This is a genomic window from Pseudomonas lalkuanensis (assembly GCF_008807375.1).
Classification (GTDB): Bacteria; Pseudomonadota; Gammaproteobacteria; order Pseudomonadales; family Pseudomonadaceae; genus Metapseudomonas; species Metapseudomonas lalkuanensis.
This window is the reverse complement of sequence record NZ_CP043311.1, coordinates 4,214,252-4,327,572: the sequence shown is the minus strand read 5'-3', so window position 1 is coordinate 4,327,572 and position 113,321 is coordinate 4,214,252. Positions and strand designations below refer to the sequence as shown.

The following is a 113,321-nucleotide window of genomic DNA, read 5'->3' as shown; positions in this document are numbered from 1 at the left end:
CGGCGCACGGCTGATCAGGCTGCGACCATTGCTAGCGAGACCAATGGTGGGATGCAGCAGCAATTCAGGGAGATTGAGCAGGTCGCAACAGCTGCTCAAGAGATGAGTGCCACCTCTCAAGATGTCGCCCGGAACGCCGCAATGGCTGCTGATGCGGCGCGGCATGTCGATGAGGCTGTGCGGGAAGGCACACAAACCATTGAACGAACCACCCACAGCATCAACAAGCTTGCGAGCGAGATGAATCTCGCGATGCTCGAGGTCGGCCAGTTAGCCGAGAGCAGCGAGCAGATCGGCAAGGTGCTCGTGGTGATTCGTTCCGTTGCTGAGCAAACCAATCTGTTGGCACTAAACGCCGCCATCGAAGCTGCTCGAGCTGGTGAATCCGGCCGAGGATTCGCTGTTGTCGCCGATGAAGTTCGTCATCTGGCTAAAAGGACACAGGATTCTGTGGAGGAGATTCAGGGGGTCATCCAGAACCTTCAGCACGGTACTAGAAACGTAGTTCTGACGATTCAGGCAAACCATGCCCAGGCCGACGCCAGCGTCCAGCAGGTAGACCAGGCTGTGCAAGCCCTTCAGAAAATCAGTAAGGCCATCGAGGTGATCGGTGAGATGAACCTGCAGATTGCGAGCGCAGCTGAAGAGCAAAGTGCCGTGTCCGAAGAGGTCAACCGCAACGTATCAGCCATTAGGGATGTCACCGAGCTACTGGCGACCCAATCGAAGGATTCAGCTCAAATCAGTCAGTCGCTAACCGATTTGGCGAATCAGCAGCAGCGCCTTATGGGAAGCTTCAGAGTGTAGATGGAGCCAATCTGTCCATCAGTAAAGCCTCCCTCGGGAGGCTTTTTTGTGCTCGATTGAGTCGTCTCGCAAGACGCAGGGGTGAGACCTTTCTCAGGCCTGAGCGTGAACCCGTACCAATACTGAGATGGTGCCCGCAGCAGGTAAGTGTACTTTTTGAGAAGTCCTTATAAAACAGTGTGTTGCGAAACATTATTTTGAGTGGCACTCATTTTGCTGATTCGGGTTGTCGCGAAGCTTTTCAGAAACAGCCAATCGCTTGCTCTATGAGATTACCTCTCTGCTTGTAACGGCATTTCCTACTTCGGTGGCGTCAAAGGACTAAAGCGGTTTTGTCGAGGGAATTCGTAGCCATCTAGCTACGAACGGGATCGTCGTGCGTTTGACTCCACAGCGACTCCACAGCGGCATTAAAGAGTCACTACAAGAACAATTAGCTCCAAGGAGTGCAACGTGCGAAACGCAACTGATACCTCCGATGCGGAACATCTGAAATCTCTAGGTTACGACCAGAAATTCGATCGATCGATGTCACTCTGGTCGAACCTGGCATTAGGCTTCCTCTACCTCTCACCGTTAGTCAGCGTGGTCGCGATGCTTGCGCAAGGACTGGCAACCGCTGGTCCGCCTTCCATGTTCTGGATCCTCATTGTTGGGGCTGGCCAGTTGCTGGTGGCTTTGGTGTTTGGTGAGATTGTTGCGCAGTATCCCATTGCCGGTGGGTTGTATCAGTGGGCGCGGCGACTTTGGAACGGGCAGTATGCGTGGATCCTTTCCTGGATCTATCTGGCTTGCGTAATCGTCGCCATCGCCACTACAGCAATGTTCGGTTCGAGCTTCGTGGCGAATTTGTTCACCGGAACCAGGGAGAGTGCTGGCGTACCGGTTACTCCTGGACTGAGCGCGTTGATCGCTGGCGCAATGCTGCTTGTTGGCCTCCTGTTGAACATGACGGGCACAAAGACCCTTTCACGAATCGCTGGTGCGGGCCTGGCGGCGGAACTAATTGGTGTAATCGCCGTGGGTCTCTATCTGCTCGTGTTCGAGCGGCACAATGATCTCTCCGTGTTCTTCGACACCATGGGTACGGCTCTCGATGGCGACTATTCGACTGCGTTCGTTGGGGCGGCGCTGGTTGGCATCCTGATGGTCTACGGCTTTGAAGCCTGCGGTGAGGTGGCTGAGGAAGTGCCCAACCCGGGCCGCCAGATTCCACGTGCAATGATCCTCACGGTCGTCGTTGGTTGCAGCTCAGCACTGCTGTCTTTCGCTGGATACGTTCTGGCTGCGCCCAACCTGGTCGAGATCGTGAATGGGAACGTTGCTGATCCGATTCCCGCGATCCTGAATGACTCCATCGGTTTCATCGGCACGAAGATCTTCCTCGTCATCGCACTCACGTCGTTCCTGGCTTGTGTGATGGGACAGCAGGCCTCTTCCAGCCGCCTAGTTTACTCCTTTGCGCGCGACAACATGTTCCCCGGCGCTCACATCTTCGCCAAGCTCTCCCAAAAGGGGCATGTCCCGGTGTGCGCGTTGGTAGGCGTCAATGCGCTCTCTGCACTGCTGCTGCTCTTCGTGTACCTAGTGCCTGACTCCCTCTATCGGGTAGCAGGCGGGCAGATGCTCGCGGGTTACGTGGCCTTCCAGATGGTGGTGGTAGCGGCCCTGCGTGCGCGGATGAAGGGTTGGAAACCTGCAGGTGCGTTCTCTCTGGGGCGCTGGGGATGGATCGTCAACCTTGGAGCCTTGGCCTACGGCATCTTCGCTTGCGTGATTCTTTCGCTGCCGTCCAGCAATGAGAGCCTGGGGCTGCTGGACCGCTGGATCGCGCTTGTGGGATTGTCGGTCGTAGTGGTAACCGGCTTGCTCTACATGTACATCGCCAAGCCTCATCGCAACTCCACCGCCCCCGAAGGCGATGCGGTCGAAGTTGCGAATGCCATGCGGCGGAGCGCCGGAGTCGCGCGTGCTGGGGGCACCTCTCGGCCAGGCAAGGTCGACGCGGGAACTGTGCGTGGATTGCCGGCTCGATAAGGGTCCAATCTCCTGAAGGTATATGGCTTGCACTAGTCACCTTGCGTGGCTAGTGCAAGCTATGACAGTTCGCACATCGTCGATTAGATGAGTTCGGTTCGGACCGTCTGCATGGAAGGCAATCCTGATGAATGATTCAACCCAATGGCGTTGGCTGAATGAGCCAGCGACTTGGCGACTTGAGGCTGATCGGCTAACGGTCGTCACTGATGCAAATACCGACTTCTGGCAGGAGACCTGGTATGGATTTCGCCGTCAGAGCGGGCACGTCTACGGATGCGATATCTCCGGCGACTTCACCTTCGAGCTAAAGGTCGAGGGCGATTTCACCGAGTTGTACGACCAAGCTGGCCTGATGCTCATGCTGGATGAGCGCTGTTGGCTCAAGGCAGCTATCGAGTTCAACGATTCGCAGCCGATGATCAGCAGTGTGCTGACCAATCCTTCCTCCGACTGGGCGCCCGGGATCTTCCCTGGAGACGCAGGTTGCTTCTGGCTTCGTTTGACACTGAAGGCCGGTTCATTGCGCCTGCAGTACTCCACGGATGGTTTGCATTGGCCCTTGCTCCGTCTTTGCGCATTTCCGTCAGAGAAGCGTTATTTCGTTGGCGCAATGTGCTGCACACCGGAGAGGCAGGGGCTCGCGGTCACCTTTTCGGAGATGCGAGTCTCGGCAGCGTCTGATAAGACTTTGCACGATCTCAGCTAGTGAATAGTGCTGGCATCGGCGTGGGGGCCTGAGCTGCATGAATGTCTATGCCGTTAATCAAGGTTTATGGTCGAGAAGCGAAACTGCCCACCCATGAAAAAGGGCCGGTGAGCATTGCTCACCGGCCCTTTCTCTTACTCCCTTCTACCCCAGTTCCTTTGGGGCTAATGGCCTTGCCCTGTTGCTACAGCCAGCCTTGGATGGCTAGCGCCGCTGCCCTCCCCAAGGCAGCGGTTCTGCACCGTCTCGGTGCATCCGTTTCAACATTCAGTGAAAAAGTTTCAGTGTTTGTTGAAAAACTACGCGACTCGCACTCAATCCCGGCTCAGCGCAGCGCCGGTCTGGTACTCGATGACGCGAGTTTCGAAGAAGTTCTTCTCTTTCTTCAGGTCCATGATCTCGGACCTAGGGAAGTGTGCCCGGGTACTTTTTGGGGCTTGGATTTTCACTCATCCTTCAGTTTGAAGGTCGAAGGACTAGTCACACCCACAGGCGGAGCCTACTCGCTAACTACCATGCCAGCGGTGATCGAAGACGCTATCCCTCGGATGGGTGCAATTGCGCACCAAGCATTTCGACCTATCCTTGCGGCTTCTTTGAAGCCAGTTGGACCACCTTAAGGTCGTCCAACTTAGCCTTGAGAACACGGTTATCCTCCAACAGCACCTCATTGATGGAGGCGAGATTGGAGACCTTGGCCCGCAACTCTTCGATCTCGTGACGGTAGCCAGCGGATTTTTTGCGCTCGGCAAGCAAGTCTTGGTGCTTCACATCTCGCATGGCGCGACTAGAGCGCCCCTGAACCTGGCGGATAGCTTCGGCAATGCTTGGGTAGTAGTTATGGATCAGTGCCTTCGATACGCTCGCCTCGCGGGCGACTGCGGCGATGGTAACCTTCGTTTCCCCTGTTTTGGCACGGCCCTTCTGGATACGGAGGAGGGCGAGCCTCAGATCCTTCTCCCGATCCTCGGCCGGTTTGTAGTTGGCTGCCTTTTCCTTGGGTTTCATGCGATCAGGATCTCCGGGTCGATGCCCAACTGGGTCAATACCTCACGGCAGCGCTTCAGGTCGCGCTCAACGCGCTGGCGGCCGCCCTCACCAATGTCCGTGCAGTGCAGCAGCTCTTTCAGATCCTCGTAGAGTCGTTTGTAAAAGGGCGTGTGAGGGCGTCCGATAACGGCATTGGTGCAGCCGTTGCCGCAACGGGTGCGCTCAAGGGTATTACCGACGCAGCCACCATCGTCCGCTGTACACCAGGCATGGCCGTTGCTGCGAATCGCAGTGCTTTCGGCAATGGACTTCAGCATCGAGGCGTGATCGTTGAAAATCAGCAGGTTCTGCGGGGCCCGCTGCCACTGCTTGAGCGCGCGACCATAGCCGCCTGCCAGGGGGTCGTCACCCAGCCAGTTATCAACGACGCCGAGCTTGATGTCGTCTAACTCCATTTGAATATCGGCGTACAGTTCAAGGTCCAGATGCTGTCCCCAACTGTCGTCCATGGCGTAGCCCAAGGTCATGTCCAGCGTCCAGTGCGCGAAATGCTCCTTGAGGTAGCGCAGATCACCGAAGCGACTATGCGCTGCGTAATTGGCAAACTTGCGGCGGAATTGGTGGCTGGCGAGGTTCCAGCTCAGCCCGCAATCCTTGGCAAATGCCTTTAGGTGTGAGTCCCAACTGCTTCTGGAAAGAGTGCGTACCTGATTGCCCTCATTCTTATATACGCCGAGAAAGAGTGCATGACGGTGCTGGTGCGCCTCGACAATCTGCGGATCGAGCGGGTTGGCACGGCGGCGCTGCACAATCTCGGCGGCGACCATGGCCTGGTAGGGCGCGGCCCAACGTTCCATCAGACGCAGGGCGCGTACTGCGACGTCGGGGATCATCCAGTCATGGATACCGGCATATGTCTTGTCCGACCGTGAGCGCATCCAGTGGTAGACGGTGCCCTCATCGTCCTCGGTGCGGTGGTGCGCGCCCCACTGCACGTTGGCCAGTTCGTGGTTGCGGCAGCCGGTGGTGCTGGCCAGGACAATGTAGCAGGCCGTGCGCAGATCGATCAGCGCATTGTTGAACGCATTCAGACCGTCCTCCCAGCCAAGGCCATTTAGGTAGCGGTTCTTGGTCACATAGACACCCCAATAACTCCGCCCCTTTAGCTGCTCAGTGATGTTTTCTAATTTATCGCGCATATCAAGAAGTTTCTGGCCGCGCTCGAGCTGTTGGTAGGCTCGCTCGAATAGAGTGCAGAACACATCGTCGGGAATCAGCGGTGTTTTACCTACCAGGGCTCCGCGGCCGGTTAGCCCCGCCAACGCTTTCGCGGAGGTTTCGAGCCAAGGATGCTGTGGCATCGGGTCATCGGTGTACTGGCTCAGTTCATGGAGCGCTTCGACGGCGATGAAACGGCGTACCAACCCACGCTTCGACAGCGGCTTGCCCTCATTTCGGCCGGTCTGCCTGTGCGCCTTGCAGGCAGTAACATAGGTCGAGCAGACCAGGGGCGTAACCGCGCCTAAATGATCGAGCTTGAGCGCCTCCAGATGGCGAAGAAATGGCATAGCACTAGAGAAAGTCTGTGTCAGTACTCCGCCTTTAGGCCGACCCCCCGAGCGACGCCCCCGCTGTAGGTAGCGGTACAGAATCTGCTTCATCAGTGCCCGAAACGCTGGTGGCACCTTGCGGAAGTCCACCCTTCTCCTGTTGGCCGGCACGTTGCTGGTGAAACCCTCGAGTTGCCAGATGTCGTCGCCGTAGCGGCTGCGGATGATCCACTGCCCATCGACCTGAATAGCGCTGATGATCAGGGCGTCGCGCTCGGCTTCGGGGAGCCCACGCACATCGCCAGGCTGGGCGGTAAGGGGGGGGTAAGGTAGCGTTGCCGAATGGGGAGCGCTCATGCAAAGACCTCCAGACTGTCAATCAGATCAACCGACCAGAATGGATGCGGCTGGGTGCGGGCGCGCTCACGGGCGGCGTCCACGGCTGCGGTCTTGAAGGTGCCGCGTCGCAGCCCCTCGGCAACGATGTAGTGGTCGATCAGACGGGGAATGTGGGCGTACTCCCGTGCCCAACGCCGCTTGTCCATGCGCGAGCGCTCGGCCAGCACGCGAAAGTAGAAGCTGAACAGCTTGTACAGATCCTCGGCGGTTACCGCGTAGTGCTTGCAGCGCAGGCAGTTCATGAAGTTCATGCAAGTTGCGCCCTCGAACTTCGGGGCGTACTGGCCGTACGCCGAGTCGGCGCAGTGGCCCAAAGGGGTGTCCTTGTGGGTCGCACCGATGGTCCGGGTCAGCAACTCCTCCACCAGTATCTCGCCCATGAACCGCCAGTTGCGACGGGCATCCTCGCCGGACGCCAGGTTGTGTTGGTCGGCCACTTGCAGGGTATTGCCAAGGGCCGCGGCGGTGGTCGCCAGGTCGCCGTCGGTCAGCTCGAATATTCGGTTGGCGAAGGTCTTGCGCAGGCGCGAGACGTTGATGCGCAGTGGCTGTCCGTTGCTGTCAGTCAGGCCGTACTTGGCTACGAGACGGCTTGTCGCCTGAGCTAACATTGCTCCACTCAACGACGTGACTTGGCCGGCAGCCGGGCCGCCGCGAATGCGATACAGCCATACGCGGCCACGGAGGTCGTCCGGGGCCTCTGCATCCAAGGGCTCGGTCAAGGACATCACGCGGCGGATGAGGCGCTCCACGTTGGTTCGCACGCTCGGCGTGGACTCTAGTAGGCGCTCGATGTCTGACTCGGCGCGCAGCGCCACTTTGCTGCTGGTGTAGCCGCGCCGCTTCCACAGCACCAGGAACACGGTGTTGTCCTTGGGGTGCGGGCGCAGGCAGTTGCGGCCCATTTCTAGCAGTGGCGTGGTATTGCGTCCGGTGTGCAGCGCCACGACCAGCAGGGCGAAGGCCAGTAGATCGGCGGTCAGAGGCGCATCGTCGGCCCAGATTGGCTTGATGACCTGCTTGAGCGCCACGGTGACAGCTTGCCGCTCGTGCTTGGACAGCGCCGTCTCGCCCTTGTACTTGCGGTTGCTGTTCGGGAAGGGATTGGTCGGGAAGGTGGCCGCATCGCCGGAGGTGACTAGGAGGATCAGCCCACGCCGTCCCAAGGCGTGTAGTACGGACTTGGTCTTCGAGTAGCGACTTCTTTGACTTGTAGGTCCCACGCCCAGCCCTGCCAGATGGGCGAGATAACCGTCAATCAGATCCCGATTCACATCGGCCAGGGCCAGGTCACGTTCCAAAGCCGCTGCCCGCAACATGCAACAGTCGAGGAAATGGCGCAGCCCATTTGTGCAGTAGCTAGCTACGGTGATGATCGTAACGTCGTCGTCCTGGCCGGCGAGGAAGCGCTCAATTTGGCGTTGGCAGGCGTAGGTGATGGGGTCAATGCCGACGTCGTACCAACGGGCAAAGTCGAAACTCCGACTGTGTGACGTGTTCCGCCCGAACTCGACCGTGGTGTTCGTCGGAGGAATGACATCAGGCAGAATGACCACATTGCCTGCCGAGTCATGGCTGTGCTCGACCTGAGGCACGCTGAGGTCGGTTTTGGAAAATACCTTGCGCTTGCCCATCAAGCCGCCTCCGCCAGTGCGTTCAACTCGTCGTCATAGGCCAGCACCGCCTGGTCGGCCATTTCGTTGACCAAATGCAGGTACACCATGGTCGTCTGAATCGAGCTGTGACCTAGTTGGTGCTGAACGAACACCAGGGGGTCTATCCCGCTCGTGCGATTGCGCTGAAGGCTTACCAGGGTATGGGTGGCATAGGTATGCCGGAGCATGTGCGTATGGACCTTGATTCCAACCCGCTTGCCCGCCTTGCTAATGATTCGGTTGAGGCTCTTGCCGTCCTCGCTATAGGGTTCCCCGAACTGGTTGAGGAACAGCGCCCTTTGTGGAGTCTTGCTCAGCGAGGCACGCTCGCCGCGAACCTTCGTCACATAGCGGTAGAGTTCGGCCATGAACTTGCGGCTAACGTGAATTTCTCGCGACTTGCTACCCTTGGTCGCCATGCCGCTGCCGTCGTACGCATCGAGGCAAATGGGGAAGTTGCGTTTGGTTCGTTCCTTCTTGTCTGGGTCGAAGACGTAGTCCAACGGGAAGGTGGCGATTTCCTCGCGGCGCAGACCCGTATGCAGCGCCAGGCGCATCATCATCCGGTGATGGGGGTTTTCCACTGCAGCCAGGAGCGCCTTGACCTCGACCATGCTCAGGTACTTGGGCAGGACCCTGGGTTTACGCGGCATCACATCGTTCGCCATGGCCTTGCCGCCGCTGGCATCGGTATGCGCAAGGAAACCTGCTTGGCGCCTCACGGTGCGTTCTTCATAGGTGAAGGGCAGGCGCCTCACCCACCCCTGCTTTAGCGCGAATTCGTAGAACGCGCAGATGTAATGCAGGCGCTGGTAAGTGGTGTTCGGTGCCAGTTCGCATGAGTCCAGGCAGTAGTCCCGATAGGCAGCCACAAGGGACTTGGCCTCGCCCCGATCAACGTCGTGCCAGTCCAGGTCATGGGCCTGGATGAAGCTAAAGAAGTCGTACAGAGCGCGTCCTGTGCTGGGCCAGGATCGCTTGGAGCGAACGGCTCCGCGCAGCAGGTAGTGACGAAAAAATTGATTGGCGGGTATGCAACTCTCCATTGAGTCCCAAAGCAGAATGGGGAACTCTGGATAGGGTTGCCCGGCGATCACAAAGTCTTTAGTAGCCCATACAAGCTCCATCTGTCGTCACCTGCGCTGGCCAGTCACCCGATTCCTTGGTCTGCACTGGCAGAGTTAGGGTGATTGGATAGGCCCATAGACCAACCATCCCTGGACTAGGTCTGTGAGCGTCTAAGTGTCTGCTTTGAAATTGGAATTAACGAAGAATTACGGCTGACGCAGCCCGTCCAGCGACCCGCGAATCGGCGCATTTCTATTAACTAATACCGTCACCGCGGGAGACTCGATACCGCGAAACTGCATTTACCTCATGGTCAGGTTGAATTCACCTGACCATGAGGTAAATGCGCGAGAATTTTCAGTGAGCAGCGGGCCCCCTGCAGCCCACTTGGTGCGCCGAGAGGACCTCGAAAAGGCAATTCGCTTATTGAAGATGCTGGTGGATAAAACAGACCAGTTGCCGCCAGCGCTTGCGCTAGCGAACGCGCAGGCCGGCTTCGCGCATCAGTCGAGCAACCTGGTGTCGACTACACGCCTGCCCCATGGCCGTCAATTCAGCCTTGATGGGCGATGGCCATAGATACCATTCACTTCATGGTGAATGGTGCGGATCTCTTTGCTCAGAGGCCGATTCGCCATGTCTCTCGCCGAAGGTGGTCGCTGTTGCCAGGCATAGAAACCGCTGCGCGATACCCGCAGCATTCGGCAAGTTGGTGCTACGGGGTAACGACCAGCCAACGCCTCGATGACGCGAAACTCACTTCGTGGGCTGCGAGAAGATGGCGAGCGCCTTCCTTAGAAACACCTTCAACCGCCTGTAGTGTGAAGCCGAATTCGGCTGCCCGACGGTGCAGGCCTTTGATCACGCGCTCGCGGTACCGCTGCTCATAGTGATCGGCACCAAGATCCTGATAGGCCATATCGAAACGCATCGCGTTGTAGAACGGGATGACGATCTTGCGCGCAGTGGCGGTCACGGCCTTGGCCAACCATTACCTCACGGCAAAGACCTCGTCAGGGACGATTTCTCAATAGAACGGGAATCTAACCTTTGTAAAGTACCAGATCAGTAAATAGTCCTTGTTGTATCTGGCGCTGTTTGCAAGGTTGGCCGGGCAATAAAATGATCCCGCCTCCCACGACGAGGCGCTTGCTGCCGTAAACATCACCGCAAGGTGTTGCGCTGTACCTTCGACCAGTTCGTGGAGAGCTGGTCGAAGTTCCAACTTCCAAACACTCGGAAAACTATCCAATGAAAGCTCTTGCCTTGCTGGCGCTCGCCGGCATGTCTGCCTTCGCCTTGGCCGAAGAACCGGTGGAAGTCGCTGTTACCGGGGAAACCGTTGTCGAGCAGTACCACTATGGAATGGAACTCGATATCGCCCGGGTCATTTCCCGCAGTGAAATCCCCGATGTCTGTGGAGTGGTTCCGGCTCATATGACTTACGAAGATCACCAGGGCAAAGTTCATCGCCTGGAATATGTTGTGTTCGGCCAGGGTTGCAGTAACGGTTAATGTTCTGATTCATGGGTTCGGATTGAATGCCCGGCTATTTGACGCCGGGCATCGTCGCTTCAGGAGAAAGGATTTCCGGGCCTCGTGAAGTTGGCCCGGCGGAATGAGTGGCGTTCGTTGCTGGCCCGGGCCTGCCGGCTGTCCTTCGTGGGTGGCGCTATGATCGGGGTATGGGAACGGAGCGCGCGTTCTTTCCGCCAGCCTTGGCAGCCGAGGTAGGGCCATGCCCAAGCCACAACATCTACAGCGTTACGATGGCCGCCTGGTCATGGTGGGGTTCGGTTGCATCGGGCAAGGTGTGCTGCCGCTCCTGCTTCGACACCTGGAACTCGATCCGCGCCGCTTGCTGGTGCTGAGTCCGGACCCGGCGGGAAGGGGCGTCGCCGAAGCACAGGGGGTGAACTTCCTGCCCATGACGCTGGAGCCGGGCAACTATCGGGAACTGCTCAGCCCGCTGCTGGGGCCCGGAGACTTCCTGCTCAACCTCTCGGTGGGCGTTTCCACCCGGGCGCTCCTGGAGTTCTGTTTCGAGCGCGACGTGCTCTACCTGGATACCTGCATCGAACCCTGGCTCGGTGGCTACACTGACCCGCGCCGCCCGCTGTCCCAGCGCACCAACCAGGCGTTGCGAGACGCCGCACTGGCATTGCGCCGCCCCGGTATCGACGCGCCCACCGCGGTGCTGACCCACGGCGCGAACCCCGGCCTGGTATCGCACCTGGTCAAGCAGGCGCTGTTCGACTTGGCGGCCGATGGTGGACAGGCCAAGCCCATGCCGCTCTCGCGTGAGGACTGGGCGGCGCTGGCCGAGGGGTTGGGTGTGCGCTGCATCCATATCGCCGAGCGCGATACCCAGCAGTCGTCGCGTCACAAGGCGGACGACGAGTTCGTCAACACCTGGTCCGTCGCCGGCTTCATCAGCGAAGCCTGCCAGCCCGCCGAACTCGGCTGGGGCTCCCACGAGAGGGGGTTCCCGGCGGATGGCCGCCAGCATGAGTGCGGCGGCCGGTCGTCGATCTACCTGCGCCGGCCGGGCGCCGTGACCCAGGTGCACACCTGGACGCCCGACGGGGCCACCCTCGGCTACCTGATCACCCATGGCGAGTCCATCTCCCTGTCCGACTATTTCACCCTGGGACCGGCCAGCAAACCGCGCTACCGGCCCACTGTGCTCTACGCCTACCATCCCTGCGACGACGCGGTGCTGTCCCTGCGAGAGCTGGCGGCGCGTAACTGTCAGCCGCAACGCCATGCCCGCCTGCTGCGGGATGACATCACCGGCGGCCAGGACGATCTCGGCGTGCTGCTGCTCGGCCAGGGGCGGCGGGCCTACTGGTTCGGGTCGCGACTATCCATCGCGCAAGCCCGCGAACTCTGCCCGTACAACAACGCCACCAGCCTGCAAGTGGCGGCCTCGGTGTTGGCCGGCGTGGTCTGGGCCATGCGCAATCCCAGGCGCGGCATCCTCGAACCGGACGAATTGCCTTACGCCGAACTGCTTGAACTGACCCGGCCCTACCTCGGTGAAGTGACCGGTTTTCATATCGATTGGAATCCGCTGCAGGGACGCGAGCGGTTGTTCGTGGAAGACCTGGATCGGGACGACCCCTGGCAGTTCGTGAACTTCCGCGCCTGAGCCGCCATCGGCCGAGGAATGTCCTGCCCGGCAACTGCTGGGGCTGCGTGGCCAGGGCCTGGACTAGGCTGGTTTGACAACCCCATTCGTTACGAGGTGTACGCCATGCACGCTCCAGGACAGCGGCTGCTCAACAAGGTCGCCATCATCAGCGGCGGTGCGGGCGGTTGTGGGGAGGCCGCCAGCCGGCTGTTCGCCGCCGAGGGTGCCAGGGTGGTGATAGTCGACCGCAACGCTGGTGCCGCCATGGAACTGGCCAGGCAGATCAAGGCAGAGGGGGGCGAGGCGATTGGCGTGGGGGCCGATGTTTCCCGCGCCGACCAGGTGCGGTCGGCGGTGGCGGCGGGGGAGGCCGCGTTCGGTGGTGCGGATGTGCTGTTCAATCACGCCGGTACGCTGATCGTGAAACCGTTCCTCGACGTCGAGGAAGACGAGTGGGACTGGTTGATGGCGGTCAACGTCAAGAGCATGTACCTGATGACCCGGGCCGTACTCCCGCAGATGCTGGCCAAGGGCAAGGGCAGCATCATCTGCACCTCGTCCATCTCGGCGGAGTACGCCACGCCCGGCGAGGTGGCCTACAACGCCACCAAGGGTGCCTGCCAGATGTTCGCCAGGGCCATCGCCGTCGAGTTCCGGGATCGTGGCATCCGCTGCAATGCCGTCGCGCCCGGCTTCATCCGCACGGCCCACGGGATTCGCGAGATGAAGGAGCTGCAAGCCATGGGCGTGGACGCCAGCGAGGCCGCCATCGCCGCGCAGCAGGGGCGCCTGTGCGAGCCGGAGGAAGTGGCGCGCGCCGCGCTGTTCCTGGCATCGGACGAAGCGTCCTTTGTCAGTGGCGCGCACCTCTTTGTGGATAACTGCTTTTCGTCGGTTTGAGGATGGAGGCAGGGCGTGGTGTCAACGCATTGGCTCCTTTGGTGTTGGCTGTTGCAATGTTGAAGCGATCTTTCTAGCGAGGGTTTTCCCCGACTCCGCGCCAGCCTGGTATAGCGCTCACCCCCGCCCCTCTCCCTGAAGAGGAGAGGGGTGACTCGCGCCGGCGAGGTCCAAACAATCCTGAAGCAGCTTGCGGCCTGAAACTGAGCAACCGAGGTGGGGCAGCGACTCCGCCCCTTCAGAAGGCCGAGCGGAATCGTTGCAGAGGGGGACGAGCGGCATGGATGCCGCGAGAGGCGTGTGGGGCCATGGATGGCCCCTCTCGCCGTGCCCCCGGCGCAACGATGGAGGGAGGGAACCCGACGAAGTCGGGCCGGATGCAGGGGCAAGCGTTTTTGGTTTCTTTTTTGGCGATTGAAAAAAGAGACTCGCCGGGAGGCGAAACTGCAAGTGTCCGCAGAACTCGGCAAGCAGCCTGGCTCAGGACTTTCTTGCAACACTCCACACAGAAATAGCCAAAGCCTTCAGCGCTCCTTGAGCCGGCGCGCCACACCGCGCACGCCGGGTTCGTAGCGCGCCTGTTCCACCGCCGCCAGGGCCAGTCCCAGGACCTGTTCGGCGATCAGCTCATGCTGCTGGTACATGGAGTTCACCGGCAGGGGCAGGAAGTCCAGCAACTGGGTGTCGCCGAAGGTGCCCACGCGCATCCGCAGGGGCCAGTCGCCGTGTTCGCGCAGGGCATCCAGCACGCCCGCCAGCAGCACGTAGGCGGTGGTGATCAGCACATCCGGCAGCTCGCCTCGTTGCAGCAGGTCGTCCATCAGGCGCCGGCCGCACTCGCGGCTGAACTCTTCGCCCTGGAGTTCCAGCGCCTCGCACCCGAGCCCTTGCAGCGCGTCGTGGAAGCCCGCGCTGCGCTCGGCGCTGATGGGCAGGTCCGGTCGCGCGCCGAGCAGGGCGACGCGGCGCGGCCGGGGTTCCAGCAGGCTGCGGGTGAGCTGCTGGCTGGCCTGGCGGTCATCGCTGACCACCGTGCAGAAGCGCTGCGGATTGCGCACCCGGTCGACGGCGATCACCGGCAGGCCTTCGTCCAGCAGATGCTCCAGGCTGTCGTCCTCCGGCGGCAGGCAGCTGGCGACGATCAGGGCGTCGCAGCGGCGCGCGCGGAACAGCTTGAGCAACTGCCGCTCGCTGTCCGGCTCGTCGTCGGAACTGGCGATCAGTAACTGGTAACCCCGCGCCCGCGCGCCCTGTTCCAGCAGCTTGGCCAGGCGGGCATAGCTGGGGTTTTCCAGGTCAGGGAGGATGAAACCCAGGGTGCGCGTCTGCCGGCTGCGCAGGCCGGCGGCCTGCGGGTTGGGCTTGAAGCCATGCTCGTCCACCACTTGCTGCACGCGCTCCACGGTCGCCGGGCTGATGCGCTTCTGCTCGGCCTTGCCGTTGATCACGTAGCTGGCGGTGGTCACCGAAACACCGGCCAGGCGGGCGATATCGCTGAGCTTCAAGTTGACGACTCCTGTTATGCGTATGTGTTTCATCGGGCGGGCTTCAAGAATCGAAGATTATCGAGTAACGTGCCTGCTCAGTTTAGTGAAACGATTCAGCAGGCGTTCTGTCTACGCTTTTGCCAATCGAGACGACGATTGGAAACGCTGCTGATGGCAGGTGACAACGATAAGAAGGGCGCAAGGCCCGGAGAGGTGATGCGATGCTCGAACTGACCGCAGGGCAGATTTCCATGGGCCTGGTGGCGGCGGACAAGGCGTCCGCGTTGCGCCTGCTGGCGGAACTGCTGGAGGGCGACGGACTGGTAGCACCGGGTTACCTCGCAGGCCTTGAAGCACGCGAAGCCCAGGGCAGCACCTTCCTCGGCCAGGGCATCGCCATTCCCCACGGCACGCCGCAGACCCGCGACCTGGTGATCACTACCGGCGTGCGCCTGATGCAGTTCCCAGACGGTGTGGACTGGGGCGGCGGGCAGATCGTCTACCTGGCCATCGGTATCGCCGCCAGGTCCGACGAACACTTGCGCCTGTTGCAGGTCCTCACGCGTGCCCTGGGTGAGGCCGACCTCGGCAGCGAACTGCGCCGCGCCGAAACCCCGGATGACATCCTCAAGCTGCTGCAGAGCGCCCCTCAGGAGTTGGCGCTGGACGACCAGTTGATCGGCCTCGGTGTACCGGTGGAGGACTACGACGAGCTGGTCCTGCAGGGCGGTCGCCTGCTGCGCCGTGCCGAATGCGTGGGGGGCAGCTTCGCCGCCGCCCTGTTGCAGGGCGAACCGCTGCCCCTGGGCGATGGCCTCTGGTGGCTGCACAGCGACCAGGCGGTGCAGCGCCCCGGCCTTGCCTACCTGACTCCGGAAAAGCCCCTGCGCTACCTCGGCCAGCCCCTCAATGGCCTGTTCTGCCTGGCCAGCCTGGGCGATGCCCACCTGGCCCTGCTGGAGCGCCTGTGCGCCTTGCTGATCGAAGGCCGGGGCCGCGAGCTGGCCCGCGCCACGCAGCGGCGCGCGGTGCTCGAAGCCCTGGGGGGTGAGGTCCAGCCCGACTGGCCCAGCCTGCGCCTGGTGCTGGCCAATGCCCATGGCCTGCACGCGCGTCCGGCCAAGGAACTGGTGCAACTGGCCAAGTCCTTCGACGGCGAGATCCGTCTGCGGGTGGCGGACAGCGCTGTCGCTGCCGTGTCCGCCAAGAGCCTGAGCAAGCTGCTGGGCCTGGGCGTTCGTCGCGGCCAGGTGATCGAACTGCTCGCCGAGCCGGCCATTGCCGACGCCGCGTTGCCGGCGCTCAAGGCCGCCATCGAGCAGGGGTTGGGCGAGGAGGTCGAACCCTTGCCGACCGCCGATGCGGCTGTGTCGCAAGAGTTGTGCGAAACCCCGCCGCCCACCGCGCCAGCCGCCGGTAGCCAGCTCCAGGCGGTGCCCGCGGCACCCGGCATCGCGGTGGGGCCGGCGCATATCCACCTGTGCAAGGAATTCGATTATCCGCTGCGCGGCGAATCCCCCGATGTCGAGCGCGAGCGGCTGCAACAGGCCATCGGCCAGGTGCGCGTCGACATCGAGGGCCTGGTGCTGCGCAGCGAGGCCAAGGCCATTCGCGACATCTTCATCACTCACCTGGAAATGCTCGCCGACCCGGAACTGGGCGACGACGTGGACGCCCGCCTGAAGCAGGGCGAAAGCGCGGCCGCTGCCTGGATGGCAGTGGTCGAAAGCGCCGCCACCCAGCAGGAGGGCCTGCACGACGCCCTGCTGGCCGAGCGCGCCGCCGACCTGCGGGATATCGGCCGCCGTGTGCTGGCGCAGCTCTGCGGCGTGCAAGAGGCCCCCGAACCGGCCGAACCCTACATCCTGGTGATGGACGAAATGGCGCCGTCCGATGTGGCGCGCCTGGACCGCAACCGCGTCGCCGGCATCCTCACCGCCCGTGGCGGGGCTACCTCCCACAGCGCCATCGTCGCCCGCGCCCTGGGCATTCCCGCGCTGGTGGGGGCCGGGGCAGGCGTGCTGCTGCTGGAACCTCGCACGCCGGTGCTACTGGACGGCCAGCGTGGTCGCCTGGTCGTCTGCCCGGACGAAGGGCAACTGCAACGTGCCCACCAGGAGCAGGAAAGCCGCCAGCGCCGGCTGCAATTGGCCGATACCCACAAGTTGGAACCGGCCCTGACCCGTGACGGTCATCGGGTGGAGATCTGCGCCAACCTGGGCGACAGCGCGGGTGCGGCCAAGGCGGTGGCCCAGGGAGCTGAAGGCGTGGGCCTGCTGCGTACCGAGTTCATCTTCATGTCTCTCCCGCAGGCGCCGGACCTGGCCACCCAGGAGACCGAGTACCGGCGTGTGTTCGACGCCCTGGACGGCCGCCCGCTGGTGGCCCGCACCCTGGATGTCGGCGGCGACAAACCCTTGCCCTACTGGCCGGTCGTGGAAGAGGAAAACCCCTTCCTCGGCGTACGCGGCGTGCGCCTGACCCTGCAGCGCCCACAGCTGATGGAAACCCAGTTGCGCGCGCTGATGCAGGCCAGCCAGGGCCGGCCGCTGCGCATCATGTTCCCCATGGTCGGCACGGTCGACGAGTGGCGCCAGGCGCGCGACATGGCGTTGAAGGTGGCAGCCGAGATTCCCCAGGCGGACCTGCAACTGGGGATCATGGTCGAGGTGCCTTCCGCCGCGCTGATCGCCTCCGTACTGGCACGCGAAGTGGACTTCTTCAGCATCGGTACCAACGACCTGACCCAGTACTGCCTGGCCATCGACCGCGGCCACCCGACGCTGTCCGCCCAGGCCGACGGTCTGCATCCGGCGGTGCTGCAACTGATCGACCTCACCGTGCGCGCGGCCCATGCCGAGGGCAAATGGGTGGGCGTCTGCGGCGAGCTGGCCGGCGACCCGCTGGCGGTACCGCTGCTGGTGGGCCTGGGGGTGGACGAGCTGAGCCTGTCTGCCGGAGGCATCGCCGAGGTCAAGGCACGGGTGCGCGAGTTCAGCCTGAGCGCTGCCCGCGAGTTGGCCCAGGACGCCCTGGCGCTGGAAAGCGCGGCTGCCGTGCGCGAACTGGCGGAGCGCTTCTGATGGCTCGCATCCTCACCCTTACCCTGAACCCCGCCCTGGACCTGACCCTGCGCCTCGACCGCCTGGAGCCAGGCCAGGTCAACCGCAGCCTGGCCCAGGTCAGCCACGCCGCCGGCAAGGGCGTGAACGTCGCCCAGGTGCTGGCCGACCTTGGCCACAGCCTCAGCGTTGCGGGCTTCCTGGGCGCGGACAACGCCGACGCCTTCGAAACGCTGTTCGCCCGGCGCGGCTTCGTCGATGCCTTCATCCGTGTGCCGGGCGAAACCCGCAGCAATATCAAGCTGGCGGAAGCCGATGGGCGCATCACCGACATCAACGGCCCCGGCCCGGAGATCGATACCGCTGCCCAGGATGAGCTGCTTGCGCGGCTGGACACCGTCGCGCCGGGCCATGACCTGGCGGTGGTGGCCGGCAGCCTGCCCAGAGGCATTGCGCCGGCTTATCTCGCCGAATTGATCACCCGGCTCAAGCGCCACGGCCTGAAGGTGGCGCTGGACACCAGCGGCGAGGCCCTGCGCGCCGGCCTGCTCGCCGCGCCCTGGCTGATCAAGCCGAATACCGATGAGTTGAGCGAACTCCGTGGCCGGGCCGTGCATGACATCGCGTCCCAGCGCGAGGAGGCCCGCAGGCTCCAGGCGCAAGGGATCGAGCAAATCGTCATTTCCCAGGGGGCCGCTGGCGTGAACTGGTTCGGCCCCGGACTCGCCCTGCATGCCCAGCCGCCACAGGTGCCCGTGGCCAGCACCGTAGGTGCGGGCGATTCCCTGCTGGCCGGCATGGTCCACGGCCTGCTCAGCGGCTGGCCGGTCGAGCGCACCCTGCGCCACGCCACCGCCATCGCCGCCCAGGCGGTGACCCAGGTGGGCTTCGGCATCAGTGATGCCGTGCAACTGCAACAGCTCGAAGGCGCCGTCGCGGTCCAGGCGCTGCCAGAACAACAAGAGGTGTCCCGATGAAACTCGCCATAGTCACCGCCTGCCCCAATGGCATGGTCACCAGCGTGCTCTGCGCACGCCTGCTGGATGCCGCCGCCCAGCGCCTGGGCTGGAGCACCAGCGTCGAAATCGTGGACCCGCAGCATCCGGAGAACGCGCTGTCCGCCTCCACCCTGGAGGCCGCCGACTGGGTGCTGGTGGTGAAGAGTGGCGCGCTGGACCTCTCGCGCTTCGCCGGCAAGCGCCTGTTCATCGCTAGCCCAAGCGAGGCCCTGCGCGACAGCGAGGCCTTCCTCCTGCGCGCTGCCGCTGAGGCCCGGGAGCAGCAGGTCGAGCCGGCTGTGCCCGCAGTCGTTTCAGGTGCCCGGCCGCGCATTGTCGCGGTCACCGCCTGCCCAACGGGCGTGGCCCACACCTTCATGGCTGCCGAAGCCCTGAAGCAGGCGGCCCAGCGCCTGGGGATGGACCTGCAGGTGGAAACCCAGGGCTCGGTGGGCGCGCGCGACCCGCTGAGCCCCGAGGCCATCGCCGCCGCCGATGTCGTGCTGCTGGCCACCGATATCGAGGTGGACACCGCCCGCTTCGTTGGCAGGAGGGTGTTTCGCTGCGGCACCGGCGTCGCCCTCAAGCACGCCGAGGCGACCCTCCAGCGCGCCCTCGACGAGGGCCAGTTGCTGGAGGCGAAAGCCGGCGGCGACAGCCAGGCCGGCAAGGCCAAGGTTGAACCCAAGGGTGCCTACAAGCACCTGCTCACCGGGGTTTCCTACATGCTGCCGATGGTGGTGGCGGGTGGCTTGCTGATCGCCCTGTCCTTCGTCTTCGGCATCGAGGCGTTCAAGGAGGAGGGCACCCTGGCCGCGGCGCTGATGCAGATCGGTGGCGAGGCGGCCTTCAAGCTGATGGTGCCGTTGCTGGCCGGCTACATCGCCTATTCCATCGCCGACCGGCCTGGCCTCGCTCCGGGCATGATCGGCGGGCTGCTGGCCAGCACTCTCGGCGCGGGTTTCATCGGCGGCATCATCGCCGGCTTTCTCGCCGGGTATTCGGCACGTGCCATCAACCGCCATCTGCAACTGCCGCAGAGCGTCGAGGCGCTGAAGCCGATCCTGATCATCCCGCTGCTCTCCAGCCTGTTCACCGGCCTGGTGATGATCTACGTGGTGGGCAAGCCGGTGGCCGGCATGCTCGCCAGCCTCACCCACTTCCTCGACAACATGGGGACTTCCAACGCCATCCTCCTCGGCCTGCTGCTGGGCGGCATGATGTGCGTGGACCTCGGCGGCCCCATCAACAAGGCCGCGTACGCCTTCTCCGTGGGCCTGCTGGCCTCCCAGAGCTACGCGCCGATGGCCGCCACCATGGCCGCCGGCATGGTGCCGCCCATCGGCATGGGCATCGCCACCCTGCTGATGCGCCGCAAGTTCGCCCAGAGCGAGCGCGAGGCCGGCAAGGCGGCGCTGGTGCTGGGGCTGTGTTTCATCTCCGAGGGTGCGATTCCCTTCGCCGCCAGGGACCCGCTGCGGGTGATCCCGGCCAGCATCGCCGGCGGTGCACTTACCGGCGCGCTGTCCATGTACTTCGGCTGCAAGCTGATGGCGCCCCACGGCGGCCTGTTCGTGCTGCTGATCCCCAACGCCATCAACCACGCCTTGCTCTACCTGCTGGCCATAGTCGCCGGCAGCCTGGTGACCGGGGTGATCTACGCCGCGCTCAAGCGCGGCGGCGAGCAGGAACTGGTGCTGGAGTCGCAGCGGGCCGCCTGATCCGGGGCTCACTCCAGCCCGTAGTCGCGCTCGACATGGGCCACCCGGGTACGGAATGCCCGGTACCAATCGGTCCTTCCGCGTCGCTGGGCTTCGCGGTGTTCGGCCTGGACGCGCCAGGCGCGGATGGACGCCTCGTCGCGCCAGTACGACACCGTGATCCCCAGCCCGTCGGCGCCCCGGGCCGATTCCACGCCGAGGAAGCCCGGTTGCTCGCGCGCCAGCTCCAGCATGCGTTCGGCGGTGACGGCGTAGTCCTGCTCGGTGTCGCTGCGCAGGGAGGTAAAGATCACCGCGTAGTAGGGCGGCTCGGGCGTGCGGGCAATCATTGGCCGTGCTCCTGGCAGGCGTTGACGAACGCCGCAACCAGCGGTGGCAGGCGGCCGATCAGGGCGGCGCGTTCCGGCTGGAACAGCGTGGCGACGAAGAACGGATGGCCCTCCAGTTCCACCGCCCTGACCGCACCGGCGGCGTCGGTGGCTGCGACCCTCAGCGGCCCTTGGGTGAGTGCTTCGCGAAAGGCCGGATTCAGGCCGTATCCGCAGTGGTAACCCTCGAAGGCTTCGGGCATGCCATAGGCCGCGGCCAGACGCGAGTCGGCGAGTAGCTGGATGCGCTCCAGAGTTTCCCGCAGGGCGCAGGGCAGGGGACTGATCACTGCACGCTGGGCATCCGGAGCGGTTTCGGCGTGTTCGGCATCGGCCCAGCCGAGCACATTGCGCGCATGTTCCAGCAGTGCGTGCTGGAAGCCGCCGCAGGTGCCGAGGAAGGGCAGGGCGGTGCGCCGTGCATGGGCGATGGCGCCCAGCGCGCCTTCGGTATCGCGGTAGGGGCTGCCGGGAACGCACCAGAGGCCGTGGAAGGCGTCGAGGCGAGTTTCACCGATGCGGTCCGTCGCCAGCCAGATGCCTTGCACCGCCCTCCCGGTCGTCAGGGCCGCGAGTTCCAGGGCGCGCGGAATGGCGCGGTGAGCGGTGATGCTGTCGTCCCTGTCGCCAACCAGGCCGATGCGCAGTTGCTTCATCTCTGTCCTCCGATGCGTGGCGCGGATTGCGCCGGCTCCAGCGGACTATATAGTTGCGCTGGAGCAATCAATATTGGCGATTCAGCAAGGTGGGATTGCGTTGATGCAATACGAAATCGACCACACGGACCTGGCCCTGGTGCTGGCGCTGGTCCGTGGCGGCACCCTGGCGCGCGCCGCCGAGCTGCTCAAGGTGGACGTTTCCACCGTGTTCCGTTCCCTGCGGCGGCTGGAACAGTCCCTTGGCAGCGTGCTGTTCGAGAAGAGCCGCGCCGGCTACCTGCCCAATGCGGCCGCGCAACTGCTGGCGCAACAGGCTGAACTGGCGGAGAAGGCGCTGGAGGCCGCGCGCCTGGGCCTGGAGCAGGGCCGCGAGGCTGTCAGCGGCACCCTGCGCCTGACCTGCACCGACGCGGTCCTCCACGGCCTGCTGTTGCCCGCCCTGGCGTGCTTCATGCCGGCCTACCCGGCGTTGGAACTGGAGCTGACCACCTCCAACGATTTCGCCAACCTCAGCCGCCGTGACGCCGACATCGCCCTGCGCCTGACCACCACGCCGCCCGGCCATCTCGTGGGACGCTGCCTGGGGGCCGTGTCCTATGTGCTCTGCGCGGCGGACAGCTACCTGGCTCGTTCGTCCGATACCGACCCGGCGAACATGGCCTGGATAGCCCCGGACGACTTCCTGCCCAATCACCCCAGCGTGGTCTGGCGCCGCCAGCGTTACCCGGAGGTGCAACCGGCCTATCGCTGCAACAGCACACTGTCGGTGGCGCAACTGGTGCGGGCGGGCCTGGGCGTGGCGGCCCTCCCGGCGTTCCTGGTGCGGGGCGAAACGCGCCTGCAGGTGCTGCAAAACGACCTGCACGGCTGTACCAGCGCCCTCTGGCTGCTGACCCGTCCGGACTGCCGGGCGCTGCGTTCGGTCACCACCCTGTTCGAGGAACTGGGCCGTCACATCAGGCTGCCGGGCACCGCTGCGCAGAGCGGCTAACCTTGTTCTGGCAGTACTGCCGATGTGCCAGTCCACCTGCCCGAGAGCCCCTGGAGGGCGCCATGCTCAAAGCCATCCTCGTCATCATCGTCGTCGCGATACTCGGCGTGCTGGGATACGCCGCAATCAGCCCGGATCACTTTCGCATCGAGCGTACGACCACCATTGCCGCGCCACCGGAAAAGGTCTTCCCGCTGATCAACGACTTCCGTCAGTGGACGGCCTGGTCACCCTGGGAAAAGATCGACCCCGCCCTCAAGCGCAACTACAGCGGACCCAACGAAGGCGTGGGCGCCGCCTATGCCTGGCAGGGCAACAACGAGGTGGGCACCGGGCGCATGGAAATCACCCACAGCCAGCCGGCATCCAAGGTGGAGATCAAGCTGGACTTCCAGATGCCCTTCGAGGCCCACAACACCGCAGAATTCCTCCTCCAGCCCCACGCCGGCGGAACCCAGGTCACCTGGGCCATGTACGGGCCTTCGCCCTACACCCACCGGCTGATGCAGGTGTTCTTCGACATGGATGACATGGTGGGCAGCAAGTTCGACCAGGGCCTGAACAACCTCAAGGCCGCCGCCGAGAAATAGCCTGAAACGGACCGCTCGACCCCTCGACGGGCAAGGTGACGCAGCGGGGCTATCCTGAACCCTTTCCTGCTGGAGCGAATTCATTGACGAATGAATTCGCGCCAGCAGGGCATGGTCGATCCTGATGAAGAAAGGAATTTTCCGCCGGCCCTGTCGATTCCCGACGCGGCCGTACGACCAATGGGTGTCAGTACCCCGCAGCCACCCGAGGAACCCATCATGAAATACCTGTGCCTGATCTATATCGAAGAAGCCAAGCTCGCCACCCTGACCGATGCCGACTACCAGGCCATCGCCGGCGAATGCGTGGACTACACCGAGCAGCTCACCGCCAGCGGCCATTACCTGGCATCCAATGCCCTGGAGTCGGTGCGCACCGCCACCACCCTGCGCATCCAGGGCGGGCGGGTGTCCATGACCGACGGGCCTTTCGCGGAAACCAAGGAACAACTCGGCGGCTTCTACCTGATCGAAGCCCGCGACCTCAACGAAGCCCTGCAGATCGCCTCGAAGATTCCGCCGGCCCGCCTGGGCTGCATCGAAGTGCGCCCGGTACGCGAACCCGAAGTGCGGCCGACCCTGGGCGTCGCCTCGTGATGCACGGGAGGGCCTGATGGAAGAGGCCGAACTGCGCCTGCGGGTCGAGTCGATCTACCGCAGTGACTCGCGTCGCGTCCTCGCCACGCTGATCCGCCTCCTGGGGGATTTCGACCTGGCCGAGGAAGCCCTGCACGACGCCTTCATCGCTGCGGTGCAGCAATGGCCGCGGGATGGCATTCCAGCCAACCCGCGCGCCTGGCTGGTATCGGCCGGTCGCTTCAAGGCCATCGACAGCCTGCGCCGGCGCGCCCGTTTCGACGCATCGAAGCGCCATCTGGTGGCCGAACTGGAAGAGGCCGCCAGCGCCTTCGAGGAGGGCGAGGATGTGGAGGATGACCGCCTGCGGCTGATCTTCACCTGCTGCCACCCGGCGCTGCCGGCGGACGCCCAGGTACCGCTGACCCTGCGTGAGGTCTGCGACCTGAAGACCGAGGAAATCGCCCGCGCCTTCCTCAGCACGCCGTCCACCATCGCCCAGCGCATCGTGCGGGCCAAGGCGAAGATCCGTGATGCGCACATTCCCTATCAGGTGCCGGCCCTGGCCGAACTGCCGCAGCGGCTGGATAACGTCCTGCGGGTCATCTACCTGGTGTTCAACGAAGGCTACTCGGCCACCTCCGGGGATTCCCTGACCCGCACCGACCTCTCCGCCGAGGCCATCCGCCTGGCGCGCTTGCTGCTGGAGCTGTTGCCGGACCCTGAAGTGATGGGGCTGCTGGCGTTGATGCTGTTGCACGACTCGCGCCGCACCGCCCGTGCCAACGCGGACGGCGAGCTGATCCTGCTGGACGAGCAGGACCGCACCCTGTGGGACCGGGCGCAGATCGCCGAGGGCCTCGCCCTGGTGACCCAGGCGCTGGCCAGCCGGCGTGTCGGCGTCTACCTGCTGCAGGCCGCCATCTCCGCCGTGCATGCCCAGGCGGCCGATGCGGCGAGCACCGACTGGGGGCAGATCGTCGGCCTCTACGACGTACTGCAACGCCTCGTGCCGTCGCCCGTGGTGGCCCTCAATCGCGCAGTGGCGGTCGCCATGCGTGACGGGCCGGAAGCGGGTCTGGCGGAAGTGGATGCCTTGCTGGAAAGCGGGGAACTGCGTGACTACCACCTGGCCCATGCCGCCCGGGCCGACTTCTGCCGGCGCCTTGGGCGCAAAGACGACGCGCGGGCGGCCTATCACGGCGCCCTGGCGCTGGCGCGGCAGGAACCCGAGCGGCGCTTCATCGAGAAGCGCCTGCGTGAACTGGAGGCATGACGGCACCGTTCGTCGGTCGTGGCGAAACGGATGTCGAAGCCGGACAACGGGCCTCGACCAGAGGTGAATCCACCGGCAAGCAGCCGGTGCAGCCCTGGCGAAAACCTGGAGACCTACCATGAGCAGCGAAACCCTGAAGGCCACCACCGAACTGGAAGTGCACGAAGTCTTCAACCAATGGCTGAAGGCGGCCCGTGCCAAGAACGTGGAAGCGATCCTGGCCTGCTACGCGGACGAGGTGATCGCCTACGACGCCATTCTCAAATTGCAGTTCAAGGGCCTCGATGCCTACGGCCAGCACTGGCGCTTTTGCATGGAGCTGTGTGCCGGCGACGGCATTTTCGAACCCGCCGAGCCCACCATCCACGCCGATACCGCCGTGGCCTTCGTGCACTGCCTGATTCGTTGCGGCGGCGAGCAGGATGGCGTGGTGAAGACCAGCTGGATGCGCGGCACCCAGGGCTACGTCAAGCGCGGCGACACGTGGAAGATCGTCCACGAACACTTCTCCGCGCCCTTCGATATGGAAAGCGGCAGCGCCCTGTTCGACCTGCAGCCCTGACCGCCGCCCCTGTAGGAGCGAACTCTGCTCGCGAAGACTCGCTCCTGCGTGGGGACGGATCACGCCCCAGTCGCGGCACCAGCTCCTCCAGCGTCACATGGCCCCTGAAGCCACCCCGGCTGATGGCCGGTTCGCCGTCCTCGATGCCACGGGCGAAGGTGATGGCCGGGTCGGCCTTGAGCCGCAGCAGGTAACGCTGCAGGTGGGGGAATTCCTCGCCCAGGTCGAACCGCTTAACTCTACCCACTGGTCAAGTCTGTAAACGACTAGATGCGACGCATGAGTTGAGGTTGCCGGCAGGTGTCACCTATTTCTCAAGGAAAAAACGTAAACAAAAGGCTGTTTTCTCAAGCTTTCGTTTACACGCCAATCCGAGTCGTCCCCCATAAGCGAAATCGGGCTCTCAGCCGAAATCCTTCCTGCGGACTTACCGAGTCGCCGAGCTTCATCCATTCGAGTAGCTTGGCGCTCTGATGGTCTTTCACTACTCGGGCGTTGTTCTCGCCGAGGCGCCTGCTCGCGTCGGACCCACCTTTTATTCATCTCTGTAAATCTGCAGGCATGGCCGCTCTTGACCCAAGCTACCGGTCTTAACCGGCAGAAATCGGCCAAAAGCAGTCGCTCACTCCGCCTGTGACCGCCAACCGCACTGCAAGTCTCTCGATAGCTCTTCCATATGTCTTTTCATATGATGCGCGAACACAAGATTTGGAATGTTTGGCGTGAAATCATCACCTAGAGGTGTTTCATCGGGTCAGGGTACGCAAGGCCGTGCCAAATGGGACCTGAGCGAAGCTGTAAACCAGCTCTCGTGGGACGATCTTCGAATCATCAAGACGCTCAGCGAGTCTGGCAATCGCGCCATCACTGCCAAGAAGCTCGGAATCAACGTATCCACCGTCTCACGCCGAGTGGCTCAGCTTGAGAAAGCACTTGGGATCGCTCTGTTCGATCACCGGCGCTCGGGTTACATGCTCACCACGGAAGGTGCCGAGTTGCGGGCCCTGGCCGAACGCGTCGAGCTCGATATCGTCAGCGTCGCTCGGCGCATATCACGTGCGGAGCACGGGCTTCTGGGCAAGCTGCGAATTACCACCAGTGACTCGTTACTCCTGTACTTCCTCACCCCCATCATTGCGGACTTCAAGGCGGTCAACGAAGGGATTACGATCGAGGTTCTGGTGGGTAACCAAACGTTGAGTCTTGCCCGAGACGAGTCGGACATCGCGGTAAGAGCGACCAAGAAACCTTCGGATAGCCTAGTGGGGCGGAAACTCGCAACAATCGCCTGGGCACCGTACGGCAATGTTAAAAGCGCGCCTGCTTCTGCGCCTTTCGCCGAAGGCCAGTCGTGGGTGTCGTATTCCGGTGGTCTTTGCGATCTGAAAGCCACCAGCTACGTCGACAACAGAGTGGATGCGCACTGCATTTCGTATCGAACCGACTCTGTCGCTGCAGCGAGTGTTGCAATCGCGGCGGGGCTCGGTTTCGGGTTCCTGCCCTGCATGCTGGGTGATATCACACCGGGGCTGAGGCGCGTCGGCCCGGTGGTGCCCGAGCTCAATGATGAACTCTGGCTGCTCACCCACCAGGACATTCGGAAGTCTTGGCGAGTCAAGGCCTTCATGACCTTCTGCGCCGCCGCAGTGGCGAACCAGAAGCCCCTCATCGAGGGGCAACTCGCGCAACCGGCCGAGTAGCTTCAGCCGGGAATCTCGCTTAATCGGCTCGCGAGCCGATAACTGCCTTGCAAGCGATTTCGATCAGTTGCGGACGCTGCGCCAATCTGGACACGCCAATGATATTGCTCGCGCACTGCGGACGTTCGGTGCCATAGGCTGCCTTGCGAACACTGCCCACCACGGCGAATGCCGCGTCCATGTCCAGGACATAAAGCGTCTCTTCGACTACGTCCTCAAGCGTGGCGCCGTAGAGAGCGAGCAGCTTGGAGATGTTGTCATAGGCGGTGCGCATCTGTTCTCCCATCGCGGAGAAATCACGAGGCTTCCCCTTGCTATCCAGCGGTGCGGGAGCAACTAGGTTGCCTTCTTCATCGTGGTTGAACTGGCCGGATACGTAGATCTCGTTCCCTACCTGCCTCGCCTGAGGGTAGCCATACCCCTCTTCCCAGGAAACACCCCAGTACGCGGTTTTTTGGCCATTGGGACGTGAAGCTGCCATTGCATTCTCCTTGTTCGGACTGGACGCGTTGATCGCGTCGATTCAGTTGGTGGAAGGCGGATGCTAGCAGCGCAGACGCGTTTCCAATGGCGCATTTATGCGCCATTGGAAACGCAAAAATGCACAAATCAATTACCAGTCGATCAGCTAACTTGGATTCGAGTTCAGGCCGCAGCTGCTCCGAAAGCCCCTGTAATGCCGGGTCGCTACGAAGCGAATGCGACCGCCGAGAACCACACCAAGACCTTCTAACCACCGACAGGTAACGACAATGAACAATCCGAAAACCGAAGTCCTGACTCCCCAAAACAGCCAACTGATCTTCATTGATCACCAGCCCCAGATGGCCTTCGGTGTCCAGAGCATCGATCGGCAAACTCTGAAGAACAACACGGTGGCTCTGGCCAAGGCAGCGAAGATCTTCGACGTCCCCACCACCATCACCACGGTGGAGACCGAGAGCTTCTCCGGCCATACCTACCCCGAGTTGCTAGCGGTGTTTCCCGACGCCCCCTTGCTGGAGCGCACCTCGATGAACTCCTGGGACGACCAGAAAGTTCGTGATGCCTTGAACAAGAACGGGCGCAAAAAGATCATCGTCGCCGGCCTGTGGACCGAGGTATGCAACACCACCTTCGCACTCTCCGCCATGCACGATGCCGACTACGAGATCTACATGGTCGCCGACGCTTCCGGCGGCACCACCAAGGAAGCACACGACTACGCCATGCAGCGCATGATCCAGGCTGGCGTAGTGCCGATGACCTGGCAGCAAGTGCTGCTGGAATGGCAGCGCGACTGGAAGAATCGCGACACCTACGACGCCGTCATGAACCTGGTCAAGGAACACTCCGGCGCATACGGCATGGGCGTCGACTACGCATACACCATGGTCCACAAGGCGCCTGAGCGCGTTGAGCACGGCCCGACTCTAGCCCCTGTCGCCGCCCCCATCTAAGCCTGGGCGCCCCCGGCTCTCGGGGGCGGCTCTTTCAACCGAATGACAGACGCAAGCCTATAGCCTCTCGGAGGTGGGCACGGCTGCGCGCGTTACCACGAGACAGCAAGGAACATGGCCGTGCTCGATCAGGAAACCTACCAACTCGCAATGGCATTCCAACGCCTCCGCAACAACATCGACGTCACCTTCGCACTGGTCGACAAACAAGGAGTATCCGCATGAATCGTCTCACCCTGCTCGCCTCGCTGCTGGCCCTGTCCACCGGCCATGCCCTTGCCGCCGGCAACCCCGGCGTGGAACACCACACCCAGGCCTTCCTCGAGGCCCTGGAAGCCGGCGGCGGCAAGCCGCTGGAAACCCTCAGCCCGCAAGATGCCCGCGCCGTGCTGGTGGGCGCCCAGGCCTCGGTCAAGGTCGATCTGTCCGGCGTGAGTGTGTCCGAGAAAACCATCCAGGCGGGCGGCCAGTCGATCCCGCTGACCATCGTCCGCCCCGAGGGCGTGAAGGGTGACCTGCCGGTATTCATGTTCTTCCACGGCGGCGGCTGGGTGCTCGGCGACTACCCGACCCATGCCCGTCTGATCCGCGACCTGGTGGTGAACTCCGGCGCCGTGGCCGTCTATGTCGGCTACACGCCGTCGCCGGAAGCCAAATACCCGACCGCCATCGACCAGGCCTTTGCCGCCACCCAGTGGGTCGGCGAGCACGGCAAGGAGATCGAGGTGGACAGCTCGCGCCTGGCCGTGGCCGGCAACAGCGTCGGCGGCAATATGGCCGCGGTGGTCGCGCTCAAGGCCAAGGAAGCGGGCACGCCGAAACTGCGCTTCCAGCTGCTGCTGTGGCCGGTGACCGATGCCAACCTGGAGACCGCTTCCTACAACCAGTTCGCCCAGGGCCACTTCCTGAGCAAGCCGCTGATGAAATGGTTCTGGGACAGCTACACCACCGATCCCAAGCAGCGCGCCGAACGTTTCGCCTCGCCGCTACAGGCCACCAGCGAGCAGCTCAAGGGCCTGCCGCCGACCCTGATCCAGACCGCCGAGTTCGACGTGCTGCGTGACGAGGGTGAGGCTTACGCGCGCAAGCTGGATTCCGCCGGCGTGACCGTCACCGCCGTGCGCTACAACGGCATGATCCACGACTACGGTCTGCTCAACCCGTTGGCCCATGTACCAGCAGTGCACGCCGCGATGCGTCAGGCCGGTCTCGAGCTTAAGCAGCACCTCAAATAGGAGGCGAGCCATGCCAGCGGACAACGTCAATAAAGTGGTTACTCTACTAATCCGCCATCGCGTGCGTCAGGGCCAGCTCGACTCCTACGAGAGCTGGTTGCGACGCATCGTGCAGACTGCCCAGGGCTACCCTGGGCACTTGGGCGTCGATGTGATCCACGGTAAGGAAGGCGACCACGCACTGTTCACCAGCGTGCTGCGATTCTCCAGCGCCGACCACCTGCAGAGCTGGTTGGACTCCGACGACCGCCGGCGCTTGGTCGAGGAAGTCACCCCACTGCTGGCCAGTGACGAGGACCTAGCATTGCACTCGGCTCGCGAGTTCTGGTTCGCCCCGGAGCATGTGCCTGGCCCACCGCCGCGCTGGAAGCAGGCCAGCATCACCTTCGCCGTGATCCTGCCACTCAGCCTGCTGGTACCGCTGATGTGGCAACCACTGTTCGCGATCCAACCCTGGCTCGGCGGCCACCTTGCCAGCAATACGCTGATCACCCTGACCATCGTCCTGCTGGTGGTCTACCTGTTCATGCCATGGGTCACCCGCTGGCTTGCACCCTGGCTCAGCAAACCATGAATTCGGAGGTCCCATGTCAAATGAACCTGCCAACAACCGACGCCGCTTTCTCGCTGCGTCTTCGGTCCTAGGCGCCGCCGGCGCACTTTGGCCCGTTCTACCAATCTTCGGCGCTGATAAAGGAGGCACCGTGCAACCTGACATGATCCTGTTCAACGGCCGTCTGCACACGGTCGACCGCGAGAAGCCCACAGCCAGTGCCGTGGCGATCAAGGACGGGCGCTTCCTCGCCGTCGGTAGCGATGCCGAAGTCATGGCCCTGCGCGGCAGCGCCACCCAGGTCATCGACCTGCAGAAACGCACGGTGATCCCCGGCCTCAACGACTCGCACCTGCACCTGATCCGCGGCGGCCTCAACTACAACCTGGAGTTGCGCTGGGAAGGCGTGCCGTCGCTGGCCGATGCCCTGCGCATGCTCAAGGAACAGGCCGACCGCACGCCCACCCCGCAGTGGGTGCGGGTGGTCGGTGGCTGGAACGAATTCCAGTTCGCCGAGAAGCGCATGCCGACCCTCGACGAGCTGAACAAGGCTGCGCCGGACACCCCGGTGTTCGTCCTCCACCTGTATGACCGCGCACTGCTCAACCGCGCCGCGCTGCGGGTGGTCGGCTACGGCAAGGACACGCCCAACCCGCCGGGCGGCGAGATCGTTCGCGATGCCAATGGCGAGCCCACCGGCATGCTGGTGGCGCGGCCCAACGCGATGATCCTCTACTCGACCCTGAGCAAGGGGCCCAAGCTGCCGCTGGAATACCAGGTCAACTCGACCCGCCAGTTCATGCGCGAGCTGAATCGCCTGGGCGTGACCAGTGCCATCGATGCCGGCGGTGGTTACCAGAATTATCCGGACGACTACCAGGTGATCGAGCAGCTGGCCAAGGACAACCAGCTGAGCATCCGCATCGCCTACAACCTGTTCACCCAGAAACCCAAGGAAGAGCTGGCCGACTTCCAGCAGTGGAGCAAGATCGTCAAACCCGGCCAGGGCAGCGACTTCCTGCGTCACAACGGCGCCGGCGAGATGCTGGTGTTCTCCGCCGCCGACTTCGAGGACTTCCTCGAACCGCGCCCGGACCTCGCGCCAAGCATGGAGCAGGAGTTGGAACCGGTCGTCCGCCACCTGGTCGAGCAGCGCTGGCCGTTCCGCCTGCACGCCACCTACGACGAATCCATCTCGCGCATGCTCGACGTGTTCGAGAAGGTCAACCGTGACATCCCGTTCAACGGCCTGCCGTGGTTCTTCGACCACGCCGAGACCATCACGCCGAAGAACATCGAGCGCGTCCGCGCCCTCGGTGGCGGCATCGCCATCCAGCACCGCATGGCCTTCCAGGGCGAATACTTCGTCGACCGCTACGGCAAGCAGGCCGCCGAGAAGACCCCGCCGATCCAGCGCATGCTGAGTGAGGGCGTGCCGGTCGGCGCCGGTACCGACGCCACCCGCGTGGCCAGCTACAACCCCTGGACTTCGCTGTACTGGATGGTCAGCGGCAAGACCGTCGGCGGTCTGGAGCTGTACCCGCAGGGCCTGCCGCGCGCCACCGCGCTGGAGCTGTTCACCCATGGCAGCGCCTGGTTCTCCAGCGAGCAGGGCAAGAAGGGGCAGATCAAGGTCGGCCAACTGGCCGATCTGGTCGCCCTGTCGGCGGACTTCTTCAGCGTCGAGGAAGAGGCGATCAAGTGGATCGAGTCGGTGCTCACCGTGGTCGACGGCAAGGTGGTGTATGGCGCTGGCGAGTTTGACAAGCTGGCGCCGCCGCCGGCTCCGGTACTGCCCGACTGGTCGCCGGTGGCCAGGGTGCCCGGCCACTGGAAACCCGGCGCGCCGCTGGTGGCGCAGGTGCACCAGTGCGTCGGCGCCTGCGCCGTGCATGCCCACAGCCACGACAAGGCGCGCCGCTCGGCGGTGCCGATCAGCGACTTCCAGGGCTTCTGGGGTGCGTTCGGCTGCTCGTGCTTCGCCTTCTGATGCGAAACCGCTCACGCGCCTGCCAACAACCCGGCGCGTGGGCACTATCTTGCTGGTCTCCAGCAACCCGCAGTATCGCAGTCTTGCTCCTTGAAGGGATGATGAGAGGCCGTACTGGCCGGCCCTGGGAGCACCCTGAGAGGTAATCAGGCTTTATTCCGCCCTAATTGATTTCCTTCCTGGAAAGATTTTTCGCGGAGCCTTGATCATGCCCAATCCCACCACCCGGGTGCTCGCCGTGCTGGAGCTGCTGCAGACCCATGGCCAGCTCAGCGGCAGCGAGCTGGCGCGGCGCCTGGAGGTGGACGGGCGCACCCTGCGGCGCTACATCGCCACCCTCGAAGAGATGGGTATTCCCCTGACCGCCGAACGCGGGCGCCATGGCGGCTACCGACTGGTGGCCGGCTTCAAGCTGCCGCCGATGATGTTCACCAATGAGGAAACCCTGGCGCTGTCCCTCGGCCTGCTGGCCGCACAGAACCTCGGGCTGGAACAGGCGGCACCGGCGGTGGCCAGTGCCCGCGCCTGCGCGCCCTGGGCGACGCCGCCACCCTGGACCTGCCCGGGCCACGGGCGGCCGCCAGCGAGCGCTGGCTGCTGGACCTGGCCGCCGCCGTGCAGGCGCGTCAACGGGTGCACTTCGTCTACAGCGCCGGCGACAGCAACAACAGCGAGCGCCAGGCCGATCCCTACGGCCTGGTCTATCGCGCCGGGCGCTGGTACATGAGCGGCCACTGCCACCTGCGTCGGGACCTGCGCAGCTTCCGCCTGGATCGCATGCAGGCGGTCCGGTTGCTGGAAGCACATTTCGAGCGGCCGCCGGATTTCGATGCCGCTGCCTTCCTGACCGGCAGCATTGCCCAGCTGCCGCGCTCGACCGCGGTGGAGGTGTTGCTCAGATGCGACCTGGCCCGTGCCGCCGAAGAACTGAGCAGCGGCATCGGCCTGCTGGAACCGGTGGAGGAGGGCGTGCTGCTGCGCACGCGCACCGACAGCATGGGCTGGTTCGCACGCCAACTGGCGAAGCTGCCCTTCGATTTCGAGGTGCGCGGGCCGGAGGCGTTGCGCGAGGCAATCCGTGCCGGTGCTGCGCGGCTGTTGAGGTTGGTAGAGGCGGGGACGCCCATTCGCGAATGAATTCGATCCCACACCTCGAGCCGCCGCCCGGTAAACTCGGCCAACCTTTCAGCACCCGAGCAAGCCCATGGATATCGACCTGGCGCGTACCTTCCTGGAGATCGTCCGCACCGGCAGCTTCGTCGCCGCCGCCGAGCGCCTGCATGTCACCCAGACCACCATCACCGCGCGGGTGCAGAACCTGGAGCAGCAACTGGATTGCCGGCTCTTCGTGCGCAACCGCGCGGGGGCGCGGCTGACCGCCGACGGCGAAGTATTCGTTGCCTATGCCAACAAGCTGGTGGAGACCTGGGAGGCGGCGCGGCGCGACCTGCCATTGCCGGAGGGCTACCGCGACGTGCTCAACCTCGGTGGCGAGGTGAGCCTGTGCAGTCCGCTGGTGCTCAGTTGGGTGATCCGCCTGCGCGAGCGCATGCCGTCCCTTGCCGTGCGCGCGGAAGTCGGCGAGGCCGGCCACCTGCAGCAGCAACTGCAGAGCAGCCTGCTGGATGCCGCGCTGGTCTACCGCCCCGATTACTGGCCGGGCCTGCAGGTGGAGCTGCTGATGGAGGAAAAGCTGATCCAGGTGCGTTCGGCGATCAACCCGGAGCCCTACATCTACAACGACTGGGGACCGGAATTCCGCCAGCGCCACGATGCCGCGCTCCCGGACAAGGCCAGCGCCGTGCTGGCCACCAACCTCGGCCCGCTGGCCCTGCATTACATCCTGCAATGCGGCGGCTCTGGCTACTTCCGCGCGCGCGTGGTGCAGGGGCACCTGGAAAACGGCGAGCTGGAGCGGGTGGAGAAGGCGCCGGAATTCACCTATCCCACGTACCTGGTCTATTCCCGCGAGAAGGACTCCCCGGCCCTGCGCCAGGCCATCGACCTGCTGCGAGAAGTCGTGGCCGAGGACATCGACTGGTCCCGGCGCTGGGACCCGATCTGAGTCGTAATGGTGGGAGCGACTTCATTCGCGATGCTCTTCTGTGGGGGCGATTTCAATCGCCAAGGGCAGCGCAGCTGCCCCATGCTGTGGATGAATTCGCTTTGCCAGCGCTACGTATTGCTGAAACGTCCTGAGCCAGGCTGCTTGCCGAGTTCTGCGGATGTCTCTGGTTTCGCCTCCCGGCGAGTCACTTCTTTCAAACGTCGGAATGCCGCCCACAAAGAAGTAACCAAGAACGCTTGCCCCTGCATCCGGCCCGACTTCGTCGGGTCCCCTCGCTGCATCGTTGCGCCGGGGGCACGGCGAGAGGGACCATCCATGGCCCCACACGCCTCTCGCGGCATCCATGCCGCTCGTCCCCCTCCACAACGATTCCGCTCGGCCTCCTGACGGGGCGAAGTCGCCGCCCCACCTCAGTTGCTCAGTTTCAGGCCGCTGGCTGCTTCAGGATGGCTTGCGCCGTGCCGACGTGAGTCACCCCTCGCCCGCTTGCGGGAGAGGGGCCGGGGGTGAGGGTAGTTGTGCTGAGCGTGGAATCCCAAGGGCAGTTCTTCGATCTACCTGGCGAATGAATTCGCCCCTACAGGTGCCCTGCCAGGCTCAACTCGCCAGCTGCAACGCCGGTTGCTGGTGCAGGTCCTGCAGCCAGTTGCGGTAGAGCGCGGCGATCAGGTCGCTCTGGCTGACGATGCCCACCACGCGGCCGCCGTCGTCCAGCACCGGCAGGCAGTGCAGGCCCCGGTCGGACAGCAGCGACACCAGTTCAACCACGGGCGTATCGACGGTCACGCAGCGCACCGGGCGGGTCATCAGGCGTGACACCGGCGCTTCGCGGCGTGCGCGGAAGCGGTCGGCGAGGCTGCGTGGTGCGGCGCTGGCGGCGTGGCCGAGCAGGTCGGAGAGGGTCAGGATGCCCACCAGATGCTGTTTGTCATCCAGTACCGGCAGGGCTTTCAGGTGATGCCGATCGAGCAGCTTCCAGGCTTCGCTGACCGGCGCATCCGGCGCGATGGTGCGCAGGTCGCGGGACATGATCCGCGCCGCCCGCAGGTCGCCCATGCTGCGCCGCAATGCATGTTTTTCCGTGAGATGGAGCAGGCGCTGGAGATCATCGCGGGTCACGTCGACGAAGCTGCCGAACTCAGCCAGCGCGCGGTCCAGATCAACCTCGGCGATGCCGTTGCGCTCGCCTGGCAAGGGATCGGCAGTCAGATGCGGGCCGGTGGCGGGATGCGCGATCTTGCGTGGGTAAGGGACACCGCTGAGATTGTTGAACAGCATTGCCGTGCCCACCAGGACCAGCGAACCCAGCAGTACCGGCAACAGCAAGTGCCAGCCGAACTCGGAAACCACGGGGCCGCCGAGGGCTGCACCCAGCGCCACCGCGCAGCTTGGCGGATGCAGGCAACGCAAGGCCTGCATAGCCACCAGGGTCAGGCCGAATGCCGTTGCGGCGGTCGCCAGCGGCGGCAGGCCCCAATGGCTGGCCAGCAGGCCGATGGCCGCCGCCAGAACGTTGCCGGCCACCACCGGCCAGGGCTGGGCCACCGGGCTGGAGGTCATGGCGAAGAGCAGCAGGGTGGAGGCGGAGAACGGGGCGACCAGACGTAGCGCCAGGTCGGTACCGAACAGCTGGCTGCAAGCGAGGGCGGCCAGGAACACGGCGAGGCAGCCGCCAACGGCAGCGCGCAGCCACTCCCGTGGCAGGGCGTTACTGGCGTCCGGGAGCAGGCGTTGCAGCCAGAGACGCAGAGGGTTCTGGGGCATGGGCACGACACTAGGCAGTTGATAAAGGGAGAGGCCGGAGGCGCTGTACGGAAAGTGCCGATACCGGACGGCTTTTCGTACAGGCCCCTGGTCCCCTCAATCCCACCGGAGTGGGGGCTCCATCCCTGGATATGGAAACGTCTTTTTCTCGCGCGCGGTTCCTCGGAGGGGGCTGCTCATGCAGACCCTCGCCGGGCCGGGCGTCGGGGATGAGGGAATGCTAAGGGGCGTAAAGATAGAAGACTAATGAATGTTATTGCAGTTTAAGTGCAATAAAGCCTGATTAAAGGCGCGACATTCCCCATGAGACGCTGAACGTTCTCGTGATGAATTCTTGACTCCTTTTTCACCTGCCGCTGCTTAGGGTTGGCGCGCAGGCAGATGCCTGATCGCTGGATACAGCCGTGCCGCGGGGGATAGGTGGAGCGTATCGCCAGCCGCAAGGGCGAACTCTTCTATTGGGTGGCCATCCTCTTCTCCAACACGCTGGGGACAGCACTGGGCGATTACCTGGCGGATGACTCCGGTCTGGGTTTTGCCGGAGGGGCCTTGCTGGTGGGCAGCCTGATCGCCTTGGTGGCGGTGGCCCGCTATGCCACGAAGATATCCCCGGTGGCGCTGTTCTGGATCGCGTTCGTCCTGACCCGGCCCTTCGGTGCCACCCTTGGTGATGTGCTGACCAAGATGCCGGACAAGGGAGGGCTGGGCTTTGGCACCGTCGGCTCTTCCGCGATCCTGGCTGCGGTGTTGCTGGTGATGGTGGTGGCCGCCATGCGCGGCGCTGCCCGGCACCGCACCCGCTCCGGCGAATGCGCAGCGGAAATGACCTGAGGTCAGGCAAGCCAGGTGTTGCTCCAGCAACACCTGGCCAGCAGGTTGCTTGCTTTATTCACCTCGAACTGTTTGTTTGAATTTATAAATTATTGATTTTTAAAGAAAAACTAAACTGGCACGGGTGCTGCTATGTCCTTCTGCAAGTGAGGCCGCGAGTGTTCGCGGCGAAACAGCAGTGCAGAGAGCCCCATGTCGCAAACCCCGATTTCCGCCCAATACCCCGTCGGCATTCCCGACGCCCAGATCATCCGCAGCGATGCGCAGGCCATCGAAGTGGCCCACCGCGTGGCGGCCTTCCTGCTGGAAGGCGACGCTGAGCGCGATCGCACCCGCCAGGTTCCTTCGGAAGTGGTGGATGTGTTTTCCAACAGCGGCCTCTGGGGCATCACCGTGCCCAAGGTGTTCGGCGGCGCCGAGGTGAGCTACGCCACCCTGGCTGAAGTGATCGCCATCATTTCGGCCGCCGACGCCTCCCTCGGGCAGATTCCGCAGAACCACTACTGCCTGCTGGAAGACATCCGCCTGCAAGGCACCTATGAACAGAAGCGCTTTTTCTTCGGCCTGGCGCTGAAGGGCAACCGCTTTGCCAATGCGCTGTCGGAAACCGGCGGCAAGAATGTCCAGGACATCCAGACCCGTATCCGCCGCGACGGCGACGCCCATGTCATCAACGGTCGCAAGGGCTACTGCACAGGTTCGCTCTACGCCCACTGGCTGGCGGTGCTGGCCGTGGATGAGGACGACAAGGCCCAGCTGGCCTTCGTCCCGCGCGGCAGCGAAGGGCTGGTGATCGTCGACGACTGGTCCAGCATCGGCCAGCGCAACACTTCCAGCGGCACGGTGCTGGCCCAGGACCTGCGCGTGCCGGCGGCGAACCTGTTCCCCACCTACCGCTCCTACGAGAGCCCGACCCTGGCCGGCCCGTTCGCCCAGATCACCACCGCTGCCATCGATGCCGGGATCGCCCGTGCGGCCCTGCGCGACACCATCGCCTTCGTCCGCGACCACGCCCGCCCCTGGATCGATGCCGAAGTGGAGAAGGCCAGCGAGGACCCGCTGACCATCATCCAGGTGGGCAACCTGGGGATTCGCCTGGAGGCTGCCGAAGCTTTGCTGGAACGTGCCGGCAAGGTGATGGACGCCGCTCGCCCGGCGCCGGACGAGGACAATGTGGCTGCCGCTTCGGTCGCCGTGGCCAAGGCCAAGGTGCTGACCACCGAAATCGCCATCGAAGCCTCCAACAAACTGTTCGAACTGGGCGGCACCCGCTCCACGTTGGCGCGCCACAACCATGATCGTCACTGGCGCAATGCCCGCGTGCACACCCTGCACGACCCGGTGCGCTGGAAGTACCACGTGGTCGGCAACTGGCTGCTCAACGGCGTGAAGCCGCCGCGTCACGACTGGTCCTGAGGCGCGCGACATGAGCAAGCAGATCCGCCTCAACGCCTTTGCCATGAACGCCGTGGGCCACCTGTCCCCCGGCCTCTGGCGCCATCCGCGCGACCAGGCGCGGCGCTACACCGATATCCATTACTGGATCGAGCTGGCGCAAACCCTGGAGCGCGGCAAGATCGACGGCCTGTTCCTCGCCGACGTGCTGGGCGTCTACGACGTCTACCAGGGCGGCCCGGAGCAGGCCCTGCGCACTGCCGCCCAGGTACCGGTGAACGACCCGCTGCTGCTGGTGCCGGCCATGGCCGCCGCCACCCGGCACCTGGGTTTTGGCGTCACTGCGTCTGTGTCCTTCGAACACCCGTACCCGTTCGCCCGGCGCATGAGCACGCTGGACCACCTCACCGGTGGCCGCGCCGGCTGGAACATCGTCACCTCCTACCTGGAGAGCGGCGCGCGCAACATCGGCCTCAAGCATCAGCTCAACCATGAGCAGCGTTATGCCCTGGCTGCCGAGTACCTGGAGGTCTGCTACAAGCTCTGGGAAGCCAGTTGGGACGAGGAAGCGGTGGTCGCCGACGTGGAGCGCTGCGTCTACGCGGACCCGGCCAAGGTGCACCCCATCGCCCATGAGGGCGCGCACTTCCAGGTGCCCGGCTTCCACCTCAGCGAGCCGTCGCCGCAGCGCACCCCGGTGCTCTACCAGGCCGGCGCTTCCAGCCGGGGCAAGGCCTTCGCCGCCGCCAATGCCGAGTGCGTGTTCGTCGCCGCGCCCACCCGCCACATCCTGCGCAACCAGGTGGCCGACCTGCGCCGTCAGGCCGAGTTGGCCGGGCGCAAGGGTAGCGACATCAAGGTCTTCAACCAGCTCACCGTGATCGTCGCACCCACTGATGCCGAGGCCCAGGCGAAATGGCGCGAGTACCGCGAGTTCTCCAGTCATGACGGCGCCCTGACACTGATGTCCGGCTGGACCGGCATCGATTTCGGCCAGTACGCGCCGGACCAGGTATTGCGCCAGGTCGAGAGCAACGCGATCCAGTCGGCGGTGGATGCCTTCACCGCTGCGGACCCGAGCCGTACCTGGACCACCGCCGAAATCGCCGACTACTGCGCCCTGGGTGGTGATGGCCCCTTGCTGGTGGGCTCGCCGAAAAGCGTGGCCGATGAGCTGCAGGCCTGGGTGGAAGAGACCGACGTGGACGGCTTCAACCTGTCCGGCATCGTCGCGCCGGAAACCTTCGTGGATATCGTCGACCTGCTGGTGCCCGAGCTGCAGGCCCGTGGCCTGTTCAAGCGCGAATACGAAGACGGCAGCCTGCGCCACAAGCTGTTCGGTGAGGGCGACCGCGTCGCCGAGCCGCACCCGGCTGCGCGGTTGCGCAGGAGGGCAGGGCGATGAACGAGCTGCTCGCCAACCTCGACTGGGTGGAAATCGGCCAGGCCAGCATCGATACACTGACCATGCTCGCCCTGGCGCTCGGCTTCACCGTGCTGCTCGGCCTGCCGCTGGGCGTGCTGCTCTATCTCACCGGCAAGAAGCAGATGCATGAGAAGCCCGGCTTCTACCGCTTCGCCTCGGCCGTGGTGAACATGCTGCGTTCGCTGCCGTTCATCATCCTGCTGATCGTGATGATTCCGCTGACCACGCTGCTCACCGGCACCTCGCTTGGCGTCGCCGGGGCCATCCCGCCGCTGGTGGCCGGCTGCTCCCCGTTCTTCGCACGGCTGGTGGAAACCGCGCTGCGCGAGGTGGACCGCGGACTGGTGGAGGCTACCCAGTCCATGGGTGCCAGCACCTGGCAGATCATCTGGCACACCCTGCTGCCGGAAGCCCGCACCGGGCTGATCGCCGCCATCACCGTCACCGCCATCGTGCTAGTGGACTACACAGCGATGGCCGGCGTGATCGGCGGAGGGGGCCTCGGCGACCTCGCCATCCGCTTCGGCTACCAGCGTTTCCAGACCGACGTGATGGTGGTCACCGTGGCTCTGCTAGTCCTGCTGGTGCAGGCCCTGCAGATGAGCGGCGACCGCCTCGTGATCCGCTACAGCCGCCGTTGAGATCCCGCCGCAGGGCAGCCGGCTTTCGCTGCCCACCCAAGGCCTCACGTTCACCCCACGACGGCCAACCCAATACTGCCCAGGAGCACTTGCAATGAAAAAGGCTATCGCCATTCTGGCCGCCGTCGTCGCCTTCTCAGTCCAAGCTGGCGAGAAGCTCGTAGTCGGCGCCACTCCGGTTCCCCATGCGGAAATCCTCGAGTTCGTCAAACCCACCCTGGCCAAGGAAGGCGTGGACCTGGACATCAAGGTCTTCACCGACTTCATCCAGCCCAACGTGCAACTGGCGGAGAAGAACCTCGACGCCAACTACTACCAGTACCGGCCGTTCCTCGATGAGTTCAACAAGAGCCGCCACACCGACCTGGTGCCGGTGGTGGGCATCCATATCGAACCCTTCGGCGCCTACTCCAGCAAGATCAAGAAACTCGACGAGCTGAAGGACGGCGCTTCCGTCGCCATCCCCAACGACCCGGTAAACACCGGCCGCGCCCTGGTGCTGCTGCACGAAGCCGGGCTGATCAAGCTCAAGGACCCGAGCAACACCCTGGCCACCCAGCGCGACATCGCCGAGAACCCGAAGAAACTGAAGATCCGCGAACTGGAAGGTGCGCTGCTGGCCCGTTCCGTGAGCCAGGTGGACCTGGCCTTCGTCTTCGCCAACTACGCCCTGGAAGCCGGCATCGACACCAACAGCGCGCTGATCGTCGAGAAAGGCAAGGACCTCTACGCCGAATTCCTCGTCGCCCGTCCGGACAACCTCCAGGACCCGCGCCTGCAAAAGCTGGCCAAGGCCCTGAACTCGCCGGAAGTCCGCCAGTTCATCGTCACCCGCTACAAGGGCCAGATCGCCCCGGCGTTCTGATTCCCCAGCCTCGTGCCGCTTGCCTCCCCTCGCCCTCAGGGAGAGGGGCCGGGGGAGAGGGCCAGGCGCAACTTTGCATTTGAAGGCCACACCCCATGACAAACGAAACCGCACACCACGCATTTCGTGATGAAGCCCCGTCACTACTCCCGGCGGCGCTGATCGAGAACGATGCACAGGCCCTGCAAGCCGCTCACGAGGTGGCGAAGCTGGCCAGGGAACATGCCGCACAACGTGACCGCGACCGCCTGCTGCCCTGGCGCGAGCTGGAACTCTTCACCCGCCTGGGATTGGGCGGCATCCGCATCCCGCGCCGATACGGCGGGGCCGAGGTCTCCTACGTCACCCTGGCTGAAGTGTTCCGCATCATCTGCGCCGCCGACCCGGCGCTGGGGCAGATTCCGCAGAACCAGTTCGGCCTGCTCAGCGTGGTCGAGAACGTCGGCAGCGAAGCGCAGAAGCTCAAGGTGTTCGGCGGCATCCTCGCCGGGCGCCGACTGGCCAATGCCGGCCCCGAGCGCAACACGAAGCACACCCTGGAGATCAGGGCGCGCATCACCCGTACCGGCGAGGGGCTGAAGGTCAGCGGCGAAAAGTTCTATTCCACCGGCGCGCTGTTCGCCCACTGGGTGGCGGTCAAGGCCATCGACGACAACGGCGTCGGCGTGCTCGGCCTCGTTGAGCGCGGTGTACCGGGGCTGCGCATCGTCGACGACTGGTCCGGTTTCGGCCAGCGCACCACCGCCAGCGGCACCGTGCTGCTGGACCAGGCGCCCGTCGCCGGCGACCTGGTGTTCCACAACAGCCGGCTGGCCGAGGTGCCGAGCATCCAGGGCGCGGTCTCGCAGCTGATCCAGGCGGCGATCGACGCCGGTATCGCCGAGGCGGCCATCGACGACGCCATCGCCTTCATCCGCGAGCGCTCGCGGCCCTGGGTGGATGCCGAGGTCGAACGCGCCAGTGAGGAGCTCTACACCCTCTTCGAGATCGGCCGCCTGAAGACCGAGCTGAATGCCGCCAATGCGCTGCTGGAGCGTGCTGGCCAGGTACTCGACGAAGTGGCCGCTGCACCCATCGATGACGAGTCCGCGGCCCGCGCCTCCATCGCCGTGGCCGAGGCCAAGGTGCTGACGACGGAGATCAGCCTGCTCGCCAGCGAAAAGCTCTTCGAGCTGGCCGGCAGCCGCGCCAGCCTCGCCGAGTTCAACCTCGACCGTCACTGGCGCAACGCCCGCGTCCACACCCTGCACGACCCGGTGCGCTGGAAGGTCCAGGCAGTTGGCGCCTACCACCTCAACGGCGCCAAACCGACCCGTCATTCCTGGATCTGAGGAGTTCTCCATGACATTGCCGCAACCCGCACCGGCCCTCAGCGTTGCCATCATTCGTGATGACGCCGAAGCCATCGAGGTGGCCCGCCGCATCGCCGCCGAGTTCAAACCCGGCGCCGCCGAGCGTGACCGCGACCGGCGCCTGCCCCATGAGGAACTCGACGCCTTCAGCCGTTCCGGCCTGTGGGGCATCAGCGTGCCGCGCGAATACGGTGGCGCTGGTGTGTCGCGGGTGACCCTGGCGCGGGTCATCGCCATCATCAGTGCCGCCGACGCATCCCTCGGACAGATTCCGCAGAACCATTTCTACGCACTGGAAGTGCTCCGGGTGAATGGCAGCAAGGCCCAGCAGCGGCGCCTGTTCGCCGCAGCCCTGGCGGGCCAGCGCTTCGGCAACGCCCTGGCGGAAATCGGCACGCGCACCGCCAATGACCGCAATACCCGGCTGATCCGCGAAGGCGCGGGCTACCGCATCAATGGCCGCAAGTTCTATTGCACCGGCGCGCTCTATGCCGATCGGGTGCCCACGCTCGTGGTGGCCGAGGATGGCCACCAGTACCTCGCCTTCGTCCCGCGCAATGCACCGGGACTGACGGTCATCGATGACTGGTCCGGCTTCGGCCAGCGCACCACCGGAAGCGGCTCGGTGGTCTTCGAGAACGTGCCGGTGCGCACCGAGGACCTGGTGTCCTTCCAGGCTGCCTTCGAGCGCCCGACCACTGTCGGCCCGTTCGCCCAGATCCTTCACGCCGCCATCGACGCCGGCATCGCCCGCGCCGCCTATGAGGACGCGCTGGAGTTCGTGCGCACCCGTTCGCGCCCGTGGATCGACTCCGGCCTGGACAAGGCCAGCGACGACCCGCTGACCATCCAGGAGTTCGGTCGCCTGGCCATCCGCCTGCACGCCGCCGAAGCGATCCTCGACCGCGCCGGCCGCTTGCTGGATGCCGCCACCGCCCAACCTGATACCGACAGCGTGGCCGCCGCGTCCATCGGCGTGGCCGAGGCCCGTGCGCTGACCACCGAGGTGTCGTTGGCCGCTGGCAGCAAGCTGTTCGAGCTGTCCGGCACCCGCGCCAGCCTTGCCGAACACAACCTCGATCGCCACTGGCGCAATGCCCGTGTGCACACCCTGCACGACCCGGTGCGCTGGAAGTACCACGCGGTGGGCAACTTCTACCTCAACGACAAGCTGCCACCGCGCCGGGGGACGATCTGATGGCGCGCAAGCAGATCCTCCTCAACGCCTTCAACATGAACTGCGTGGGGCACATCAACCACGGGCTCTGGACCCACCCGCGCGACCGCTCGGCCGACTATCGCAAGCTGTCCTACTGGACCGAGCTGGCGCAGCTGCTGGAGCGCGGACTGTTCGATGGACTGTTCCTGGCGGATATCGTCGGCGTCTACGACGTCTACCAGGGTAACGTCGACCTGACCCTCAAGGAGAGCATCCAGCTTCCGGTCAACGACCCGCTGCTGCTGGTTTCGGCCATGGCGGGCGTGACTCGCCACCTGGGTTTCGGCCTGACCGCCAACCTGAGCTATGACGCGCCGTACCTGTTCGCCCGGCGCATGTCGACGCTGGACCACCTCACCGATGGCCGCGTGGGCTGGAACATCGTTACCGGCTACCTGGAAAGCGCCGCCCGTGCCATGGGGCTGGCGCAGCAGGTGGAGCACGACCGCCGCTATGACCAGGCCGACGAGTACCTGGAGGTGCTCTACAAGCTCTGGGAGGGCAGCTGGGAGGAGGGCGCCGTGGTCAATGACCGGCAGCGGCGCATCTACGCCCAGGCGGACAAGGTGCACAAGGTTCGCCACCAGGGTGAATTCTTCAACGTCGAGGGCTACCACCTCTGCGAACCCTCGCCACAACGCACGCCGGTGCTGTTCCAGGCGGGGGCTTCGGCGCGCGGGCTGCGCTTTGCAGGCGAGCATGCCGAGTGCGTGTTCATCAGCGGCAACAACAAGGCCGCGACTCGCGCCCAGGTGGACAAGGTGCGCGCGGCGGCCCAGGCCGCTGGTCGCGATCCGCACGCGGTGAAGGTGTTCATGGGCATCAGCGTGATCGTCGCGCCGACGGAAGCCGAAGCCCGCGCCAAGCATGCCGAGTACCTGGCCCATGCCAGCGCCGAGGCGGGCGTGGCGCACTTCGCCAGCTCCACCGGCATCGACTTTTCCCGCTTCGGGCTGGATGAGCCGATTCCCTACGTGAAGACCAACGCCATCGAGTCCGCCACCAGCAAGCTCAAGGACAACAGCCTGACCCGCCGCCAGTTGCTGGAACAGCACGCCCTCGGCGGGCGCTACATCCTGCTGGTGGGCTCGCCCACCCGGGTGGCCGACGAACTGCTGAGCTGGGTGGACGAGACCGGCCTCGACGGCTTCAACCTCACCCGCATCGTCACTCCGGAAAGCTACGCCGACTTCATCGACCTGGTGGTGCCGGAGCTGCAGGCCCGCGGTGCGTACAAGACGGCGTATGCCGAAGGCACCTTGCGGCGGAAGTTGTTCGGTGCCGGCGACCGGCTGCCGGCAGGCCACAAGGGTGCCGCCTTTTCCGTGGGAGCGAATTCATTCGCGAAGGAGCGCGCAGCGCTCCCTGATTTTCCCCGGGGCGGCCCTTCGGCCCGCTCAGCGAGTGAATTCGCCCCCACAAAGTAACTGCCAAGCCATTTCCCTTTGCTCAAGGATCCAAGACATGCCCAAACACCTCCTCAAAACCCTCACCCTCGGCCTGCTCCTGGCCTCCGGTATCGCCCATGCCGCCGACTCCAGGGTCCTCAAGGTCGGCACCACCGCCGCCTTCGCCCCGCCACTGGAAGTGGCGGTGGAAGAGGCCGCGAAGAAAGGCCTGAACGTGGAACTGGTGGAGTTCACCGACTGGAACTCGCCGAACATCACCCTGGCTGCCGGCGACATCGACGCGAACTACTTCCAGCACACGCCGTTCCTGGAGAACGCCAAGAAGGAAGGGGGCTTTTCCCTCAAGCCCTTCGCGCCTGGCGTGATCAACAACGTCGGCCTCTACTCGAAGAAGTACGCGGGGCTGGCCGACCTGCCGGAAGGCGCCAAGGTGGCCATCGCCAACGACCCCATCAATGGCGGTCGTGGCCTGCAATTGCTGCAGAAGGCCGGACTGCTGAAACTCAAGGAGGGCGTCGGCTACAAGGCGACCCTGGACGACATCGTCGAGAACCCGAAGAAGATCGACATCATCGAGCTGGAGGCGGTGCAACTGGTGCGCGCCCTGGATGACGTCGACCTGGCCCAGGGCTACCCGCATTACATCCGCCTGGCCGGCACCATCGACCCCAACAGCGCTCTGCTCTTCGACGGCATCGAAAACCGCGAGTACATCATCCAGTTCGTCACCCGCGCCGATTACCAGGACGACGGCCGCCTGGGCGAGTTCGTGGATATCTACCAGCACTCGCCGCAGGTGCGCGCTGCGCTGGATAAGGCACACGGCAAGCTTTACCAGCCGGGCTGGGAATAAGCGGGCGGAGCCTGCTTTTTTGTGGGAGCGAATTCATTGGCGAAAGGAGCGCACAGCGCTCCCAGGAACCTAAATTGCGAATGAATTCGCTCCCACAGCACCGGACCTACAGGATTCAACGGAATTACGAGAGGCCCCATATGGTCAGTTTCAACCGCAACATCAGCCTGGACCTGCCGCATATCCGCCTGCAGGGGCTGGGCAAGGCCTATCAGGGCAGCAAGGGGCCGGTGCAGGCGCTGCAAGGCATCGACCTGGAAATCCGCCGGGGTGAGGTGTTCGGCATCATCGGCCGCAGCGGCGCGGGCAAGTCGTCGCTGATCCGCACCCTCAACCGCCTGGAAAACCCCACCAGCGGCCAGGTGGTGATCGACGAAGAAGACATCGGCCAGTTCGACGAGAAGCAGTTGGTAATGCTGCGCCGTCGGGTCGGCATGATCTTCCAGCACTTCAACCTGATGTCGGCCAAGACCGTCTGGCAGAACGTCGCGTTGCCGCTGAAGGTCGCTGGCGTCGCCAAGGCCGATATCGAGCGCAAGGTCAGTGAACTGCTGCAACTGGTGGGGCTGGCGGACAAGCGTGATGCTTACCCGGCGCAGCTCTCGGGCGGGCAGAAGCAGCGCGTCGGCATTGCCCGTGCGCTGGTGCATCAGCCGGAAATCCTGCTCTGCGACGAAGCCACCTCGGCGCTGGACCCGGAAAGCACCCAGGCCATCCTTGCCCTGCTGCGCGATATCAACAAGCGCCTGGGGCTGACCATCGTGCTGATCACCCACGAGATGGCGGTGATTCGCGAAATCTGCGACCGCGTGGTGGTGCTGGAGCGTGGGCAGGTGGTGGAGCAGGGCGAAGTCTGGCGTGTGTTCGGCGACCCGCAGCACGAGGTCACCCGCACCCTGCTGGGGACCCTGCGCCATGACCTGCCGGAAGACCTGCTGGCGCGGTTGGTCAACCAGCCCGCCGACGGCGCGAGCGACCTGCTGCTGGACCTGCATTTCACCGGCGCCAGTGGCCGTGAGCCGGACCTTCTGGCCATCGCCCAGGCGCTGGGGACGCGGGTGAGCCTGGTGCATGGTGGCATCGATCGCATCCAGGGTCGTGCCCAGGGGCATCTGCTGCTCAGCGCTTCACTGGCGGGAGCGGGCGGCCTGGCGCTGCTGGAGCGAGCACGGCCCCTGGCGGACAAGGCGGAGGTGCTCGGCTATGTCGCCCATGCTTGATCGCTTGCTGCAGGGCATCCTCGACACCTTGCTGATGATTGGCGCTTCGTCGCTGATCGTGTTCCTGGTGGGCATTCCCCTGGCCCTGGTGCTGGTCACCAGCGGACCTGGCGGCATCTTCGAGGCCCGCACGCTGAACCGCATGCTGGGCAGCGTGGTGAACGTGCTGCGCTCGATTCCCTTCCTGATCCTGATGGTGGCGCTGATTCCCTTCACCCGCCTGATCGTCGGGACCAGCTACGGGGTCTGGGCGGCGGTGGTGCCGCTGACCATCGCTGCAACGCCGTTTTTCGCGCGCATTGCCGAAGTCAGCCTGCGGGAAGTGGATTTCGGCCTGGTGGAGGCGGCCCAGGCCATGGGCTGCCAGCGTCGCCACATCATCTGGAATGTGCTGCTGCCGGAAGCGCGGCCGGGCATCGTTGGTGGCTTCACCATTACCCTGGTGACCATGATCAACTCATCCGCCATGGCCGGCGCCATCGGTGCGGGCGGGCTGGGCGACCTAGCCTATCGCTACGGTTACCAGCGCTTCGACACCCAGATCATGCTGACGGTGATCATCCTGCTGGTGGTGCTGGTGACCCTGATCCAGTTCGGCGGGGACCGCCTGGCGCGGTTGCTGAACAAGCGGGCGTAGGCCGCGCGCATCCGGACTCCCCACGCACGTTCGTAGGTTGGCGTAGAGCGAAGCGAAACCCAACAGCGCGAGGTTGAGCTTCACTTCGATGGGCTTCGCTGCGCTCGGACCAGCCTGCGGGCAACTGCGCGGCCATTCGCGAATGCATTCACGCCCACGGATCGGGGCGGGGCTTCCCCTCTCCTTTTGTGGGAGAGGGGGGGAATCTCAATCCATCACGTCCTGCAGCACTTCGTAGATGATCCCGGTGGCCACCGCGACCAGGATCAGGTCGGTGCCGGCACGGACCCAGTCGTAACCCTCGTAGTGGGGCAGGCGGTTGACCAGCCGGCCGTCGAGCTTCTTGGCGATCCCCGGCGGCAGCGGTTTGCCGCGTGCCAGGTTTTTCTGGATACCTGGTGGCAGGGCCTGGGCCGGACCCCAATAGTCACGATTGTTGTCGAGAATGACGCGGATGCCGCCGATATCCACCTGCGGGCCGCCGGACCAGTTGTTGCCTTGGGAGCTGGATTGGCCCTTGTCATGCCCCTTGCCTTTGCCGGGGTCCGCCAGCAGGGCGGGTGAGCCGGTGACGAGCGCAATGCTGGTGAGAGCGGCGATCAGGGTGCGGGTTGTAATCATGTCCTTGGCCTCCATGGGGCTTTTCCCTTTGCTGATGGACTGCGAATGCAGGGGCGAGTGCCGCAACTATTGCAGAAATTTCTCTGGCTTGACGTGTGCAGTTTTGCGATGACGTTCATGTTTTCCCCACCGGATGTCGACCGGACCTTCCGTTCGTCTCCCGGCGGCGAACCCGCGTGCGGGAAAGGAGTCACAGGGCATACCGAGGAATAACGCCTGTGGAGGCTCCAAATTGATCACTAAGAAAACCCTGTTGGCCGCAGCCACCTGTGCGATGGTCCTTGCGGCGGGTACCGTCCTGCCCGGCGGTGCATCCCTGGTTGATTCCGCCTACGCCCGAGGCAACGGGGGCGGAAACGGTGGAGGAAATGGTGGCGGCAACGGTGGTGGCCATGGCGGCGGCCATGGTGGTGGCTTCGGCGGTGGTATGGGTGGCGGCCATGCCGGCACTCACGATGGCAAGGGTCATGGCTACGGCAAGAGCGCCGATCACACCGGCAAGGCCACCCGCAATGGCGAAGACAAGGGCAATCGCTACGGCAGCCTGCGCAATGACGATAACGGCCATGGCTATGCCACGTCCGCTGTGGCCCGGGACAAGGACAGCCGCGGCCTGGCCAACGCCCGTGCGGTTGCCGATACCACGCCTGGCGACCACAACTCCGATGGCCTGGGCAAGGCGGGCGTTTCTTCCAGCAAGAACGACGGCAAGAGCCATCGCTAGAGCCATCGCTGGAAATGAAAGGGGCAACCGGTTGGTTGCCCCTTTTTCATTTCAGCGTGCCGCCAGCAACACGCCCCGGCATTCGCCGAAGCCGATGCCCGGATAGCCTTCCCGCTGGCAACGGGCGCGCAGGATCACTTCGTCGCCGTCCTCCAGGAAGGTGCGCTGCTCGCCGCCGGGCAGGGTGATCGGCTGCTTGCCGCCGAAGGTGCTCTCCAGCAGGCTGCCGAAGGCCTGCGGTTCCGGGCCCGAGAGGGTGCCGGAGCCGAACAGGTCGCCGGCCTGCAGCTTGCAACCGCCGACGCTGTGGTGGGCAACCATCTGCGCCACGGTCCAGTACATGTTCAGGGTGTTGCTCAACGCCAGACGATGGGGTGCCAGGCCCTGCTCGCGCATGGCGGGGGTGAGGATCAGCACTTCCAGTTCGATGTCGAAGGCGCCTTTGGCCTGGTCGGCGTCGTCCAGCAGGTAGGGCAGGGGTTGCGGGTCGCCTTCCGGACGGGCCGGCTGGGCGGCGCGGAAGGGTTCCAGGGCTTCAGCGGTGACCACCCAGGGGGACACCGTGGTGCCGAAGTTCTTCGCCAGGAACGGGCCGAGGGGCTGGTATTCCCAGGCCTGCACGTCGCGGGCGGACCAGTCGTTGAGCAGGCAGTAGCCGGCGATGTGCTGCTGGGCGTCGGCGATGGCGATGGACTCGCCCATCTCGTTGCCCTGGCCGATCCAGATACCCAGTTCCAGTTCGTAGTCCAGGCGCTTGCTGGGGCCGAAGGCCGGCACTTCGTTGCCCGGCGGCAGGGTCTGGCCCAGCGGGCGGCGTACCGGGGTGCCGGACACGCAAACGGTGGACGCACGGCCGTGGTAGCCGATGGGCACGTACTTGTAGTTGGGCAGCAGCGGGTTGTCCGGGCGGAACAGGCGGCCGACGTTGTTGGCGTGGTGGATGCCCACGTAGAAGTCGGTGTAGTCGCCCACTTTCGCCGGCAGGTGCAGCTGGCAGGTGGACGCGGCCGGCAGCAGGGCCTGGCCCATGGCTTCCAGGCGCTCCCGGGCGCTGCTGCCTTCGGCCAGCAGGTCCTGCAGCTGCGCCCGCAGGGCGCGGCGCGCCGAGGCGCCGAGGGCGAAGAAGGCATTCAGGCTGTCGCCGCAGGCGGAGCGGGCCGCTTCGGCGGCTTCACCGCTGAACAGGCCGGCGTCGCTGGCCACTTTCAGGTCGAAGATGGCGTCGCCGATGGCCACGCCGCCACGCGGCGTGGCGCTCGCCGGGCTGAAGACGCCCAGCGGCAGGTTCTGCAGGGGGAAGTCCGGGTGGCCGTTGGCGGAGGCGATCCAGCTACGGCGATTGTCTGTCTGGGTCATGTCAGATCCTGCCCTTGTCGAAGGTCTTGGCCATGCCGGCCCAGCATGCATCGTAGTCGCTCTGTAGCTGCGGGCATTCCAGCGCGTACTGGCTGGGGCGCAGCACGCGGCTGGTCTCGAACATGAAGGCCATGGTGTTGTCGATCTTGTGCGGTTTCAGATCGGCGGCGATGGCGGCGGTGGTGGTGGCGTTGTCCGGGCCGTGGGCGCTCATGCAATTGTGCAGCGAGGCGCCACCCGGGGCGAAGCCTTCTGCCTTGGCGTCGTAGGCGCCCTGAATCAGGCCCATGAATTCGTTCATCAGGTTGCGGTGGAACCACGGCGGACGGAAGGTGCTCTCGGCCACCATCCAGCGCGGCGGGAAGATCACGAAGTCGACGTTGGCCTGGCCGTGGGTGTCGCTGGGCGAGGTGAGCACAGTGAAGATCGACGGGTCCGGGTGGTCGTAGCTCACCGTGCCGATGGTGTTGAAGCGGCGCAGGTCGTACTTGTACGGCACGTTGTTGCCGTGCCAGGCGACCACGTCCAGCGGCGAGTGGTCGAGGGTGGTGCCCCAGAGTTCGCCAAGGAACTTCTGCACCAGCTCCACCTTCCCATCGATTTCTTCGTAGTGGGCGACCGGGGTGAGGAAGTCCCGCGGGTTGGCCAGGCCGTTGCTGCCGATGGGGCCGAGGTCCGGCAGGCGCAGGGCGGCGCCATGGTTCTCGCAGATGTAGCCACGGGCGCTGGCATCCAGCAGTTCGACACGGAATTTCATGCCGCGCGGGATCACCGCGATTTCCAGAGGCTCCACATCCAGCAGGCCCAGCTCGGTCGCGATGCGCAGGCGACCCTGCTCGGGAACGATCAGCAGTTCGCCATCGGCATTGAAGAACACCCGCTGCATCGAGGCGTTGGCGCGGAACAGGTGCACGCTGACGCCCGAGGCCTGTTCGGCGTCGCTGATGGCGGCGATGGTCAGCAGGCCGTCGATGAAGTCGGTGCGCTCGGCGGGAATGTCATGCGGGTTCCAGCGCAGGCGGTTGGGTGTCACCGGACCCAGGCGGCTGCCGGCGATCTGGCGTTCCAGGCGCTGGTACTGCGGATGGTTGGCCGAAGGCTTGATGCGGTACATCCAGGTGCGCCGGGCCTCGCTGCGCGGCACGGTGAAGGCGGTGCCCGAAAGCAGCTCGGCGTAGAGGCCGTAGGGCACTTTCTGCGGGGAGTTCTGGCCGACGGGCAGGGCGCCGGGCAGCGCTTCGCTGTTGAATTCGTTGTTGAAGCCGGACTGGTAGGTGAGCGGAGCAGGGGAGACCATGGTGACCTCGCAGTTTTTGTAATTAGATTACGCATAACGTAATTTGAAAGGAAAAAGGGGTCAAGCTATAACAGCGCCCTCCACACCGACCAAGGCCATGACATGACGAGCGAGAACGACAGCGCGGGCGCACCGCGGCGGCAGAAGGTGCAGGCCGCCGAAGTGGGCACTGACATCCTCAAGGGGCTGGCGGAACTGGCGCCGGCCACCTCGCTGTCGAAGCTGGCCGAGCACGTCGGCATGCCGGCGAGCAAGGTGCATCGCTACCTGCAGGCGCTGATCGCCAGCGGGTTCGCCGAGCAGGACGCCACCACCAATCACTATGGTCTCGGCCGCGAGGCGCTGCTGGTCGGATTGGCGGCCATTGGGCGGCTGGACGTGGTGAAGGTGTCCATGCCGCACCTGGCGGAGCTGCGCGACACGCTGAACGAAACCTGTTTCCTTGCTGTGTGGGGGAACAAGGGGCCGACTGTGGTTCACGTCGAACAGGCCCTGCGCGCGGTGACCCTGGTAACCCAGGTGGGTTCGGTACTGCCGTTGCTGGGTTCCTCCACTGGCCTTGTGTTCAACACCTACTTGCCCGAGGCCGAAACCGCCTTCCTGCGGGACGAGGAAATGGCCCAGCCAGGGGCGCCCGCCGCCGCAGGGCTGCAGGAACAGATGGCGCAGATCCGCGCCACCGGGCTGCACCCGGTGCATGGGCTGTTGATGCCGGGCGTGAATGCGTTGTCGGCGCCGCTGTTCGCGACCGGCAGCAAGCTCGCGGGGGTGATCACGGTAGTCGGGGCTGCCAGTGTGTTCAGCGCCGATACCGAAGGCTCCGCCGCCGAGCGCCTGCACCGGGCGGCCGAAGCCATCAGTCTGCGAATGGGTGGGCGGCAGCCGGCCTGAGCGATTCCCGGCCTGCCGGGCGATCGCTATTCCTCGACCGTGAACAGCTTGCTGCACTCCCTCGGGTCGCCGGAGTCGATGCCGACGTTCAGCCAGCGCAGGCGTGCCGCCGGATCGGGCAGGTCCAGCGGGTCGGCCATGGGCGGCAGGCCCGCGCCGACGCGCGCGGCGTCTCGTTCGCGCACGGCCCTGAGTGCTGCTTCCAGCTGCTCGGGCTCCAACCAGGCGTACTTGCGCCGCGCATAGCTGATCCAGCTGCCCACCAGGCAGTCCGCCACCAGTTCCTGGGTTATCCGCAGGCTCTCGCGGCCCTGGGCAGGGGCCAGGTCGGCATTGAGATCCCTGAACCACCCCACCACGCCCACGAGCTTCTGGATGTGGTGCGCGGCGGCGTGGGCCACCACGTAGCTGCGCGCGAGATCGCCCACCTGGGGAGCGTGCTTCTGCAGGTCGTCCAGGTAGCCCATGTCGAGATAGAGGTGCGAGGTGCTGGAGCAATACAGCGGCCCGCTGAAGGTGCCCTTCAACTGGCAGGGTGATTCCAGCCGGTCACGGAAGCTCACCACCTTGGGTCGCTTGTAGGCGTAGTCGGCGCGGGCGAGGAATTCGCCCCAGATGTCCTCGATGCTGTCGAGCATCAGGGTGGCCAGTTCCTGAGAGTCGGCCGGTGCCTGCTGCATGGCGGCGGGGGACGGCGAGACGGCCGGCTTCGCCGCTGCGGCCGGATCCTCGATCACCTTCTCGGGGAATGCCGGCGGTGGGGGCTTCAACCGGTCGATCATGTGCGCGGGGCCGAACGCCAGGTAGACCGCCACTCCTGCCAGCGCAACGATGATCAGCAACCACGACAGCCCGCGCAGCAGTCGGAGCAGCAACCCCTTGCGGGGACTCGTGGTGGCGGCTTTTTCGGGCATATCGATGGGCTCCGGGGGTGTCGAGATTCAGTGTTGTCGCTTCCGTGCAACCACGCCATGTTTTCGTCTGTCTCGTGCGTGAGACATCTGTCACATGATGGCAACCTGCTGCTGCTTGAATGCCCGGCACTCATCAGCCGCCCGGAGTACCGATCATGGCAGCCGAAAGCAGTCTGGCTCGCCTGCTCAAGACCGTGGATCCCCTGACCCCGGACATGAGCATCAGTGATGTGGCCGATCGCCTGCTGACCCCTGAGCACAAGGCCTTCCTGTCCCTGCCGGTGGTGGACGGACAGGGGATGCCGCTGGGCCTGGTCAGCCGCTACAGGTTGCAGGACATCTTCATGCAGCGTTTCGGCCGTGACCTCTGGGGTCGCCGTCCGGCGTCCGACGTGATGAACCCGGCACCGCTCACCGTCGCCCTGGCCAGTGGCCTGGAGCTGGCGGCCAAGCAGGTCACCGGGCACTTGCAGTACCCGATAACCGAAGATTTCATCCTGGTGGACGAGCAGGGACGCTACCTGGGACTCGGTACGGTACTGGACCTGCTGAAAGCCATGGAAATGCGTATCGCCCAGCGCAACCGGGTGCTGCGCCAGGCACTGGTGGATCTGAAGGAATCCCAGAACCAGCTGGTGCATTCGGAGAAGATGGCGTCCCTCGGCCAGATGGTGGCCGGTGTCGCCCACGAGCTGAATACCCCGCTGGGCTACGTGAAGAACAACGTGCAACTGATGGAAGCGCTGACCACGCCACTGTTCGCCCTGGCCGAGAGCCAGGCCGCGCTCGCCGCCTGCCTGGCAGACCCGGCCTGCGACGAGAACCGCCTGGCCGATGCCCTGGAACGCGCCGCCGCCAGTCGCGAGGAGGCCGCCCCTGAGCTACTGGCCGGCGACCTGCGCCAATTGTTCGGCGACACCCTCTACGGCATTGGCCAGATCGCCGAGCTGGTTTCCGGCCTCAAGGATTTCGCTCGCCTCGACCGCGCCATGAGCGAAGAGGTGGACCTCAACGAGTGCATCCGCAGTGCCCTGCTGATCGCGCGCAACAACATCAAGGACAAGGCCGAGGTGTCCCAGATGCTGGGCGAGCTGCCCCGCATCACCTGTGCCCCGTCGCAGATCAACCAGGTCTTGCTCAACCTCTTCACCAACGCCGCCCAGGCCATGGACGAACCGGGGCGCATCCAGATACGCAGCTGGGCCGACGAGGCCGGCGTGTTCATTTCAGTGCAGGACAGCGGTCGCGGGATGCCACCGGAAGTCATGCGACGCATCTTCGATCCCTTCTTCACCACCAAGCCGGTGGGCGAGGGGACCGGGCTGGGGTTGTCCATCAGCTACAAGATCATCCGTGACCACGGCGGCAGCATCCGCGTGGCCTCGGAGCCGGGGCGCGGAACGCGCTTTCTCATCAGCCTGCCGCGCAATCCGGCGGTCGAACTGAAACGGAGTGCCTGAGTCCATGTCGTCATCCGTCCGCATTCTCTTCGTCGATGACGAGGAGCGCATCCTGCGCAGTCTGGCGCTGCAGTTCCGCCGCCAGTACGAGGTGATTACCGAGAGCGACCCGCTGCGCGCGCTGGAGCGGCTCAAGGACGAGTCGGTGCAGATCATCGTCAGCGACCAGCGCATGCCGGGCATGAGCGGCGCCGAACTGCTGGCACGCTCGCGGGAGATCGCACCGGAATGCCTGCGCATCCTGCTCACCGGCTATTCGGACCTGGATGCCGCGGTTGAAGCGCTGAACAACGGCGGCATCTTCCGCTACCTGACCAAGCCCTGGGACCCGCAGGAAATGGCCTTCACCCTGCGCCAGGCGGCGGAGATCGCCCTGCGCCAGGCCGCCGCGCCGGTCACCACCGCCACCAGCAACCTGGCGGCGCCGCTTAACCTGCTGCTGCTCGATGATGACCCGGAAACCCTGCACTGCCTCCGGGCCTTCTGCCAGTCCGGCGGCCACCGCCTGCTCCGCGCCCACAGCCTGAGCGAAGCGCTGGTGACCCTGAACCTGGAACCGGTGGACCTGCTGGTCAGCGACCTCAAGCTGGGCGGTGAGGACATGGCGCCGCTGCTGAAATCACTGGCCCAGGCCCACCCGCGCCTGCTCAGCCTGGTGGTGACGCCGTTCCGCGACACCCAGGCGCTGCTCAAGCTGATCAACGAAGCGCAGATCTTCCGCTACCTGCCCAAACCCATCCGCCGCGGCCTGTTCGAAAAGGGCCTGAAGGCCGCCGCCGAGCAGGCCTTCCTCTGGCGCGCGCAGACGCTGGAAATGATCCCGCGCATGGCCGACGTGCCGAAGGAAGCCAGTGAGAACCAGCGCGTCGGCAGCCTGCTGGGGATGCTGGCGCGTCTGCGCGAGCGGGTGATTGCCTGAGGCACTGATCCCCTTTCGACTGCGAAGGGCAGACCTTCGGCCTGCTTGGCGATTGAAATCGCCCCCACAAGAGCGGAACCGCCCCGCAGCACCGAAGGCCGGGCGGGAGTCACCCCTCTCCCATTGGGAGAGGGGCCGGGGGTGAGGGATATAGACAGGCTCGAACCATCCGGCGAGCCCATTTCCTTGTAGGGTCAGATCCGCCCCGAGGGATGAGGAGTGCCGCGAAGGTCGAGCGGGGCCGCTCAGTACTTGATATCCCGCGCTCTTTCGCGCCCTTGCTGCTTGGTCTGGCGCTTGTCCTGGCGGCATTCGGCGTTGTACTGCACGTCGGCGGCGCGGCAGTCCTGTTTGATCTGGCGTGCATCCTGGCGGGTTTCCTGGCGGACCTCCCGCGCGGCGCGGCGCTGTTGGGCCTGCTCGGTGGCCGAGGATGCGCCTGTCGAAACCAGCAGGAACATCGTAGCCAGGAGAACAGTTAGACGAGGAGTGCGCATGGCATTGCCTCCCTTGGCGAAGAGGGTGTGCTGTTTGAGTACAGCCGATTTGGCGCGCAGCTGCTGCGATTCCGCGGAGCGGTAGGCTCGGTCCGGCGTTATCCGGGCGCCAGCCGGGGCAGCTTGAGGTCGGCGCAGGTTCCGCCGCCTTCACGGTTGTACAGGGTGATGCTGCCGCCCAGGCGGGTGGCGATCATCTGCACGATGGCCAGGCCAAGGCCGGCGCCCTGGGGGTTGTCCTGGCTGTAGAAACGCTCGAACAGGCGTTCCAGTCGGGCTTCATCGATACCGGGGCCCTGGTCTTCCACGCGCAGCAGGAAGAAGTCCCGGCCGTCTGGCAGCAGGCTGACCTTCACCTCGCCGCCGGGCGGGGAGAAGTTGGTGGCGTTGGTCACCAGGTTCTGCAGGGCGATACCGATGGCGGCGGCGTCGCTGGTGGTGTGGAAGTCGTCGTCGGTCACTTCCAGGGCCAGTTCCAGGCCCTTGTCCAGCAGCAGGGGCGTCAGCTCGGCCAGGTGCTCGCGGACCAGGTGTGCCAGGTCCAGGCACTGCCATTTCTGCCGCGCCAGTTCCGGCTCCACCCGCGCCATGGTGAGCAACTGGTTGACCACCCGGGTCAGGCGGTCAACGCCGACGGTGAGAAAGCGCAGGGCCTCGGCACGCTGTTCGTCGCTGGTGGCTTCCAGGGCGTTCTGCGCATGCAGGCGCAGCACCGCCAGCGGGGTGCGCATCTCGTGGGCGGCGTCGCCGATGAAGCGCCGTTCGCGCTGGAGCATCAGCTCGATCTGCGCCAGCAGGCGGTTGATTGCCGCCTGCATGGGTTCCAGTTCCTTCGGCAATGGCACGATCTGCAGGGGTGCCAGGGATTCGGCGTGGCGGCTGCGGATCACCCGCGCCATGTTCTGCAGCGGCAGCAGACCCCAGCCGATGGCCAGCCAGACCAGCGCCGCGAGGACGAGAATGCCCACCATGTTGGGCCCCAGGGTATGGCGGACGATGCGCTGTACCAGGTCCTGGCGCACGTCGTCGCGTTCGCCCACCCAGATCAGCAGGCCCTGTTCCGGGTCGGGCAGGACGAAGCCGCGCCAGTGGTGGCCGGCCAGTTGGATGCTATGGAATCCGGTCTTCAGCGGTGCGTGGTCGAAGGGCGGGGCGCTGGGCGATTGCACCAGGCTTCGGCCGTCCTTGCTCCAGACGTGGAAGGCCAGCTTGCTCTCGTAGGGATGGCCAACCTTGCGGGGGGCGGCGCTGCTCAGGGCGTCGTTGAAGGAGCGGTAAAGCTCGTCCTGCTCGGGCTTGGTCAGGGGCATGCGCATCACGCCCATCAGCAGGCGCGCGTTCTGCGCCAGATGGGCATCGTAGATCTCTTCGATCTCATGGCTGCTGTCGCGGTAGTTGAAGTAGGCGATGAGCAGGGTGCCGAGCAGCAACAACACCATCACCAGCCACAGGGTGCGGCGGCGCAATGAGGTCATGGGCGTCCGTCCACCAGGTAGCCGATGCCGCGCACGGTGCGGATGAGGTCGCTGGAGAGCTTCTTGCGCAGGTGGTGGATATGCACTTCCAGGGTGTTGCTTTCCGCTTCCTCGTCCCAGCCGTAGAGGGCCTGCACCAGGCGTTCCCGGGTCATGACCTTGCCCGGTTGCGAGAGCAGTTCGTGGAGCAGCTGGTACTCCTTGGGCGTCAGGGCGACCGGGCTGCCCTGGTAGCTGACCTGCTGGCTGGCGGGGTCGAGTACAACGCCGTTGTGTTCGATCAGCACTTGCGGCCGGCCGGCGCTGCGGCGCAGCAGGGCGCGCAGGCGGGCCTTGAGTTCATTGAGGTCGAAGGGTTTGACCAGGTAGTCGTCCGCTCCCGCGTCGAGACCGAGGATGCGGTCTTCGGTAGCGTCGCGGGCGGTGAGCACCAGCACCGGCAGCGTGGAGCCACCGGCGCGCAATTGCTGCAGGACCTGAAGGCCGTCCAGGCGCGGCAGACCGAGGTCGAGTATCGCCAGGTCGAACTCTTCGGTCTGCAGGGCGTGCAGGGCGCTGGCGCCGTCGGTCAGCCAGTCGATTGTGTAGCCTTCCTGGCGCAGGCCGGCGCGTACGCCGGAGCCGAGGGCATTGTCGTCTTCGACGAGAAGCAGTCGCATGGGCGTCCTTCAGGGGTTGCCGATTTCCTGCAGTAAAGCATCGATCTCCCGCTGACGTCCCTGGTCGGCCAGCTCGCGACCGGGGCGCGGGGCGGCGGTCTTGGCCTTGAGCAGCGCCTCGCGCGCCTGCTGCGGGTGGCCCTGGCGGTAGAGGTGGTCGCCCCAGAAGTACAGGCTGTCGATGCCGGCCGGATTGATCTCCAGGGCCTTGCGCAGCAACTGGTCGGCCTTGTCTTCGTCGCCGAAGCTGACAGGCCAGCCGGGCACCCGGTCGTACAGCGCGCCGAGACTGGTGTAGGCCGACCCCTGCAAGGCGTTCGGGTCGAGCTGGATGGCGCGCTCCAGGGCGTCGCGGGCGTCCTTGACCTTGCCCAGGGCGCCCAGGCCGCCTTCGGCGCCGGCCCAGCTGCTGGTGACGATGCCGTGCCAGATCCAGGCTTCGGCGGAGTTCGGGGCGCTGCGGGTGAACGCGCCGCTCTGGGCGGCGAGCTTCTCGAATTCGGTGGCGCGATGCTGCTCCATCACCTGGTACTGGATTTCCGCCCAGCGCTGCTGGATCGCCGCCAGGCGCTGATTGCCGGTTTCGTCCAGGGCCCAGGCGGGGATGCTGAGCATCAGGAAGAGGCCGAGGGTGCCGATGAGCTTGTTCATCATGGATGGTCCTTACCGTGGTGGGCACCGCTGAAGCGGCGGATGATCGGCAGTTGCTTGGACAGCGCCCGATCTACCACGCCGGGCAGCATGCCGTTGAGGCGGACGAAGAATTTCTCCGGCCAACCCAGGTAAACCTCGCTGAGGTCCTTCTCGATGGCCGCGATCACCGCCCGGGCCACCTGATCCGGCTCGTCCACACCGACCTTGAGTTCGGCATTCAGCGCCATGGCGGCCTGGCTGTTCATGCTGGTGCGGGTGGCGCGCGGGGCGACGTAGAGGACGTTCACAGGGGTGTCCGCCAGCTCGCGGCGCAAGGCCTCGGAGAAGCCGCGCAGGGCGAACTTGCTGGCGCAATAGACAGCGTAGCCGGGATAGCCGATGGAGCCGTAGATGGAGCCGACGTTGACCACCAGGGCGTGGCTCTGCTGGCGCAGCAGCGGCAGCAGGGCTCGGGTCAGTTGCACGGTGGCGGTGACGTTGAGGGCGAGCATGTCCTCGATCTGACTGTCGTCCACCTGCTCCAGCATGGCGAAGCAGTTGACCCCGGCGGCATTCACCAGGACATCGATGCCGCCCATGCCACGCGCGACTTCCAGTACCCGCTGGCGTCCCTGGACCTGGCGCAGGTCTGCACCGGTCCAGACCAGTTGCTGCTGATAGCGCGCACGCAGCGGCGCCAGGGCTTCCGGCTGCCTGCTCACGGCCATCACCTGGGCACCGCGCGCGCAGAGCTGTTCGGCCAGGGCCAGGCCGATGCCGCCGCTGGCGCCGGTGAGCAGTACCCGGCAATCAGCGAGACGCATGGGACACCTCGCCCGCGCGGGGCAGGCCGCGGAACATGTCGGCATAGAGCTGGTAGACCACTTTGGCGGCATGGATCACCGCCTGCTGGTCGCCTTCGTCGTCGAGGCGGTCCATCAGCCCGCGGTAGGTGGCCATGTGGTCCTGGTCGAGCTCGCCGTGGGAGGACAGGTAGCTGAAGGCGTCGGCCGGCAGGCCGAGGCTCTCGCGGATGCTGCCGGCAGCGTGGGTGGCCAGGGCGATGCTGGTGCCTTCCAGCACGTTGACCATGCCGAACAGGCCCACCGGATTGCTGCGGGCGATCTGGTCGTAGAGGAAGGCCACCATCAGCTCGATGGGCAGCGAGGGGCGGCTGTTGCTCACGGCTTCAGGGTCGCCGCCGCAGGCCGCGATGTCGTTCAGGATCCAGCGCTCGTGACCGTATTCTTCGTCGATGTATTCGCACACCGCGCCGCGCAGCCATTCCAGCCGCGAAGGCAGGCGCGCGCCACAGGCCATCATCAGCGGCACGGTGTGGCGGACATGGTGGTAGGCCTGGCCGAGGAAGGCACGGTAGCCCTCCAGGCTGACCTCACCGGCCAGCGCCTCGCGTATGACCGGGACGCTGAACAGTGCCTCTCGCTCCTGGGCGGTGGCGGCTTGCAGTTGATCGAAGAAACTCATCGTCTTACCTCGTTCTCAAGTTCGTTCAGGGGGCCGCGGTAGCGCGCAAGGATGGCCTCGCGGCGCAGGCGGCCATTGGTGGTGAGCAGGTCGTCGGCGGCGTTGAATGGCGTGGGCAGGCGCCGCCATGCCTTGACCCGTGCGTAGTCGGGCAGGGCGGCGTTGGCGCTGGCCACGGCATCGGCCAGGGTCTGCGCATCGCAGTTCGGGTCCAGTGGCCAGAGCAGCGCGAGGTTGCCGGGCAGGCCTTCGCCGTGGACGAAGGCCTGGGCGATCACGCCGCGCTGGGTCAGCTCGGCCTCCACCCAGTCCGGGTTCACGTTGCGGCCGAAGCTGGTGATGAACTGGTGTTTCTTGCGGCCCTTGAGGTGCAGGTAGCCGTCGGCGTCGACCTCGCCCAGGTCACCCGTGGGCCACCAGCCGCCGGCAAAGGGTGCTTCGCCCAGGTAGCCGAGCAGGGTGGAGCCGCTGACCTGCACTTCGCCGTCGTCCGCCAGGCGCACCCGGACATGGGGCAGGGGCTGGCCGACGCTGCCCGGACGCACGGCATCGGGGCGGTTCAGACAGACCACTGAGGCGCATTCGGAGAGGCCATAGCCTTCGAACACCGGCAGCCCGACCCGCGCGGCGCGGGCCAGCAGGTCCGGCGAGACCCGCGCACCACCCACGGCGACGAAGCGGAATTGCGCGGCACTCAGGTGGCCCTGTTCGATGGCGGTAACCAGGCCCAGCAACAGCTGCGGCACCAGGATCAGGCTCTGGGCACTGCTGAGGACGACGGTGGCGAGCAGCTTCGGCCAGTCCACCCCGCTGGCGCCCTGGATGCCCATCTGCCGCTGCGGCAGCAGGGTGACGCAGGCGCCGGCCAGCAAAGCCGCGTAGATGCCGAGGTTCTCCAGCAGCACCGCCAGCGGCAGCACCGCCAGGTAGTGGGCCGGGGCGCAGGGGCGGCTGGCGACTTCCAGTTCATGGGCGACCCGCAGCAAGGCATCGGCGCCCAGGCAGACGCCCTTGGGCTGGCCGGTGGTGCCCGAGGTGTAGGTGACCTTGAGGGTGCCGGCGGGCAGGGTTGGCTGGCCCTGTCCGGGCTTTCGCCAGAAGGTGCCGTCAGACTGGAAGCCGGCGCCTTCCAGCTCGTTGGCGAAGCCGGCGTCCAGCACCGCGAGGCGGACCTGGCATTGTTCCAGGCAGTGGGCACGTTGCGCGGGGCTGAAGAAGGGCGGCAGGATCAGGCAGGGGCGCCCGCTGAATAGCGCTGCCAGGTCCCAGATCAGCGCCTCCGGGCCATTGTCCAGGCCGAGGGCGAGTAGACCCTCGGGTTCGGCGCGCAGCAGGCCTTCCCGCTGTTCCACTTCGGCCAGCAACTGGGCATAGGTGTAGCGCCGGGTGTCGCCGCGCAGGGCCAGGGGTTGCGGCAGGTGGCTGGCGTGTTTGCGCAGGATTTCGCGAAAGGTTTCAGGCTGCATGGTGGGCCGTCTCGTCGGCTTCGGGAAAGCCCAGGCGCGCGATCACGCCAGTGCGTTGCAACTGCTCGAAGCCGAGGTGGATGTTGCCGGTGAACACCTGGGGTTTCTGCTCGTAGTAGGAACCCCATTGCCCCTGGTCTTGGCCCAGGCGGCTGGGGTTTGCCTCGCCAATATGCAGGGGATCCAGACCCAGGCGGTGGAAGCTGTTGATCAGTGCTGGAGCACCGGTGAACACCACCCACTCCAGGCCACGCTGGTGCAGCAGCCAGGTGACGGCAACGATGATCAGGCGCGCATTGCCGGCGCTTATCGACGCCAGGTTGCCCACTTCCACCACTTGCCGGCGCTCCACTGGGAGGCCGGTCAGGCTGGCGATCCGGGATTCGACCGGCGCTTCCAGGTACTGCTCGAGAAACAGGGTCTCCTGGCCGGCGAGGCGGATGCCGGCCACGGCGCTGAGAGCCCCGTGGAAGTTGCGCATGCTCAGCAGCTCCGGCATGTACTGGTGGATATCGGCGCCGTGGGCGCTGAGAAAGCGGCGATGGACGAAGTCTTCGACCTGGCCACGCCCTGCGTCACCGGCCAACAGCAGGGACAGGTAGTGTTGCTGCGACTTGTGACCGAAACGGAATGGGAACAGGTCGTTCCACTCGGCGCTGTTCATCGTTGCCCTCCGGGCGCTTGGCTTGTTGAGGGGCAGTATCCGCACGAAGTCTTAAGGGACCCTGAAGACGACGCCTTGCGCGCCTGTCGACAAGCCTTCATCCCGCTGACATGGGGATGTCATCCGCGTGGGGCATCCTGCTCGCAGGAACAGAAAGGGCACAGGAAGTGTCAGGGTGCAAACTGAAGCTGCCGGCGATGGCAGCTTTTTTTTGCGCGCTTGCTGACTGAGCGCGGTCATGGCAGATGGCAGTCGCGCCCGGGTCGAGCGCTGCCCGGACTCAGAGCTTGTAGCCGATCTGCCGCAGCAGGCCCTTGCGCCAGGCGATGTCTGCTTCGCCTTCAACACCACGGGGCGAGAAGCCGTCCACCACACCGAGCACGCCGCGCCCCTGGTCGGTTTCGGCCAGGATCACCTGGGTCGGATTGGCGGTGGCGCAGTAGATGCGGCAGACCTCCGGCACCAGCTTCAGGCTGTTGAGCACGTTGACCGGGTAGAAGCCTTCGCCGAGAAAGATGATGAAGCTGTGCCCGGCGCCGATGGCCAGGGCATTCCTGCTGGCCAGTTCGAGCATGGCGTCGTCGGTGCCGGAACAACGCACCAGGCAACTGCCCGATGCCTCGCAGAAGGCCAGCCCGAAGCGGATGCCGGGTACGGCGCCCACCAGGGTTTCGTGGATGTCTTCGACGGATTTGATGAAGTGGGTCTGGCCGAAGATGAAGTTGATCGACTCCGGCTTGTCGATGCTGACGCTGACGAGTTGCATGTGAAGCGCCTCCAACCCCCATGGAAAGCATAGTCAGGTGTCCGGAGTCTCGGAATGTGCGCTTCTGTAGGGGGCGCCGTGCGCACCGGCTGTTCTGCACGGTAGTTCCGGTGCGCGCGGCGCACCCGGCCGATGTCGTTCAGGGGCTTGGTAGGAAAGGAAAAACCCGGCATGAAGCCGGGTTTTTCGTAGCGGATAGCGCCTTATTCGGTGCTCAGCACACCGCGGCGGATCTGGTCGCGCTCGATGGATTCGAACAGGGCCTTGAAGTTGCCCTCGCCGAAGCCGTCGTCACCCTTGCGCTGGATGAACTCGAAGAACACCGGGCCCATCAGGGTTTCCGAGAAGATCTGCAGCAGCAGGCGCTTGTTGCCGCCTTCGGTGGTGCCGTCCAGCAGGATGCCGCGCGATTGCAGTTCGCCTTCCGGCTCGCCGTGGTTCGGCAGGCGGCCCTGGAGCATCTCGTAGTAGGTTTCCGGCGGCGCGGTCATGAAGCGCATGCCGAGGGCTTTCAGTTCGTCCCAGGTCTTGATCAGGTCGTCGGTGAAGAAGGCCACGTGCTGGATGCCTTCGCCGTTGAACTGCATCAGGAACTCTTCGATCTGCCCCGAACCCTTGGAGGATTCCTCGTTCAGCGGGATGCGAATCTTGCCGTCGGGGGCGGTCATGGCCTTGGAGGTCAGGCCGGTGTACTCGCCCTTGATGTCGAAGTAGCGGATCTCGCGGAAGTTGAACAGCTTCTCGTAGAAGTCCGCCCAGTACGCCATGCGGCCACGGTAGACGTTGTGGGTGAGGTGGTCGATCAGCTTCAGGCCGGCACCCTTGGGATGACGGTCGACGCCTTCGATGAACTCGAAGTCGATGTCGTAGATCGAGGAGCCTTCGCCGAAACGGTCGATCAGGTACAGAGGCGCGCCGCCGATGCCCTTGATCGCCGGCAGGCGCAATTCCATCGGTCCGGTGGGGATGTCGATGGGCTGGGCGCCCAGTTCCAGGGCGCGGGCGTAGGCCTGGTGGGCGTTCTTCACGCGGAAGGCCATGCCGCACACGGACGGGCCGTGCTCGGCGGCGAAGTAGGCGGCCTGGCTCTTGGGCTCGTTGTTGAGGATCAGGTTGATTTCGCCCTGGCGATACAGGTGCACGTCCTTGGAGCGGTGGGTGGCGACCTTGGTGAAGCCCATCATCGCGAAGATGGGTTCCAGGGTGTTCGGGGTGGGGGATGCGAATTCGATGAATTCAAAGCCCATCAGGCCCATGGGGTTTTCGAAGATGTCAGCCATTTTTTGGCACCTCAAGCATTTGATTGGAAGTATGGGTCAATGCGAGGTGGCAGTCGGTGGCGCGCAGGAAATGCCGCGTACGCTGCGGGCGAGGTAGTCGCCGATGGTGACTTTGAATCCGAGGCTTTTCATGGGCGTGGCCTCAGGCCGGCTTGTCGGCTTGCTGGTCGGGGTGCGCCTGGACGAAGGCCGGATGCTGGAGGGCAAGGCGTTCGACCCGGGCGATCTTCGGATAGTTTGACAGGTCCAGCTCGAAGCGGCGTGCGGCATAGACCTGCGGTAGCAGGTAGACGTCGGCCAGGCCCGGTTCACCGAAGCAGAAACCTTCATCACCTATCAGGGTTTCGACCGCGTTGAAGCCTTCGGCGATCCAGTGACGAATCCAGTTCATCACCTCGGCTTCCTCCAGCTTCAGGCCGCGCAGGCGGTTGAGCACGGCGACGTTGTGCAGCGGATGGATATCGCAACCGATGATGGCCGCCACCGCGCGCTGGCGGGCGCGCGCTTCCAGGCCCCGGGGCAGGAGGGCGGGTTGCGGGTAGCGCTCTTCGAGGTATTCGATGATGGCGGGGGACTGCGTAAGGACCTGGCCGTCGTCAGTGCGCAGGCTGGGCACACGGCCTTGCGGATTGAGCGCCTTGTACTCGGGCTTGTGCTGCTGGCCGCCGTCCTGGATCAGGTTCACCGGGATATGCCGGGCTTCCAGGCCCTTCAGCGCCAGGGCGATGCGCACCCGGTAGGAAGAGGTGGAGCGGTAATAGGTATAGAGGTCCATGGCAATCGCTCGGCGGCAGGCGTTCCGGTGCGAGGTCCGGGTGCCAGCATTATTGTTTTCGTAATCAATTTACACTTTGCGTAATTTGCGGGCTGGGGGCGGGGCTGTCAAGCGCGACGCTACGAGGGGCACGGTCTTGTAGGAGCGATTTCAAGCGCGAATCGGGCCGCCGGCCCGACAGGTGCCGGGGTGCACCGACACGCAGCCTTTCGCGAATGAATTCGCTCCCACAACAGAGACCGAAAAAGAAGGCCCCGCATCGAGCGGGGCCTGGTTCATCACTGGTTCTGCTTGGCGTCCTGGACGCCGGCCGTGTTGTTCAACAGGCTGCCGGTGGCGGTCTGCAGGAAGGCTTCCAGGTACTTCTGCAGGCGCGGATCGCTGTCGCCAGGTATGCGCACGGCTTTGGCGTCGGCACCCAGTTGGTACTGGTAGAGGCGGGGCGGGAAGTCCTTGGGCTGGATCAGGATGCGGTCGGCGCTGACGATGGCCACCGTCTGGTCGCTGCCCGACGGTTTGATCACGCCGATGCCCGGATCGCCTTCCGGCAGGTTCAGCAGGTCACGGCCCCAGCACTGGTGGCGTACTTCCCCGCCCAGGCGGCCCATGATGGTGGGCACGATGTCGATCTGGGTGGCGACGTTGTGGTTCAGGCTGCCGAACTTCTCCTGCACGCCCGGACCGATCAGCAGCAGCGGTACGTTGAAGCGGAACAGGTCCATTTCGGTGAGCTGCTTGTCGCTGCCGAAGCCGTGGTCGCCGACCACCACGAACAGGGTGTCCTTGAAGTAGGGCTCCTTGCGCGCCTTCTCGAAGAACTGGCCGAGGGCCCAGTCGGCGTAGCGCATGGCGGTCAGGTGCTCGTCATGGGCGCCGTAACCGGTGACTTTCTCCACCGGCAGCTGGGTGGGCAGGGCATAGGGCGTGTGGTTGGAGAGGGTCTGCAGCAGTGCGTAGAACGGCTTGTCGGCAGGCATCTTCGCCAGTTCGGCGGCGCCACGGTCGAACATGTCCTGGTCGGATACGCCCCAGGTCTTGTCCATGAACACCGGATTGACGAAGTCTTCGCGGCCGATGAAACGGGTCATGCCCTGGTTGCTGAAGAAGCCGGACTGGTTATCCCACTGGAAGTTGCCGTTGTAGACGTACAGGTCGTTGAAGTCGCGGGCGCTGAGCAGTTGCGGCAGACCGGAGAACTTGTGCGCGCCTTCGGGGGTGCGCATCAGGTACTCGAAGCTCGGCAGATTGGGGAAGCAGGCCATGGTGGCGAACATCCCCTGGTGGGTGTGGGTGCCGTTGGAGAAGAAACGGTCGAACAGCAGTCCCTCTTTGGCCAGCTTGTCGAAGTAGGGGGTGATGCCGGCGTCGCTGCCCATGGCACCGACCCAGCGGCCGGCGAAGCTCTCCATGAGGATCACCACGACGTTCCTGATCGGCAGGGTGCCGGCAGCCGGCGGGGTGAAGTCGCGGCGGATAGCGGCGGTGTCGGCGTCCACCAGCTTGTCGTTGGGGGTCAGCAGCATCTCGCGCACGCTGGCCAGGGCCTCGTCCTCGGGAAGGGTGGCCTTCCAGGCATTGTCGCGGTGGGACGAGAAGCTGTTCTTGGCTGCGTCCACCAGGGTGAGGGTGCCGTTCAGGCCCAGCTGGTTGGCGAACATCGAGTCGGTGGTGAAGGCATCGCCCCAGCGCAGCGGCGGTCCTTGGCGCATGTGGCCGCGGGCGGCAACCACCGCAACCACCAGGCACAGGGTGAACAGCAGGATGCGTGCGCCCCAGTGCGTGTGCGAGTGATGGTGCGCTTGGGAGCGTGCCTTGTTATGCCGCCGGCTCAGGCGGTCCAGTCCGCCGAACAGCTTGTATAACACCCAGGTGGCGAAGGCCCAGGCCAGCAGGTAGCGGCCGACGGGAAAACCGTTCCAGATCATGCTGGCGACGGTGCCCAGATCTTCCTGCATGTACTGGAAGACCAGGCTGTTCAGGCGTTGGTGGAACTCACGGTAGAAGTCGAGCTCGGCGATCCCGAGCAGCAGTGTCAGGCTGGCGAAGGCGGTCAGCCAGAGCTTGTAGGCGGTCCGCGCGGCTATGGCCCGGTGGCTCAGCAGGGCGAGGAACAAAGGGATGCAGGCGAACACCACCACACGGAGGTCGAAGCGCAAGCCGTTGTAGAAGGCCTCGACGAACACCGAAGCCGGGCTGTCGCCAATCTGGTCGCTGTTGTACACCAGCAGCGCCACTCGCAACAGGCTGTACATCACCAGCAGCGCACCAGCGCTGAGCAGGGTGAAGGCGAGGTGACTCTTGACGGTGGGGGTGTCCAGGTTGAACGAGGACTGCCGGGTGGCGACGGGTTCCTGTGCGGTCATGCGATCAAGCATCCAATGGTCTACTCAAGACGAGGCGGCGCCTCTGGAAGGAGAAGCGATGCCGGAGGCAAGAAGACCACCTGATGGCAATTTGGTTCCAGTAAGGCCCGCCGAGACCGACGGAATCTGCCAGAACGAATGTGAAGAAAACGTCGAATGCAGGATCGGCGCGACGACAACCTGTGTCGGGCTGTTTCGACGAAGCCGGCAGGTACCGGTCAGTTGGGCAGCGTGAGCCCCGCCAGCTTCTCCGGGTTGCGCACGATGTAGATGTTGCTGGCCCGACCCTCGTCGTCGTAGGCGAAGGTGACCGAGGCGGCCGCCTGGTCGCCGTGGGCGAGGATCACGCCGTGACCGCCGTTGAGTTCGGCGGGCAGCCACCGGTAGTCGCTCCAGTAGCCGCGCAGGGAATCGACGATGAACGCCAGCACCTCGGCCTTGCCGCGGAGGATGTGACCCAGGGTTGGCACCTTGCCACCGCCGTCGGCGCTCAGTTCCACCTCCTCCGAGAGCAGCGCGGTGAGGCCGGCGGTGGCGCCGCTGGCGATGGCTGCGTGGAAGGCTTCCAGCAGTTGCTCCTGGCGTTCCGCTGGCGGCTGGTGGCGCACCTTGCCTTCGGCCAGGCTGATGCGCGCGCGGGACACCAGTTTGCGGCAGGCCGCTTCCTGCACGCCGATGGCGCGGGCCACGTCCGGGTAGTCCAGGTCGAAGATGTCGTGCAGCAGGTAGGCCGCCCGCTCGCGTGGGGTGAGACGCTCCAGCAACAGGAGGAAGGCGGTGGACAGCGAGGAGGAGAGTTCCAGCATCATCTCCGGCGACTCCGTGGTTTCGCTGTGGATGGGTTCCGGCAGCCAGGTGCCCACGTAGTCCACCCGTGCCCGGTGGCCCAGGCGCAACTGGTCGATGCAGTGGCGGGTGCAGAGGGTAGTCAGCCAGGCGCGCGGGTTGTCCAGGGTGACGGAATCGCTTTCGCGCCACTTGAGGAAAGTCTCCTGCACCGCATCTTCGGCGTCGCTGCGCGAGCCGAGGATGCGGTAGGCCAGGTTCAGCAGGAAACGGCGGCTGTCTTCGAAGACAGCCGTGGCATCGGTCACTCTCACTTCAGTGCCTCGATATCTGGATGCGGTTCCAGAGGTTGATCATTGCAACGGTGGCGGTCAGCGCGCCGATCTCCACCTCGCTGAAATGCTCGCGCAGGGCGGTGCGCAGGGCAGCATAGTCGGTGCGGCGGTCGAGCCGGGTCAGCGCTTCGGTCCAGGTCAGGGCCGCCTTCTCGCGCGGGGTGAAGTCGTTGCAGTGGTCCCAGACCACCAGGCGGTCCAGGCGCTCGCTGGTTTCGCCGTCTTCCCGCGCCTCGCGGGTGTGCATTTTCACGCAGAAGGCGCACTGGTTCAGTTGCGAGGCGCGCAATTGCACCAGGTGGTGCAGGCTGCGTTCCAGGCCGAGGGCGTCCAGCGGCGTGTGCACTTCGCCCATGGCGTTGATGACGTCGGGGATGACCTGCTGGTAGTTGAGGGGGCTTGCCTGGCTCATCACGTGTTCCTCGTTCGGGGTTGAAAGGCGTTTTCACCTTGACGACGAACCAGGGGGCCGGGTTGTGACGCGGCATCGAAAATTCTGCCTTTGTGGGAGTGGATTGATTCGCGAATGAATTCGCTCCCACAGGGCAGGCTTGTCTATCGGCGCTCCCGGATGGCCGCAGCCTCGCGGGTCACCAGGTCGATGAACGACAGTGCCAGGGGGGAGCGTTCGTCCCGTCGGCGCACCAGCCAGACGGCCGTGGTGGCGCCCGGGTCGAGCAGGGTGCGGTAGACCACGCCATCGACGCCGGTGCGGCGAAAGGAGGCGGGTAGCACCGATACCCCCAGTCCGGCGGACACCAGGCCGATGATGGTCATGGCTTCGCTGGCTTCCTGGGAGACACGGGGCGTGAAGCCGGCGTCGCGGGCGAGTGCGAGCATCTGGTCATAGAGGCCGGTACCGAAGGTGCGCGGGAAGAACACGAAGGGTTCGTCGGCCAGGGCGCTGAAGTGGATGCCGTCCTCGCTGCCGGCGGCCAATGGATGGTCGGCGCGCAGGATGGCCACCAGGGGCTCGCGGAACAGTTCCACCGCCAGGAGGTTGTCAGGCAGGTTGAGGGGGCGGATCACCCCGACCTGCATGCTTTCCTCCAGCAGCGCCCTGACCGTTTCCGCGCTGCTGCCCTCGGTGAGCTCCAGGTGCACGTCCGGATAGGCCTGGCGAAAGGCGTGGATGCTGCGGGGAATGGTGGAGGTGAAGGGGGCAGAGGAGGTGAAGCCCACTTTCAGCTCTCCCAGTTCGCCACGGTGGGCGCGGCGCGCGATCTGCACGGCCTTGTCCACCTGGACCAGCACCTGGCGGGCTTCGTCGAGGAAACGCCGGCCGGCTTCGGTCAGCTCGACCCGGCGGTTGGTGCGTTCCAGCAGGCGCGCACCGATCTCCTCTTCCAGCGCCTGGATCTGCTGGCTCAGCGGGGGTTGGGAAATGCCCAGTTGCTCGGCGGCGCGGCCAAAATGCAGCTCCTCGGCCACGGCGATGAAGTAGCGCAGGTGTCTCAATTCCATGGGATGCCTATTGATATCCAAGACATATCAAATGTGTCGAATAATATATTGGAGATAATATAAACCGCTCGATATCCTTCGGCCCATAACCCCAACAACGAACATTCCAGCCCCTGATCCAGGCGGCACGGCCTCGTTGTGCCTGCTCGCCGCAAATGCCCGAAGGTGCCCCGTGAGCAAATCCCAGGCAGTACTCAAGACCGAAGACGAACCCGCGTTTAGCGAGGCGGCCCGTGACGCAGCCGTTGAGCTGCCGGACGCCGCCAATGACCCCGAGCTTTCCACCTATATCAGGAAGGGCACGCCGCAGTTCATGCGCACCTCCCTGGCGCTGTTCTCCGGCGGTTTCGCCACCTTTGCCCTGTTGTACTGCATTCAGCCGATGATGCCGGTGCTGTCCAGGGACTTCTCCATCTCCGCCGCCCAGAGCAGCCTCGCGCTCTCCGTTTCCACCGCCATGCTCGCCCTCGGCCTGCTGGTGACCGGCCCGCTGTCCGATGCCATCGGCCGCAAGCCGGTGATGGTGGTGTCGCTGATCGCTGCCGCCCTGTTCACCCTGGCCAGCGCCGCCATGCCGACCTGGGAAGGCGTGCTGGTGATGCGTGCGCTGGTGGGCCTGGCCCTGAGCGGCCTGGCCGCCGTGGCCATGACGTACCTCAGCGAGGAAATCCATCCGCACCACCTCGGCCTTTCCATGGGGCTGTACATCGGCGGCAACGCCATCGGCGGCATGAGCGGGCGCCTGATCAGTGGCGTGCTGGTGGACTTCGTTTCCTGGCATGCCGCCCTGGCGGCACTCGGCGGCCTGGCGCTGCTGGCTGGCCTGGTGTTCTGGCGTGTGCTGCCCGAGTCGAAGCACTTCCGCCCGCAGCCGCTCCGGCCGTCCACCCTGGTGGAAGGCTATCGCCTGCACTTCCGCGATGCCGGCCTGCCCTGGCTGTTCCTCACCGGATTCCTGCTGATGGGCGCCTTCGTCACCCTGTTCAACTACATCGGCTACCGCCTGCTGGCCTCGCCCTACCAGATGAGCCAGGCCCTGGTGGGCGTGCTCTCGGTGGTCTACCTGTCCGGCATCTACAGTTCGGCCTGGGTGGGTTCCCTGGCGGACAAGGTGGGCCGGCGCAAGGTGCTCTGGGCGGCCATCCTGCTGATGCTCGGCGGCCTGGTGCTGACCCTGTTCAGCCCGCTGGGAGTGATCCTGGCCGGCATGGCGATCTTCACCTTCGGCTTCTTCGGCGCCCACTCGGTGGCCAGCAGCTGGATCGGCCGCCGCGCCCAGCGGGCCAAGGGCCAGGCTTCGTCTCTCTATCTGTTCAGCTACTACGTAGGCTCCAGCCTGGCCGGTACCCTCGGCGGCCTGTTCTGGCACCACTACGGCTGGCAGGGCGTCGGCCTGTTCATCGGCGGTCTGCTGGTGATCGCGGTAGCCGTGGCCCTGCACCTGGCGCGGCTGCCTGCATTGCCGGGCAACGCCATCGTCCAGCCGGCGCACTGACGATCCTCCCCTGGGCCGCTTGTCGGCCCCGGGGTGCGACATCCCGACACTCGCGAAGCTATCCCCGATCGACTGGCCGGCTGGCAGAATGTCCGGCCAACCCACCGGCCAGAGTGGGAACAGTCCTGCCTTTCATGCGTGCGCAACCCGCTTCGATCCGACCAGGGAAGTACAGCATGAGCATTACCTCCGCCGATATCTGCAACGCCGCCGACGCCCTCAAGGGATTCGTCGGTTTCAACCGCAAGCTGGGCAAGTACATCGTGCGCTTCAGCGAAGACTCCTTCGGCATGGATGTGCCCGACGACAGCATCACGCCGGCCTGCGAGTTCGTCTGGACGGTGAAGACCGACCAGGTGATGACCCTGAGCCGCGAATGCCTGCAGATCCTCCTGGAGCAGAACATCAACGACCGCCTCAACCTGGGTGATCCCCTGCTGGTCTACCTGCGCCGCACCGACCTGCCGGAAATCAGTGCAGAGCGCCGGCGGCTCTGACGTTCGCGTTCAGGGCAACCAGCGCAACCCCATGACTCCGCCGACGATCAATCCCATGCAGGCCAGCCGGCCGATGGAGGCGGAGTCCCCCATCCACAGCACGCCCATGAGGGCGGTTCCCACCGCGCCTATGCCTGTCCACACGGCATAGGCGGTGCCCACCGGCAGGTGGCGCAGCGCCAGGTTCAACAGAGCCAGGCTGGCGGCGAGTACCAGCAGCGTGCCGGCCAGAATCCAGGGGCGCTGCAGGCCATTGGCACTCTTCAGTCCGAGCGCGAAAACCACTTCCAGGAGGCCGGCGGCGACCAGCATCAGCCAGGAGCTTGTCGGAGTCATCGGTGATCTCATTGGTCAGGCGGAAAGGAAAGAGCCCCGAAGGGCTCGTGAAGCGGGGAAGGAACTTCAGCCGGCGAGCAGCTTGCCGCGCACCAGGCTGCCCAGGGTCTTCCAGGTCAGTACCGCCAGGGCCACGCTGAGGAACAGCAGGATGGACCAGGCGATCACCAGCAGCAGCGGGCTGCCCTGTACGTGTGCGTACTTCAGGGCGGCGTTGGCCAGCGCCGCCAGGGGGAAGCTGATGGCCCACCAGGACGGGGCGAACGGTACGTCGCGGCGAAACACCTTGAAGCCCAGGACCGCGGCCAGGAACAGCCCGAAGTAGAAGAGCAGGGCGGCGAAACGGTCGATCCCGAACAGGTTGGCATAGGCCAGGAAGCCGACTTCGAACGGCGCCACCAGGATCATCAGCGACGGCACCATGGCCTTGGCCAGCGGCTCCTGGTGCACCAGACGCGGGAAGATGCTGGTGAAGAAGATCAGCGCCAGGGCCGCACCCACCGCCATTGCGAAGAGATTCAGCTCGGCCGCCCAGGCCATGGGCATGTGGCCGCCGGTGACGGCGATATCGAGGGTGGCGACGCCCGGAATCAGCCAGGCCGGCACGGCGTGTTGCAGGTCCTGCCTGCCCTTGAACAGCCGCGACAGCACCAGGCCAGCGAGCGCCACCGTCAGTACGCTGCCAAGGGTCCACAACCCCTGGGCCAGCGTTTCGTCATAGGGGCCCGCGACCACCGACAGCAACAGGATGGCAATGACGATGGTGCCGAAGAAGTTGCCGGCGATGGGATGGGCGAACTCGCTGACGACTGCCTGCCGATGACGCGCCACTTTGACCAGGTAACCGGCGGCCAGTACGACGAATACCAGCGCGGCGAACAGGCCGATGGCTTCTCCGATCACGGGGCTCACGCCGAAGTACTGGTGGGCCAGGCGCCAAGCCAGGCCCAGACCGGCCAGGCCCATCACGGAGCCGAACAGGTTGACCGGGAGGTTCTTGATCGACGGGGTGCTTGCCGGCTTGGCCTGTGCGGCTTCGAGCGGGGGAATGAATACGGTGTTCATGGCAGACTCCATTGGGCTGGATTTGTCGTTGAAGTTAGTTTCTGCCAAGCTGGATTTGGCTTGAATAGTCTTGTTCCGACATATTCGGCCAACCTTTCGACAGTGACGGACATCTCCCATGCGCATCGCCCTGCTGGCCTTTCCTCGCGTGCAATTGCTCGACATCGTCGGCCCGGCCGATGTCTTCGCCGAGGCGGCGAAGCAACTGGGTAATCCCCGTGCCTACCGGGTTGAGGTGATAGGCACCGAGCCTGGCCTGCTCAAGGGCAGCAGCGGCTTGCGCCTGGCGGTGGACTCCACCGTGGCGACCCACAAGGGCAAGCTCGATACATTGCTGGTGGCGGGCAGCCCCTTCGTCGACGACATCGCCCATAACCCGGCACTGCAGCAATGGCTGCGCCAGCAGGCCGGGTCGGTCAGGCGCATCGGTTCGGTGTGCAGCGGCGCCTTCGTGCTTGCCGCCGCCGGCATGCTGCGTGGGCGTCGCGTGACCACCCACTGGAACAGCAGCGCGCGCCTGTCCGAGGAGAACCCTGACACCCAGGTCGAGGCCGACAGCATCTACGTCAAGGACGGCAACCTCTACACATCCGCTGGCGTCACCGCAGGCATGGACCTGGCGCTGGCGATGGTGGAGGAAGACCACGGACGCGAGCTCGCTTTGCGGGTGGCGCGGGAGATGGTGATGTTCTTCAAGCGCCCCGGCGGGCAGTCGCAGTTCAGCGCCCACCTGGCGGCGCAGACCGCCGAACGCTCGGCCATTCGCGCGATCCAGGACCACGTACTGGCGCATCTGAAGGACGACCTCAGCGTACCGGCACTGGCCTCCCGTGCCGGCATGAGCGAGCGCAATTTCGCTCGGGTTTTCAAGCAGGAGGCTGGATCCACCCCCGCGGAGTTCGTTGAACTGGCCCGTATCGACGCCGCCCGACGCCTGGCGGAGGAGTCGGACCTTCCCCTGAAGCGCCTGGCCGACGAAGTGGGCTACGCCAATGTCGATGGCTTCCGCCGTGCCTTCCTGCGGCGTCTGGGGGTAACGCCAAGCGACTACAGGGCGCGCTTCAGGCTGGATGGCTGAGGTCGTGAGGCAGCCCTCGCACCTGGCGCAACGGCATCCGGACCCGCATGGAGCGAATGGCTCAGTAGAGGCCGGGAATCAACCGCGACGTGCGCGCGCAATAGGCCTCGTACTCTTCGCCGAACTCCGTGCGCAGCAGTGCTTCTTCAGCCTGGATACGCGCCAGCAGCGGCGGCAACGTCAGCGCCACCAGGGCCAGGCCGACGCCGGAGCGGAAGGCCAGGGCCCAGCCTATGGACGCAACCATCAGGCCCAGATAGCTGGGGTGGCGGATCATGCCGTAGATCCCATCTGTCACCAGTTCGTGGCCGGGCTGGATGGCCACTAGGCCGCTGAAACGATTACCCAGTACGAACACCGGCCACATCCGCAGTGCGCCGCCCACGGCGAACAGGAACACACCGAGCCAGCGCAAGCCGTCGCCGCCGAAGGTCCAGACGTCCAGGCGGTCGGTGTAGGCGGGGAGGAAGGCACTGAGCAGGCCGATGATGCCGAACACAGGCAACACCCAGCGATTGCGCCGGTCCTCGCGCACACCGCTGCTGAGGTTGCCGCGAGTGAAAAGGGCCAGGCCGGAGAGAACGAACAGCACCAGGGTCAGTGCCACCAGCGGCGGCTGGCTGAAGAAGGCCATGAACCCGCCCCGGCCGAGGACGGCCAGCCCCAGGTAGGCGAGGGTGCCGACGAGCGCGAGGAGCAGCGTGCGGGAGCGGGACATGGCGGATCACCCCTTGGATCGGCGACGACGAGGCATTGGACCGCTGGCAGCGTGGCGGGTGCGGAACGGGTGCTATAAGTGATCCCCTTGGGGGATTCACCGTGGAGGGCACCGTCATGGGACGCCTCGGAATCCTGCTGCTGTTCCTGGCCGTACCAGGCGCCTGGGCCACCGGCCATGGCGACCCGTATTACGGGGTCGGGCCTTGCCTGGGCACCACCTACTATCCCAGTGGGCCCCTGCAACCCTATGTCTCAGCGCCACCCCGGCGGTTCGCCGACCTGCCGCCGCAGCCTTTTGTGGTGGTGCCCGAATACCACCAGTTCCGCGATGCCCAGCTGCCCCGCGTCAGCACCGAAAAGCCGCAGGTGCTGATCCGCAGCTTCGACCCGGAGCTGGGAGTGTATCGGGATGCCGAGGTGCGGGGTGGAGAGGGTGTGATCGAGGAATGAGCCCGGCATCAGGCTGACGGTGGGGTGTGCTGCGCAACCTACGGTCCAGATCAGGCAAAAGGGGGCTGCCTTGTGCACGGTGGAGGACTCGCCCGCTGCTTGCGCAGCGGGTTATTGCCGGAGTGGGGAACCCGAGCGCGGCACTGGGTAACAAAGCCTTATCCAGGGCGTTGTAGGGTGAAGAGCCGACCTGCTCGCCGCCAATTGCCACGGAGAGTGCACAGGATGGGGCGGAATCGCGCATCATTGGGCGCAGTCAGTTCGAGGGAGGTTTCCATGGAGGTCATGTCATCCGTTCTGCGTCTTGCCGCGCTTTCACTGGGCGTGGCGCTCGCCAGCAGCGCAGTCGCCAGTGAAGAGACGCAGCTGGTGGAGTCCATCAACGCCTATCGCAGCCAAGCGCAGCCCTGCGCCGGCCAGGCCTCGATGGAGCTGCCTCCGCTCAAGCCCGACCCGCGCCTGATCCTGCCGGCCGGCAGCATCGGCGACCTGCAACAGGCGCTGACGCGCACGGCCTATCCGCTGGTCAACGTGCAGGCGGTCAACCTTTCCGGCCCGCGCGATGCGCAGGCGGCGATGAAGGCCTTGCGGGAAAGCTTCTGCCAGGTGGTGCTGGACCCGCAGTTCGTCGATGTCGGCGTCAGCCGCGAGGGCCAGGACTGGCGCATCGTGCTGGCGCGGCCGCTGTTGGCCGGTGGCCTGGGCGACTGGCAGGTGGAAGGGCAGAAGCTGCTGGAGCAGATCAACACAGCCCGGACCCAGGCTCGCCAGTGCGGCTCCCAGTCCTTCTCCGCCGCAGGTCCGCTGACCTGGAACGCCACCCTTGCCGGTGCCGCCCAGGAGCACACACGGGCCATGGCCAACCAGAACTTCTTCGACCACAAGGACCGCGACGGCCGTACCCCCGGCGACCGCGCCGAACTGGCCGGCTACACCGCCCAGGTGATCGGCGAGAACATCGCCGCCGGCCTGGATAGCGCCAGCAAGGTGGTGGAAGGCTGGCTGGCCAGCCCCGGGCACTGCGCCAATCTGATGAACCCGCAGTTCCGCGAACTGGGCGCCGCCTACGCGGTAGACCCGAAAAGCGATGCGGGTATCTACTGGACGGCGATGTTCGGGGCGCCCTAGGCGTCCCGCTTCCCGGCCCTAGCGCACCGGTGGCACGGTGTGCAGGTGGTTGGAGAACATCTTCTCCCCCTCGCAGCGCCAGGTGGCCCAGAGCTTGGCATCGTGGGCCTCTTCCAGCTCCAGCGCCAGCCAGTTGCGCGCCGGCATCACGTACTGGTTGTGACCTGGGAACAGCATCATTTCCACCTGGTACTGCGGGCCCGCCTGCTGCGGCGTGCGTGCGCATTTGTTCAGGGTGGCGAGGAACAACTGCTCCAGCCAGCCCTTGAGGGACGGATGCACCACCGCCGAGGCGGTGAACTGCGGAATCAGCCCCCAGCCCTCGCTGGCCGGCTGATCGCGACGGAAGGCGCCGCCCCGGGCCGCCACGTGCACGTCGCCTGACAACAGCGTCACCCGTACCTTCTTGCTCCGGGCGGTGTCGAACAGCACTTCCAGCAACCGCGTGCGCTCGCCCTCGTGGTCGTCGTGGGACCAGTGGTCCTTGAGATCGTCGGCGCTGCTGTCCAGTACGTGGTCCTGGCCGAAACCGTCCAGCGCAGTCTCGGCCAAGGTCAGCTTGGGGTGCACCACCGGCACCGAAGACATCAGAAGCAGATGCTGGCAGCGGGTCCCGGGGTGGTGGAACTCGCCCTTGTCCTCCAGGCCGTTGAGCCATTCCTTGAGCCGGCTCCAAGTGGAGCTGCCGAAGACTTGGGTGCGCGAGCGCTCGGTGCGCAGGTCGGCCACCAGAATGGCCAGCGGGCCGGCGCGAAATGCCCAGGTGTAGCCCGGCTGGCCGTCCAGCAGCGGCAGGGCGAGCGGGTCCCCGGCCAGCCGCTGTTTCCAGGAGATGGCGGCGTACAGCGGGTCCTGCTGGGAAAAACCGGTGGGAGTGCTGTCCGTCAGCGCCGGCAGGTCGTCCAGCACCTGCTGCATCTGGAACACCCAGAAGGCGCGCCGGGCATGGTGGAACAGGCGCTGGAAGAGCGGGGAGCGCTGCATTTCCGGTGTGTAGGAGCCCCAGCCGTCGAAGATGTCATGGTCGTCCCACATCATCACCGTCGGTATCCGCGCCATGGCGTCGGCGGCGTCTCGGTTGGGCTCGCTACCCCAGGGGCGGCGGCCCGGCGGCAGCCAGCGCTCGGCGTAGAGATCGAAGTAATAGGCGGCGATCTTCTCGTCCAGCACCTTGGAAACGGAGAAGTTCAGCTGCTGGTCCCGGGACAGGCCGATCCACTTCTTCAACTCGTCGAGCTGGTGCCAGATGGAGTCGAAGTAGATCTGGTCGCCCCCCATCAACAGCAGATGGAAGCGCTGCAGTCCCTTGTCGTGGATACGCACCTCGTGCCAGAGCTGCTCCTTGTCCAGCAGCTTGTCGCCGGGCCCGGGATTCCGGATGCGCACCAGCTTGTCATGGCTGTAGAGCAGGTCCTCCCACACGGCATTGGCCTGGCTCACATGGCTGCGCATCACCGTGGGGTCGGAAAAACCGTTGCAGGACACATAGGCCATACGTGGGGCGAGATGCTTGCCGGGCACCGTGAAATGCCACACCGGCCCGCCCGCGACGCCGTACCCGACCCGGCGCTCGGCCTTCTGCTGCTGGCAGGACAGGTCGTAGCGCAGGTAGCGCGCCTTGCGCGTGGCGAGCAGTTGCGTCGGCGCCGGGCAATCCCGACCCTCGACCTGCAACAGCGGTTCCGGCGCGCCCGGCTTGATGCCGATCAGCGCCGTCACCTTCCAGGTGTCGTTCTCGCCCAGGCCACGAAACGAAAGAACCGGGCCGAGCAGAAAATCCTTGGCCATGGGGTCAACCTCCTTGTCGATGTGCTGGATTCACCGGCCCAGGGCCAGGTCAGGGTATGCGACAGATTTATGACCGGGCGGTTCCGTGGCGCCAAGCGAATCCGAGTGAAGTTCGTCGGGCGCGTCACCCGGCAGATTCAGCGGGGCTATATCCGGTCATTGATCCTGCGTCCGCTTTCTATTTCATGCGCCGCGTCCAACCGACCCGACGGCCGAGCCCGTGTGGACCTTGCCAGCGTCACGGGGTGGATCACGCTTCAACGATTCACCATTCGCATTCCCCGATAGATCCGACTGGTCTACGAAAAAATGCTGCCCCTTCCTACGGAAGGCCTACGGCCTGTTTGGCGAATGAATTCGTCCCTACGAGGGAGGACGAGATGGGGGTGGGATATCTGTAGGGGGGCGGGCGGCGTTGCGCTTCAGCCCACCAACAGCGGTCGCTTCAGAAAGGCAGAAACGACAACGGGAGCCCTAAGGCTCCCGTCGAGGTGAATCATCAGTGCGGCTGGTTCAGGGTCAGGCGCATGTGACGGTTCACATCCTTGTACAGCAGGTAGCGGAAGCGACCAGGGCCGCCGGAGTAGCAGGCCTGCGGGCAGAAGGCGCGCAGCCACATGAAGTCACCGGCTTCCACTTCGACCCAGTCCTGGTTCAGGCGATACACCGCCTTGCCTTCCAGAACGTACAGGCCGTGTTCCATCACGTGGGTCTCGGCGAAGGGAATCACGCCGCCCGGCTCGAAGTTCACGATGTTCACGTGCATGTCGTGGCGCATGTCGCTCATGTCCACGAAGCGGGTGGTGCTCCAGCGGCCTTCGGTATCCGGCATCACCAGCGGCTGGATGTCCTGCTCGTTGGTGACGAAGGCTTCCGGCAGTGGTACGCCGTCGACTTTCTGGTAGTGCTTGCGGATCCAGTGGAAGCGGGTGTGCTGGCCGGAGGTGTTGCGCACCTTGTAGTCGGCGCCCGGCGGAATGAAGGCGTAGCCACCCGGCTGCATGGTGTGGACCTGGCCCTGCAGGGTCAGGCTCAGTTCGCCTTCCACGATGAACAGCACGGCTTCGGCGTTCGGGTCTTGCTCAGGCTTGTCGCTGCCGCCGTTGGGGGCGAGCTCGACGATGTACTGGGAGAAGGTTTCGGCGAAACCGGACAGCGGGCGGGCGATGACCCACATGCGCATGTTGTCCCAGAAGGGCAGGTGGCTGGTGACGATGTCACGCATCACGCCCTTCGGGATCACGGCATAGGCTTCGGTGAACATCGCGCGGTCGGTGAGCAGCTCGGTCTGTGCCGGGTGCCCGCCGTGCGGCGCGTAATAGGTGGATTTGGCCATGGGGTATTTCCTCATTGTTGTCTTGCTGCCTGGCGCGCGGCGCCAGGTCGAACAATTCGTGCAGATCGGTGCGCCACCGGGGGCGCTGGCCGTCGCTGGGAACCACCATATCCAGCGACGGGTTCATGCACAAATTAAATGTTGGAATCCGCCATATTCGGTTTTCAAATGCGAGATCGACACCGCTCAGGCCCGTGTGTCCTGGGCCAGAACCCGCGAAAGCACGCGAGCGAGTTCCTTCACCATCGGGTCCGCTGCGGGGCGGTGCAGCAGCGCTACCTCGAACACATCCACTGACGGCAGGCCGGTGTTCTTCGCTACCACCGCGTGGCCCGCCGTCACCGCGCGCAGCGGCAGCAGGCCGATGCCCATGCCGTCGGCGATGGCCGACTGGATGCCGGAGAGGCTCGAACTGGTGAAGCTGATGTGCCAGCGCCGGCCCACGGCTTCCAGGGCGGCGATCATCTCGTCGCGGTACACCCCGCGCGGCGGAAAGGTGACGATGGGCAGGGGGTCGAGGTCGATGCAAGGGTTCTTCGCGCTGTCCACCCAACGCGTCTTCTCCGGCCAGCAGGCCACCGCTTCACGACTGTTCTGGCGTTGCTTGAGCAGGACCAGGTCCAGCTCTCCACGGTCGTAACTGGCGGAAAGGTCGCGGCTGAGGCCGCTGGTGACTTCCAGCTTCACCTGCGGGTAGCGCCGGTTGAAGGCAGCCAACTGCTCGGTGGTGCGTCCGCTGGCGAAGTCATCCGGCACGCCGATGCGCACCGTCAGCGCCACGGTTGCCCCGGACAGCGCCTCCACCATCTCGTCGTTCAGCGCCAGCAGGCGGCGCGCATAGCCCAGTAATGTCTCGCCGGCATCGGTGGGCAGCACGTCGCGGTTGCCACGCTCCAGCAGGCGATGCCCGGCCATTTCCTCCAGGCGGCGGATCTTCTGGCTGATGGTGGATTGGGTGGAGTGCAGGCGGGTGGCGGCCGTGGTGAAGCTGCCGCAGTCGGCCACCGTGACGATGGCCCGGAGCAGGTCGAGGTCGAACAGGCGGGTATTCGATTTGTCACTTTCGCTCATGGCGGTATCGATTTTCTGAATGTCGATTCCGCTTTTAACAGCTCACTTGGACGTCGGCAATGTGTTGGCCGGCGGTAATGCAAAGGGCCTGAACGCGATGGCGCGTCCAGGCCCTTCTGCAAGCTGGCACTCAGCGGGTTTCCAGGCGGCTCAGGGAGTGGCCGGCGACGAAGATGGAAGCGGCGAGCAATCCCAGGTCCTTGAGGAGGAATTGGCCCGGCGCAACGCTGATTCCCGGGAGTCCCACGCTGGGTTCGATCACACCGGGCGTCGAGAACATGAAGCTCAGTGTGGTGAAGAACAGCCCGGCGGAGAGGGCACCACCCACCAGCGAAAGCTTCGGCGACAGCAACCGCCCCGCAATCAAGAGGCCGATGGACACCTCGAGGAAACCAAGCAGGGTGGAGAACGTCCGCACGCTGAACAGGTCGTAGAGCCAGCCCAGCAGCGGACTGTTACTCACGAGGGGAACCAGCCCCTCTGCTTCGTACTGCGTGAACTTCATGCCGCCGAACCAGAAGTAGATGACGGCGAGGGCGAAGTAGATGCCATAGGTTCCGATTGCGGTGGTGAAAGCCCCGAGGGACAGGTTGTTCGACTGAGCGGTGTTGGCATTGCCGGTGATGTTCAAGGTGTTCATGTGTCTGGCTTCCCGTAACTTGGCTAGGGGCGTCCCGGTGCGTCTGGTCGAGTGGCCGGGGGACGATGGTTCAAGGTGCAATCTGCGTGAAAACAACCGAGTCGTTGTTCCGTGCCCCTCACGCCAGGGGGGCGTCAGCTACTGGTCACATTCGAGCCGTTGATGGGTTATCTCCCGCTGATCCCACGCGGTATGCGTTGGGCGTGGAGGCAGTGTCGCCTCGCGCTCTTGGCTTTTGGGTTCAGAAAGTACGAGTTTTGATGCAGATCGTCTAAATGCAGACGGAGCGCTGGACCATCCGCCGGAATGAAAGGAGCCAGGCGGGCCCGGGACATCGTGGTTCTGGAGGGAATGTTCCGAAGCAGCGGGCTACGCAAAGCCCGCTGCGTGACATCTATTGCGTCCTTCAGGGAAGGCCATGGGCCGACGGTGATCAGAGATCGGCGCTGTGGCTCCAGGGATCGCTGCTCTTCGCGCGCCGCTCGACCTGGCGGCGGTCCTGTTCGAAGCGGATCGACTGACGACGATCAGTGCCCTTGCGCCGATCACCCCCTCCACGGGTATCGATCTTGAACACTGCTTTACCTCGGGAAGACGGCGCCGCTGCAGCTGGCGCAATGGGTTCAAGGTTGATTTCGTCGAGGTTCAGTTTGTCGTCAGTGTTCATCGCTGTGCTCCGCTGGATCGACTTCTGAACTGAGGGTAGATCGGGGTTTTTCCCCGTACTTGGGGGATGGAACGAGCGGACGATTGGAGGGGCTGACGGGCAAGGTGGCAGCCAGGCAAGGAGAGTCTGCCCGACTGTATATGCAAATCGACCAATCGGCCTGGTGGGGTGCTGGCCAATGGCTAGACTCATCAGGCACACGCCTCGTCGTCCGGGAAGTCTGGCGTGCCGTCGTCATTGGCACCGGGTACTGACCGGGAGGAGGCGGGTGTGGACAAGCATCCATTGGCGGGCATGTCGCGGCGTCATTTCCTGGGCGGCGGCATGGTGCTGCTGGGCGGTGGACTGCTGGCAAGGTCGGCTTTCGCCCAGCAAGGCTGCCCGATTACCCAGGGCGACATCCTCGGCCCCTACTACCGCTTCGGCGCGCCGTTCCAGTCGAAGCTGGCCGGGCCCGAGGAACCGGGCGAGCGCCTGGTGGTGACGGGCACCGTGTTCAGTTCCGATTGCCGCACGCCGGTCCCGAACGCGCTGGTGGAAGTCTGGCAGGCCAATGGCGCCGGCCTGTACGACACCGAAACCCCCGGCAATTACACCGACAAGGGCAAATTCCGCCTGCGCGGCATGCTCTACACCGACGCCCAGGGCAAGTACCGCATCGAGACCGTGATGCCGGGCCGCTATCCCGTGCCGCCGAACCTGCCGGGACTGGAAAAGTACGGCGGGCTGATGCGGCCCGCGCACATCCACTTCCGGGTCATGGAGGCGCTTCATGTGCCCGTGACCCTGCAGCTCTACTTCAAGGGCGACCCTTTCATCGCCGGCGACCCCTGGGCCCACGAGCGGACCACCAACACCATCGAGCTGGAACAGGACGGCGAGTTGCGCCGGGGCGTGTTCGACATCGTGCTGGCACGGGGCTTTGCGTGACCTCGCCTGGCGGACGTGACTTGGGGGGGAGCTCGTAGGATGGGGGCGCGAAGCGAATCCCATCAATGGGAACACTATGGGGTTCGTTCCTCATGGTGAGGCGCCCGATCCATTCCACTGGCCTGCCGATCAGCGCTGCTACGCGTTTCGATGTGGAACCGAGCCTTGCCCCGGGCGGACGGCGTTGGCTCTGAAGGATCGATGGGTTTCCGGCTGAGTTTGTCGAGGTTCGGCTTGTCGTTCGTGTTCATCGCTTCTCACTCCGGTGGGGCGCCAACAACCAGAGGGTAGATCGGCGATTGCTGCCTCACCTGAGGGATGGAACGAGCGGGCGAAAGGGCCTGCCGATGGGCATTTGCGTGTTCCTGCGATACGTCGTAACCACGGCTGCAGTCTGGGTTTCGCCACACCCTTGAGCTGGCCGCTCAGGCGTCCGATTGCCGCAGGAAAGTTGCACTTGCGTAGTAATCCTTATTGCACCTGTTGCGTTCTTTGGTAGCGGTTTTACTTCGTGCGCTTGACGCATGTGATCCGTCATTACAATTCTTGCCGCCGCAAACCCATCGGAAATAACAATAACTGTCCAGCAATGCCCTCTTGTGGCTGCGGAACAAGGAGTTCTGTGATGCTTGGTTACTACGCGCAATACAGCAAGGAATACATCACCACCCTGATGATCGTGACCACGCTGTTTTTTGCTCTGCCCATATTTGTTGCCCCGCTAGCCTGGGCCAGAGCCATGCGCTGGATCATTCCGGAACATCAGCACCTGGCTATTTATTTTGGTAGATGTCTTGGCGCCTTTATCCTCATCGTTGAAATAACCATGTTGCGCTCTGTCACGACTGGCACCAGTTACAGCTACGCCTTCGATATTCTTTTTCTGGTGTTCACGCTGATGTTTGTCGTGCATGTATATGGCGCCATCAAACGTATCCAACCAATCACCGAAACATTGGAGATCGGCTTCTGGATGATCCTCTTCGTGCTCAATGTTTTGTTCTATCCGGCTGCCACTATCACACTTTGATCCTTGTGGCCTACGAATCGCCCTGCAGCCGCAAAAAAGAGTCGTGTGGCGTTGCGCAGAGGAGCGAAATTCATCCTAAGGGGCTCGAATCTTTCGTCCTGTAATGGTTCAGGGCGGTAAATCCTCTAATCGATTCGGCACCCGAAGCCGCGGGCATCGGAGTTGTGCGGCACCTATCCGTGCGTGTTTGGCTGTTCTAGGCTGAGGCAGAATCGGAATCTCAGGGGCCGTCACGTGAGCCGCCGCACCATCAGCCTTGTCATGCCAGCCTCTGCCGCCGATACCTTCGAGGCGTTCCACAACCATCACCTTCGCTTGCACTGGGACACTTTGCTGTCCGGCGCTTATGTGGAAACCGGAGCGAGCCACCCCAGCATTGGCGCCATTTCCTTCAACCGGGGACGAGGTTGGAAGCGCCTCTTCTCCATGCGTACCCGTTTCGTCAATTACCAGCCCGGCAAGGTGGCTGCGGCACTGCTGGTGGAGCCATCCGGGATGTTCCAGGACTGGAACGCCTCCATGCGCCACCGCGACATTGGTCCGGGGCAGTCGGAACTCATCTACAGTTTCGGCCTGAAGCTGCGCCCGAGTTGGGTTGGTCTGCTGCTCGACCCGCTTGCTCAATTGCTCTTCGCCCACGCGACCCGCCGCCGCTTGCAGGCGCTGGCTGATTTTCTGGGACGTGGGCCGCTGGGGAGCGGAGAAGCTGGGTAGGGCACGAGCAAGGGAGAGCTGATGGGTATCGCAAGCTCCACCCATCCTACGGGCGCGGCGAACGTCTGAACCCGATTCGTAGGATGGGTAGAGCGGAGCGAAACCCATCACCCTTGTCGCGGTGGGCATCGTCCCGCTTGCTGAGCACCGCTTCAGATCAGCCGATCACAATCGGCGGGCGCTGGAGCAGGTCCGGGCAATCGCCGAGATACAACCATGCCTTGCCCTGCCAGTGCAGCACTTCCAAGTTCCGCTCCCGCCATTGGATCACTTCCCGGTAAGGGCCTCTGCCGTCGAAGCGTTCCTCTTCCCGTAGACGAGGAATCACCTCGCGGGTCAGCCATTGGCGGATGCAGCGATTTTCCGGGTGGTAGTAGAGGATCAGCACGGCGTAGACGCCGGACTCGCTGATCAGCAGTTCCTGCTCGAAGTCGCCATGGCTGTTGCGCATCCAGACGCGCTGCAACTGGTCTTCATCCAGGTTGCGTGACACCCGTTCGGGCAGCGGCGCGTGGTTGATCAACCGGGCAAGGTCGCAGGCGGAAAACCAGGGTTCTTCATCCAGCAGCACCGCGCGCAACTGGCGCTTGTGGCGAATGAAGGTGGCGGGCATCAGGACTTCGGCGTGCGGGGGAGGGGCGGGGTGAAACTGGGGGAACTCGGGCATATCCATTACCTCTACGTGATTTGGACAGCTTTCTTAGGGCTGTTGGCGTCGGGAGTTAAGAAACCCACGTAGAAGGCCGGGCGTATTCCCCTTTCAGGTCTTGTATTAGCCCACTCCCGACAGAGCAGAGGTTTTGAGCGTGCGCGAGTATGCCGCAGGCACAAAAAAGCCGCTGAACTATCGGGAGCGGTCTGGCCGCTACGTGGGTAAGCGTTTCTTAGGCGCCGGGGACAGAGGCTATGGGCGGAGCAGGGAAGCGGCAATGCAGTTGCAGCGTGGGATTTGGCTGATTGGAAGGCGTGAAGCCGCGTAGGGTGAATGACGCTTTTTTCATCCACCAAGCAGAGTCAATCCCCTACTCACTCGCCACAAGTTCCTGCGTCGTCTTCTGACGCAATTTCCGCCCAATCGATCGGATAAATCCCAGAGAAGCGGGGGCAGATTTACTTTCTGCTCCGGTTTTATCGGCGCGTATAGAGATTGTGGCGCGTGAGCGAAATCGAGAAGCAAAAATCAATTTGTCCACTTTTATCACTTGGGTTAGGACGGAGATTGTTTGGAATTAACGAAGTGTATGCGTGGGAGTGGATTTTTTCATTTTTGTTGTAAGTGTTTTCTTACGAAGGTATGTGGACCTGCTAGTGGGTTGTACGAAACGTGCCTGATTCTGCATTTGTTGAGGTGAATATTGATTTGTGATGTAGGTGGTTTCTGATTGTTTGTGTTGTTTTGGGGTGGGTGTTTTGGTTGGCTGAGTTGGACCTCTTGTCGCTTATTTGAATTGGTGATTTTCTTGCGTCGCCCACAGATTTTGAGGTGAAGCCATGCAAGATCGTGAAGAACTCCTGAGAAGATTCAGGGCGGTACGGCAAGAGGCGAAAAATATGCGCTCTTCCCTGTATCACTTGACTAACAAATGCAATCTACGGTGCAAGGGATGTTGGTTTTTTGAATTTGATTTTGATTCCCGGGTACGCGAACTGGATGATATTGACGTATGGCGAACTCGGGTTCAAGAGGAAGCTGATCGTGGAATAAATGCGCCTCTGCTCATTGGGGGAGAACCATCAATGTTCCTAGAGCGTGTGAAGTTGTTCCTGGAATACATGCCTATGGTCACGGTTTCGACCAATGGACTGAAGAAGATTCCATATGATGGGTTTGAGAACCTGACGATAGCGATATCTCTATTCGGCGGTGGACCTCTGGATGATGACCTCCGAGCCATTGGTCCGAATGGAAAGACCTTCACTGGTCTGTTTGATAGGGCATTGAAGAATTATAGGCATGACGATCGTGCAGGGTTTGTATATGCCATCACGCGTGAAGGTATCCCTTATATGGAAGAGACCGTGCGCAGGATTGCTGATAATGGTAACAGGGTGCTATTTAATTATTATGCTGACTATGGTGGTCTTGAAATATTGAAGGATGATACTGAATCAGCATTGCTGGAAGTTGTGCTAATGCTGAAGCAGAAATACCCGGAAGCCGTGGCTAGCCATCCTTATTACTTGGAGGCGCTTATTAAAGGGCGTACGGAGTGGGGTTGTTTTGGTTACGATGAGTGCCCCAGTGTGAGTATCGATTGTGTCGATAATGGCGAGAGAATAGCGTCAGGTGCTCCTGTGCTTCCATTGTTCAACGCCTACTCCGCTGATATGAAGACTGCCACAAAGTGCTGTACATCCGGTGAGAGCGGGAAATGCCGTGATAGCCAAGCAATAATTTCATGGATTTTGGTTAATGCGAAGCGCATCTTGCAGTTTCCTGATGGGCTTCGAATTTGGACTGAAGTGGCAGAGTCTTATTTTAGTCAGTTTGTTTGGTCAAAGTACCATCCGAGGAATCGGAACCCCCTCTGTGAACCGGAGGTGGTTTGAATGCGTGTCGAAAAGGTTGATGTCTATGGAACAGGTAATTTATTTATACGCCTGTTCAAGCCGTGCCAAAAGAAGACCAAGAAAGTGGTGCTCATTTGCGGTGGTCTCGGGATAAATTCCGTATTCTATCAATCATTCGCACGCTGGCTTGCTTCCCAAGGGTGCTGTGCCGTGACTTTCGATCATCGTGGTCTAGGCCTCAATTCGGTATCGAAGGCGGACATGGACAGGATTGATGTGGATACTTGGCTTAGTCAGGATCTCAGCGCAATTTTGTTCTGGCTACGACTGAACTATCCGAATGTGCCGCTGTGCTGTATCGGGCATAGTTTTGGCGGGGCTACGCTCGGAGTGTCTCCCGCTATTAATCTGTTGGACAAGATTGTGCTTGTTTCCGCGCAAAGCGGTTACATGGGTGGTTTTGGGCACCGAATCAAGGCCCTGCTCGGCATGTATGTATACATTCTGATTCCCCTCCTTGTTCCGGTGTTTGGGTACTTTCCTGCAAAAAAGATTGGGGCCGGTGAGAACATTCCACGGAGAGTGATTTGTCGTTGGCAGCAATGGGTAAAAACCCCAGGTTACATTCAGGCTGATTTTGAATTGAATCGGGAAGGTTACCGAAGATTCAGAGGAGTTCTTACAGCTATTTCATTCAGCGACGATGCGATGGCGCCTTTGAGTACGGTCGCTGAGGTGGCTGACTACTATAGCGAAGCAAGTCATTCGTCCTTGCTTAGTATATCTCCGGAAGAGGTTGGTCTAAATGAAGTAGGGCACTTCAGAATGTTCTCTCGCGATGCGGCTGAAACTATCTGGCCGAAGATTTTAAATAGCCTTACTTCCGCACCTGAATGGCTTGGTGGCATTCGCCATTGATCCACTGCAATCGCGCTACCTGGGAGGCAGTGAAAAAGGGAAAGGATTAAATTTTTCTGGAAGAAATGGGGATAGGTTTGTTTCTCTGCTCTAGCTCTATCTGCTCGCATGGAGATGCGTGGCTCGTGAGGTTAATTAGAGTAACTAAAATAAATCTGTCCCCTTTTACCCTTGTCCCCTTTTACCCTTTTACCGTGAAGCCACGTAGGGTGGATGACGCTCTTTTCATCCACCAAGCAGAGCCAATCCCCCGCTCATTCACCCCAATTACCCGCATCGTTCTCCAAAGCATTCCCCGTCCAATCCACCGGATAAATCCCATCCCGCACCGCTCGGTGAAAACTCGAATACGGCCAATCCCGCAAGCATTGCACATGACCATGTTTGACCGGATTGAAGTGGATGTAATCGAAGTGCCGCTGGTAATCGAGGTTGTCGCGAATCAGGTGTTCCCAATAGCGGCGCTGCCAGATTCCCCGTTCACCACGGGCGTGTTGGGGATAGGTGCGTGATTCGCCATTCGACAAGCGTTTCGAGAAGGCGAATTTGATCGCCTTCCAACGATCCGCAAACGCCATGTCGCCGGGAGGCAGCGTCCAGAGGCAGTGCATATGTTCGGGCAGCACAACCCAGGCATCGATATGGAACGGGTGACGTTGTTTGACCGAGCGGACCACGGTGCGCAGCAGGTCTATTTCACGTACCAGCAGATCGTCGCGACGGTCGCGCAGATTGACGGTAAAGCAGTACGTGCCGCCCGGCATCGGTGCACGGCGGTAGTTGGACATGACTCCTCCTGAGTCTTTGGGCCTTGTGCCCCGGAGGGTGGTGGATGAGAAGAGCGTCATCCACCCTACGCAAGCCTGAGCGTCGAGTGCCTACAGGCTCGCTCACTACCAGTATTCGTTGGGAATCGCATCGGAACAGGGGTTGCCAGTGTCCTCAAGGATGACCTTGAGGGTTTCCGACATCTGCATGGCATAGCGTGAGAAGTCTTCCCCATCGGACAGGCTGCGCTTAAACGCGACGGCAGAGCACATTGTCCACGCCTGCGCGTTGCTTGGGTCTGTCTGGGCCATCTCACTGTAGCGCCGGGCAACAGCGGCATATGTTTCGTTCATTTCCAAGGCCCTATTGGCAGCCGGCGTGTCCACGCGCTTCAAGATGCTGGGTGTGCCCTCGGATGGAACACGATCAGCTTCCACTGTGCGTTTGTCGAGAAAGCGCAGAGAGAATGTTGAACCCGTGTTCGAGTTGTAGAACTGGTAACTGCCATCACCTTGCCTTTCATAGATCGAGCGCTTGTTGGGTTCGACGACAACCACATTGCCGCTTTCTTCCTCGATCGTGATTGAGTAACTCCCATCCTCGATGACATAGGTGCCTGCAAGAGTGGATTGGTCCTCACTTTTGGCCGGCTCCGTGAGTGCAATCGCCGGAGCAGGTTGCATTTCAACTGTCTTCGGAAGGGGGATGGGTGGAGTGACTTCCTGATCGGCTAGAGCGCGTTCGGCTATTGGAGCAGGGGGCTGGATGGCGGATTCTGGTTGCCGTGCCGTTACGACAGCCGCAAGACTTTGCTGAGGGAGTGAGGGTGTCTCCACAGTACTAGCCGCATTTGTCGAGGGGGGCGGTGGCAAAGGAATCATGATGGGTGGGACGACTTCACCGAGTTGCTTTTGCGCCTTCAGGCTTTTGATCACTTCTGCAGCCTGGGCTTGGGCATGCGCTTGTGTTTCGGCTTCTGTCATCCAGGGTGCATGCGTACGCAGCATCTCCATATGGCCTTGCACGTACGAATTGTAAATTTCGTCATACGACGTGGGAGCCACTGGCTGCGAGACACAAGCGCACATGGCTAGCGAAAGGCCTACGATGCTTGCGTGCGTGGTGGACATCATGTGGCAGCTCCCTTGTTTGGCCCAGAACTGGCGGCAAGTTAACGGATGAGGACTGATCGACGGACGCCATGAGTACGTGCGCCATGCTGAATCAGATCCATAAAAAAGCCCCGCACTAGGCGGGGCTTTGGTCTTTCTATCGCTACCCCGAACTTCCATTTCAGGCAAAGCGTTTATGTTTTCCTAATGTCTTGACCCGGACTCAATCCCAGCTCAGCGCACCGCCGGTCTGGTACTCGATGACGCGAGTTTCGAAGAAGTTCTTTTCTTTCTTCAGGTCCATGATTTCGGACATCCACGGGAACGGGTTGGTCGCGCCCGGGTATTCCTCTTTCAGGCCGATCTGGGTCAGGCGGCGGTTGGCGATGAACTTGAGGTAGTCCTCCATCATGGCCGCGTTCATGCCCAGTACGCCGCGCGGCATGGTGTCGCGAGCGTATTCGATTTCCAGCTGGGTGCCCTGGAGGATCATCTGGGTGGCTTCGTCCTTCATCTGGGCATCCCACAGGTGCGGGTTCTCGATCTTGATCTGGTTGATCACGTCGATGCCGAAGTTCAGGTGCATGGACTCGTCACGCAGGATGTACTGGAACTGCTCGGCGGTGCCGGTCATCTTGTTGCGGCGGCCCATGGAGAGGATCTGGGTGAAGCCGCAGTAGAAGAAGATGCCTTCCAGCACGCAGTAGTAGGCGATCAGGTTGCGCAGGAACTGGCGGTCGGTCTCCGGGGTGCCGGTCTTGAACTCGGGGTCGGAGATCGAGCGGGTGTACTTGAGGCCCCAGGACGCTTTCTTCGCGACGCTCGGAATCTCGTGGTACATGTTGAAGATCTCGCCTTCATCCATGCCCAGCGACTCGATGCAGTATTGGTAGGCGTGGGTGTGGATCGCCTCTTCGAAGGCCTGGCGCAGGATGTACTGGCGGCATTCGGGGTTGGTGATCAGGCGGTACACGGCCAGCACCAGGTTGTTGGCAACCAGGGAGTCGGCGGTGGAGAAGAAGCCGAGGTTGCGCATCACGATGCGGCGCTCGTCTTCGGACAGGCCGTCCTTGCTCTTCCACAGGGCAATGTCGGCGTTCATGTTCACTTCCTGCGGCATCCAGTGGTTGGCGCAACCATCCAGATACTTCTGCCAGGCCCAGTCGTACTTGAAAGGTACGAGCTGGTTGAGGTCGGCGCGGGCGTTGATCATCTGCTTGTCGCCAACCTGCACGCGCGCGGCGGAGCCTTCGAGGTCGTCCAGGCCTTCCTGGATGTCGAGGGCGTCGAGGGCCTTCTTGGCGCGGGCGACGGCGTCGGAGTCGTCGGCCGATACGGCACGGGCGTCTTCAACGGAGCCGGCGGCTTCGTCGTCGAGCTTGTCGATGTTCTTGGCTGCGGCCTGGGCGACGGCGGGGGCTGCCTTGGCTTCGGTGGGGTCTTCTTTGTCGAATTCGTCCCAGCTGAGCATTGTTCCTCTCCTGGTCTGCGGACCGGTCTGTGCCGGCCTGGGTGTTTGGGTGCGTGGATGGATGCACGCGAAAGCGTTGGATCAAGGACGGGGCGGTGGTTTGCCCTGGCCTGTGCACACCCGGTTTGTGGGTGTGGCTGTTGAATCTTTTTACCCTCACCCCCGGCCCCTCTCCCGCAAGCGGGAGAGGGGAGGGAAGTGCCCTCTCCCTGAGGAGAGGGGGAAGCAGTCTTATTGGCAGGCTTCGCAGTCGGGGTTATCGATGGAGCACGCGCTGGGCACCGGAGCCGGTGCCGGCGCGGCAGCCGGAGCGGCTTGCAGGGTGTCGCTGCCGCCTGCCGATACGGCGTTCAGCTTGCCGGTGTTGATGGTCGACTTCTCGGTGCTGGTGGCGGCCAGGGCGCGGAGGTAGTAGGTGGTTTTCAGGCCACGGTACCAGGCCATGCGGTAGGTCACGTCCAGCTTCTTGCCCGAGGCGCCGGCGATGTAGAGGTTCAGGGACTGGGCCTGATCGATCCACTTCTGACGGCGGCTGGCGGCGTCGACGATCCACTTGGTTTCGACTTCGAAGGCGGTGGCGTACAGGTCTTTCAGGTCTTGCGGGATGCGCTCGATCTGCTGCACGGAGCCGTCGTAGTACTTCAGGTCGTTGACCATGACCGGGTCCCACAGGCCACGAGCCTTGAGGTCGTGAACCAGGTAGGGGTTGATCACGGTGAACTCGCCGGAGAGGTTCGACTTCACGTAGAGGTTCTGGTAGGTCGGCTCGATGGACTGCGATACGCCGGTGATGTTGGCGATGGTCGCGGTCGGCGCGATGGCCATGATGTTCGAGTTGCGAATGCCTTTCTTGACGCGTTCGCGAACCGGGGCCCAGTCCAGGGACTCGGTCAGGTCGACGTCGATGTACTTCTGGCCACGGGCCTCGATCAGGATCTGCTGGGAGTCCAGCGGCAGGATGCCTTTGGACCACAGGGAGCCGTCGAAGGTCTCGTAGGCGCCGCGCTCATCGGCCAGGTCGCAGGAAGCCTGGATGGCGAAGTAGCTCACCGCTTCCATGGACTTGTCGGCGAACTCGATGGCCGCGTCGGAACCGTAGGCGATGTGCTGCAGGTACAGAGCGTCCTGGAAGCCCATGATGCCCAGGCCAACCGGACGGTGCTTGAGGTTCGAGTTGCGAGCCTGCGGAACCGAGTAGTAGTTGATGTCGATGACGTTATCGAGCATGCGTACTGCGGTCTTGACGGTCTTCTCGAGCTTGGCGGTGTCCAGCTTGCCATCGACGATGTGGTTCACCAGGTTCACAGAACCCAGGTTGCAGACCGCGATCTCGTCCTTGTTGGTGTTCAGGGTGATCTCGGTGCACAGGTTCGAGCTGTGGACCACGCCCACGTGCTGCTGCGGGCTGCGCAGGTTGCACGGGTCCTTGAAGGTCAGCCACGGGTGGCCGGTCTCGAACAGCATCGAGAGCATCTTGCGCCACAGGTCCTTGGCCTGGATGGTCTTGAACAGCTTGATCTTGCCGTACTGGGTCAGGGCTTCGTAGTACTCGTAGCGCTCTTCGAAGGCCTTGCCGGTCAGGTCGTGCAGGTCCGGTACTTCGGACGGCGAGAACAGGGTCCACTGGCCATCGTCGAACACGCGCTTCATGAACAGGTCCGGAATCCAGTTCGCGGTGTTCATGTCATGGGTACGGCGGCGATCGTCACCGGTGTTCTTGCGCAGCTCGATGAACTCTTCGATGTCCAGGTGCCAGGTTTCCAGGTAGGCGCAGACGGCGCCCTTGCGCTTGCCACCCTGGTTGACGGCGACGGCGGTGTCGTTCACCACTTTCAGGAACGGAACCACGCCCTGGGACTTGCCGTTGGTGCCCTTGATGTAGGAGCCCAGTGCACGTACCGGAGTCCAGTCGTTGCCCAGGCCGCCAGCGAATTTGGACAGCATGGCGTTGTCGTGGATGGCGCTGTAGATGCCCGACAGGTCGTCCGGAACGGTGGTCAGGTAGCAGCTGGAGAGCTGCGGACGCAGGGTACCGGCGTTGAACAGGGTCGGGGTCGACGACATGTAGTCGAAGGAGGACAGCAGGTTGTAGAACTCGATGGCGCGTTCTTCTTTCTGCTTCTCTTCGATGGCCAGGCCCATGGCCACGCGCATGAAGAAGACCTGCGGCAGTTCGAAGCGGATGCCGTCCTTGTGGATGAAGTAACGGTCGTACAGGGTCTGCAGGCCGAGGTAGGTGAACTGCTGGTCACGCTCGTGGTTGATGGCCTTGCCCAGTTTTTCCAGGTCGAAGGTCTTCAGTTGCGGGTCGAGCAGTTCGAACTCGACGCCTTTTTCCACGTAGGCCGGCAGGGCCTTGGCGTAGAGGTCGGCCATCTCGTGGTGAGTGGCGCTCTCGGCAACACCGAGGAAGCCCAGCGCTTCGGCGCGCAGGGTGTCCATCAGCAGGCGGGCGGTGACGTAGGAGTAGTTCGGCTCGCGCTCTACCAGGGTACGGGCAGTCATCACCAGGGCGGTGTTGACGTCCTTCTCGGCTACGCCGTCGTAGAGGTTCTTCAGGGTTTCACGCTCGATCAGCGCGCCGTCGACTTCGGCCAGGGCTTCGCAGGCTTCGCTGATGATGGTGTTCAGGCGGCCCATGTCCAGCGGCTGCTGGCTGCCGTCGGCGCGGGTGATGCGGATGCTCGGGTGCGGCTGGGCGACTTCGGCGCCGGCGCTGCGCTTGGAGCGTTCCAGGGCGCGGGACTCGCGGTAGATCACGTAGTCGCGGGCGACTTTCTGCTCGCCGGCACGCATCAGGGCCAGTTCGACCTGGTCCTGGATCTCTTCGATGTGGATGGTGCCGCCGGAGGGCATGCGGCGCTTGAAGGTCGCGGTGACCTGCTCGGTCAGGCGGGCGACGGTTTCATGGATACGCGAAGAAGCTGCGGCAGTACCGCCTTCCACAGCGAGGAACGCCTTGGTGATGGCAACGGTGATCTTGTCGTCGGTGTAGGCGACTACGGTGCCGTTGCGTTTGATCACGCGCAGCTGGCCGGGCGCGGTGGCGGCCAGATCCTGATTGGAATCTGCTGCCTGCGGCGCGGCGGCCTGCGGGTTCTCGCGAGTGGTGTCGGTCTGCATGGGGTTCTCCATGTTCTGATTTATCTAAGGGCGCCTGAATCGCCTTCGTTCCCTTTTCACAACGCAATACGCACGGCAACGGCGCCGGGCGTGAACACGTGGTGCTTCGGGGCAGAAGGACAGGACTCAAGTGCCTTCCTGGCCCTACAAGTCAATCGCCACGGTGTTAAAGATCCGTGACAACCACAATACCTAGTGGTGGGCGCTGTTGACGCCTCACCCGCTTCCGGCCCCCAGTCACGTTCTTTGTGTCCTGGGCCGGCACCATTCGCCTAAGGCGTCTGGTGGGTGAAATACCGCTTGTGACACACCGGTGGTCAGGCTCGGAAAAAGCCCTTAGCGCTTGATTCTAGTTAGTGTCCGGTGGTACGCCCTTACCCCTATATGTAGGGGCTGAGCTCGATGGGGGTACAAGATAATGCGCTGTTGGGGGTATTGCAAGGCGAGCCACAACATCTAGCCTGTGGATAACTTGTGGGTGATTTGTGGGTGACTGCGGGGTAACGGAGGCAAAGGCCCGGTGGCTCTAGGCTCCGCCGTTCGTCGCCGCCGAATGGACGGTTTTCGAGGTCTGGCGGTGCTGTCGATGGCGTCGCAAGCTAACACAATATCTTGTGTTTTAGGACGAATCTGGCATGCGCTGTGCTATCTATCCGGCATTGATACAATGCGGACCCGTTTTTCGATGGTCCTGACGCTGTCTAGGGAGTGCGTGGTGGAGCAAGAAGCCTGGCGAATCCTCATAGTCGAAGACGATCAGCGACTGGCCGATCTGACCCGTGAATACCTGGAAGGCAACGGCCTGCAGGTATCCATCGAGTCCGATGGCGGCCAGGCGGTGGCGCGCATCCTCAAGGAGCGTCCGGATCTGGTGGTGCTGGACCTGATGCTGCCGGGGGAGGATGGCCTGTCCATCTGCCGCAAGCTGCGCGGCCAGTACGAGGGGCCGATCCTGATGCTCACCGCGCGCACCGATGACATGGATCAGGTGCTGGGCCTGGAGCTGGGTGCCGATGACTATGTGTGCAAGCCGGTGCGCCCACGAGTGCTGCTGGCGCGCATCCGTGCCTTGTTGCGGCGCAGCGAGGTGGTCGCCGAGGTGCCCGTTGTGGAAAACCAGCGCCGCCTGGAGTTCGGTCCGCTGGTGATCGACAACGCCATGCGCGAGGCCTGGCTCAACGAGCGCAGCATCGAGCTGACCAGTGCCGAATTCGACCTGCTCTGGCTGCTGGCGGTGAACGCCGGGCGCATCCTTTCCCGCGAGGAGATCTTCAATTCCCTGCGCGGCATCGAGTACGACGGCCAGGACCGCTCCATCGACGTGCGCATTTCGCGCATCCGTCCGAAGATCGGTGACGACCCCATGCACCCGCGCCTGATCAAGACGGTACGCAGCAAGGGCTATCTATTTGTCAGAGAGGCCGCCGAAGGGCTGGTCTGAACCGCCTTTGTAGGAGCGAGCTTGCTCGCGAAGGGCTCCGCGCCGGGGGCTTTCGCGAGCAAGCTCGCTCCTACGGTCACCATTTGAGCAATTGGGCATGAACTCGATCTTCCTGCGCATCTACGGCGGCATGCTGGTGACCCTGGTGCTGGTGGCGCTGCTCGGCGTCTTCACCATCCACCAGGTCAACCAGGTGCGTGCCGACCAGTACCGCGAGAGCCTGGCCCGCGGCACCTTCCGCCTGATGGCCGACAACCTCCAGCCCATGAATGCAGTGGAACGCCGCCGCGCGGTGGTGCTCTGGGGACGCCTGCTGGGCATTCCCCTGGAACTGCAGCCCATGGAGGGCTCGAAGCTGGACAACAGCGCGCGCAATCGCCTGACGCGCGGCCAGGTGCTGGTGGAGCAGACCGGGCCCCATGCGGCGCGGGTGTTCGCCCTGGTGAGCGTGGGCGAGCGGCTGCTGCTCACCGGTGACGTGGAGCAGATCAGCGAGCAGCTGGCGCGGGCCACCGTCTATCTATTGATGGATGAGCTGGTGCGCTTCCCGGTGAACGAGCAGCCGCAGCGGCTGGCGTCCATCAAGGAGAACAAGCAGTTCGGCTTCGACATGCGGCTGATCCCGCTGAAGGACGCCGACCTGGACGTCGACCAGCGTCGCCGGGTGGACGAGGGCGACACGGTGATGGCGCTGGGCAAGGACGGCGACTCCATCCGCGTATTCGCCGGCATGGTGGACACGCCCTGGGTGCTGGAGATGGGCCCGCTGCACCAGATGAACCCTTATCCACCACAGATGCTGGTGCTGATCGGCTTCCTCGGCCTGACCCTGATCGGCCTGACCGTGTATTTCCTGGTGCGCCAGCTGGAGCATCGCTTGATGGGGCTGGAGAGCGCTGCCAGCGACATCGCCCAGGGCAAGCTGGACGCGCGGGTTCCTGCCAGGGGCGCCGACTCGGTGGGGCGCCTGGCCGCTGCCTTCAACGGCATGGCCGAGCAGTTGCAGCGCCTGCTGATGCTGCAACGCGAACTGATTCGCGCGGTGTCCCACGAACTGCGTACCCCGGTGGCGCGGCTGCGTTTCGGCCTGGAGATGATCGGCGACGCCGAGAATGACGAGTCCCGGCGCAAATACATGGAAGGCATGGACGGCGACATCCAGGAACTGGACAAGCTGGTGGACGAGATGCTGACCTACGCGCGCCTGGAGCAGGGCTCGCCGGCCCTGCATTTCCAACGCGTGGACCTGGATGCGCTGTTCGACCAGGTGATCGCCGAGCTGTCCCCCCTGCGTGCCTCGGTGCGCATCGAGCGCGGTCTGTGCCTGAACGTCGGCAACGACGGAGCCTGGGTCGAAGCCGAGCCGCGTTACCTGCACCGCGCCCTGCAGAACCTGGTGAGCAATGCCATGCGCCATGCGGAATCGCGGGTGCAGCTGAATTACCAGATCGGCCACAAGCGCTGCCGCATCGACGTCGAGGACGACGGCCCCGGCGTGCCGGAAAGCCAGTGGGAGAAGATCTTCAAACCCTTCATGCGTCTCGACGATAGCCGAACCCGCGCCTCCGGCGGCCACGGCCTGGGGCTGTCCATCGTGCGGCGGATCATCTACTGGCACGCCGGCCGAGCACAGATCGGCCGCAGCGAGTCATTGGGCGGCGCGCGCTTCAGCCTGGTCTGGCCGCGGCGGCAGAGCGAGGCCGAGACGCTCTAGGTTCTGCTGCGCTTCTCACCGGATTCAATTCGTAGGATGGGCGGGCGGCGTTCCGCGAGCGAAGCGATACCCATCAGTGCGTTGTGGGCGCGAATTCATTCGCGATTGCCAGCCGCTCGCTTCAGGCGGCGACTGCAACCAGGCTCAGCAACCTGCCCTGGAACAGGCAGTGCCATCCCTGCAGTTCACTCCCCGCCGTCCATTCCGCCGACAGGTCGGTCAGCAGCCGCAGTCGTGCGCGGGTGTCATCGCAGTCCAGCATTTCCGCGTCATGGAAGTAAAAGCGCTTGTGCACCAGGGGGTAGAGCGCCTTGAACAGGCTTTCCTTGATGGAAAAGGTGAGGGTGATGCGCTCGGCCTTCTGCTCGGGCGTGAGGCCGTCCAGCCGTTGCAATTCGGCCGGGATGAGGATTTCTTCCGCCAGACGCAGGGCGCGATCGCTGGCCAGGGGTTCTTCCAGGTCCAGGCCGAGGCCGCGCCATTGCGTGTCGCTGGCGACCAGGGCGGTGGCCAGGCCGTGGCTGTGGCTGATGGAGCCGGTGATCCCGGCGGGCCAGACCGGTGCGCGGTCTTCGCCAAGGGCGGGCACATCGGCGCGGCCGGTCAGGCCGAGGAGGGCGCTGCGGGCGCAGAGGCGGCCGGCGAGGAATTCCGCCTGCCGCTTGGCCACCGAGCGCAGGATATTGGCCGGTGCGGCAATGGCGCTGCGGGGAAAGTCGTCGGCGGCGAGCCGGGCCGGGTCGAAGCGGCAGGAGCGCATGACCGCACCCGGCAAGGCTTCAGGGAAGGGCCAGGTGGCGTCGAAGGGGCTGCAGCAGGCGGGGTGGTTCGAAGTCATGGCGGCATTCTGCCCGGCGTCGTCGGAATCGGCCAGCGGAGCTGGCCGTTTACATATGTTTGCAAATGGCAAACAAAGCGAAACGGAAGCCGGGTTCCGGTTTTTGCCAGACTAGCCGGGCGTTTCTTCTGGAACGCAGGTGAGGTTGTAGTCTGGAAGCCTGGCAGTGCCGGTTCCGGACATTTTCTCTGAATTGAGTGCGGGAGCCCGGATGGGCTCCCGTTTTTTTTTGCCCGCGATTCAGCGCGGAAGCGGCGGGCCCGTCTTACAAAAAGTCTCTTAGGACGGTGTAAGAGGTTTCGTTCAGCTCAGGTTCAAGAAGGGTTCAGGAGCGGTTCAGTGGTCGGCGAGCAATCTAGCCCCGAGTTCAGCAACTAACCGACCACTCGAAGAGGAACCACATCATGAACCCCATCTTCAGCCGTATCGCCCTCGCTTCCGCCCTGGCCCTCGCCGCTGCCGGCGCCCAGGCCGCCGACAACTTCGTCGGCCTGACCTGGGGTCAGACCAACAACAACATCCAGAAGTCCGATTCGCTGAACGCGAACCTGAACAACCCCAAGCTGGACAAGGTCATCCACAAGACTGACACCTGGGGTGTACGTGCTGGCCAGATGACCGATGGCGGCCGCTACTACATGACCTACGAAAATTTCTCCGACACTGACAGCGGCAACAAGCTGCGCCAGCAGAACCTGCTCGGCAGCTACGATGTGTTCGTACCCGTGGGCGACTACAACACCAAGCTGTTCGGCGGTGCCACCCTCGGCCTGGTGAAGCTGGAGCAGGAAAGCAAGGGCATGAGCCGCGACAGCAACATCAACTACGCCGCCGGCCTGCAGGCCGGTATCCTCCAGGACCTGAGCAAGAACGCGTCGATCGAAGCCGGCTACCGTTACTTGCGTACCAACGTCAGCACCGACATGGGTGAACACGGCGGCCCGCGCCTGGGCTCCCTGGACCTGCACAGCAGTGGCCAGGCCTACATCGGCGCGAACTACAAGTTCTGATCCGTCCATGTTCCGCATCGGGCCGGGCTTTTGCCCGGCCAACTCATAGAAAGGGAGAACTGCCCATGAAACTGCTGGTTGTGGAAGACGAAGCGCTGCTGCGCCATCACCTCTACACCCGCCTGGGCGAGCAGGGCCACGTGGTGGATGCCGTTCCCAACGCCGAAGAGGCGCTCTATCGCGCCGCCGAATACAACCATGACCTGGCCGTGGTCGATCTCGGCCTGCCCGGCATCAGCGGGCTGGACCTGATCCGCCAGCTGCGCGGCCAGGGCAAGAGCTTCCCCATCCTCATTCTCACCGCCCGCGGCAACTGGCAGGACAAGGTCGAAGGCCTGGCCGCCGGCGCCGACGATTACGTGGTCAAACCGTTCCAGTTCGAGGAGCTGGAGGCGCGGCTCAATGCGTTGCTGCGGCGCTCGTCCGGCTTCGTCCAGTCCACCATAGAAGCCGGGCCGCTGCTGCTGGACCTGAATCGCAAGCAGGCACAGCTGGATGGCGAGCCGATTGCGCTCACCGCCTACGAGTACCGCATCCTCGAATACCTCATGCGCCATCACCAGCAGGTGGTGGCCAAGGAGAGGCTGATGGAGCAGCTGTATCCGAATGATGAAGAACGCGATCCCAATGTGATCGAGGTGCTGGTGGGGCGCCTGCGCCGCAAGCTGGAGGGCGGCAACGGCTTCAGGCCCATCGACACCGTGCGTGGCCAGGGTTACCTGTTCACCGAGCGCTGCCGATGATGCGTAGCTGGCGCGACCTGGGATCGTCGCTGCGCCTGCGGCTGATGCTCGGCGCCGCGGTGATGGCGGTGCTGTTCATGCTCGCCCTGCTGCCGGCGCTGCGCGGGGCCTTCGTCATTGCCCTCGACCAGTCCATCCAACAGCGCCTGGCTGCCGACGCCAGTGCGTTGATCGCCGCCGCCCGAGTGGAGAATGGCCAGCTGGAGATGCCCGACAAGCTGCCCAACGAGGAATTCGACAACCTGGAAGCCAGCCAGCTGGGCTACATCTATGACAGCGAAGGGCGGTTGGTCTGGCAGTCCCTTTCGTCGCGGGACGAGCGATTGGAGTACAGCCCGCGCTACGACGGCCAGGGGCACGACTTCCTTCGGGTTGCGGATGCCAGGGGGCGCGAGTTCTTCGTCTATGACGTGGAGGTGGACCTGCTGCGTGGGCAAAGGGCGGCTTACAGCGTCGTCACCATGCAGCCGGTGAGCGACTACCAGTCCATGTACGACGGTTTCCTCAATCAGCTTTATGTCTGGTTGGGCGGTGCGTTGCTGGTGTTGCTGGGCCTGCTCTGGTTCGGCCTGACGTGGGGCTTTCGCAGCCTGCGCGGGCTCAGCGCCGAGCTGGACCAGGTGGAATCCGGCAGCCGCGAGAACCTGAGCGACGAGCACCCACGGGAGCTGCTGCGCCTGACCAAATCCCTCAACCGCCTGCTGGACGGCGAGCGCCGCCAGCGTGAACGCTACCGCCATTCCCTGGACGACCTGGCCCACAGCCTGAAGACGCCGCTCTCGGTATTGCAGGGCGTGAGCGAGAACATCGCCGCCCGCCCCGGCGACCGCGAGCAGGCGCGGGTGCTGCAGAGCCAGATCGAGCGCATGAGCCAGCAGATCAGCTATCAGCTGCAGCGCGCTTCCCTGCGCAAGAGCGGCCTGGTGCGCCATCGGGTGCAACTGGCGCCTTTGCTGGACACCCTCTGCGATGCGCTGGACAAGGTCTACCGGGAAAAGCGCGTGCGCGTGGAGCGGGATTTCGACAAGGCCCTGATGATCCCCATGGAACAGGGTGCCTTGCTGGAGTTGCTCGGCAACCTGCTGGAGAACGCCTTTCGCCTGTGCCTGGGGGAAATCCGTGTCAGTGCGCGGGTGGGCGATGGCTATTGCGAACTGAAGGTGGAAGATGACGGTCCCGGCGTGCCGGTGGACCAGCGCGAGCGCATCCTCAAGCGCGGCGAGCGCCTGGACGCCCAGCATCCGGGGCAGGGCATCGGCACGGCGGTGGTGAAGGACATCATCGAGAGCTACGACGGCGAGCTGTTCCTCGAAGCGTCGCAGCTGGGCGGGGCGGAGTTCAGGATTCGATTTCCGTTGATCTGAGCGGATCTGCCGCCTTTTTGTAGGGGCGAATGATTTCGCCCCCACAGCCCATCCACATTCCGGGCCGGCTCAGGCCTCTTGCGCCCGGTACGCCCCCGGTGTCAGCCCCGTCCATTTCTTGAAGGCCCTATGGAAGGCCGAAGGTTCGGAGAAGCCGAGCTGTTCGGCGATGTCCTGGATCGACAGTTCATCCCGGCCCAGGTGGTAGATGGCCAGGTCGCGGCGCAGGTGGTCCTTCAGTTCCTGGAAGCTCGAACCCTCTTCGCGCAGGTGGCGACGCAGGGTCTGCGGGCTGGTGTGCAGCTGTTGCGCCACCGCTTCCAGGTCCGGCCAGGTGCGGCAATCGCGGCCGAGCAGGCGGCGGATCTGGCTGGTGAGGCTGTCGCCGCCGTCCGGACGGGCCAGCAGGTCGGCCGGGGAATGTTCGAGGAAGTGCCTGAGGGTGCGTTCGTCCTGCAGTAGCGGCATCGCCAGGTAGCGGGCATGGAAGCGCAGGCTGGTGCGCGGCGCCGAGAACTGGCGGCGGGTGGGAAAGAGCAGTTCGTACTCGCCGGCATGGGCCGGTTCGTCGTAGCTGAAGGTGGCTTCCTCCAGGCGGATGCGCTGACCGATCAGCCAGCTGCCCAGGCGGTGCCAGATTACCAGCAGGCTTTCCACCAGGAAGTGGTCCGGGTCCCAGAGCGTGGCGTCGTCCACCGTCAGTACGGCGAAGTCGCCATCGCGCGCAAGGCTGATGCGCGGCCCGTCGGGAAACAGCCCGTAGTAGAGGGTGCCCCGGCCCAGGGCCTTGTCCAGGGTGCGGCAGTGGATGATGGCGTGGCACATCATGGCGAAGGTGCCGCGCTTGCTGCGTTGCAGGCCGAAGCCCATGTACTCGTCGTCCAGCGTTTCCCAGAGCAATTGCAGCAGCCGGGTGAACTGCTCGGGGGCTACCCGTGCCCGTGGTTCGTCCAGCAGCGCTGGCTGAATGCCGGCTGCCCGCAGGACAGGCGCGCAATCGACACCCTGGCGCATGGCACCGCGCAGGGCGGCCCGGACGAAATGGCTGGCGATGGTGCGCTCACGCATGGGGGCGATCCGTGGTCGGGGAGGCCGATGGTAGGGCGTGGCTGGAGGCGGCCACAAGGGCGCAAGTGGCGGAAATCCCCCTGGGTGCTTGGCGGAAATCCGCCCGATACCGATCCGAGCGTGGCTTTCTTATGTATTTAAACTATTGAAATATAAGGATTTTAGTGAAAATAAGGACTTGGCATAGCGGCTGCAATAGGGACAGTGCCGTCCATTCGACTGGACCGCACAACAACAAAAGTCTCCCAGACAGGGAGATATGTCGATCACAGTGACGCCAGGCCTTACGGAACAGGTCGGGATCACTTGAAAGGAACACTGCCATGTCCCGCCAACCGTTCTACAAGAGCCTGTACGTTCAGGTCATCGTCGCCATTGCCATCGGCATTCTGCTTGGCCACTTCTATCCGGAAACCGGCGTTGCCCTCAAACCGCTGGGTGACGGCTTCGTCAAACTGATCAAGATGGCCATCGCGCCCATCATCTTCTGCACCGTGGTCAGCGGCATCGCCGGCATGCAGGACATGAAGGCAGTGGGCAAGACCGGCGGCTACGCGCTGCTGTATTTCGAAATCGTCTCCACCATCGCCCTGATCATCGGCCTGGTGGTGGTCAACATCGTCCAGCCCGGTGTCGGCATGCACGTCGATCCTGCCACCCTGGACACCAAGGGAATCGCCGCCTTCACCGCCGCTGGCGAACAGCAGAGCACCATCGCCTTCCTGCTGAACGTGATTCCCAGCACCATCGTCGGTGCCTTCGCCTCGGGCGACATCCTGCAGGTGCTGTTCTTCTCCGTGATCTTCGCCTTCGCCCTGCAGCGCATGGGTGACTACGGCAAGCCGGTGCTGGAGTTCATCGACCGCATCGCCCAGGTCATGTTCGGCATCATCAACATGATCATGAAAGTCGCCCCCATCGGCGCCTTCGGCGCCATGGCCTTCACCATCGGCCAGTACGGCGTGGGCTCGCTGGTGCAGCTCGGCCAGTTGATGCTGTGCTTCTACATCACTTGCGTGTTCTTCATCCTGGTGGTCCTGGGCGGCATCGCCCGCGCCCACGGCTTCAGCATCCTGCGTTTCATCAAGTACATCCGCGAGGAGCTGCTGATCGTGCTCGGCACCTCTTCGTCCGAGTCGGCCCTGCCCCGCATGCTGAACAAGATGGAAAAGCTGGGTGCCAAGAAGTCCGTGGTCGGCCTGGTCATCCCCACCGGCTACTCCTTCAACCTGGACGGCACTTCCATTTACCTGACCATGGCTGCGGTGTTCATCGCCCAGGCCACTGACACCACCATGGACATCACCCACCAGCTGACCCTGCTGGCCGTGCTGCTGATCGCCTCCAAGGGTGCCGCCGGTGTCACCGGTTCCGGCTTCATCGTGCTCGCCGCCACCCTGTCCGCCGTCGGCCACCTGCCGGTTGCCGGCCTGGCGCTGATCCTCGGCATCGACCGCTTCATGTCCGAAGCCCGTGCCCTGACCAACCTGATCGGCAACGGCGTTGCCACCATCGTGGTTGCCAAGTGGTGCAAGCAGCTGGACGAAAACACCCTGCAGCGCGAGCTGGCTTCCGGCGGCAAGTCCGAAGCACCGGCCGCACCGCAGACCGCTGCCTGATCGACGACTGCTACAGCGTTCTCCTCCTGGTGAGGAGACTTTCTCAAGCCCGGCCCCCGTAGCCGGGCTTTTTTTTGCCAATTCAGGCGTCCCCGTGGGCAAGATTTTCATGTAGGAGCGAGCTGGATTTCCAGGTGTGCGAACCTGACCGATTGCGTCAATGCGCCTGAGCGCTTGCGTCATTGAGGGGGCGATTGGCTGGCGCCTAACCTGCGGCACGACTTCGGCCCAGGGAGGCAACGCCATGCAGCGCATTCATTTCGAAACCGAGCACAACCTGTTCCGCGACGCCTTTCGCGCCTTCCTGCAGAAGGAAGTGGTGCCGCACCAGGACGAGTGGGAGGCCGCCGGTGTGGTCGACCGCGGCGTGTGGCAGAAGGCGGGGGAGATGGGCTTCCTGCTGCCCTGGGCGGACGAGGAATACGGTGGTGCCGGGCTGAAGGACTTCCGCTACGAGCAGATCATGTGCGAGGAGCTGGCCTACATCAACGAGCCGGGCTTCATGATCCCGTTGCATTCGGCGCTTTGCGGTCCCTATATCGCCGAGTATGGCAATGCCGAGCAGAAGGCGCGCTTCCTGCCGGGGATCATCCGCGGCGAGACCATCCTCGCCGTGGCCATGACCGAGCCCTCTGCCGGTTCCGACCTGGCCGGCATGCGTACCACCGCCGTGGACAAGGGCGACCACTTCCTGCTCAACGGTTCCAAGGTGTTCATCTCCAACGGCCTGCTGGCCGATGTGGTGATAGTCGCCGCCAAGACCGACCCGGCAAACAAGCACGCCATGGGCCTGTTCCTGGTGGAGCGGGGCATGGAAGGCTTCGAGCGCGGCCGCAACCTGAAGAAGCTGGGCATGAAGAGCCAGGACACCGCCGAGCTGTTCTTCAACAACGTCAGGGTGCCGAAGGAGAACCTGCTGGGTGACGCCAAGGGCGGCTTCTTCTACCTGATGAACATGCTCGCCCAGGAACGCCTGACCAACGCCTGCGGCGCGGTGGCCGGCGCCGAGGCGGCGCTGCTCACCACCATCGACTACGTGAAGGAACGCAAGGCCTTCGACCGGCCGGTGGCGCACTTCCAGAACACCCGCTTCAAGCTGGCGGAAATGCGTACCCAGATCGACGTCGCCCAGGTGTTCACCGACCGCTGCGTAATGGATCACAACCAGAAGAAGCTCACCCCCGAGGTCGCCGCCGAGGCCAAGCTGTTCACCACGGAACTGCTGTGCAAGGTGGTGGACGAGGGCGTGCAGCTGCATGGTGGCTGGGGCTACATGTGGGAGTACCCCATCTGCAAGATGTACGCGAACGCGCGCATCCAGCGGATCTTCGCCGGCACTTCGGAAATCATGAAAGAGATCATCAGCCGCGGGATGAAGCTCTGAGGCAGGCGGTGCGCATGGCGCACCCTGCAAATGTGCTCCGCAGGGTGCGCCGTGCGCACCTTGAACCGACACCATTGAGGCAAACGTCATGACTCAAGCACAAGGCGCCATCGATGCCTGGGCCCAGCTTGCTGCCGGCCGCACCCGCGAGCTGATACCCGAGGCGGTGCGGTTGTTCGAGAAGTCCGGGACCACAGCGCTGCTCGACAAGGGCCTGAGTCCCGAGGAAACCGTTGCCGAGATGGACCGTGCCGGCATCCACAAGCTGATGGTCAGCGCCTGGTGCCGGCCCGAACGCTGGGTTAGCACCAACGACGAGGTGGCCGAGTACACCTGCGCCTTCCCCGACCGCTTCGTCGGCGTTGCAGCCGTGGACATGAGCAAGCCCATGGCCGCGCTGCGCGAGCTGGACCGAGCCGTCAACGAGCTGGGTTTCAAGGCGCTGCGGGTGGTGCCCTGGCTGTGGAAGCTGCCGCCCAACCACCGGCTCTACTACCCGCTTTATGCGAAGTGCGTCGAGCTGGACATTCCCTTCTGCACCCAGGTGGGCCACACCGGCCCGCTGATGCCTTCGGAAACCGGCAGGCCCGTGCCTTACCTGGATGAGGTGGCGCTGGATTTTCCCGAGCTGCGCATCGTCGCCGGCCACATCGGCCACCCCTGGACCGAGGAGATGATTGGCGTCGCCTGGAAGCACGACAACATCTTCATCGATACCTCTGCCTACCTGCCGCGCTACTACCCGCAGGCCCTGCTGCAGTACATGAAGACCTACGGCCAGGACAAGGTGTTGTTCGGCAGCAACTTCCCGCAGTTGTCGCTTTCTCGCTGCATGGAGCAGGTAGGGGAGCTGGGGTTGCCGGACGAGGTGCGGGAGAAGTTTCTCCGGGCCAATGCGCGGAGGGTGTTCAAGCTCTAGAGTGCTGGGCCATCGGAGATCGAGCCGACAACAAGAACAAGAGGGCTGAAGGATGAGCGAGCAACTGCCGTTGCACTGTTTTGCCCATTGGGTGGCGGCCACGCCGGACCGCGTCTGGCTGCGCCAGCCGGTGGCGCGGACCTGGCACCCGATCACCTGGCGCGAGGCCGACGACCGTGCCCGGCGCCTGGCCAGTGCACTGCGCGCGCTGGGCTGTGAGCCGGGCGACCGGGTGGCGATCCTGGCGAAGAACTGCGCCGAATGGATACTGAGCGACATGGCGATCATGCTCGCCGGGCTGGTCAGCGTGCCGCTCTATCCCCTGCAGTCGGCCGAGAGCATCGACTATGTGCTGCGCCACTCGGCGTGCAAGGTGATCATCCTCGGCAAGCTGGACGATGCCGAAAGCCTCGAACCGGGCATTCCCGTCGAGGTGGTGCGCATCGCCATGCCCTATCCGACCTTGCACGCCGACCATGCCTGGGGCGAACTGCTGGCCCGCCACGAACCGTTGCGCGAGGCGCACGAACAGCGCCCCGACGACCTGCTCAGCATCCTCTATACCTCCGGCACCACCGGCCAGCCCAAGGGCGTGATGCAGACGGCGCGGGCGTTCGCCTTCGCCTCCAGCCGCTCGGTGGCGGAGATGGGGCTGGGGCAGGAAGACCAGTTCTTCTCCTACCTGCCGCTGTCCCACGCCGCCGAACGCTTCCTGGTGGCCACCAACAGTCTCTATTGCGGCGGTGGCATTGCCTTCGTCGAGTCGCTGGAGACCTTCGCCGAGGACCTGCGGGAAATCCGCCCGACCCAGTTCTTCTCGGTGCCGCGCCTGTGGACGCGCTTCCAGCAGGGCGTGCTGGAGAAACTGCCCCAGCGTCGACTCGACCGCCTGCTGGCGATTCCGCTGCTCGGCGCCCTGGTGGCCTGGAAGATCCGTCGTGGCCTCGGGCTGGACCGGGCACGGGTGCTGGTGAGCGGTGCCGCGCCGATCCCCGTGGCGTTGCTGGAGTGGTACCGGCGCATCGGCCTGACCATCTGCGAGGGCTATGGCATGACCGAGAACTTCGCCTACGGCAATTTCAACCGGCCGGGCCAGGTGCGCTTCGGCACCGTGGGGCGGGTGATGCCGGATAACGAACTGCGCATCGCCGACGACGGCGAAATCCTCTACCGCAGCCCCTCGCTCATGACCGGTTACTACCTGGAACCGGACAAGAGCGCGGAAACCCTGCGCGACGGCTGGCTGCACACCGGTGACAAGGGGCAGGTCGACGACGACGGCTACCTGCGCATCACCGGCCGGGTGAAGGACATCTTCAAGACCAGCAAGGGCAAGTACGTGGCGCCGGCGCCCATTGAGGGCGAGATCGCCAAGAGCCACTGGGTGGAGCAGGTGTGCCTGATGGGCAGCGGCCTGGACCAGCCGCTGGCGCTGATCGAACTGAGCCCGGCAGCCCGCGAGCAGGCTCGCGCCCAGGTGGAAGCGGACCTGCTGGCCACCCTCGAACAACTCAACAGCCGGCTGCTGCCCCATGAGCGCGTCAGTCATCTGCTGCTGGTGCGCGAGCCCTGGACGGTGGATAACGGCTGCATGACCCCCACCATGAAGATTCGCCGCAACGTGCTGGAAGCCCGTTACGCCCCGGCAGTCGACCGTCTCGATGCGCGCCAGGCGCTGCATTGGGAATGACCGCCCGAACACACGCATCAGGAGTCGCCATGAAAGGCCCGCTGTCTTCGCTGAAAGTCCTCGATTTCTCCACCCTGCTGCCAGGGCCCTTCGCCTCGTTGCTGCTGGCCGACATGGGCGCCGATGTGCTGCGGGTGGAATCGCCCACACGCATGGACCTGGTGCGCGTACTGCCGCCCCACGACGGCGGCCAATCCACCAGTCATGCCTACCTCAACCGCAACAAGCGCAGCATCGCCCTGGACCTGAAGCAGCCGGAAGCGGTGGAACTGGTCAGGCAGCTGGTGCGCGACTACGACATCGTCCTGGAACAGTTCCGTCCCGGCGTGATGGAGCGCCTGGGGCTGGGTTATGAGGCGCTGAAGGCGGTCAATCCGAAGCTGATCTATGTCTCCATCACCGGCTACGGCCAGAGCGGGCCTTATCGTGATCGTGCCGGACACGACATCAACTATCTGGCACTGGCCGGCATCGCGTCCTACACCGGTCGCCGTGACAGCGGGCCGCTGCCCCTGGGGGTGCAACTGGCGGATATCGGCGGCGGTTCCCTGCACGGGGTGATGGGCCTGCTGGCGGCGGTTATCCATCGCCAGGCGACGGGGGAGGGGCAGCATGTGGACGTCAGCATGACCGACTGCGCCTTCGCCCTGCACGGCATGGCCGGTGCCGGCTACCTGGGTGCCGGGGTGGAGCCGGACATGGAGAACCAGGCGCTGAATGGCGGCAGCTTCTACGACTACTACCGCACCCGGGATGGCCGCTGGTTCTCGGTGGGCAGCCTGGAACCGCAGTTCATGCAGCAGTTCTGTGCTGCCATCGGCTGCCCCGGGCTGGCGGCCAAGGGCCTGTCGCCGAAGTCCGAGGACCAGCGCGAGCTTAAGCTCGCCATCGCGATCGAGTTCGAGAGGCGTGACTTCGCCGAGTGGGTGGAAATCTTCGCCGCCCTGGATGCCTGCGTGGAGCCCATGCTGCCGTTGTCCGAAGCGGTGGAGCATCCGCAGATCAAGGCTCGCGGACTGGTGGTGGAGGTGCCGCGCGACGGCCTGCCGCCGCAGAAGCAGATCGGCTGCCCGATCAGGTTCTCCGCCGGGTTGCCCGCGCCGCGTCACGTTGGTTGTGCGGTGGGCTCCCATACAGCGGACGTGCTGGCCGAACTGGGTCTGAGCCCGGAGCGGATCGAGGCGCTGAAAACGGCGAAGGTGGTGGGGTAGGGCGCTGGAGCTGGGACAGCCGACATTCCTCCAGGGGCGAATGAATTCGCCCCTACACCTGGCTCTGCTCCCCGCTGAACACCAGCGTCACCCGGCAGCGCCGGCAGTAATAACGCCGGCCCCGCGCCACCAGGGCGTGGCGCTGGGCGGAGAAGGGATGGCCGTCGGGACAGGCGCAGCGATAGAGGTAGCGCGTCACCTTGCGCCGCTTCACTTCGTAGTTGTGGCAGCGGTTGGGCGGCAACTCGTAGACCCCGCGCATGATCAGTTGCCATTCCTCGCCATGGGGCTGGATGCGCGGGCCGAACAATTGATGGGCCACCAGGTGCGCCACCTCGTGGGCCACCGTCTGGCGCAGGAAGTCTTCCTGGTTTTCGCGGTAGAGCTGCGGATTGAAACGCAGCTTGTTTTCGTCCAGATGGGCGACGCCGGCCTTCTGCCCGCGCAGCTTGAAACTCACTTCGGGGCGGGGGAACCGGCATTTGAAAAAGGCTTCGGCCTGCTGGTAACAGGCCTCGACGCGGGCAAGCAGCTGCTCGGGCATAGGTCACTCCGTTGGCGCGGAATTATGCCGTAAAGCCTGGTGTTGCCGAAGTTGATGGCGCCGAGCGGTCATTCCCGGCCAAAAGAAAAGGCCGCCCGCAGGCGGCCCTTCTGTCAGCGGATGTCGTCAGCTGGTGTACACCGGGCCCAGGCCGAAGCCCCAGAGGATCACGGCGGAGGCGATCATCGCCACCAGCACTACCAGGCCCACTGCCAGCACCGAGCTGGAGAACAGGAAGCCTTCGTCCTTCGGAATGTTCATGAACGTCGGTATGCCCACGTAGAGCAGGTAGACCGTGTAGCAGATGGCCAGGGTGCCCACCGTCGCGCCGAACCAGAGGTGTGGGTAGAGCGCCGCGAGGCCGCCGATGAACAGTGGGGTCGCGCAGTAGGCGGCGAAGACGATGCACTCGGTGATGCTGGGGTTGGCGTCGTAGGTACGTGCCATCCAGTGGATGAACCCGCCCATCACCGCCACGCCCGCCAGCATCGCCAGGTAGGACATGATGGACATTTGCAACGCGCTGGCCTGGGTGAGCATCACGGGATCGCCCTTGCCCAGTACCCAGCCGACCTGGGTTGTGCCGATATAGGCGGAAATCACGGGAATTGCAGCAAGGATCAGGACGTGGGTGAGGTACATGTGGCCGACGCTTTCGTCTTCGCCACGGATCTCTTGCCACTCTTGATCGGGATGGGTGAAGAGCCCCCAAACGTGGTGGATCATGCTGAACACCTCCTCATTATTATGAGGTCGCCCCCCAGCGAAGTGCCCGTAGCGCGTGGACAGCGCTGACCGGTACCCGACCGACTCATGCGACCTTATGTCGCAGTATAGGCAGGTCATCCGGTGTCGCCTTAGAGCGAATCGAAGATTCGGCCTCAGCTGTAATAGCGTTGAAGTATTTCCATGGCCTTGTTGATCGATTGCAGGCGCGATGTGCTGCCGCCCCGGTCGGGGTGATGCTGGCTCACCAACTGGCGGTAGCGCTGCTTGATCACGGTCAGGCTGAGGGGCTGGCTGCCGTTGTGCAGGCCGAACAGTTCCAGCGCTGCAAGCTTTTCCTCGCTGCCCTGCATGCGCGTCCAGAAGCTGGCCAGCAGCCGCTCCACGTCTTGCTCTGTGGTGTCCCGCAGGTTCTTCAGGTTCAGGTAGTAGTCGCGCAGCGGGTCGAGCTCGCTGAGCGCCGCCGCGGTGCCGGGCACGTAGGGCAGCAGCTGCACGCACAGCGGGCTGATGGAAAGCTGGGCGTCGCCCGAGCCGTTCAGGCGGTCGCGAAGACGATAGAGGGCGTTGAAGACCAGGAAGTGGGTACGGAACAGCACCAGCTTGTCGGTGAGTTCCAGGTGGGGGATATGGGTGGAGTGGCGGGCCTTGAGGGCCTGGATCAGCTGATGCTCGCTCAGGCCTTCCGGGGCCCCGCGCAAGAGTTCGAGGAGCTGGTCGCTGAGGTCGAGAGACGGGTCGAGATCGCTGTTCATCGGCGCAAGCCTAGCACGGCCCGTCGATGGGGCTGGGGCCGCGCCCGCTTTGTGCGTAAAATAGCCAGCTTTTCGCATCTCCCCCGGATTTCAGAGCACCATGGGCACCCTTTCGGTCAACCAGAACAAACTGCAGAAACGCATCCGCCGCCTGGCCGGCGAAGCCATCGCCGACTTCAACATGATCGAGGATGGCGACAAGGTCATGGTCTGCCTGTCCGGCGGCAAGGACAGCTACACCATGCTGGACGTGCTGCTGTACCTGCAGAAGGTCGCTCCGATCAAGTTCGAGATCGTGGCCGTGAACATGGACCAGAAGCAGCCCGGCTTCCCCGAGCACGTGCTGCCGGCCTACCTGGAATCCATCGGCGTGCAGTACCACATCATCGAGAAGGACACCTACTCGGTGGTGAAGGAGAAGATCCCGGAAGGCAAGACCACCTGCTCGCTCTGCTCGCGCCTGCGCCGTGGCACGCTCTACA

General features: G+C 64.0%; 104 protein-coding genes and 3 pseudogenes (2 of these 107 running past the window's edge). 58 read left to right on the top strand and 49 right to left on the bottom strand.

Features of this window, described 5'->3' with window-relative positions; translation table 11 throughout:
* The 3 genes from FXN65_RS20135 to FXN65_RS20125 form a co-directional block, all read left to right on the top strand.
* Positions 1-807, top strand: partial view of a methyl-accepting chemotaxis protein gene (locus FXN65_RS20135; protein WP_151135716.1) — the 3' end only. Its footprint begins 1,314 nt before the window's first position; 807 of the gene's 2,121 nt are visible here — the last part of the coding sequence; the start codon falls outside the window, past its left edge; it ends in the stop codon at positions 805-807.
* Positions 808-1,260: 453 nt separating this feature from the next.
* A complete protein-coding gene (locus FXN65_RS20130; RefSeq protein ID WP_212632318.1) occupies positions 1,261-2,844 on the top strand; it encodes an APC family permease in 1,584 nt (527 codons plus the stop codon).
* A 127-nt stretch (positions 2,845-2,971) separates the two neighbouring features.
* A complete protein-coding gene (locus FXN65_RS20125) occupies positions 2,972-3,553 on the top strand; it encodes a DUF1349 domain-containing protein (protein WP_151135714.1) in 582 nt (193 codons plus the stop codon).
* Between the two features lie 314 nt (positions 3,554-3,867).
* On the opposite strand, the pseudogene FXN65_RS28580 reads toward FXN65_RS20125, so the two are convergent.
* The 7 genes and pseudogenes from FXN65_RS28580 to FXN65_RS20095 all read right to left on the bottom strand — a co-directional run.
* A pseudogene (locus FXN65_RS28580) lies at positions 3,868-3,960 on the bottom strand (hypothetical protein); the annotation flags it as partial.
* 172 nt (positions 3,961-4,132) lie between these two features.
* Complete coding sequence (locus FXN65_RS20120; protein WP_151135712.1) at positions 4,133-4,561, bottom strand: TetR family transcriptional regulator; 429 nt, start codon at positions 4,559-4,561, stop codon at positions 4,133-4,135.
* Positions 4,558-6,450 carry a site-specific integrase gene (locus FXN65_RS20115; RefSeq protein WP_151135710.1) on the bottom strand — a complete coding sequence of 631 codons (1,893 nt, stop codon included), beginning with the start codon at positions 6,448-6,450 and terminating at the stop codon, positions 4,558-4,560. The genes FXN65_RS20120 and FXN65_RS20115 overlap by 4 nt, the downstream gene beginning before the upstream one ends.
* On the bottom strand, positions 6,447-8,126 hold the full coding sequence (locus FXN65_RS20110; protein ID WP_151135708.1) for a hypothetical protein: 1,680 nt from the start codon (positions 8,124-8,126) through the stop codon (positions 6,447-6,449). Before FXN65_RS20110 ends, FXN65_RS20115 begins: the two co-directional genes overlap by 4 nt.
* Complete coding sequence (locus tag FXN65_RS20105; protein WP_151135706.1) at positions 8,126-9,274, bottom strand: tyrosine-type recombinase/integrase; 1,149 nt, start codon at positions 9,272-9,274, stop codon at positions 8,126-8,128. Before FXN65_RS20105 ends, FXN65_RS20110 begins: the two co-directional genes overlap by 1 nt.
* A 415-nt stretch (positions 9,275-9,689) precedes the next feature.
* Positions 9,690-9,758: a hypothetical protein gene (locus FXN65_RS28575; RefSeq protein ID WP_151138894.1), complete on the bottom strand. Its 69-nt coding sequence runs from the start codon at positions 9,756-9,758 to the stop codon at positions 9,690-9,692.
* 253 nt (positions 9,759-10,011) lie between these two features.
* A pseudogene (locus FXN65_RS20095) lies at positions 10,012-10,200 on the bottom strand (IS110 family transposase); the annotation flags it as partial.
* 266 nt (positions 10,201-10,466) lie between these two features.
* On the opposite strand from FXN65_RS20095, the gene FXN65_RS20090 reads away from it, so the two are divergent.
* The 3 genes from FXN65_RS20090 to FXN65_RS20080 all read left to right on the top strand — a co-directional run bounded on the left by FXN65_RS20090 (position 10,467) and on the right by FXN65_RS20080 (position 13,248).
* Entirely contained in the window at positions 10,467-10,730 is a 264-nt protein-coding gene (locus FXN65_RS20090) for a DUF2790 domain-containing protein (protein WP_151135704.1), read from the top strand.
* A gap of 223 nt (positions 10,731-10,953) precedes the next feature.
* Entirely contained in the window at positions 10,954-12,366 is a 1,413-nt protein-coding gene (locus tag FXN65_RS20085; protein WP_151135702.1) for a saccharopine dehydrogenase NADP-binding domain-containing protein, read from the top strand.
* Between the two features lie 105 nt (positions 12,367-12,471).
* The gene (locus FXN65_RS20080; RefSeq protein ID WP_151135700.1) at positions 12,472-13,248 is read left to right on the top strand and encodes an SDR family NAD(P)-dependent oxidoreductase; all 777 of its coding nucleotides are present in this window, start codon (positions 12,472-12,474) and stop codon (positions 13,246-13,248) included.
* Between the two features lie 524 nt (positions 13,249-13,772).
* On the opposite strand, the gene cra is transcribed toward FXN65_RS20080, so the two are convergent.
* Positions 13,773-14,753 (bottom strand): catabolite repressor/activator, encoded by a 981-nt coding sequence (gene cra / locus FXN65_RS20075; protein ID WP_151135698.1) that lies wholly within the window; start codon positions 14,751-14,753, stop codon positions 13,773-13,775.
* 203 nt (positions 14,754-14,956) lie between these two features.
* Between cra and ptsP the strand changes: the two genes are divergently transcribed.
* The 3 genes from ptsP to FXN65_RS20060 are packed head-to-tail and all read left to right on the top strand — an operon-like array spanning position 14,957 to position 20,516.
* Positions 14,957-17,818, top strand: coding sequence for a phosphoenolpyruvate--protein phosphotransferase (gene ptsP, locus FXN65_RS20070; RefSeq protein ID WP_151135696.1), 2,862 nt, complete (start codon positions 14,957-14,959; stop codon positions 17,816-17,818).
* A complete protein-coding gene (gene pfkB / locus FXN65_RS20065) occupies positions 17,818-18,774 on the top strand; it encodes a 1-phosphofructokinase (protein ID WP_151135694.1) in 957 nt (318 codons plus the stop codon). The genes ptsP and pfkB overlap by 1 nt, the downstream gene beginning before the upstream one ends.
* A complete protein-coding gene (locus FXN65_RS20060; protein ID WP_151135692.1) occupies positions 18,771-20,516 on the top strand; it encodes a PTS fructose-like transporter subunit IIB in 1,746 nt (581 codons plus the stop codon). Before pfkB ends, FXN65_RS20060 begins: the two co-directional genes overlap by 4 nt.
* Positions 20,517-20,524: 8 nt before the next feature.
* On the opposite strand, the gene FXN65_RS20055 is transcribed toward FXN65_RS20060, so the two are convergent.
* A complete protein-coding gene (locus FXN65_RS20055; protein ID WP_151135690.1) occupies positions 20,525-20,845 on the bottom strand; it encodes an antibiotic biosynthesis monooxygenase family protein in 321 nt (106 codons plus the stop codon).
* Positions 20,842-21,540 carry a CTP synthase C-terminal region-related (seleno)protein gene (locus tag FXN65_RS20050; protein WP_151135688.1) on the bottom strand — a complete coding sequence of 233 codons (699 nt, stop codon included), beginning with the start codon at positions 21,538-21,540 and terminating at the stop codon, positions 20,842-20,844. The genes FXN65_RS20055 and FXN65_RS20050 overlap by 4 nt, the downstream gene beginning before the upstream one ends.
* A 103-nt stretch (positions 21,541-21,643) precedes the next feature.
* Here FXN65_RS20050 and FXN65_RS20045 point away from each other — a divergent pair, with 103 nt between their 5' ends.
* The 6 genes from FXN65_RS20045 (at position 21,644) to FXN65_RS20020 (ending at position 27,238) form a co-directional block, all read left to right on the top strand.
* Complete coding sequence (locus FXN65_RS20045) at positions 21,644-22,534, top strand: LysR family transcriptional regulator (protein ID WP_151135686.1); 891 nt, start codon at positions 21,644-21,646, stop codon at positions 22,532-22,534.
* A 62-nt stretch (positions 22,535-22,596) separates the two neighbouring features.
* A complete protein-coding gene (locus tag FXN65_RS20040; protein ID WP_151135684.1) occupies positions 22,597-23,124 on the top strand; it encodes an SRPBCC family protein in 528 nt (175 codons plus the stop codon).
* A 219-nt stretch (positions 23,125-23,343) separates the two neighbouring features.
* Positions 23,344-23,721 (top strand): YciI family protein, encoded by a 378-nt coding sequence (locus tag FXN65_RS20035; RefSeq protein ID WP_151135682.1) that lies wholly within the window; start codon positions 23,344-23,346, stop codon positions 23,719-23,721.
* Positions 23,722-23,752: 31 nt separating this feature from the next.
* Positions 23,753-24,976: an RNA polymerase sigma factor gene (locus tag FXN65_RS20030; protein WP_151138892.1), complete on the top strand. Its 1,224-nt coding sequence runs from the start codon at positions 23,753-23,755 to the stop codon at positions 24,974-24,976.
* Between the two features lie 118 nt (positions 24,977-25,094).
* Positions 25,095-25,538, top strand: coding sequence for a YybH family protein (locus FXN65_RS20025; protein WP_151135680.1), 444 nt, complete (start codon positions 25,095-25,097; stop codon positions 25,536-25,538).
* A 713-nt stretch (positions 25,539-26,251) separates the two neighbouring features.
* The gene (locus FXN65_RS20020; protein WP_151135678.1) at positions 26,252-27,238 is read left to right on the top strand and encodes a LysR family transcriptional regulator; all 987 of its coding nucleotides are present in this window, start codon (positions 26,252-26,254) and stop codon (positions 27,236-27,238) included.
* 19 nt (positions 27,239-27,257) lie between these two features.
* Here FXN65_RS20020 and FXN65_RS20015 read toward each other — a convergent pair whose 3' ends face one another.
* The gene (locus tag FXN65_RS20015; RefSeq protein ID WP_151135676.1) at positions 27,258-27,719 is read right to left on the bottom strand and encodes a Rid family hydrolase; all 462 of its coding nucleotides are present in this window, start codon (positions 27,717-27,719) and stop codon (positions 27,258-27,260) included.
* Positions 27,720-27,990: 271 nt separating this feature from the next.
* On the opposite strand from FXN65_RS20015, the gene FXN65_RS20010 reads away from it, so the two are divergent.
* The 7 genes from FXN65_RS20010 (at position 27,991) to FXN65_RS19985 (ending at position 34,520) form a co-directional block, all read left to right on the top strand.
* Positions 27,991-28,677 (top strand): hydrolase, encoded by a 687-nt coding sequence (locus FXN65_RS20010; protein WP_151135674.1) that lies wholly within the window; start codon positions 27,991-27,993, stop codon positions 28,675-28,677.
* 221 nt (positions 28,678-28,898) lie between these two features.
* Positions 28,899-29,912 (top strand): alpha/beta hydrolase, encoded by a 1,014-nt coding sequence (locus FXN65_RS20005; RefSeq protein ID WP_151135672.1) that lies wholly within the window; start codon positions 28,899-28,901, stop codon positions 29,910-29,912.
* A gap of 10 nt (positions 29,913-29,922) precedes the next feature.
* Complete coding sequence (locus tag FXN65_RS20000) at positions 29,923-30,486, top strand: antibiotic biosynthesis monooxygenase (protein WP_151135670.1); 564 nt, start codon at positions 29,923-29,925, stop codon at positions 30,484-30,486.
* Between the two features lie 13 nt (positions 30,487-30,499).
* The gene (locus tag FXN65_RS19995) at positions 30,500-32,455 is read left to right on the top strand and encodes an amidohydrolase (RefSeq protein ID WP_151135668.1); all 1,956 of its coding nucleotides are present in this window, start codon (positions 30,500-30,502) and stop codon (positions 32,453-32,455) included.
* Between the two features lie 208 nt (positions 32,456-32,663).
* A complete protein-coding gene (locus FXN65_RS28570) occupies positions 32,664-33,182 on the top strand; it encodes a helix-turn-helix transcriptional regulator (protein ID WP_226282393.1) in 519 nt (172 codons plus the stop codon).
* A complete protein-coding gene (locus tag FXN65_RS28565; RefSeq protein ID WP_394351253.1) occupies positions 33,089-33,592 on the top strand; it encodes a WYL domain-containing protein in 504 nt (167 codons plus the stop codon). The genes FXN65_RS28570 and FXN65_RS28565 overlap by 94 nt, the downstream gene beginning before the upstream one ends.
* A 67-nt stretch (positions 33,593-33,659) precedes the next feature.
* Positions 33,660-34,520 (top strand): LysR family transcriptional regulator, encoded by an 861-nt coding sequence (locus FXN65_RS19985; protein WP_151135666.1) that lies wholly within the window; start codon positions 33,660-33,662, stop codon positions 34,518-34,520.
* 600 nt (positions 34,521-35,120) lie between these two features.
* Here the strand turns inward: FXN65_RS19985 and FXN65_RS19980 are convergent.
* Complete coding sequence (locus FXN65_RS19980; protein ID WP_151135664.1) at positions 35,121-36,287, bottom strand: HPP family protein; 1,167 nt, start codon at positions 36,285-36,287, stop codon at positions 35,121-35,123.
* A 420-nt stretch (positions 36,288-36,707) separates the two neighbouring features.
* Between FXN65_RS19980 and FXN65_RS19975 the strand changes: the two are divergent.
* The 11 genes and pseudogenes from FXN65_RS19975 to FXN65_RS19925 form a co-directional block, all read left to right on the top strand.
* Positions 36,708-37,118: pseudogene (locus tag FXN65_RS19975) on the top strand (hypothetical protein); the annotation flags it as partial.
* Between the two features lie 192 nt (positions 37,119-37,310).
* The gene (locus FXN65_RS19970) at positions 37,311-38,534 is read left to right on the top strand and encodes an SfnB family sulfur acquisition oxidoreductase (protein WP_151135662.1); all 1,224 of its coding nucleotides are present in this window, start codon (positions 37,311-37,313) and stop codon (positions 38,532-38,534) included.
* Positions 38,535-38,544: 10 nt separating this feature from the next.
* Positions 38,545-39,918 (top strand): LLM class flavin-dependent oxidoreductase, encoded by a 1,374-nt coding sequence (locus tag FXN65_RS19965; RefSeq protein WP_151135660.1) that lies wholly within the window; start codon positions 38,545-38,547, stop codon positions 39,916-39,918.
* Positions 39,915-40,580, top strand: coding sequence for a methionine ABC transporter permease (locus FXN65_RS19960; protein WP_151135658.1), 666 nt, complete (start codon positions 39,915-39,917; stop codon positions 40,578-40,580). Before FXN65_RS19965 ends, FXN65_RS19960 begins: the two co-directional genes overlap by 4 nt.
* Before the next feature lie 94 nt (positions 40,581-40,674).
* Entirely contained in the window at positions 40,675-41,445 is a 771-nt protein-coding gene (locus tag FXN65_RS19955; protein WP_151135656.1) for a MetQ/NlpA family ABC transporter substrate-binding protein, read from the top strand.
* A gap of 95 nt (positions 41,446-41,540) precedes the next feature.
* Positions 41,541-42,776, top strand: coding sequence for an SfnB family sulfur acquisition oxidoreductase (locus FXN65_RS19950; protein WP_151135654.1), 1,236 nt, complete (start codon positions 41,541-41,543; stop codon positions 42,774-42,776).
* A 10-nt stretch (positions 42,777-42,786) separates the two neighbouring features.
* Entirely contained in the window at positions 42,787-43,995 is a 1,209-nt protein-coding gene (locus FXN65_RS19945; protein ID WP_151135652.1) for an SfnB family sulfur acquisition oxidoreductase, read from the top strand.
* Complete coding sequence (locus tag FXN65_RS19940) at positions 43,995-45,443, top strand: LLM class flavin-dependent oxidoreductase (RefSeq protein ID WP_151135650.1); 1,449 nt, start codon at positions 43,995-43,997, stop codon at positions 45,441-45,443. Before FXN65_RS19945 ends, FXN65_RS19940 begins: the two co-directional genes overlap by 1 nt.
* A gap of 37 nt (positions 45,444-45,480) precedes the next feature.
* On the top strand, positions 45,481-46,278 hold the full coding sequence (locus FXN65_RS19935; RefSeq protein ID WP_151135648.1) for a MetQ/NlpA family ABC transporter substrate-binding protein: 798 nt from the start codon (positions 45,481-45,483) through the stop codon (positions 46,276-46,278).
* Between the two features lie 140 nt (positions 46,279-46,418).
* Positions 46,419-47,498: a methionine ABC transporter ATP-binding protein gene (locus FXN65_RS19930; RefSeq protein ID WP_151135646.1), complete on the top strand. Its 1,080-nt coding sequence runs from the start codon at positions 46,419-46,421 to the stop codon at positions 47,496-47,498.
* Positions 47,482-48,135, top strand: coding sequence for a methionine ABC transporter permease (locus FXN65_RS19925; protein ID WP_151135644.1), 654 nt, complete (start codon positions 47,482-47,484; stop codon positions 48,133-48,135). The genes FXN65_RS19930 and FXN65_RS19925 overlap by 17 nt, the downstream gene beginning before the upstream one ends.
* Before the next feature lie 207 nt (positions 48,136-48,342).
* Here the strand turns inward: FXN65_RS19925 and FXN65_RS19920 are convergent, their stop codons facing one another.
* Positions 48,343-48,756, bottom strand: coding sequence for an anti-virulence regulator CigR family protein (locus tag FXN65_RS19920; protein WP_151135642.1), 414 nt, complete (start codon positions 48,754-48,756; stop codon positions 48,343-48,345).
* A 232-nt stretch (positions 48,757-48,988) separates the two neighbouring features.
* Here FXN65_RS19920 and FXN65_RS19915 point away from each other — a divergent pair, with 232 nt between their 5' ends.
* Positions 48,989-49,480, top strand: a complete 492-nt coding sequence (locus FXN65_RS19915; RefSeq protein ID WP_394351252.1) for a hypothetical protein — start codon at positions 48,989-48,991, stop codon at positions 49,478-49,480.
* 51 nt (positions 49,481-49,531) lie between these two features.
* Here the strand turns inward: FXN65_RS19915 and fahA are convergent, their stop codons facing one another.
* Together fahA and hmgA are read right to left on the bottom strand one after the other, a co-directional pair.
* Complete coding sequence (gene fahA / locus FXN65_RS19910; RefSeq protein WP_151135638.1) at positions 49,532-50,836, bottom strand: fumarylacetoacetase; 1,305 nt, start codon at positions 50,834-50,836, stop codon at positions 49,532-49,534.
* Between the two features lies 1 nt (position 50,837).
* A complete protein-coding gene (gene hmgA, locus FXN65_RS19905) occupies positions 50,838-52,133 on the bottom strand; it encodes a homogentisate 1,2-dioxygenase (protein WP_151135636.1) in 1,296 nt (431 codons plus the stop codon).
* Between the two features lie 102 nt (positions 52,134-52,235).
* On the opposite strand from hmgA, the gene FXN65_RS19900 reads away from it, so the two are divergent.
* Positions 52,236-53,024 carry an IclR family transcriptional regulator gene (locus FXN65_RS19900; RefSeq protein WP_151135634.1) on the top strand — a complete coding sequence of 263 codons (789 nt, stop codon included), beginning with the start codon at positions 52,236-52,238 and terminating at the stop codon, positions 53,022-53,024.
* Positions 53,025-53,050: 26 nt separating this feature from the next.
* On the opposite strand, the gene FXN65_RS19895 is transcribed toward FXN65_RS19900, so the two are convergent.
* Positions 53,051-53,938, bottom strand: a complete 888-nt coding sequence (locus tag FXN65_RS19895) for a neutral zinc metallopeptidase (RefSeq protein WP_151135632.1) — start codon at positions 53,936-53,938, stop codon at positions 53,051-53,053.
* A 155-nt stretch (positions 53,939-54,093) separates the two neighbouring features.
* Here FXN65_RS19895 and FXN65_RS19890 point away from each other — a divergent pair, with 155 nt between their 5' ends.
* On the top strand, positions 54,094-55,398 hold the full coding sequence (locus tag FXN65_RS19890) for an ATP-binding protein (protein WP_394351251.1): 1,305 nt from the start codon (positions 54,094-54,096) through the stop codon (positions 55,396-55,398).
* Positions 55,399-55,402: 4 nt separating this feature from the next.
* Complete coding sequence (locus FXN65_RS19885; RefSeq protein WP_151135630.1) at positions 55,403-56,317, top strand: response regulator; 915 nt, start codon at positions 55,403-55,405, stop codon at positions 56,315-56,317.
* Between the two features lie 245 nt (positions 56,318-56,562).
* On the opposite strand, the gene FXN65_RS19880 is transcribed toward FXN65_RS19885, so the two are convergent.
* The 15 genes from FXN65_RS19880 to FXN65_RS19810 form a co-directional block, all read right to left on the bottom strand.
* Complete coding sequence (locus FXN65_RS19880) at positions 56,563-56,814, bottom strand: hypothetical protein (RefSeq protein ID WP_151135628.1); 252 nt, start codon at positions 56,812-56,814, stop codon at positions 56,563-56,565.
* A gap of 98 nt (positions 56,815-56,912) precedes the next feature.
* Positions 56,913-58,289, bottom strand: coding sequence for an ATP-binding protein (locus FXN65_RS19875; protein WP_151135626.1), 1,377 nt, complete (start codon positions 58,287-58,289; stop codon positions 56,913-56,915).
* Entirely contained in the window at positions 58,286-58,948 is a 663-nt protein-coding gene (locus FXN65_RS19870) for a response regulator (RefSeq protein WP_151135624.1), read from the bottom strand. The genes FXN65_RS19875 and FXN65_RS19870 overlap by 4 nt, the downstream gene beginning before the upstream one ends.
* Positions 58,949-58,957: 9 nt before the next feature.
* Positions 58,958-59,599 (bottom strand): tetratricopeptide repeat protein, encoded by a 642-nt coding sequence (locus FXN65_RS19865; protein WP_151138888.1) that lies wholly within the window; start codon positions 59,597-59,599, stop codon positions 58,958-58,960.
* Positions 59,599-60,405, bottom strand: a complete 807-nt coding sequence (locus FXN65_RS19860) for an SDR family oxidoreductase (protein ID WP_151135622.1) — start codon at positions 60,403-60,405, stop codon at positions 59,599-59,601. The genes FXN65_RS19865 and FXN65_RS19860 overlap by 1 nt, the downstream gene beginning before the upstream one ends.
* Complete coding sequence (locus tag FXN65_RS19855) at positions 60,392-61,066, bottom strand: TenA family transcriptional regulator (protein WP_151135620.1); 675 nt, start codon at positions 61,064-61,066, stop codon at positions 60,392-60,394. The genes FXN65_RS19860 and FXN65_RS19855 overlap by 14 nt, the downstream gene beginning before the upstream one ends.
* Positions 61,063-62,532: an AMP-binding protein gene (locus FXN65_RS19850; protein ID WP_151135618.1), complete on the bottom strand. Its 1,470-nt coding sequence runs from the start codon at positions 62,530-62,532 to the stop codon at positions 61,063-61,065. Before FXN65_RS19850 ends, FXN65_RS19855 begins: the two co-directional genes overlap by 4 nt.
* A complete protein-coding gene (locus tag FXN65_RS19845) occupies positions 62,522-63,196 on the bottom strand; it encodes a thermostable hemolysin (protein WP_151135616.1) in 675 nt (224 codons plus the stop codon). The genes FXN65_RS19850 and FXN65_RS19845 overlap by 11 nt, the downstream gene beginning before the upstream one ends.
* A 280-nt stretch (positions 63,197-63,476) precedes the next feature.
* On the bottom strand, positions 63,477-63,962 hold the full coding sequence (locus FXN65_RS19840; RefSeq protein ID WP_151135614.1) for an adenosine-specific kinase: 486 nt from the start codon (positions 63,960-63,962) through the stop codon (positions 63,477-63,479).
* A gap of 203 nt (positions 63,963-64,165) precedes the next feature.
* A complete protein-coding gene (gene hppD / locus FXN65_RS19835; RefSeq protein WP_151135612.1) occupies positions 64,166-65,242 on the bottom strand; it encodes a 4-hydroxyphenylpyruvate dioxygenase in 1,077 nt (358 codons plus the stop codon).
* Between the two features lie 142 nt (positions 65,243-65,384).
* Positions 65,385-66,017 carry a maleylacetoacetate isomerase gene (gene maiA, locus FXN65_RS19830; RefSeq protein WP_151135610.1) on the bottom strand — a complete coding sequence of 211 codons (633 nt, stop codon included), beginning with the start codon at positions 66,015-66,017 and terminating at the stop codon, positions 65,385-65,387.
* Between the two features lie 278 nt (positions 66,018-66,295).
* On the bottom strand, positions 66,296-68,380 hold the full coding sequence (locus FXN65_RS19825) for an LTA synthase family protein (protein WP_151135608.1): 2,085 nt from the start codon (positions 68,378-68,380) through the stop codon (positions 66,296-66,298).
* Positions 68,381-68,598: 218 nt separating this feature from the next.
* On the bottom strand, positions 68,599-69,480 hold the full coding sequence (gene sigJ / locus FXN65_RS19820; protein WP_151135606.1) for an RNA polymerase sigma factor SigJ: 882 nt from the start codon (positions 69,478-69,480) through the stop codon (positions 68,599-68,601).
* Between the two features lies 1 nt (position 69,481).
* Entirely contained in the window at positions 69,482-69,913 is a 432-nt protein-coding gene (locus FXN65_RS19815; RefSeq protein WP_151135604.1) for a carboxymuconolactone decarboxylase family protein, read from the bottom strand.
* Positions 69,914-70,056: 143 nt separating this feature from the next.
* Positions 70,057-70,965, bottom strand: a complete 909-nt coding sequence (locus FXN65_RS19810) for a LysR family transcriptional regulator (RefSeq protein WP_151135602.1) — start codon at positions 70,963-70,965, stop codon at positions 70,057-70,059.
* 172 nt (positions 70,966-71,137) lie between these two features.
* On the opposite strand from FXN65_RS19810, the gene FXN65_RS19805 reads away from it, so the two are divergent.
* Positions 71,138-72,460, top strand: coding sequence for an MFS transporter (locus FXN65_RS19805; RefSeq protein WP_151135600.1), 1,323 nt, complete (start codon positions 71,138-71,140; stop codon positions 72,458-72,460).
* Between the two features lie 176 nt (positions 72,461-72,636).
* Positions 72,637-72,957 (top strand): DUF2025 family protein, encoded by a 321-nt coding sequence (locus FXN65_RS19800; RefSeq protein WP_151135598.1) that lies wholly within the window; start codon positions 72,637-72,639, stop codon positions 72,955-72,957.
* Between the two features lie 9 nt (positions 72,958-72,966).
* Here the strand turns inward: FXN65_RS19800 and FXN65_RS19795 are convergent, their stop codons facing one another.
* Positions 72,967-73,293, bottom strand: a complete 327-nt coding sequence (locus FXN65_RS19795) for a DMT family transporter (RefSeq protein ID WP_151135596.1) — start codon at positions 73,291-73,293, stop codon at positions 72,967-72,969.
* 66 nt (positions 73,294-73,359) lie between these two features.
* Complete coding sequence (locus tag FXN65_RS19790) at positions 73,360-74,358, bottom strand: SLAC1 anion channel family protein (protein WP_151135593.1); 999 nt, start codon at positions 74,356-74,358, stop codon at positions 73,360-73,362.
* 118 nt (positions 74,359-74,476) lie between these two features.
* Here FXN65_RS19790 and FXN65_RS19785 point away from each other — a divergent pair, with 118 nt between their 5' ends.
* Positions 74,477-75,436, top strand: a complete 960-nt coding sequence (locus FXN65_RS19785) for a GlxA family transcriptional regulator (RefSeq protein WP_151135591.1) — start codon at positions 74,477-74,479, stop codon at positions 75,434-75,436.
* A gap of 61 nt (positions 75,437-75,497) precedes the next feature.
* Here the strand turns inward: FXN65_RS19785 and FXN65_RS19780 are convergent, their stop codons facing one another.
* Entirely contained in the window at positions 75,498-76,154 is a 657-nt protein-coding gene (locus FXN65_RS19780) for a methyltransferase family protein (protein ID WP_151135589.1), read from the bottom strand.
* A 116-nt stretch (positions 76,155-76,270) separates the two neighbouring features.
* Between FXN65_RS19780 and FXN65_RS19775 the strand changes: the two genes are divergently transcribed.
* A complete protein-coding gene (locus tag FXN65_RS19775; RefSeq protein WP_151135587.1) occupies positions 76,271-76,606 on the top strand; it encodes a hypothetical protein in 336 nt (111 codons plus the stop codon).
* 276 nt (positions 76,607-76,882) lie between these two features.
* Positions 76,883-77,734, top strand: a complete 852-nt coding sequence (locus FXN65_RS19770) for a CAP domain-containing protein (RefSeq protein ID WP_151135585.1) — start codon at positions 76,883-76,885, stop codon at positions 77,732-77,734.
* Positions 77,735-77,752: 18 nt separating this feature from the next.
* Here the strand turns inward: FXN65_RS19770 and FXN65_RS19765 are convergent, their stop codons facing one another.
* The 5 genes from FXN65_RS19765 to FXN65_RS19745 form a co-directional block, all read right to left on the bottom strand.
* A complete protein-coding gene (locus FXN65_RS19765; protein ID WP_151135583.1) occupies positions 77,753-79,522 on the bottom strand; it encodes an alkaline phosphatase D family protein in 1,770 nt (589 codons plus the stop codon).
* 499 nt (positions 79,523-80,021) lie between these two features.
* Entirely contained in the window at positions 80,022-80,858 is an 837-nt protein-coding gene (locus tag FXN65_RS19760) for a bifunctional allantoicase/(S)-ureidoglycine aminohydrolase (RefSeq protein ID WP_151135581.1), read from the bottom strand.
* 186 nt (positions 80,859-81,044) lie between these two features.
* On the bottom strand, positions 81,045-81,929 hold the full coding sequence (locus FXN65_RS19755) for a LysR family transcriptional regulator (RefSeq protein ID WP_151135579.1): 885 nt from the start codon (positions 81,927-81,929) through the stop codon (positions 81,045-81,047).
* A 130-nt stretch (positions 81,930-82,059) separates the two neighbouring features.
* Positions 82,060-82,569, bottom strand: a complete 510-nt coding sequence (locus FXN65_RS19750; RefSeq protein WP_151135577.1) for a YkgB family protein — start codon at positions 82,567-82,569, stop codon at positions 82,060-82,062.
* A gap of 433 nt (positions 82,570-83,002) precedes the next feature.
* Positions 83,003-83,236 carry a hypothetical protein gene (locus tag FXN65_RS19745; protein ID WP_151135575.1) on the bottom strand — a complete coding sequence of 78 codons (234 nt, stop codon included), beginning with the start codon at positions 83,234-83,236 and terminating at the stop codon, positions 83,003-83,005.
* A gap of 270 nt (positions 83,237-83,506) precedes the next feature.
* Here FXN65_RS19745 and FXN65_RS19740 point away from each other — a divergent pair, with 270 nt between their 5' ends.
* The 3 genes from FXN65_RS19740 to FXN65_RS19730 all read left to right on the top strand — a co-directional run bounded on the left by FXN65_RS19740 (position 83,507) and on the right by FXN65_RS19730 (position 85,910).
* Positions 83,507-84,166, top strand: coding sequence for a dioxygenase family protein (locus tag FXN65_RS19740; protein ID WP_151135573.1), 660 nt, complete (start codon positions 83,507-83,509; stop codon positions 84,164-84,166).
* A gap of 625 nt (positions 84,167-84,791) precedes the next feature.
* Entirely contained in the window at positions 84,792-85,196 is a 405-nt protein-coding gene (locus FXN65_RS19735) for a hypothetical protein (protein ID WP_151135571.1), read from the top strand.
* A gap of 234 nt (positions 85,197-85,430) precedes the next feature.
* Complete coding sequence (locus FXN65_RS19730) at positions 85,431-85,910, top strand: hypothetical protein (RefSeq protein WP_151135569.1); 480 nt, start codon at positions 85,431-85,433, stop codon at positions 85,908-85,910.
* A 157-nt stretch (positions 85,911-86,067) separates the two neighbouring features.
* Here FXN65_RS19730 and FXN65_RS19725 read toward each other — a convergent pair whose 3' ends face one another.
* Positions 86,068-86,523, bottom strand: coding sequence for a BRO-N domain-containing protein (locus FXN65_RS19725; RefSeq protein ID WP_244620686.1), 456 nt, complete (start codon positions 86,521-86,523; stop codon positions 86,068-86,070).
* 878 nt (positions 86,524-87,401) lie between these two features.
* Here FXN65_RS19725 and FXN65_RS19720 point away from each other — a divergent pair.
* Positions 87,402-88,460, top strand: coding sequence for a radical SAM protein (locus tag FXN65_RS19720; RefSeq protein ID WP_151135565.1), 1,059 nt, complete (start codon positions 87,402-87,404; stop codon positions 88,458-88,460).
* On the top strand, positions 88,461-89,339 hold the full coding sequence (locus FXN65_RS19715; RefSeq protein ID WP_151135563.1) for an alpha/beta hydrolase family protein: 879 nt from the start codon (positions 88,461-88,463) through the stop codon (positions 89,337-89,339).
* 254 nt (positions 89,340-89,593) lie between these two features.
* Here the strand turns inward: FXN65_RS19715 and FXN65_RS19710 are convergent, their stop codons facing one another.
* The 4 genes from FXN65_RS19710 to FXN65_RS19695 form a co-directional block, all read right to left on the bottom strand.
* On the bottom strand, positions 89,594-90,127 hold the full coding sequence (locus FXN65_RS19710) for an REP-associated tyrosine transposase (RefSeq protein ID WP_151135561.1): 534 nt from the start codon (positions 90,125-90,127) through the stop codon (positions 89,594-89,596).
* Between the two features lie 105 nt (positions 90,128-90,232).
* Positions 90,233-91,120: a hypothetical protein gene (locus tag FXN65_RS19705; RefSeq protein ID WP_151135559.1), complete on the bottom strand. Its 888-nt coding sequence runs from the start codon at positions 91,118-91,120 to the stop codon at positions 90,233-90,235.
* Positions 91,121-91,442: 322 nt separating this feature from the next.
* On the bottom strand, positions 91,443-92,690 hold the full coding sequence (locus tag FXN65_RS19700; protein WP_028628950.1) for a ribonucleotide-diphosphate reductase subunit beta: 1,248 nt from the start codon (positions 92,688-92,690) through the stop codon (positions 91,443-91,445).
* A gap of 231 nt (positions 92,691-92,921) precedes the next feature.
* The gene (locus tag FXN65_RS19695; protein ID WP_151135557.1) at positions 92,922-95,813 is read right to left on the bottom strand and encodes a ribonucleoside-diphosphate reductase subunit alpha; all 2,892 of its coding nucleotides are present in this window, start codon (positions 95,811-95,813) and stop codon (positions 92,922-92,924) included.
* A 715-nt stretch (positions 95,814-96,528) separates the two neighbouring features.
* Here FXN65_RS19695 and FXN65_RS19690 point away from each other — a divergent pair.
* Together FXN65_RS19690 and FXN65_RS19685 are read left to right on the top strand one after the other, a co-directional pair.
* The gene (locus FXN65_RS19690; protein WP_151135555.1) at positions 96,529-97,254 is read left to right on the top strand and encodes a response regulator; all 726 of its coding nucleotides are present in this window, start codon (positions 96,529-96,531) and stop codon (positions 97,252-97,254) included.
* Between the two features lie 97 nt (positions 97,255-97,351).
* The gene (locus FXN65_RS19685) at positions 97,352-98,968 is read left to right on the top strand and encodes an ATP-binding protein (RefSeq protein WP_151135553.1); all 1,617 of its coding nucleotides are present in this window, start codon (positions 97,352-97,354) and stop codon (positions 98,966-98,968) included.
* A 121-nt stretch (positions 98,969-99,089) separates the two neighbouring features.
* On the opposite strand, the gene FXN65_RS19680 is transcribed toward FXN65_RS19685, so the two are convergent.
* A complete protein-coding gene (locus FXN65_RS19680) occupies positions 99,090-99,806 on the bottom strand; it encodes a 4'-phosphopantetheinyl transferase family protein (protein WP_151135551.1) in 717 nt (238 codons plus the stop codon).
* A 404-nt stretch (positions 99,807-100,210) separates the two neighbouring features.
* Between FXN65_RS19680 and FXN65_RS19675 the strand changes: the two genes are divergently transcribed.
* The 3 genes from FXN65_RS19675 (at position 100,211) to FXN65_RS19665 (ending at position 102,923) form a co-directional block, all read left to right on the top strand.
* On the top strand, positions 100,211-100,816 hold the full coding sequence (locus tag FXN65_RS19675; RefSeq protein ID WP_151135549.1) for an outer membrane beta-barrel protein: 606 nt from the start codon (positions 100,211-100,213) through the stop codon (positions 100,814-100,816).
* A gap of 65 nt (positions 100,817-100,881) precedes the next feature.
* Positions 100,882-101,559, top strand: coding sequence for a response regulator (locus FXN65_RS19670; RefSeq protein WP_151135547.1), 678 nt, complete (start codon positions 100,882-100,884; stop codon positions 101,557-101,559).
* Complete coding sequence (locus FXN65_RS19665) at positions 101,556-102,923, top strand: ATP-binding protein (RefSeq protein ID WP_151135545.1); 1,368 nt, start codon at positions 101,556-101,558, stop codon at positions 102,921-102,923. The genes FXN65_RS19670 and FXN65_RS19665 overlap by 4 nt, the downstream gene beginning before the upstream one ends.
* Before the next feature lie 69 nt (positions 102,924-102,992).
* Here the strand turns inward: FXN65_RS19665 and FXN65_RS19660 are convergent, their stop codons facing one another.
* Entirely contained in the window at positions 102,993-103,991 is a 999-nt protein-coding gene (locus FXN65_RS19660; RefSeq protein ID WP_151135543.1) for an AraC family transcriptional regulator, read from the bottom strand.
* A gap of 323 nt (positions 103,992-104,314) precedes the next feature.
* Here FXN65_RS19660 and FXN65_RS19655 point away from each other — a divergent pair, with 323 nt between their 5' ends.
* The 5 genes from FXN65_RS19655 to FXN65_RS19635 all read left to right on the top strand — a co-directional run bounded on the left by FXN65_RS19655 (position 104,315) and on the right by FXN65_RS19635 (position 110,814).
* Positions 104,315-105,610, top strand: coding sequence for a dicarboxylate/amino acid:cation symporter (locus tag FXN65_RS19655; RefSeq protein WP_151135541.1), 1,296 nt, complete (start codon positions 104,315-104,317; stop codon positions 105,608-105,610).
* A gap of 244 nt (positions 105,611-105,854) precedes the next feature.
* On the top strand, positions 105,855-106,994 hold the full coding sequence (locus tag FXN65_RS19650; protein ID WP_151135539.1) for an acyl-CoA dehydrogenase family protein: 1,140 nt from the start codon (positions 105,855-105,857) through the stop codon (positions 106,992-106,994).
* An 88-nt stretch (positions 106,995-107,082) separates the two neighbouring features.
* A complete protein-coding gene (locus FXN65_RS19645) occupies positions 107,083-107,913 on the top strand; it encodes an amidohydrolase family protein (RefSeq protein WP_151135537.1) in 831 nt (276 codons plus the stop codon).
* Positions 107,914-107,965: 52 nt separating this feature from the next.
* The gene (locus tag FXN65_RS19640) at positions 107,966-109,603 is read left to right on the top strand and encodes an AMP-binding protein (protein WP_151135535.1); all 1,638 of its coding nucleotides are present in this window, start codon (positions 107,966-107,968) and stop codon (positions 109,601-109,603) included.
* 29 nt (positions 109,604-109,632) lie between these two features.
* The gene (locus FXN65_RS19635; protein ID WP_151135533.1) at positions 109,633-110,814 is read left to right on the top strand and encodes a CaiB/BaiF CoA transferase family protein; all 1,182 of its coding nucleotides are present in this window, start codon (positions 109,633-109,635) and stop codon (positions 110,812-110,814) included.
* Between the two features lie 52 nt (positions 110,815-110,866).
* Here the strand turns inward: FXN65_RS19635 and FXN65_RS19630 are convergent, their stop codons facing one another.
* The 3 genes from FXN65_RS19630 to FXN65_RS19620 form a co-directional block, all read right to left on the bottom strand.
* On the bottom strand, positions 110,867-111,358 hold the full coding sequence (locus tag FXN65_RS19630; RefSeq protein ID WP_151135531.1) for a SprT family zinc-dependent metalloprotease: 492 nt from the start codon (positions 111,356-111,358) through the stop codon (positions 110,867-110,869).
* 126 nt (positions 111,359-111,484) lie between these two features.
* Positions 111,485-112,084: a Yip1 family protein gene (locus FXN65_RS19625; protein WP_151135529.1), complete on the bottom strand. Its 600-nt coding sequence runs from the start codon at positions 112,082-112,084 to the stop codon at positions 111,485-111,487.
* 155 nt (positions 112,085-112,239) lie between these two features.
* Complete coding sequence (locus FXN65_RS19620) at positions 112,240-112,839, bottom strand: DNA-J related domain-containing protein (protein WP_151135527.1); 600 nt, start codon at positions 112,837-112,839, stop codon at positions 112,240-112,242.
* A 100-nt stretch (positions 112,840-112,939) separates the two neighbouring features.
* Here FXN65_RS19620 and ttcA point away from each other — a divergent pair, with 100 nt between their 5' ends.
* A protein-coding gene (ttcA, locus tag FXN65_RS19615; RefSeq protein WP_151135525.1) for a tRNA 2-thiocytidine(32) synthetase TtcA crosses the window boundary here: on the top strand, positions 112,940-113,321 show its 5' portion. 443 nt of this gene lie beyond the right edge of the window; only the first 382 of its 825 coding nucleotides appear in the window; its start codon is at positions 112,940-112,942; its stop codon lies beyond the right edge, outside the window.

Coding starts and splice junctions, on each gene's coding strand:
- FXN65_RS19880 (WP_151135628.1), bottom strand. CDS start 56,814: ATGCGCACTCCTCGTCTAACTGTTCTCCTGGCTACGATGTTCCTGCTG.
- FXN65_RS19825 (WP_151135608.1), bottom strand. CDS start 68,380: ATGACCGCACAGGAACCCGTCGCCACCCGGCAGTCCTCGTTCAACCTG.
- fahA (WP_151135638.1), bottom strand. CDS start 50,836: ATGACCCAGACAGACAATCGCCGTAGCTGGATCGCCTCCGCCAACGGC.
- FXN65_RS19695 (WP_151135557.1), bottom strand. CDS start 95,813: ATGCAGACCGACACCACTCGCGAGAACCCGCAGGCCGCCGCGCCGCAG.
- FXN65_RS19995 (WP_151135668.1), top strand. CDS start 30,500: ATGTCAAATGAACCTGCCAACAACCGACGCCGCTTTCTCGCTGCGTCT.
- FXN65_RS19875 (WP_151135626.1), bottom strand. CDS start 58,289: ATGACCTCATTGCGCCGCCGCACCCTGTGGCTGGTGATGGTGTTGTTG.
- FXN65_RS20115 (WP_151135710.1), bottom strand. CDS start 6,450: ATGAGCGCTCCCCATTCGGCAACGCTACCTTACCCCCCCCTTACCGCC.
- FXN65_RS19650 (WP_151135539.1), top strand. CDS start 105,855: ATGCAGCGCATTCATTTCGAAACCGAGCACAACCTGTTCCGCGACGCC.
- FXN65_RS20060 (WP_151135692.1), top strand. CDS start 18,771: ATGAAACTCGCCATAGTCACCGCCTGCCCCAATGGCATGGTCACCAGC.
- FXN65_RS19670 (WP_151135547.1), top strand. CDS start 100,882: ATGAAACTGCTGGTTGTGGAAGACGAAGCGCTGCTGCGCCATCACCTC.
- FXN65_RS20085 (WP_151135702.1), top strand. CDS start 10,954: ATGCCCAAGCCACAACATCTACAGCGTTACGATGGCCGCCTGGTCATG.
- FXN65_RS19705 (WP_151135559.1), bottom strand. CDS start 91,120: ATGGAGATGCTGCGTACGCATGCACCCTGGATGACAGAAGCCGAAACA.
- FXN65_RS20020 (WP_151135678.1), top strand. CDS start 26,252: ATGTTTGGCGTGAAATCATCACCTAGAGGTGTTTCATCGGGTCAGGGT.
- FXN65_RS19865 (WP_151138888.1), bottom strand. CDS start 59,599: ATGAACAAGCTCATCGGCACCCTCGGCCTCTTCCTGATGCTCAGCATC.
- FXN65_RS19860 (WP_151135622.1), bottom strand. CDS start 60,405: ATGCGTCTCGCTGATTGCCGGGTACTGCTCACCGGCGCCAGCGGCGGC.
- FXN65_RS19940 (WP_151135650.1), top strand. CDS start 43,995: ATGGCGCGCAAGCAGATCCTCCTCAACGCCTTCAACATGAACTGCGTG.
- FXN65_RS20120 (WP_151135712.1), bottom strand. CDS start 4,561: ATGAAACCCAAGGAAAAGGCAGCCAACTACAAACCGGCCGAGGATCGG.
- FXN65_RS19640 (WP_151135535.1), top strand. CDS start 107,966: ATGAGCGAGCAACTGCCGTTGCACTGTTTTGCCCATTGGGTGGCGGCC.
- ptsP (WP_151135696.1), top strand. CDS start 14,957: ATGCTCGAACTGACCGCAGGGCAGATTTCCATGGGCCTGGTGGCGGCG.
- FXN65_RS19945 (WP_151135652.1), top strand. CDS start 42,787: ATGACATTGCCGCAACCCGCACCGGCCCTCAGCGTTGCCATCATTCGT.
- FXN65_RS19925 (WP_151135644.1), top strand. CDS start 47,482: ATGTCGCCCATGCTTGATCGCTTGCTGCAGGGCATCCTCGACACCTTG.
- FXN65_RS19620 (WP_151135527.1), bottom strand. CDS start 112,839: ATGAACAGCGATCTCGACCCGTCTCTCGACCTCAGCGACCAGCTCCTC.
- FXN65_RS19855 (WP_151135620.1), bottom strand. CDS start 61,066: ATGAGTTTCTTCGATCAACTGCAAGCCGCCACCGCCCAGGAGCGAGAG.
- FXN65_RS19655 (WP_151135541.1), top strand. CDS start 104,315: ATGTCCCGCCAACCGTTCTACAAGAGCCTGTACGTTCAGGTCATCGTC.
- FXN65_RS19985 (WP_151135666.1), top strand. CDS start 33,660: ATGGATATCGACCTGGCGCGTACCTTCCTGGAGATCGTCCGCACCGGC.
- FXN65_RS20000 (WP_151135670.1), top strand. CDS start 29,923: ATGCCAGCGGACAACGTCAATAAAGTGGTTACTCTACTAATCCGCCAT.
- FXN65_RS19750 (WP_151135577.1), bottom strand. CDS start 82,569: ATGAACACCTTGAACATCACCGGCAATGCCAACACCGCTCAGTCGAAC.
- FXN65_RS19935 (WP_151135648.1), top strand. CDS start 45,481: ATGCCCAAACACCTCCTCAAAACCCTCACCCTCGGCCTGCTCCTGGCC.
- FXN65_RS20105 (WP_151135706.1), bottom strand. CDS start 9,274: ATGGAGCTTGTATGGGCTACTAAAGACTTTGTGATCGCCGGGCAACCC.
- FXN65_RS20005 (WP_151135672.1), top strand. CDS start 28,899: ATGAATCGTCTCACCCTGCTCGCCTCGCTGCTGGCCCTGTCCACCGGC.
- FXN65_RS19930 (WP_151135646.1), top strand. CDS start 46,419: ATGGTCAGTTTCAACCGCAACATCAGCCTGGACCTGCCGCATATCCGC.
- FXN65_RS19810 (WP_151135602.1), bottom strand. CDS start 70,965: ATGGAATTGAGACACCTGCGCTACTTCATCGCCGTGGCCGAGGAGCTG.
- FXN65_RS19630 (WP_151135531.1), bottom strand. CDS start 111,358: ATGCCCGAGCAGCTGCTTGCCCGCGTCGAGGCCTGTTACCAGCAGGCC.
- FXN65_RS20040 (WP_151135684.1), top strand. CDS start 22,597: ATGCTCAAAGCCATCCTCGTCATCATCGTCGTCGCGATACTCGGCGTG.
- FXN65_RS19755 (WP_151135579.1), bottom strand. CDS start 81,929: ATGAGCGAAAGTGACAAATCGAATACCCGCCTGTTCGACCTCGACCTG.
- FXN65_RS20090 (WP_151135704.1), top strand. CDS start 10,467: ATGAAAGCTCTTGCCTTGCTGGCGCTCGCCGGCATGTCTGCCTTCGCC.
- FXN65_RS19795 (WP_151135596.1), bottom strand. CDS start 73,293: ATGACTCCGACAAGCTCCTGGCTGATGCTGGTCGCCGCCGGCCTCCTG.
- FXN65_RS20110 (WP_151135708.1), bottom strand. CDS start 8,126: ATGGGCAAGCGCAAGGTATTTTCCAAAACCGACCTCAGCGTGCCTCAG.
- FXN65_RS19780 (WP_151135589.1), bottom strand. CDS start 76,154: ATGTCCCGCTCCCGCACGCTGCTCCTCGCGCTCGTCGGCACCCTCGCC.
- FXN65_RS19790 (WP_151135593.1), bottom strand. CDS start 74,358: ATGAACACCGTATTCATTCCCCCGCTCGAAGCCGCACAGGCCAAGCCG.
- FXN65_RS19710 (WP_151135561.1), bottom strand. CDS start 90,127: ATGTCCAACTACCGCCGTGCACCGATGCCGGGCGGCACGTACTGCTTT.
- FXN65_RS19685 (WP_151135553.1), top strand. CDS start 97,352: ATGAACTCGATCTTCCTGCGCATCTACGGCGGCATGCTGGTGACCCTG.
- FXN65_RS20045 (WP_151135686.1), top strand. CDS start 21,644: ATGCAATACGAAATCGACCACACGGACCTGGCCCTGGTGCTGGCGCTG.
- FXN65_RS19660 (WP_151135543.1), bottom strand. CDS start 103,991: ATGCGTGAGCGCACCATCGCCAGCCATTTCGTCCGGGCCGCCCTGCGC.
- FXN65_RS19870 (WP_151135624.1), bottom strand. CDS start 58,948: ATGCGACTGCTTCTCGTCGAAGACGACAATGCCCTCGGCTCCGGCGTA.
- FXN65_RS19735 (WP_151135571.1), top strand. CDS start 84,792: ATGCTTGGTTACTACGCGCAATACAGCAAGGAATACATCACCACCCTG.
- FXN65_RS20025 (WP_151135680.1), top strand. CDS start 25,095: ATGAGCAGCGAAACCCTGAAGGCCACCACCGAACTGGAAGTGCACGAA.
- FXN65_RS19950 (WP_151135654.1), top strand. CDS start 41,541: ATGACAAACGAAACCGCACACCACGCATTTCGTGATGAAGCCCCGTCA.
- FXN65_RS19920 (WP_151135642.1), bottom strand. CDS start 48,756: ATGATTACAACCCGCACCCTGATCGCCGCTCTCACCAGCATTGCGCTC.
- FXN65_RS19845 (WP_151135616.1), bottom strand. CDS start 63,196: ATGAACAGCGCCGAGTGGAACGACCTGTTCCCATTCCGTTTCGGTCAC.
- FXN65_RS19725 (WP_244620686.1), bottom strand. CDS start 86,523: ATGCCCGCCACCTTCATTCGCCACAAGCGCCAGTTGCGCGCGGTGCTG.
- FXN65_RS19980 (WP_151135664.1), bottom strand. CDS start 36,287: ATGCCCCAGAACCCTCTGCGTCTCTGGCTGCAACGCCTGCTCCCGGAC.
- FXN65_RS19770 (WP_151135585.1), top strand. CDS start 76,883: ATGGAGGTCATGTCATCCGTTCTGCGTCTTGCCGCGCTTTCACTGGGC.
- FXN65_RS19775 (WP_151135587.1), top strand. CDS start 76,271: ATGGGACGCCTCGGAATCCTGCTGCTGTTCCTGGCCGTACCAGGCGCC.
- FXN65_RS19700 (WP_028628950.1), bottom strand. CDS start 92,690: ATGCTCAGCTGGGACGAATTCGACAAAGAAGACCCCACCGAAGCCAAG.
- FXN65_RS19715 (WP_151135563.1), top strand. CDS start 88,461: ATGCGTGTCGAAAAGGTTGATGTCTATGGAACAGGTAATTTATTTATA.
- FXN65_RS19900 (WP_151135634.1), top strand. CDS start 52,236: ATGACGAGCGAGAACGACAGCGCGGGCGCACCGCGGCGGCAGAAGGTG.
- FXN65_RS20055 (WP_151135690.1), bottom strand. CDS start 20,845: ATGATTGCCCGCACGCCCGAGCCGCCCTACTACGCGGTGATCTTTACC.
- FXN65_RS19760 (WP_151135581.1), bottom strand. CDS start 80,858: ATGGCCAAATCCACCTATTACGCGCCGCACGGCGGGCACCCGGCACAG.
- FXN65_RS19955 (WP_151135656.1), top strand. CDS start 40,675: ATGAAAAAGGCTATCGCCATTCTGGCCGCCGTCGTCGCCTTCTCAGTC.
- FXN65_RS19635 (WP_151135533.1), top strand. CDS start 109,633: ATGAAAGGCCCGCTGTCTTCGCTGAAAGTCCTCGATTTCTCCACCCTG.
- FXN65_RS19765 (WP_151135583.1), bottom strand. CDS start 79,522: ATGGCCAAGGATTTTCTGCTCGGCCCGGTTCTTTCGTTTCGTGGCCTG.
- pfkB (WP_151135694.1), top strand. CDS start 17,818: ATGGCTCGCATCCTCACCCTTACCCTGAACCCCGCCCTGGACCTGACC.
- FXN65_RS19840 (WP_151135614.1), bottom strand. CDS start 63,962: ATGCAACTCGTCAGCGTCAGCATCGACAAGCCGGAGTCGATCAACTTC.
- FXN65_RS19960 (WP_151135658.1), top strand. CDS start 39,915: ATGAACGAGCTGCTCGCCAACCTCGACTGGGTGGAAATCGGCCAGGCC.
- maiA (WP_151135610.1), bottom strand. CDS start 66,017: ATGGACCTCTATACCTATTACCGCTCCACCTCTTCCTACCGGGTGCGC.
- FXN65_RS20010 (WP_151135674.1), top strand. CDS start 27,991: ATGAACAATCCGAAAACCGAAGTCCTGACTCCCCAAAACAGCCAACTG.
- FXN65_RS20050 (WP_151135688.1), bottom strand. CDS start 21,540: ATGAAGCAACTGCGCATCGGCCTGGTTGGCGACAGGGACGACAGCATC.
- hppD (WP_151135612.1), bottom strand. CDS start 65,242: ATGGCTGACATCTTCGAAAACCCCATGGGCCTGATGGGCTTTGAATTC.
- FXN65_RS19885 (WP_151135630.1), top strand. CDS start 55,403: ATGTCGTCATCCGTCCGCATTCTCTTCGTCGATGACGAGGAGCGCATC.
- FXN65_RS19850 (WP_151135618.1), bottom strand. CDS start 62,532: ATGCAGCCTGAAACCTTTCGCGAAATCCTGCGCAAACACGCCAGCCAC.
- FXN65_RS19965 (WP_151135660.1), top strand. CDS start 38,545: ATGAGCAAGCAGATCCGCCTCAACGCCTTTGCCATGAACGCCGTGGGC.
- FXN65_RS20080 (WP_151135700.1), top strand. CDS start 12,472: ATGCACGCTCCAGGACAGCGGCTGCTCAACAAGGTCGCCATCATCAGC.
- hmgA (WP_151135636.1), bottom strand. CDS start 52,133: ATGGTCTCCCCTGCTCCGCTCACCTACCAGTCCGGCTTCAACAACGAA.
- FXN65_RS19970 (WP_151135662.1), top strand. CDS start 37,311: ATGTCGCAAACCCCGATTTCCGCCCAATACCCCGTCGGCATTCCCGAC.
- FXN65_RS19625 (WP_151135529.1), bottom strand. CDS start 112,084: ATGATCCACCACGTTTGGGGGCTCTTCACCCATCCCGATCAAGAGTGG.
- FXN65_RS19745 (WP_151135575.1), bottom strand. CDS start 83,236: ATGAACACTGACGACAAACTGAACCTCGACGAAATCAACCTTGAACCC.
- FXN65_RS19680 (WP_151135551.1), bottom strand. CDS start 99,806: ATGACTTCGAACCACCCCGCCTGCTGCAGCCCCTTCGACGCCACCTGG.
- FXN65_RS20015 (WP_151135676.1), bottom strand. CDS start 27,719: ATGGCAGCTTCACGTCCCAATGGCCAAAAAACCGCGTACTGGGGTGTT.
- FXN65_RS19645 (WP_151135537.1), top strand. CDS start 107,083: ATGACTCAAGCACAAGGCGCCATCGATGCCTGGGCCCAGCTTGCTGCC.
- FXN65_RS20125 (WP_151135714.1), top strand. CDS start 2,972: ATGAATGATTCAACCCAATGGCGTTGGCTGAATGAGCCAGCGACTTGG.
- FXN65_RS20035 (WP_151135682.1), top strand. CDS start 23,344: ATGAAATACCTGTGCCTGATCTATATCGAAGAAGCCAAGCTCGCCACC.
- FXN65_RS28570 (WP_226282393.1), top strand. CDS start 32,664: ATGCCCAATCCCACCACCCGGGTGCTCGCCGTGCTGGAGCTGCTGCAG.
- FXN65_RS19675 (WP_151135549.1), top strand. CDS start 100,211: ATGAACCCCATCTTCAGCCGTATCGCCCTCGCTTCCGCCCTGGCCCTC.
- FXN65_RS19665 (WP_151135545.1), top strand. CDS start 101,556: ATGATGCGTAGCTGGCGCGACCTGGGATCGTCGCTGCGCCTGCGGCTG.
- FXN65_RS19890 (WP_394351251.1), top strand. CDS start 54,094: ATGGCAGCCGAAAGCAGTCTGGCTCGCCTGCTCAAGACCGTGGATCCC.
- FXN65_RS19895 (WP_151135632.1), bottom strand. CDS start 53,938: ATGCCCGAAAAAGCCGCCACCACGAGTCCCCGCAAGGGGTTGCTGCTC.
- FXN65_RS19785 (WP_151135591.1), top strand. CDS start 74,477: ATGCGCATCGCCCTGCTGGCCTTTCCTCGCGTGCAATTGCTCGACATC.
- FXN65_RS19800 (WP_151135598.1), top strand. CDS start 72,637: ATGAGCATTACCTCCGCCGATATCTGCAACGCCGCCGACGCCCTCAAG.
- FXN65_RS19815 (WP_151135604.1), bottom strand. CDS start 69,913: ATGAGCCAGGCAAGCCCCCTCAACTACCAGCAGGTCATCCCCGACGTC.
- FXN65_RS19720 (WP_151135565.1), top strand. CDS start 87,402: ATGCAAGATCGTGAAGAACTCCTGAGAAGATTCAGGGCGGTACGGCAA.